This window comes from Olleya sp. UBA1516 (assembly GCF_002323495.1).
Classification (GTDB): domain Bacteria; phylum Bacteroidota; class Bacteroidia; order Flavobacteriales; family Flavobacteriaceae; genus Olleya.
Genome location: NZ_DCQO01000022.1, coordinates 1 through 115,343 on the forward strand (window position 1 = coordinate 1; position 115,343 = coordinate 115,343).

A 115,343-nucleotide genomic window follows, 5' to 3' on the forward strand; every position below is an offset into this window, starting at 1 on the left:
AGCTGAGCTACATCGGCTTTTTTCTGCTAATTTTACTTCTAAAAAAAGCCCGCTATTTCTAACGGACTGCAAATGTAAATATTTATTTAATTATTCAAAACATTTTTATGAAATATTTTTAAAATTTTCTCTTAATTTTTGTTTTCGCTTTTTTAATTGCCTTTCCAAAGAGGCTACAGCTATGTCTGCCCCCTCTTCAAATGTCTTACATTGCTTTTTAACAACCAAGCAATCACCTGGCACATTTATTTTTGCTTCAAATATTTTATTAAGCTTATTACTACTCTTTTCTACTTTAAGATAGACTTCTGATTGAATTACTTTGTCATAGTACATTTCAAGTTTATCCATTCGTTTTTGGATGAACTCCAATAATTGGGGATTGGCATTAAAGTTTACTGCCTGCGTGTTTACCTTCATACTTTAAAATTTTGTGGTTAAACATTTATTTTTTACTTCTAGGGTGTGCTTTTGCGTATACTTTTTTTAACTCAGCTATACTATTGTGAGTATAAACTTGAGTAGCTGCTAAACTAGAATGCCCTAATAGCTCTTTGACTGCGTTTAGCTCTGCACCTTGATTTAATAAGTGCGTAGCGAAAGAATGTCTTAGAATATGTGGACTTTTCTTCACCTTAGTTGAAGCTTTACTAAAGTAATCATTTATAATTCTGTAGACAAGAGTTTCATATACTTTAACTCCTTTTTTTGTTAAAAACAAATACTCATTATCTGTAATAGTTTCTAATTTATTTCTTTCTAACTTATAAATCTCTACACTATCCATTACCATGTTTAACAAAGGAATAATACGTTCTTTATTTCTTTTACCTAAAATTTTAATTGTCTTATTTTCTAAATCAACATCTTTTAATTTAATGTTTATCAACTCTATACGTCTAATTCCTGTAGAGTAAAATAATTCTATTATTAATTTATTTCTAACACCTTCAAAATCTTGATTGTGGTTAATTTGATCAAGAACTGTATTAATTTCATTTTCTGAAAAGGGGATTTGAACTTTTTTACTTGTTTTTAATGCCTTATGTTTTGAAAGTGGATTTAGCTTTACTTCTTCAATTTTAAGTAGGAATTTAAAGAAGCCATTTAATGCAGAAATCTTTCTATTTATACTTCTGTTGGTTATTCCATTTTGAACTAAATTAACAATCCAAGATCTAATTTGCGAATAATTAGTTTCTTGAATAGTATTTGTTTCTTCTTCACTAGAAATAAAAGCAATAAAGGATTCTATATCTTTTTTATAAGCATTAACAGTTAGCTGGGAATATTTTTTTTCAAGCAACAGGTAATCTAAAAAGGCTTTTAGTAGCATTAAGCGTATAGTATTTAAGTTTTATAAATATACCTTTTTTGTTTTGGGTATGTGTAAAAATAAAAAAACCACTAACTAAATTAGTGGCTTTTTTTATTAATTGAAACTATTTATAAAGCTTCTTGATCTCTTAAATGTTGTACATATTGAGCTTTTTGAATTTTAGCTCTATTTTCTATTGACGGTTTAACAAATTGCTTACGACCTTGCAAAACTCTTCTAGTTCCCGTTTTATCAAACTTACGTTTGTAGCGTTTTAATGCACGTTCTATATTTTCTCCGTCCTTTATTGGAATTATTAACATAGTGTCTTAACCTCCTCTCTTTTAAAATTTTGAGGCGCAAATATAATTAGTTATTTATATTTTACAATAAAAAAAATTGCTTTTTATTGTTTAAAAAGTGTGGAACGTTTAGTTAAATCCTTAATTAACTTTTCGTCTTCTTCACTTTCTAGCAATGTATTATAGTTTTCCCAAAATGTTTTATCGTAAGGTTTTATAGAAAAAATATCTGAATCCCAGTCTTGATTTAAAGCTGCTTGTACTTGTTCTTGATCTTGAATTATTTCTGTAAACAAAATTTCTTGTACTGTATAATAAAACCGTTCTTCTTTATTAAAAAGTGCTTCCTCTTCTTTATCAATTTTACCTACGGGTTTATAACCAACATTGACAAGTTTTGGAGTTTCGTAATAGATATAATTTGGATACATTCTATCTTGATATTCCATATAGGATATAACTAGTTTATGGTTTATTTGCGTATCAAATAAGGTTTTACTTCTACTTTTTTGGGCATTAGATCCTGCTTTTAATTGATATTCAATTTTTTTAATTGCAAAATTATCCCAATAAATGTATATCCAACCTTCTGCAATATAACCTTCGTTATAAATGCCTTCTGTGTCTAAACCAACAAAATCTTCACTTTTATCTATCTTAATTTTATAAATTTTTCTTTCGTTATCAACTAAAATCGTATCCAATTTAAATTGATGTTTTGCTAACACATCTTTACCTAACAATGCTTTTGGACTTTTAGAATTACGTACTAAATTAAGTTTTCCTTTAAACAAATTATCTAAACCATTTACTCTAGTATCATTCCATTTAATAGACTTTATTAGTGATGATTTAGCGATAGTATCTCTTCGTAAATTTTTAGGTTTTAAATTAACATTGGCATTATATTTTAAATATGTAGCATATGAAAATAAACTATCTACATCACGTAAATCGTAACTTTTTCTGACCTGATCTACGTTTATTTTAAGATTATCTTTTCCTCCTGTGACATAACTAGAATCGTCATACAAAGTAATTGCACTTTCAACCAACCATTTAAATTCTTTTTTATTTCGCTCTTTATGTCTTATAAAACCTTTTTGTAAGTAAGGTAATTCTGGAAGGTTGTTTTCTAATTTTTCTAGCGCTCTAAGTACAATATCGTTTCCAGTTTTTGGTCTGTTTTCTGCGATAATCAAAATTTCATCTAAGGATGCTACATCTTCCTCTAATAAAATATCAAACTCGTTATCAAACTGATCTATTGTTGTTTTGTAGCTTTTAAAACCAATTGAAGAAATGATAATGGTATCCTTTTCATACGTTTTAGGCACTAATAACACAAACTTACCATCTGCATTTGTAATAGTACCAATTGTTGTGTTTTGAATATAAACACTTGCGTTTTCAATTGGCATCATACTCATAAAGTCTACAACTTTATTTTTTAATTCGGTTTGTGCCACAGCAAAGCTTCCTACGAGTAAAAATATTATAATTACTGTGGATTTGATCGGAGTCAATTTCATTTTAAATACTTTTAAATATTATTTGTTAGCAGAAACATAATCTTTTTAAAGATTACTATTTTAGCGAAAATAAACATTTATTTTCGCTAAAAAGCTAATCAAATTATTTTGTAGCAGGCTTATAATCTTTACCATCTATTACCATTTTAGCGATAATCTGGAATAATTTTCGCTAAAAAGCTAATCAAATTATTTTGTAGCAGGCTTATAATCTTTACCATCTATTACCATTTTAGCGATAATCTCTCTTAAGATTTCTGAAGTACCACCACCAATTGGTCCAAGCCTACTGTCTCTTAATAGTCTTGCTAATGGATATTCTTCCATGTAACCATAACCACCTAAAAACTGAAGACAATCGTAAATAACCTCGTCTGCTACTTTTGTAGATTTTAATTTAGACATCGTAGCTTCTTTTACTACGTACTCACCTTTTCCTAATCTATCTGCAATTGTATAGTTAAATGTTTTACAGATTTCTACTTCTGTAATATGGTCTGCTAAACGGTGTCTTAATGCCTGAAAACGGTCAATTGTTTTACCAAAAGCTGTACGCTCTGACATGTATTGCATCGTGTAATCCAAAGCAAACTCTGCTCTAGCATGTGCATTTACACCCATAATTAAACGCTCTGTCGCAAAATGTTGCATGATGTATGCAAACCCTTTATTTTCTTCTCCCATTAAGTTAGATGCTGGAATTGTTACATTATCAAATGCAATCTCTCCAGTGTCTGATGCTCTCCAACCTAATTTATCTAATTTAGTTGCAGACACACCAGGCGTATCTCTATCAATTAAGAAAATACTAATACCCTTATTACCTATTTCTGGATTTGTTTTTGCTGCAACTACTAAATAATCGCTATATACTCCGTTTGTAATAAATGTTTTTGATCCATTAATTACATATGTATCTCCTTTTTTAACAGCTGTAGATCGCATTCCTGCAACATCACTACCTCCAAAAGGTTCTGTGATACAAAGACATCCAATCATGTCTCCAGTAATACTAGCTGTTAGATATTTTTCTTTTATGGCATCACTACCTTCTGCTTTTAAATGCGTCATTGCTAAATAAGCGTGTGCCCACATTGCTGCAGCAAAACCAGCTGAGTTGATTTTTTGTAATTCTTCTAGCAAAATAACCATATAGAAAATATCTAAATCCATGCCGCCATATTGCTCTGGGTAACTAATACCAAAAAAGCCCATATCGCCAAATTTTTTCCAAATAAAGCGTTCTATACTTCCTGTTTTTTCCCATTTATCAATATGAGGTACGACTTCTTTTTTTAAAAATTCGCGTAAGCTTTCTCTAAATAAATTATGCTCTTCACTGAAGTACATATTTTCCATAATACGTTGTGTTATTGTTAAGTTCTAATCTAGACGTAAAGATAACTTAATTATCTCTAATTTATTAACAGGAAAACCGTTAACTTTTGTTAATTCGTCAATGGATTTAAACCCATCACGCAAGGTGCGTTCTTCAATTATACTATGTGCTACCTCATAATCAATATACTTAATAGTCACCAACTGCTCTTTAGTTGCTGTATTTAAAGCAATTTTAGTAATTGCTCTTGGTGTTTTAATACTAAAATCCGATTTAATATTATCTATAACCTCTGGCGTTAATCCGTATACTTGTTGCATCTCAATAAACGAGTGAAACCCATTAATTTTATTCCTAAACTTAATGATACGTTCAGAGTATGAAGGTCCTATGCCATATACTTTTTGTAATTGTATCGCTGTAGCGGAATTTAAATCAAGCTTCTGCGCTTCAGTTTTTGCTGTTTTTGAATAACCTGTTTTAAAATTAGTCTGCTTTGGCTTTGGATTTGTTACCCAATCAGGAAATTTGAAAAAAGGCGAAATTTTGTTCAATACCGAATCGGATACCTTAGTAACGTCTTGAAATTGTTTTACAGAATTAATCCATTTGTCTTGCTTTCTAAAAGCTAACAATCTATCAATCTCTTGATTGCTTAATCCTAAAGTATAGCCTTTATAATCGGTAATAAAATTTGGATTAAAGGGATAAATCTTTGGCTTACGTTTTTCTAACTGAATTGCTTTAAGCGAGTCTATTTGTTTAACAAATGCAATAACTTCTGAATCATTTGAAGCAAAGTCAGGATTTGTATCCATCAATTTTGGTAATACAAAGTGATAAAAACTTTGCACCACAATCAAAATTAATAGCAATAAAAAAATCCCACTTCGTTGTTTTTTAGAAAACTGAAAGTGGGATTTAAAAGTCATTATAATGTTTTTTATATTTTACATTTCATCAACTAAATCTGTTGCACCATCTTCAATAGCATCTTCTTTTTTGTTGATAGCATTCATATACTTAGTAAGCTCCTTTTTAATAACTGGAGATAACATAACTACACCAATAATATTTGGCACTACCATTGCAAAAATCATAGCATCAGAGAAGTCAATAACAGCTCCTAAACTAATCGAAGCTCCTACAACAACAAATAATAAGAATAAAATTTTATAAATTAAATCTGTAATTTTTCCTTTTCCGAATAAGAAAACCCATCCTTGCATACCATAATATGACCAAGAAATCATTGTACTAAAAGCAAATAAAATAACTGCTATTGTTAACACGATTGAGAAGTGAGGAATAACCGTATCAAAAGCTGTAGCTGTAATCTCTACACCTTCTTTAATTTCTACTCCGTATTCCATAAAACCACCATCAAAATTAGTAATAACAATTACTAAAGCTGTCATAGTACAAATTACAACTGTATCTACAAAAGGTTCTAACAACGCAACAATACCTTCACTTGCTGGATATTTAGTACGTACTGCAGAGTGTGCAATTGCTGCAGACCCTACACCAGCTTCATTAGAGAATGCTCCACGACGTACACCCTGAATCATTACTCCAATAACACCACCTAATCCTGCTAATGGAGTAAATGCACCATTAAATATCGCCATAAACGCATCATCAATTAACGTAAAGTTAGCAAACAAAATAATTAATGCTGCTAATACATAAATACCAGCCATAAATGGCACTACTTTTTCTGTTACTGATGCAATACGCTTAATACCTCCAATAATTACAATAGCTACTAATACAGCCATTACAATCCCAAAGTACATTCCTGCATTTTCTCCTGTAAGATTAAATAATTTTGTAAATTGAGCTGCTGCTTGATTGGCTTGGAACATGTTACCACCTCCAAAAGATCCACCAACTACAAATATTGCAAAAAGTACAGCTAAAACTTTACCTATTCCGCCAGCTCCTTTTTCTTTTAACCCTTTAGTTAGGTAGTACATTGGTCCACCATATACTGTTCCGTCTTCACCTACATCTCTATATTTTACACCTAAAGTACACTCGGCAAACTTAGATGCCATACCTAAAAGACCTGCAATAATCATCCAAAATGTTGCACCTGGACCACCAATTGATAGCGCTACTGCAACACCTGCAATATTACCTAAACCTACTGTAGCAGATAATGCTGCTGTTAACGCTTGGAAGTGAGACACTTCTCCATCTGCACCTTCAGCTTTCATTGTTTCAATGATATCTCCACCTGGTGTTTGATCTCCATATAATGAGTCTACACCATGTTTTTCAATATCCTCATATTTACCTTGTACTACTTTAATTGCAGTTCTAAATCCAGTAATATTGATAAACTTGAAATAAATTGTAAAAAATAAAGCACCTCCAATAAGAACAATTAATACCCACGGAATTTTTATAGTATCGGTAAAAGGAATTTCAGAGAAAATACCTTCAACAAACCAACCTGTATATTTTTTAAAGATAGCGTCTATACTATCTGCTGTACTATCTTGAGCAAAGGTTAGCAATGGTAATATTAATGTAAACATCGAGAGAAGATATTTCTTCATAATTTATTTATTTGTTAGTTAATTTTAAGTTAAGATTAGCAAGATGCAAAAAAATGCTGAATTTTTAAAAGAATTCTTGTTAAATACATTAATTAGTCTAAACTAAAAACAGTGTTTAGTTTTTGGATTTGTTCTGGTCGTCCAAGGACAATAACTTTAGAGTTAGGCACTAATTTTAATTCGGCTTCAGGATTTACAATATACTCACCATTACCATCCTTAAAACCAATGACAGTACATCCTGTTTTATGACGTAAGTCTAAGTCTTTAATAGTCTTGATTCCTGTTTTAGGATCGTAAAGTTTTTCTACTTGTACCTCTTCAATATTAATATTACTTTCTCCTACTATAGCTAGATTATCAATAAACTCTATTAAATCTGGTACAACCACTAAGGAAGCCATATGGTCACCACCAATACGATCTGGTAAAATCACGTTATTGGCACCAGCTAGCTTTAATTTTTCGTAAGAAGTTTCTTGAGAAGCACGACTTATGATGCGTAAATCATTTTTCATTTGTCTTGCAGATAATACCACAAATAAATTATCTGCATCATTTGGTAAGGCCGAAATTAAGGTACTTGCTCTAGTGATTCCAGCTTGCAATAAAATTTCATCTTCATTAGCATTACCTAAAACAAAAGGTGTGTTTTCATCTTCAAATTTTTCAATAATCTCTTTGTTTCGCTCTATAATTACAAAAGGTTGCTTATGCGCCAATAATTTGGTTGCAGCTTGTTTACCGTTTCGACCAAAACCACATATAATAATATGGTTATTTAGTGCATCAATTTTTTTCTGCATTTTCTTTTGTTTTAGTTCTTCAATATTATTTTTACTTAAAATAAATTCGGTAATAATAGTTAAAGCATAACCTACAATAACAACACTGTTTAAAATTAAAAAGATGGTGAAAATTTTAGACTTATCGTCTAAAGGTTGTACTTCTCCAAAGCCAACAGTAGTTATGGTTATTACTGTCATATAAAAAGCGTCTACCCAAGTGTAGTGAGACATAAATCTAAAGCCAATAACACCAATAACTAATAGTATAATTAATAATGCAATTGCAGTATATATTTTAGATCTGTAAAGTGTAATTAGTGGGTTAGTCATAATTTAAAGGTCAAACACCGATGAGCGTTTAGTGTATACAATATCTTTTATGCGCATCCAAAATGCTAAAAATAAGTACAACGCAAAACCAAAACCTAGTGTTGCAAAGGTTAAATACATAAACGAGGTGCGCACTACTTTGGCTCTAATACCCAAACGATCTGCAATACGCTGACAGACGTGATAGCCTCGTTTTTGAAAATAGTGTAGCTGTTTATATAAAAATTGCATACTGCAAGATAATTAATTTTGTGCAAGTATAGTATTACCAATTGCACATTTTAAGCAACGGTTTGTATCGCAATATAAATTTTTAAGCTGAATGACTGCTTGACTATCCAACGCTGATTCCGAAACCACTTTTAAGCTAGCAAACTTATCTACTATTCCGTTTTTTTCTGGTTTTAGTTGTTGCATCAAACTAACAATCTCTTCCTCAATAGATTTACCTTGTTGTTTTGCATAACAAAATTTAAGCGGAATGATTGTGTTTATTAATAACAGATCCACAAAAGACTTTGTAATTTGCTTTTTTCTGGCTGAAGATACTTTGTCAAACGTATAATGCGACTCCCAAAATGGTGAGGTTGACACCGAAAATAATTTATAAATATCCGCAACACTATCTGAAGCAATAACTTTTGAGAACACGTTTTGGTGCAAATGGTATACATTGGCTAATTGTGACAACCTAATCGTAGGAAAATTTGGTGGACGCAGTCTAAAAAACTGAAACGGACTAACACTAGCATTATCAATTTTAAATTTTTGTTTTAAAAACGTATAATCTTTTTGTAGTGCAATATAATACGCCTCCTGAATATCCTGATCCAATAAACCTGCTTGACCAAAAAACAAAGCTTCTAAACTTTGTAAATTACTTTGCTGTTTTCTAACTACCGAAAAATCAAAGCTGTTAGCCAAACTAAAAAAAGCGTCTCCATTAACTTTAAGACCAAAATTTTTAGCAAGTAATTTAAACAAAACAGCTTCCCAGTTATTATTAGAAGCTTTTAAAATAGCTTCAATAGCTTTTGCTTTACTTTCTAAACGCTCAAAAAACAAACGCTCTAACCAATTTGTGACAACAAAAGGATTAACAATAGCAATCGTGTTTTCGCAATTAATCCAAGTTTGTTTACTATTAAATAGCTTAGCATAATTATTTAAAGCTACTTGAGACACATAATTTTTAAGCTGGATGGTTGGTATTTCTGAGTTATCCTTTCTAAAAACAGGTGTGTCATGCTCCCAAACAACATGTAAAATTACATTATCGTAATTTGGATCAACTTCATGATTATGCACGTACCAATCGCTAGATTTAATATGGATCTCGACATTGCCAGCCCATAATTGACCAGCAATTATAAGTTGCGCATTAAAAAAATCCGGACCAGTATGATAATTATGTGTGCCTACATTTTGGATAACAACTTGCTCTCCTTTTGTGGTCTGGAGATTTAAGGTTTCAAATTTTTTAAGTTTCCAGAGATAGTGTAAAAAATCTTCTTGCATGGCTTAAAGTTACACTTTTTTATGTAAGAAAAATACGTAGTTATACGTATTGATTTCTAAACTTAAAACTATTAACTTGACTGAACCTTCGATAAAGCAAATTAAAAACTTGTCTTATCTATATGTTTCGCATCATTAACACAAACCGCTAACCAATGATAAAATTCTTTAGAAAAATCAGACAAAATTTACTTTCAGAAGGAAAACTGGGAAAGTACATCAAATACGCAATCGGAGAAATAATACTTGTAGTTATTGGAATTTTAATTGCATTACAGATTAACAATTGGAATGAGAACCGAAAGCAACAATCTGAAATTATAGATATTTACAATCAGATTGCACTTGATTTAGATAATGACATTAGCGAGTTTTCAAGCGTTATCAAATATTACGATTCTATTAAACCCATTTATGATGCTGTCATTTTAGATACTAGAACAGTAGACTTATTAGACGATGGATTATCTAGAATAATGGCTGGAGGTCCAATAATTAATATGAATAAAGGTGGTATTGAACGCTTAAAATCAATCACTTCAAAAGATAGTTTATCGTTGTACTTAATTGAATTATATGATACTTCAACAACCCTTAACACTATAGAGAAAAAAATTTCTGACGAAAGCTACCAAGTTGTAAATATATTTAGAGATAATTACAGGTGGTATCCCGAATGGATAAGCAAAAGAATAACAAAAGATAATAGCAGTGAAGAGCTGCAAGATTATTTTGTAAATAGTCAAGAATATAGACGTTATGTTATAAGTAGTTACCAGAAATTATACAATGCTTATCTTCCAAATTTGCAATTCGGAATAGTTGAATTGAAAAATATCAGAGCAGCTATTTTAGAACGAATAGACAAGTAACGACAACACAAAATAGGTATTATAAAAAGCTAATTTTATTTTACTTACAAATATTCCCAATGAACATTCCATTTGTAATATATTGCCAACTTGATTACTAAATCACACTACTAAACCTACACAAACACACTTAGTAAATCAATTAAAAACCTTTAACTTCGCTTAACAGACCATAATATAGCCATCTACTAGCATTGAAACCCAATAAATTAATACTACCCATAATTGTCATCGCTCAGTTTTGCTGTACCTCACTTTGGTTTGCAGGTAATGGTGTGATTAATGACATGGTCCTAAATTTTAATTTAAAGCTTAGTGCTTTAGGGCATTTAACCTCTGCTGTACAATTTGGATTTATTATTGGTACACTAGTATTTGCTATTTTGACTATTGCAGATCGCTTTTCGCCATCCAAAGTGTTTTTTATAAGTGCCTTGTTTGGTGCGACTTTCAACTTAGGTATTATCTGGAATGGACATACTTTAACAAGCTTATTACTGCTTAGGTTTTTAACAGGTTTTTGTTTAGCTGGTATCTATCCTATTGGTATGAAAATAGCAACGGACTACTTTAATACAGGTTTGGGTAAATCACTTGGTTTTTTGGTTGGCGCTTTAGTCCTTGGTACTGCTTTTCCGCATTTATTAAAAGATTTTACAAGTAGCTACCCATGGAAGTCTGTATTAATTACAACATCCACACTTGCTGTAATTGGAGGTTTATTAATTTTATTTTTAGTACCAAATGGACCTTATCGTAAACCTAGTTTACACACTAATTTTAAAGCGTGTTTTACAATCTTTAAAAAACACAACTTTAGACATGCTGCTTTTGGTTATTTTGGTCACATGTGGGAATTATATGCGTTTTGGGTTTTTACACCTATAATACTTAAACAATATAGTATTAACCATAGTATTGCAGATTTGAATATTCCGATATTATCTTTTATAATTATTGGATTAGGTGGCATTGCCTGTATTATAAGTGGCTATGTTGCACAACGTATTGGGACTAAAAAGACTGCTTTTATAGCATTGCTATTATCTTGTATTTGCTGTTTACTTTCGTCTTTACTATTTACAGTAACCTCAACAAATATATTTGTTGGTTTTTTAATGTTTTGGGGAATGGTGGTCGTTGCCGATTCACCTTTATTATCGACTTTAATTGCTGAAAGTGCAACACCACAGCTTAAAGGCACCTCACTTACTATTGTAAATTGTATTGGTTTTGCAATCTCTATAATTAGCATACAATTATTAACTGCTTTAATTGAAACGACTACTTCCAACGGAATTTATGTGATTTTAGCTTTAGGTCCAATTTTGGGTTTACTTGCTTTAAGTGGTAAAAAGAAACCTACTATTAGCCAATAAACAAAAAAAATCCCAATACTAATTGCTGTATTACTACACACAATTAGTGTTGGGATACTTATAAAATAAGAGTCTTATTTTATTTGATAACTTGTATTATTTGATGTCTACCACTTCTAAATCAAAAACAAGATCTTTACCAGCTAATGGATGGTTTGCATCCAAAACGATAGTTTCTTCTTTAACTTCTACTACCATTAAGTTAGTCTCGCGACCATCTTGCGTTTTAGACACTAATCCCATACCTACTTCTGGCGTCATATCCTGAGGTAAATCTGCTTTACTTACTTCTTGGATTAAAGCCGGATTAACATCACCATAAGCTTCTTCTTTAGCAATTGTGATGGTCTTTTTTTCGTTTAATTTCATATCAATAACTCCTTTTTCAAAACCAGGAATTAATTGTCCTTGACCTAAAGTAAACTCTAAAGGCTCTCTTCCTTCAGACGTATCAAAAATTTGTCCATCAGATAATTTACCTGTGTAATTTACTTTAACTGTGTTGTTTTCTTTTACTTGATTCATACTACATTATAAATTTTAAAACGTACGTTTTGCATAATTTTTATGCTGTAATTATTATAGTTTAAACGTACTGACAGGTTAAACGCTAAAACCAAGCCAAACCCTAGATTTAGGGTCAACAAACTTATTTTAACTTAAATTGCGGTTTACTAAACGTCTCCCATTCCTTTGATGATAGTACTGTAGCTGTTTTAAGTATTTAGAAAATACTTATTTACCCAAATCAGCAACTCTGTCATGTTTATGTAAATAACAAAAAATTAAGGTGTCAAAACTGCAAAATACCCATGTAACATTTTACTAAATTGTAGGTCATAAAAAAAGCCCACAAATTGCTTTGTGAGCTTTTTAAATTATTAGATTAATTAGGATTAGTCTATGTAACCCATTTTACGCATCCAGTCGTCGTTAAACATTTTACCAACATAGCGACTTCCGTGATCATGGAATAATACCACAACAACATCGTCTTTAGTAAAGTGCTCTTTTAATTGTAACACACCTTTAATTGCTGCTCCTGCACTATTACCTAAAAACATACCTTCTTCTTTTGATAGTCTTTGTGTATATACTGCAGCATCTTTATCTGTTACTTTAGTAAACCCATCGATAATACTAAAGTCTACGTTTTTTGGAAGGATATCTTCTCCAATACCTTCTGTTACGTATGGATAGATTTCGTTTTCGTCAAAAATCCCTGTTTCGTGGTACTTTTTAAATACCGAACCGTAAGTATCTATTCCCCAAATTTTGATATTTGGATTTTGTTCTTTTAAGTATTTACCAACTCCAGAGATTGTTCCTCCTGTACCTACACCAACAACAAAGTGCGTGATTTTACCATCTGTTTGTTCCCAGATTTCTGGTCCAGTACTTTGGTAATGTGCTTTGGCATTACTTGGATTATCGTATTGGTTTACGTACCAACTGTTTTCTATTTCTGTGCTTAATCTTTTTGATACCGAATAGTATGATCTTGGATCCTCAGGCTCAACTGCTGTTGGGCAAACCACTACCTCTGCGCCTACTGCTTTTAAGATATCTACCTTTTCTTTACTTTGTTTATCTGCCATTACAAAAATACATTTGTATCCTTTTATAATTGCTGCTAATGCTAATCCCATTCCTGTATTACCTGAAGTCCCTTCTATAATTGTTCCTCCTGGTTTAAGACGTCCATCTGCTTCTGCATCTTCTATCATTTGTAGTGCCATACGGTCTTTAACGGAGTTTCCTGGGTTAAAGGTTTCGTATTTAGACAATACTAAACATGGTAACTCTGCTGTTAGTTTGTTTAGTTTTACTAATGGTGTATTACCGATGGTTTCTAAAATGTTATTTGCGTATTTCATTAAGGTATTTTATTTTTTTTATTGAAGAAAAAAGCGTCTAATTTATGATTAATCCTTTAAGCTAACGCTTTAAATTAAGACGTGCTTGTTTCTAATTTTAATTTTGCAAAAGTACGTTAATTGTCTAAAATTGAAAGTTAAAACTACATTAATTTATTTTAAAACTGTCCTTAGGGTTGATTGCGTTAGCGGTAGAAACGACATCCTTTTTTGTGCGCGCTTATGCGCAAAAAAGATATAGTGGATGACGCGACCCTTGTGGTAACGCCCAAATTATTTAATCAAAACGTATGGCCTTTACTGGCGAAATTTTTGAAATAATATATGATGGGACTAACAGCATTAACAAGCACAAAATAAAGGTGCCAATGTTTAATGCTATTATGTAACCTATATTAATGTAAACTGGCACTGCAGAGACGTGATAGGTTTTTGGGTCTAATGGGAATAAACCGAAATATTTTTGTAATAATAGTAAACTTAATCCTATTACATTACCCCAAAATAGTCCTTTTAATATTAAATAGGCTGCGTTGTATAAAAATATTTTACGAATGCTATTGTTAGCACTTCCTAAGGCTTTTAGGATACCTATCATTTGGGTACGTTCTAAAATTAAGACTAGCAAAGCTGTGATCATGTTAATACCTGCTACTAATATCATAATCCCAATGATGGCGTAAATGTTATTGTCAAAGATTTTAATCCACTCGAATATAAAAGGATATTCTTTATCAACCGTTTTAGCATTTAATGTAGAAGGTACCTCTTTAAAAATGGCGTCTCCTGTGGCTTCTAAGGTATTATAATCGTCAATAAAAACCTCGAAACGTCCTACTTGGTCGTCCTCCCATTTGTTTAATCGTTGGATTTGTTTGATGTCACCAATCATATATAGTTGGTCCATCTCTTGCAAACCTGAATTGTAAACACCCACAATAGTATAGGTAATTACACGTGGAGGTTTGGTGGTGTCCTCTCTTAAAAAATAGGTGTTTATACGATCGTTTAATTTTAATTGTAATCTATTAACTAGGTATTGCGATATTAAAACATCTGTACTGATATCCTTTGTGTAGTCAGGTAAGCGACCGTCTGTTAAAAATGTTTTAAAATATTGCCAGTCGTAGTCTGCACCTACACCTTTTATAACAACATATTCAAAATCGTTTTCTAATCTAATAATTCCGGATTTAGTTGCAGTACCTTGTATATGCGTTACTTCTGGTACATTTTTAAATGTTGGATAAAAGTCTTGATTGGTAGAGATTGGTCTTATGCTTTCTTGCGAGTTGTTATTATCGTAATTTTGAATAATACTATGACCATTAAAAGCGATTACTTTTTCTCTGATTTTTTGTTGTAAACCAATACCTGTTGCAATAGCGATCATCATTACAATAATACCTAATGCAATTGCTACGATACCAATTTTTATTATTGGTGCCGATATGCTACTTTTATACGCTTTACTATCAATTATGCGTTTAGCTATAAAAAACTCGAAATTCAAACTAGATTATGCGATTTAATGTTTTCAAAAATACAGCTTTATTATTTGTTTTAATACTAATTTCTTGCGCTTCTAAAACGAAAAATAATATAAATGAAATTAATACTGTTTTGGCTAAAACCGAAACTACTTTAAATAACAGCACAACTAAGCCTATTATTGTTGGTGCCAACCAAACCGAAGCGTATTTACCTTTATTAAAAGGGAAACGTGTTGGTATAGTTGCTAATCAAACTAGCGTGATCTTTAAAAATACTTCCTTTAGTAAAACACCAACCTATGATAGTAATACCCATATTGTTGATACTTTACTAGACCTACGTGTTACTGTTAAAAAAGTATTTGCTCCAGAACATGGTTTTAGAGGTACTGCAGATGCTGGCGAAGTGGTTAAAGATGGTATTGATACAAAAACGGGTTTACCTATAATATCATTATACGGAAATAATAAAAAACCTACCGTTGCACAATTACAAGATGTTGATGTTGTTATTTTTGATATTCAAGATGTTGGTGCACGTTTTTACACCTATATATCGTCTTTACATTATGTCATGGAAGCTTGCGCTGAACAAAATAAAACCTTGATTGTTTTAGATAGACCAAATCCAAATGGACATTATATTGATGGTCCAATTTTAGAAAAAGAACATACTAGCTTTGTAGGTATGCATCCTGTACCTGTGGTGCATGGTTTGACTATTGGCGAATATGCACAAATGATTAATGGCGAAAATTGGCTAAACAATGGTGTAAAGTGTAATTTAAAAGTAATTACTATAAAAAATTACAATAGACAAATGGCTTATGACTTACCTATTAAACCTTCTCCAAACTTACCTAATGCTCAGGCTATAAACTTATACCCTAGTTTATGCTTTTTTGAAGGTACTAATGTAAGTGCTGGTCGTGGTACGGATTTGCAGTTCCAGATATATGGTTCGCCTTTTTTACCAAATACAGATTATGCTTTTACGCCTAAATCTAACGAAGGTGCTAAATACCCAAAGCATGAAAACAAAGTATGTCATGGTTATGATTTAAGTAATATTAAACAACAAAGTGGTTTAAACTTAAGCTACTTAATTAATGCTTATAATACCACATCTATAAAATCTGATTTTTTTATTACTAATGGTTTTTTTACAAAACTTGCTGGTACTAAAAAACTGCAACAACAAATTGAAGCAGGTTGGAGTGAGGACAAAATAAAAGCCACTTGGACAAGTGGCTTAAATGATTTTATGGTTAAACGTAAACCTTATTTATTATATCAATAAAGATTAATCTTCGTAAGGTAGACCGTTAGGTCTTAAGTTTTCTTTTCTGTATTCTTCTCTGGTTTGCTTTTCTACAGATCCATCTTGTATAACAGAGATGTTATATTTGACTTCTTTTTTCTCAAGCTTATTGTCTTCTGTCGTCACAGTTTGAACATTTGCAATACGTGCATCTGCTTCTTTTCTTTCTGCTTCAGCAATAGCTCTTAACTCTTCTCTTCTTTTTTCTGCTAATGCTCTTTCTTTTATGGCTTGTTTATTAGCTTCAATTTGTGCTAATTGTCTGTCTGCTTTCTCTCTTTCAGCTTTTGCTCTATTAGCTTCCGCTAAAGCGTGTTCTTGTTTAGATCTAGCTTCAGCTTCCTTTTTGATTAATTCTCTTTGCTCTTGCTCTTTTTGTTTCGCTTCAGCTAAAGCCTGATTTTTTCTAGCTGTATCTTCTGCTGCTCTTTTTATCAACGCTCTTTGTTCTCTTTCTTTAGCTTCAGCAGCTTCTTTGCTTTTATTTGCAACACTAGCTAGACGTGTGTCACTACTTGCATTGTGTCTAGGCTTAATGTTTCTTTTACGTTGCTCGTCATTAGACAAACTGGCTCTTAAAACATCTTCTTCTAAATCTGCAATAGCATCTATTGGCTTAGTAATAGCACCAACTCTGTTTAAAGAAATTGGATACACAGCATCTTCACGATAGGCAACAACGGTATATTGTCCTACTTCAAAATGGTGTAATGGAATTTTTGCTTCCTTACTATCTAGATCCATTAAAACAGACTCTTTTTGAGAATGATATAAGAAACTAAATCTATAGATAGATGAGCTACTTTTAAGTATAATAGTATCTCCTGTTCTGTTTAGTACATGAACAAGTCCTGCTTTGGTTGCATTTACATTTTCAACTATAGTTGTTTTAACTTGCGAAAATACCGAAGTACTTAGCATTAACATTAAGAATAGTAGGAATGTTATTTTTTGCCTAATCATAATATAAATTTTATATAGTTACGCTAAAAATCAGTTATAAGGGAGACCAAATGTATTATGAAATTGGGATATTACATACAAATCTGAACATAATTTATCTATAATTAGCCGAACTACATAAAATAGTCGACGAATAGTTAATTTATCTGATTATCAATGATTTAAAGCTTTAACCGCTAATTAATTATGAGATATTCAATAAATATACCAAGATTGTAAGTTTTTACTATTTTTTTAAAACAAAGTCAATAAACTTCTCAAAAAACACAAATCGATTATGACTTGATTAAATAAAAAAAAACTCGTATTAATATTTAATTCGTTTTTTCATCTCTTCCACTATATTAAAAGCAGCAGGACAAATAGCTACGTTTTTTAAAGTCAAATTAGATATTTGCTGAAACTTTTTACGGTCAGTATGCGGAAACTCTGAACAGGCTTTTGGACGCACATCGTATATTGAACAGTAGTTATCTGCTCCTAAAAAGGTACAAGGTACTGATTGTAATACATAGTCATTCTCTTCATCCAGACGCAAATAGTTATCTATAAATTGCTGTGGTTTTTGCTTAAAATGTTTAGCAATACGTTGGATGTCTTTATCTGTAAATAATGGTCCAGTAGTTTTACAACAATTAGCACACGTTAAACAATCAGTTTTTTTAAACTCGTTATCATGCAACTCTTGCATTAAGTAATCTAATTGCTTTGGTGCTTTCTTTTTTAGCTTAGTAAAAAAGGTTTTATTTTCCTTATGCTTATCTTTGGCAAGCTTTGGAAGACCATTTAAAAATTGTTCCATAGTGCAAAAATAGTATTTTAAATGAAAGACCTTTTCGGAAAAGCATTATTAGATTACCAAAATGGTAATTATACAGAAGACTTAATAACGTCTACTAACATATCTGACGAAGATGAGTTACCACTACCTTATCTTTTCAGGGATTATCAAGACATGCCAAAATTAGAACAAAAAGCATTGCAACTATCTAAAGGACTGACATTAGATGTAGGATGTGGTTCTGGAAGTCATAGTTTATACTTACAAGACCAAGGACTAAACGTCAAAGCAATTGACATCTCTAAAGGTGCTGTTGAAGTAAGTCACGCTAGAGGTGTAAAACAGGTTGCACACCTTGCGCTTTTAGATGAAACTGAAACTTTTGATACAATTCTATTATTAATGAATGGTACTGGTATTTTTGAAACCTTAAATCAGGTAGCAATGTATTTATCGCATTTAAAAACATTATTAAATACAGGTGGTCAAATTTTAATAGACTCTAGCGACATAAAGTATATGTACTTAGATGAAGATGGTGGATTTTGGCAAGATATGAATGCTAATTATTATGGCGAATTAGATTATTTTTTAAGTTATAAAGGAGAAGCTGAATTACCAATGAAGTGGTTATATTTAGATTTTAAGTTGCTGCAAAAAGCATGCGAAACTTCTGGTTTAAAATGCGAAATGCTCGCTGAAGGCGAGCATTATGACTATTTAGCAAAGCTATTTATTTAGATATCGTATCCTTTTTCTGATAATTTGGCTATCATATTTTTATATAAATCACCACTCCACATTACAGAAATATCACTCATTGAGGCGTTCATGGAGTCTTGAGAGCTTACAATTTTTTGACCTGTATCGCTTTGATAAAATTCTTTTAAAATTATTTTATCACCTTCTGTTAAGGCTTCAGGCTTAAACATATTTTTACCTGCTTTTGTTTTATATAGCGCATTCATATTTTTTACATCATTATGTGTAAAATGAGCTTTGTAAGCAGATACTATCATTACAGCTAAATCATCCATTGCATCAGGTTTAACTTTTTTTAGATCTTTCCATACAGCTGCTGGTACGTCTTGAGACTTAAATTGTTCTTCTAACATTGTAAACATTTGGTCAATAACGCCTTCATAATAAGTCATTGTTCCGTTGCTTTGTATGCACGTTTTAACATCTTTACTATACTGATCATTTTGAGCAATACTTACTGTACCTATTGCTAAAAAGCACACTAATGCGATAATTTTTTTCATTTTAAAATTGTTTAAGTTATTATAAAATAGCAACTACTGTGCCACTCCATTAATGTACGTTTGATTTACTTTGATATTAGGGATTTCTTTCTCTTCGATAGTCATTATATTATTATCTAAGATAATAAAATCCGCAAATTTACCAGCTTCAATACTTCCTTTTTCTTCTTCTTCAAAATTAGCATAAGCAGCCCAAATAGTCATCCCTTTTAAGGTCTCTTCTCTTGTTAATCCATTGTCTTTATTAAAACCGCCTGCTGGAAATTGGTTTACATCTTGACGAGATACTGCTGCGTAAAAGGTTAAAAACGGACTTACTTGCTCTACCGGAAAGTCTGTCCCTAAGGCTAATCTTCCGCTTTTTTCTAGTAAGGTTTTATAGGCATAAGCACCTTTAATACGGTCTTTTCCTAAACGGTCTTCTGCCCAATACATATCACTTGTTGCATGCGTTGGTTGTATGGAAGGTATGATGTTTTCGTTTTTAAAATAGTCAAAATCATTATCTGTGATAATTTGAGCATGCTCTACTCTCCAACGTCTGTTAGTTAGATCTTTTAAGGTTTTTTGATAAGTCTGTAAAACAAATCTGTTAGCTGAATCTCCAATAGCATGAGTATTCATTTGGTATCCTGCTTTTGCTATTTGCTCAGCTAAATTAATAAAAGCATCAGTACCAATAACTAATGCACCAAAATGATCATGTTGGTCTGAATATTCTTGTTTTAAAGCTGCTCCTCTAGAACCTAAAGCTCCATCTGCATACACTTTTACAGATTGCACATTTAATCTGTCTGTTTTAATTTTTCCTTTTGATAGGTAATACTCTAAGTTTTCTTTTTTATTGCTAATCATAGCATACATGCGCATATCTAATGTTCCTGCTTGTTGTAGACTATCAATTAATTGAATGACTTGTTTGTCCAAACCAGCATCAGACACTGTTGTCAAACCTAACTCTGTACATATTTTATGTGCTTCAAGCAAAGCGTCAATTTGTTGTTGTTTTGTAGGTTCCGGAAAAATAGCCTCAACCAATTCCATTGGATTATCAATTAATACTCCTGTAAGTTGGCCATCTTTCTTTAAAATTTCGCCTCCTTCAATTGTTGTATTAACATCTATTTTAGCTAAATCTAAAGCTGCTTGATTACATAACATAGCATGACCATCTATTCTAGTTAGAGCCACAGGTGTATCTGGATATAATTTATCCAATAATGCTTTATTTGGGTAAGTTTTGTCGTCCCAATCGTTTTGATCCCAACCTCTACCAATAATAAAATTAGATGGTCGGTTATTATGAAAATCGATAACACGTTTCATTACCTCATCAAAACTTTTAGTATCTCTAAGATTTACTTGTAATTGGTTTAAACCTAAACCGTAAAAGTGGCAATGCGCATCGATAAAACCAGGCAAAATGGTTTGTCCTTTAGCATCAATTGTATTGATAGCTTTATATTTTTTATTAATATCATTAGTTGTACCAACTGCTACAAATTTACCATCTTTAATGGCAAAAGCTTCAGCATTGTTAAAATCTGCATCAACAGTATAAACTGTTCCGTTGGTAATGATAGTATCGACTTCAATTTTATCTGAAGCACAGGATACTATAATTAAGAATAATAATAAAACTTTGGTGATTCTCATTTTTAATATTTTTTGTAAATATAAACATAAAAAAAAAGCCTCAAAGAGAGGCTTTTAATTTAAAATATTAGGTAGTTTAAACCTATAAATGAATTATTTAATTTTACTGAAAATCAAATTTATAAGTTGCTCCTGCAAGAAACTGTATACCTTGAACAGGTGTGTTTTGCCATTTAGTATACTCCTCTCCTACAATATTATTAGCTTTAGCAAATACTGAAAAACGGTCATTTATATGATAACCAACATGAGCATTAGCATCAAAATAACTATCTAAGGTTACAATACCTGAGTTTGGACTAATCAAGTTAGGAATATTAAATTGATCCTTACGCTCACCTACAAAAAACAAATTAGCTCCTGCAAACCATTGATCGGTTATTTGATAATCTAAAAAGACAGATGCTGTTAAATCTGGTAAATTCCAAGCTTCCATTTGGTTAGTAACATCATACGAAAAATACTCACCTTTAATACCTAAAGTAAAGTTACGGTTTATGTCTACATTTAATTCTCCAGCAAAACTAAAAGTAGTCACATCGTCATAAACTAAACTAAACGAGTTGCCAAATGTATATGGCTCTGAGGTTGTTGTAATATCATTGTTTGTGTAAAGTGCTTTATTTTTTTCTGAATAATAATTTCCGCTAACCGAGTAACTCATTGTATTAGATAGCTTACCTTTTATTCCTGCAAATGCCTTATACTGTTGGTCTGTTGGCGCTATAAAAAGATTTGGTGAGACAAATGGATTTTCTTGAGCAAAATCATAATACGAATTTTGATTTAATCCTCCTGTTACTCCTCCAAAAGCAATTAAAACCTCATCCACCAACCTGTAACTTGCTGCTATATTTGGATAGATAAAAAACTTACTTTTACTTGCTTCAGTATCATTTAAATACACAGCTTTAACACCTAAGTCTACAGTTAAGTCGTCTTGTTTTAATTGAAAAGTTGGTGCTAAACCAATCTGAAAGTTACCATAGTTAATCTGATTAGGATCTGCATAAGCCTTATCAAAACTACCACCAATGTAATCTGTAAACACTTCAATATCTATATCATTATCCTGAATATTAATTGTACCAATTGCATTAGCTTTAAATCTATTTTCTCCTGACCCAAAATTATCTCCGAAGCGTCTATATAAAACACTTCCTGAAGACACAATAGCATCTTCAAAAGTAATATCTCCTCCAACATAGCCATTAATAAAACTATGACCAACATCTAAGCTATCTGCTGTTGCTTGATTAAATAATGGTTGTTGTAAGCCATACCAATTATACGTTTGGTATTGAAAACCACCTAAAGCAGTCCAGCTATAATCACGATCTTTTTTAGTATATGTTAAATTAAGCTTTGAATCTGAAAATCCACTATCTGTCAATACGTTTTCTATATCGCCTTGTGACGAGTGATGTCCTACATATGCACTAAAAATCTGATCTCGACCTATGGCATGATTAAGATACGCTTCTCCAACTATTGTGGTATACGTACCAACGCCTAAAGTTGCATAGTTATCGTACAACTTAACTTTTTTTGCTTTATCTACAACTGCTGCTTTTCCTTTTGCAGGCGTAAAAGTAGAAGCTACAGGAAATGAAAAAATGTTATACTTTACTTCTTTTTTAGTTGCAGTCTCAGTATCGTCTAATGTTGGTGTTTCTTTAACTTTAAAAGCGTCAGAAATACTAGGCGTATACGGTTTAACAACATCTATTACTCCTGTTTGAATGGTATCACCTTCTCTTTCTTGTGCAAAAGCGAAGACAGTGATTAATAGTGATGCTATCGTTAAAATGATTTGCTTTTTTGTACTAAACATAATTTATATTTATGAATTACGATTGTGTCGATTGCTGTTATTAGTCTTCAGATATTACTGAAGAGTTTGTTTTAGCTTCTTCTGTTTTAATTTTATTCAATTCGGTTTGTGCTTCTGTTTTAACATCTTCAAAATTGCTAAAATTTTTGATAACACTTTCTAAAATGTATGTCGCTTGAAACGCGTCACCTAAGGCATAAAAATTCTTAGCCATTACGACTAAACCTTTAGCTCCATAATATTTATAACCGGAATAATCTTTAGCTAAACGTTGTGTCACTTGGTTAGACTCTGCGTATAAACCATCTTTATTTTTAAAATATGCATTATAGTATAGTGCTTCTGCTGCAGTTTCACCAGTTGCAAACGTTTCGACTTGTGCATAAGCTGCTCTTGCTTTAGCAGCATCGTTAGTTTTAATTGCCGAACGTGCAATAATAACATGCGCATCACTTCTAATTTTGTTATCTAAATTACCATTACCTAGCACTTTTTCCGCGTAAGCGACCGCTTGATTATAGTTATTTAATTGATAATTAGATTGCATTAAATTAGACTGAGCAAATAAACTGTTTTGCGGAAAGTTTGCTTCTGCCTCTAAACGTTTTAAGGTTGGTATTGCTGCATTCCAATCTTTTTTATCTAACTGAATTTGAGATAAGCGCAATAAGGCTTCTTCTGAAAATTCGCTTTGAGATTTACCGACTACATAAGCATAATGAGGCTCTGCATTAGATTTTAAATCTTTTTTAAAGTACAATTGCGCTAAGTAAAAATGAGCTTGAGTGGCATGTAATCCATTAGAAAACTGATTTAAATACCCATTAAATTGCTTTATGGCATCATTTACGTTTTCGTCTAAATATTGTTTTTCTGCTGCTTGATACGTTGCGTTGTCTAAATCTGCGTCTGTAACCTCTACAAAATCTAAAGTTCTAACCCAAGATGCATACTCATCCACTTTACCTAAATCTATATAAATTAGTCTTGCTGTTGCTACTGCTTGATTAGCTTCTGGTGTACATGGATAGTCCTTGGCAACAGCCTTAAAGGTTGTTAATGCTTGTTGGTTTTGACTCGCGTTATAATAGACTAAACCTTGACGTAATTGAGCCTTGCTTGTAAATGGACTTGTACTATATTCTTTTTTTATCTGACTGTAAATAGCAATTGCTTTAGCATCTTTACCTGCTTTTACGTAGCTATTACCTAAAGCATACATAGCATCATCACGTAATTTTGATGTTGGGTATTTTGCAATAAATTGTTCTAATTGATTTGTTTGATCACCTTCTTTACCAATGTAACCGTAGCTCATCGCTTTTTGAAAATACGCATAGTCATTTTCTATTTTACCTACTTGCATCGCTTTGTCATAAGCAGCTATAGCTTCATTATATCTACTAGACACAAAATATCCATCTGCCAAACGTAAATAGGCATCGTTTAACCTAACTTTATCGGTTTGATTTTTTTGAATAAATTGATTAAAAAACACTGTTGATTGATCGTAGTTTTTTTGCTTAAAATACGTGTAAGCTATATTGTAATCTAAGTTTTCAAATTCCTTTGTTGACGAAGCTTCACCTTGTTGTTTAAATTGTTTAAATCCAATTAAGGCATCTTCGTAGTTGGTTAGATTATAATCTGTTTCGGCTTTCCAAAATGTTGCTCTTGCAGTAAATTTTTGATTTTGTTGTTCTTTCAAAGATTTATCAAAAAGGGTTTCTGCCTCTTGGTATTTACTTTCGTTATACAATTCTAACCCTCTGTAAAACGCTACTTTTTGTAACGCAACTTTACTCTCAAAACTATTTTTATTTTTCAATAACTCTAAAGCTTCCTTGTAGTTTTTAGAGGTAATGTACGAGTCTATTAGTAATACCTCTACCTCATCTTTGTATTGTGTGTCTGGATATTTATCTAAATAACCTGTTAGTATTTGAGGTACCGATTGATAAGCGTTACCAATTTCGTAACTAATTTTAGCGTAGTTTAACCAAGCGTCTTCTTGGATTTTTAAATCGTAATCCATTTGAGAGGCGTTTCTAAAAGCATTTAACGCTTCTTGTTTTTTGCCTACATTAACATAGCTTTCTCCTAAATGATAGTAAGCATTTTGAGCTACACTATTATCTGCACTTACAATTTTGTTAAATTCTGAAATGGCTTTATCATAATCTTTTTGCTTGTAGTAAGCGTAACCTAATTGGTAATAATCTGTATTACTCCATTTTCCTTTTTTACCTTTATATTGGGTTAGGTATGGAATAGCTTCGTCATATTTTTTTAAGTTGAAATAACTTTCACCTATAATTTTATTTAATTCTGAAACTTCGTCTCTATCACTAGTCTCTAGTTTAGATTTAGCTAGCTCTATTGCTTTATCAAATTTCCCTAATTTGAAGTTTAAATCAGCCTGATAATAACTTAGTTTTTCTTTATATTTTTCTTCTTGACCAACTTGTTCAAAATACTTATTAGCTCCATCATAATCATCACCTTCATAGGACATAAAACCTAAATAATATTTAGCCTGAGAACCGTACTTTTGAGAGGTCTCTACACGTGTTAAATACTTTTTAGCATCTTTATAGTTTTTAGTTGTAAATGAAGCATAACCATTATTAAAGTTATAAGATTCCTTATCTGCTTTGGACAGTCCATTCTCGTCTACTTTTGCATACCACTTTTGAGCATAGGCGTATTTACCATTAGCAAAGTAATATTCTGCAACATCTAAAAATGCTGTATTTTTTTTTGTACTGGTTGGATAATCTTCTACAAAACGCTCCATTAAAACATCAGCATTTTGCTGATTTAATCTTATGGCTGCATTTGCAATATAAAACGCGCAATTACTTTTTACGTTTTGGTCATTGGTCTCTTTTTTAATCTGACTAAACAAATTTTGAGAGGCTAAATATTGCTGACTGTTATAAAGCTGTAACGCTTTTTGATAATCGCCTAGACTATTGGTATAAACTGCAGTTTCTTGTCCAAGTAACTGGAAACAAAAGACTATGGTAATGAAAAATGTAAGCTGTTTTTTTACTAACATTGATACTATTTTTAAATTCAAAATCAAAGATAAATTAATCTATATCTCTAACGATAGATTTAACTAATAATTATAAACCGACTTATATATTATCAAAAAAAGGTAGATTTAATTATTCTATATTTACAGTCTTATTTAAAACAATCCCATAAATGTCTATCAAGAATAAATTACAACATTTAATAACTAATCATGCAGGACTTTTAGTTAATAGTTATTCTTTATCGAAGACCAATTCAATACCAATATAAAGTCTGTTTTTTAATCATTAATTGCCTACGGAAACAATAGTAGATTTTGTTTTCCATTTTTCCCATTAATTGTTTACTTTGTCATCAATAATATTTGGTCTTACAAAGACGTTATTACTTCAAAAAAATAAACCTTTTTATGTCAAACGCTGTCTTAGAATTAAAAAACGCCTCTATTTTTCAGGGTGAAAGTCTAATCCTTTCTGAAGTTAATTTAGAAGTTAAAAAAGGAGAGTTTGTTTATCTAATTGGTAAAACAGGTTCTGGTAAAAGTAGTTTTATGAAAACCTTATATGGTGATTTAAAATTATCACAAGGTGAAGGACATATTGTTGAGTTTGACTTACCGTCTTTAAAGGAAAAAGACATTCCGTTTTTACGAAGAAAACTAGGTATTGTTTTCCAAGATTTTAAATTATTGACTGACCGTACCATTAATGACAATTTACTATTTGTACTAAAAGCAACAGGTTGGAAGGATAAAACTAAAATGAATGAGCGTGTCGCTTCTGTTTTAGACAAAGTTGACATGAAAACTAAAGGTTTTAAATTTCCGCATGAATTGTCTGGAGGAGAGCAACAACGTATTGCAATTGCACGTGCGTTGCTAAATGATCCTGAATTAATTTTAGCAGATGAGCCTACTGGTAATCTTGACCCACAAACTAGTATTGAGGTCATGGAAGTATTACAAGACATTAATAAAAATGGTAACACAATCTTAATGGCTACTCATGATTATGCTTTACTTTTAAAATACCCAAGTAAAACATTAAAATGTGACGATAACAGAATTTTTGAAGTGGTACAGCGTAAGACTACTGTATAATTTGGTTTAAAATTACTGTACATTTTTTAGCACCTTTAACATTAAGGTGATTAGCATCAAAAAAATCTGAATCATCAAATCGGTTATCTTCAAACAAGTTGATATACGTTGTATTACTATTACCTAATGCTAAAGCATCTGCTGTATCGTAAATTTTAGCTACTTTTTTAGAATTTACTAAATTTACATATCTATAATTAACTGGTAAACTTACTAAATACACGTTAATATCTCTAGACTGACATTGCTTGATAATTTCTTGGATCCTTTTGGTGTTTTGAGTAAAATCTAACAATCCATCTTCATGGTTTATAGTAACCCGTTTGGCAAAACCATCTAAATCTTTAGTACTATTTTCAACTAAATTAGTTGTAATAAATCCATGAGTATCACTAGTTACTAAAGTACCGTTTTTAAAATAATCTCTGACATATTTAATAGTTTTGGATAGTTTGTGTACTAATGCAAGACTATGTTGTTTTAAATCATATTTAGAGATCAAAGGAATGGTTAATCCCATGTGGTTTTTATAAAAATACTTTCGCCATTTTAAGTCTAACTTATCATCTACCTCACTTAGCGTTGTATAAGCAACAGTTAAAATAATGTTTTTTAGTTTAGGAAAACTATCCACATGTTTTTCAAACAATAACTTATCAAAATATATAGATTGGCTAACATTAGAAATATTAAAGGTTGGTCTGTCAAAACCTTTAGGATCTATTCCATAAAAAGCATGAGAATCCCCAAAAACTAGTGTTTCTATATTACCATATTGCGTTTGTATTTGCTTGTTTTTGTATGAATAATTATTTGGAACATACCTATAAAAACATTCTATAGCAATAAAAACTAAGAGTAATGGAATGGTAAAAAGTAATGCGTTTTTAAAAAAAGAATTCATTAATTAAATAATAATATCATTTGTAAATATATCACTTTGAAAATTATCAACTTGTCTATTTATAAATCTATATTAATGCTTAGATTTGAAAAACTGCTACAGCATATTAAAACTGTAGGTCCATAACAAACCAAATAACCAAAATTTAATAATTATAATGTCTTTTTTTTCTGTAATTATACCGCTTTATAACAAGGAAAAATATGTTTTAAAAACTATTACATCTGTTTTACAACAAAGTTTTCAAAATTTTGATATTGTAATAGTCGATGATGGCAGTACCGATCAAAGCTTAGCAATAGTTAAGAGTCTAAATAATGACAAAATAACAGTCATCCAACAAGAAAATCAAGGCGCATCCATAGCAAGAAACACTGCTATTGCAGCCTCAAACGGAAGCTATATAGCCACATTAGACGCTGACGATATTTGGGATAAAAACCATCTATTACAACTAAAAAAATGCATAGACACTTGTCCTGAAGCTGTACTATTTTGTACCAATTATAATATTAAGCGTCATGATGGATTTATAACTAAATCTAAATTTAATTTTGAATATGACAATAGTTGCTTGATAATTAACGACTTTTTTAAAGCTAACATTATTAATTTTATTCCTACTTCATCTTCCGTTGCTTTTAAGAAACAGGACTTTTTAAAAGTTAATGGATATAATACTAAATTAAGAACAGGTCAGGATATTGATTTGTGGATTAAATTTGGTTTAATTGGCAAAATCGCTTTTAACCCAAAAATAACGATGCTATATAACTTCTTTGATCAATCTAGTTTATCAAATAGTGATTATAATGAGGACAGATATTTACTAATTAATAATTATAAGAATGAAGCACAAAACAACGCTTCATTAAAAAAGTATTTAGACATAAATAGATATGCATTAGTCATTCGTTATAAATTATTAGACCAACCAATTGACGCTAAAAAAGTAAAGCAAGACATCGATTTTAAAAATTTAAACTATAAACAAAAAGTCCTTGTAAATTGTCCTTCCTCTATTTTAATTGGATTAAAAAAGCTTCATAGTTTTTTAATAAAAAATAACATTTACTTATCAGCTTTTAAGTAATTCAAATTCGCTATAATCTCTAACATAATCCTCTTCATTGTAAACCTCTGATGCTAAGACTAAACATACTGCTCCTGAAGAAAAATTTTCAAGTTCTCTCCAAATACCTGGTACAATCATCAACCCTTTATTAGGCTTATTTAAACTGACTGTTTTAGTGTTTTTACCATCTTTTAAAATCACATCAAAACTACCACTTAAGGGTATCAAAAACTGAAATAAAGCTTTATGAGCATGACCTCCTCTATAAGCATCACTAGGTACATCGTATAAATAATACACGCGTTTGATATCAAATGGAACGCAATCTTTTTCTATAACTGACAAATTACCACGTCCTTCTTCATCAGTGATTTTAGGTATTTCTATAATAGATACTGCGTTTACAGTCGTTGATTTTAATTTCATTTTAAGACTTTTCAATTCCTAATTTAACTAGATTTTTATAAGTTGAAATTCCTTTTAAACCTACTTTAAATTTTTTAATAATTTGATTTGTTTTTATTGCACCTTGCTTATGTACAATGTATAAATATTTACATAGTTTTAAGTATCCCAATACACCAGAATATTTGTAATATAAGGCACTTCTGGCATATACTAATTTGTCATTTCCAGAGTCTTTGCCTGAACTAAAAAACGGATGCGACAATATTACCTTGGGCTCAAATATAGTCTGCATTTTTAATTTTAAAGCCTCTCGCATAAAAATATATTCGTCTGCGGTTTCAAAAGTGGACCCTAATCCAAAATTGACATTAAAAAGTAGGCTGTTTTGCTTTATTAATTTAGTGTTAAACGTAATCACTACAGAATTAACTTCTTTAATGGACTCTAAATCATGACACTTAACTTGAGGATAATTTTTAAATAAATTACCTTCAAAATCTTCCATTTTAAAAGTTATAATAGCTGCATTAGGATTACTATTATATGCTTCTAAAATAATTTTATCAAAATCTGGTTTAAATTTAACATCATCGTCTACAATTAAACATAACTGACCAATCGTATTTTTTATTGCCATGTTTCGGCTTTTAGCCAAACCTTTTTCAAAACTATTTATCACTCTAATATTATCCACAGTCGACTCCAAAATGTGAGATTGATCTGTTTGATTAATTATCAGGATGTTATAGTTTTTAAAAGAACTATTTGGAAACATATTTGATAGAAAATCCATAGATGTCTGAAACATAGTTGCTACTAACAACTCTAATTTTACATCTTTCTTTTTGGCATTGCCCATTAACTTCTATCTTTGAAAACAAATGTATAAAATATAAATGAAGATATTATTAATTGGCGAATATAGCAGACTACACAATTCTTTAAAAGAAGGTTTGATTGCTTTAGGACATCAGGTGACTTTAGTTAGTTCTGGTGATGGCTTAAAACAATTTGAATCTGATTATCTGTTAACTTCAAAAATTAAAAATAATCGCTTTTTAAGATTATTAAACTCTGGATTAATTAGACTTTTTGGTGTTAATTTAATTCAGAATGAATACTACCAGCAGTTTAAAAAATTATTACCACAATTTAAAAATTTTGATGTTGTCCAATTAATAAATGAAGATGCACTTGGCGTAACACCAAAACAGTCTATAAAATTATACTCACAGCTTTTTAAGCAAAATAAGTCTATCTATTTATTGGCTTGTGGAGAAGATTATGTAACCATAAATTATTTTTTAAATCCAGCAAATGGCTATTCTGTTTTAACACCTTATTTAAACAATACTGCCTTAAAAAACACATTTAATTTTTCGTTAAAATACACAACAAAAGCTTATAAAAACTTACATGAGTTTATAAACAAAAACATTAATGGTGTAATCTGTTCTGATATGGATTACCACAGAGCTTATATAAACCATTCTAAATATTTAGGATTAATCCCAAATCCAATTAACACAGATTTATTAGAATTTAAACCATTAAAAACAGATGGTAAAATTCATATTTTCCATGGTATTAACTCGACATCAAGTTTAAAAAAAGGTGCCAATTATTTTTCTGAAGCGTTGCAAATTATTGCTAATAAATATTCGGAAAAAGTTAGCATATCTAGCACCATTGACCTACCCTATACTAAGTACATACAAAGTTACGATCAAGCACATATAATATTAGATCAAGTCTATTCATATGACCAAGGATACAATGCATTAGAAGCCATGTATAAAGGTAAAGTGCTATTTACAGGAGCTGAAAAAGAATGGTTACAATATTATAACTTAAAAGAAAATAGTGTCGCTATTAACGCCTTACCTAATGCTGATTATTTAGTTGAAAAACTTGAATGGTTAATTAATAATCCAAATCAAATACAAAGTATAGGAAGTCATGCCAGCACATTTGTAAAGCAACATCATGATTACATTACAATAGCACAACGTTATTTAGATACTTGGAATAAAAACTAGTTAATCCTCTTCTAATTTATCCGGAATTACACCAAATAATGACGAATAGAAAATTAGTAAGATAATAGCGTAGTACATAACATAAGTTGCAAAGTGTGCCATATTTGCTCCAACTAAACCAAACTCGTCTATAAAATACTTGCTAGTAAAGTACAATGTTGTAACTGAAAAAGCTTCGGTAATTATATAATGCCAAAACATACGTTTCGCTAAAAATTGGTAAGCTATAACAATTGAAAGTACTTTGATAAAATCGCCTAATAATTGCCATAAAAACAAGTCTTCAACTGGTCTAAACTCTTCAGTAAAAACTAAACTAACAATAAAACCTCTTAAAAAATAGACTACGATTAAACCTAAAGCAAATATTGGTATTATTGTTTTATAAAAACTAAACACCTCTTTTCTAAAATCCTTTATATTGTCAATTTCAGAGAATCTAGGTAAAATATACATGGTTAATAATGTACTTACAAATAGTAAGTAATATTTAGAAATCCTATTCATTGCTTCCCAAAAACCAGCTTGTTCTAAACCTATATTATCAATAATATAACTTCTAATTAATATTGCAACTAAGGGTAAAATAATTGCAGAAAACAACGCCATTCCTGAGTATGACCCAAGCTTTTTAGCAAAGTTTAAACTAAAATTACTGGCTTTAATTAATGGAATAAAGTTTTTTCGGTTTGCAATACCTACAAGTGTTATTAAAAAAATAATGGACTCTGCTATCACAACTGCGATTAATGCACCATCAATTTTTTCTTGCCAAATCAGTAAAATGGTAATAACAGCACCTAAAATTTGACCAAAAATATTAAATACAATCAAGTATTTGTATTTTGCAAAGCCATTCATTATGGAAAAAGCAAACATATTTAACGCGTAAAACGGAAGTGCCATAGAAAATATCCTAATAACGTACGCGTAATTGTTGTAGTCTTTAAAAATTAAATCATTAATAAATTCTGCTTTAAAATAAACTAGAATAGACATTAATAATGTAGAACAAAATCCCATGTAAAATACAGTAGAAATTGTTTTACTTAATTGAAAAGCATTATCTTTAAACTGAGCGATATACTTTACAACACCTTTGTAAAGTCCTAAAATGGATAAGGATTGCACAGATCCTACAAAGTTACGTAGGTTACCAACCAATGCCATACCCTCTGAACCCACAAATAATGCTATAAATTTGGATGTTAAAAATCCAGCTATAATTTTTACAATTACAGATACAGAATTAAGGGAAGCTACCTTAACTAGGACATTATTATTTATGTAGTCTAGAACTTTTTTCAATTAGTAATTATTCAATTTTTCAATCACTGTATCTACCTCTAAACTAGTCATTATTGGACTAATAGGTAAGCTTACACAAGTTTCGTGAATTTTTTCTGTTATTGGAAATTTTAAATGGTTAAATCGTTGAAGCGCAACTTGTTTATGTGGCGGAATAGGATAATGTACTGCTGCTTCTATATTATTTACTTTTAAATAGTCTAAAAACTGCTGTCTATTATCCACTAAAATCACAAATAAATGAAATACATGATTTTTAGTACCATCATAAAAAGGCAGTTTTATTTTAGTATTGTTGATTTTGGATATATATTGTTTAGCTATTGATTGCCTATGGCTGTTATCATTTTCTAACGCTTTAAGCTTTATATCCAAAAACAAAGCTTGTATTTCGTCCATTCTGTTATTAACACCAAGTACTTCATTTTCATATTTAGTACTAGTACCATAATTTCTTAATTTAAAAATCATGTTAGCTAATTGGCTATTATTGGTGGTAATTGCACCTGCATCACCTAAAGCCCCTAAGTTTTTACTTGGATAAAAACTAAACGCTGCAGCATCTCCTAAATTTCCTGATTTTGTATTTAAACTTTTATGTAAAGCTCCATGTGCTTGTGCTGCATCCTCAATAACTAATAATTGTTTTTGATTTGCTAAACTATTTATAGCTTCCATATCACTAAGCTGACCATATAAATGCACTACTAAAATAGCTTTAGTTTTATGGGATAAACTTTTTTGTATGTCTTTAGCTTCAATATTAAAGGTCATTGGATTAGGCTCCACCAATATTGGTTCCAACCCAACTTCTAACAAAGCCAAAATGGAAGCAATAAATGTATTAGCAGGCACAATAACTTGGTCTCCTTTATTTAATATACCAAGTTCCATATATCCTTTAAAAATTAATACTAAGGCGTCAAAACCGTTACTAACACCAATACAATGTCTAGTTCCGCAAAAGGCTGCATAGTTAGTTTCAAAGGTATTAACACCATCGCCTAATATGTATTGACCTGTACTTAAAAACGAATCAAATTGGTTTTTAAATTGGGTCTCAAATCTTGCATTTATTTTTGGTAGGTCTAAAAATTTGATCATATAAACACTGAATTTAATAATTCGTGATTTTTTGTACTAACGCTGTAAAAGTCTTGCACAATCATTCTTGCTCCAAAACTTTCTTTCCAATACAATAGTCCTTTGTTAATATTTAGTCCATTATTTACATTTGATGTACCAAAATCAAAAAATAATTTATCCTTAAAAACGGTATGTATTAAATATTGAAACAATACATCTAAACTACCAAGTTCTTGCTTATCACTATTAGCCGAAATGTACTGGGCATGTGCGACATTTTTAGTTTCAAAAATAGTTGTTCCAGCTACAATGGTATCGCCTTTATATACATTAAACTGTCGTATATTATTTGGAAAATGGGATTGCAGCAATGTCATTTCTTCTAAGGTATGCACTGGTTTGACATTATGTTGTGCTTTTAGATTAGGAATTAAAATAGCAGTCCAAAAATTTTCTAAACTGCTTTCCTCCTTTACTACTAAATTATGGGATTGTCCTTTTTTAAAGCCTCTTTTTCTGTTACTAGAAATAGATTCTGGCATAAAGTTATAATCAATTACAGATAATGCATCACGCCTTACTACACTAGCATTTAGTAAAAACATTAAATAGGCTAACTGACTGTCTGGTCCTGAAGCATAAATTGAAGGTAAACTCTTGATATTTAAATACAATATATTATGATCTTCTAAAAACTGTAAAAGCAATTTAAAGACCTCTAAGACTTCATTAAATTTTAGAGCCTTATGTGTTACCATTCCACCATACGTTAATCCTTGATGAGAATGTAGTGTGTCACCAACCTTATTTGCTGGTAAAACCGCAATTAGTTTTTCACCTTTAAAAATAAGCACGGAAAAATCATCAAATCGATCTTTATGGTATTCCATAAAATTTCGATTTAATAAAAATGTTCCATTATTGGATTCAGTAATAAAACTGTTCCAAAGCTTTTTATGTTTAGCGGAATATATGGTTAAAGAAAAAATAGCGCACTTTTATTTAAGCAATGAAAGTACTAATTTTTATTGAAGAATTTACTATAAAAATAAGTTATAGCCAATTGCTGAATAAATATAAGGGTAGACACAGTATGTACTGCAGTAAACCTAAATTTAAAAGTATGAAACTGAAAGTGCTTTGATTAACCAATTTTAGATCTATCTTAAAGCATAAAGACAGGTTTAGTAGTAAACAAAAAAAAGAGGTTTCTAAACTAGAAACCTCTTTTAATATTATATAATTTAGACCGTTGTATTTACAACTAATCTAATATTAAGCAATCTTATTTCTCTTACGATCATTTTCTGTTAAATAGATCTTACGTAAACGAATATGGTTTGGTGTAACCTCTACATACTCATCTTTTTGGATATATTCTAAAGCTTCTTCTAACGAGAATTTGATAGCTGGTACAATCTTAGCTTTATCATCTGCTCCAGAACTACGTACGTTACTTTGCTTTTTAGCCTTAGTAATGTTTACAGCCATATCATCTTGACGAGAGTTCTCACCAATTACTTGACCTTCGTAAATATCTTCTCCTGGCTCAACAAAAAACTTACCTCTATCTTGTAATTTATCTATAGAATAAGGTATTGCTTTACCATTTTCCATAGAGATTAAAGATCCTGAAATACGTCCAGGAATAGCACCTCTTAATGGTTGGTATTCTTTAAAACGGTGTGCCATAATAGCTTCACCTGCAGTTGCAGTTAATAATTGGTTACGTAAACCAATAATACCACGAGAAGGAATTAAGAATTCGCAAATCATACGATCTCCTTTTGTTTCCATACTTAACAATTCACCTTTACGTAAAGTTACAAACTCTACAGCTTTACCTGATACACTTTCAGGAAGGTCAATAGTTAACTCTTCAACTGGCTCACATTTAACACCATCAATTTCTTTAATGATAACTTGTGGTTGTCCAATTTGTAATTCATAACCTTCACGACGCATAGTTTCAATTAAAACCGATAAGTGTAATACACCACGTCCAAAAACCATAAATTTATCTGCACTACCAGTTTCACCTAATCTAAGTGCTAAGTTTTTTTCTAATTCTTTTTCTAAACGATCTTTAATGTGTCTAGATGTTACGTATTTACCGTCTTTACCAAAAAATGGCGAATCGTTAATTGTAAATAACATACTCATTGTAGGCTCATCAATAGCAATTGATTTTAAACCTTCTGGATTTTCGATATCTGCAATAGTATCTCCAATTTCAAAACCTTCAATACCAACAACAGCACAAATATCTCCTGTTTGTACGCTATCAACACGTTTACGTCCTAAACCTTCAAATATAAAAAGTTCTTTTACTCTACTTTTAGTTGTAGAACCATCTCTTTTAACTAAAGATATTTGTTGACCTTCTTTTAATTCTCCTCTTTGTAATCTACCAATCGCGATACGACCTGTAAATGAAGAAAAATCTAAAGATGTAATTAACATTTGTGTCGTTCCTTCTGGAAAAACTGGTGTAGGCACATGCTCCACAACCATGTCTAATAAAGGCTCAACGTTAGTTGTTTCTTTTCTCCAATCATCACTCATCCAGTTATTTTTAGCCGAACCGTAAACTGTTGGAAAATCCAATTGCCACTCTTCTGCTCCTAACTCGAACATTAAATCAAAAACTTTTTCATGTACTTCATCTGGAGTACAGTTTTCTTTATCAACTTTGTTTACAACCACACAAGGCTTTAACCCTAAGTCAATCGCTTTTTGTAATACAAAACGCGTTTGAGGCATAGGACCTTCAAAAGCATCAACTAATAACACAACACCATCTGCCATGTTTAATACACGCTCTACTTCTCCTCCAAAATCGGCGTGACCAGGTGTATCAATAATGTTAATTTTAGTATCCTTATAAATAACTGATACGTTTTTAGATGTAATCGTAATTCCACGTTCACGTTCTAAATCGTTATTATCTAAAATTAAGTCTCCTGTGTTTTCGTTTTCACGAAACAGTTGACAATGGTACATGATTTTATCAACCAACGTCGTTTTTCCGTGGTCAACGTGTGCAATAATTGCAATGTTTTTAATATTAGCCATAATTGTGCCTTATTTTAAGCGTGCAAAGGTACTCATTTTTTATATAAAAAAGCGTTTTAATTTATATTTGACAAATTCATTTTAAAAAATTGTAACTTTTTGAACTTAACAGACACAGATAGTTAGGCCTATTTAAAGAAAACATTTGTAATTTAAACCAATAAATTTCTTCAAAAACAATATATCATTAGTTTTGTATTCTTATTAATCAACGACTTAAAAACCATTATCACCACATCATGAAAAAAATCATCTCTGTATTACTTATCGTATTATTATTTGCTAGTTGTAGTAAAAAAATTGAAGAATCATACTTTGTACCAAAAGACGCTATTGGTGTTATGTATGTTAATATAAAATCGCTGTCAGAAAAAAGTAAAGATTTAGACTTTAATCAATTAAACATTAATACGCTTATTGAAGATAAAGCACCCAAAGAGATTAAGCGTTTTGTGCAAGAGTTACTATCAAAAGATAATTTAGATAAAACCTTTAGAAAAGAATATATTTTAGGCTTTGGTACGTTTAAAAGACTATCTGGTGTTGGTGGATTAATATTACCTATTAAGGATGCAGCGTCTTTTGAAGCCTTTATACAACCAATGATTGATGAAGTTCCTAATTTAGAAAAAGAAACTAATGTTGGTAAAGATCAAGAATTTACTATTTACGCAAATAAAGAAATTGCAATTGGATGGAATGGTAAAACCGCTTTAATTATTGGTGCAAATAATTATGCTGCTGCAGAATTAAAAGACCTTACCACATTAAAAAGAGAAGATTGCATATTAGCAACCAACTATTTTGATGCCTTTTTTGACACTAAACAAGACATGGGACTACATATTACCTCAACACCATTAGGTGATGCTTTTGATGGAATATTAAATACTTTTGCTGGTTTAGATGTTAATCTAGAAAACAACAACCTATCTTATTATGGTAGCTTTGAGCAAGACCACATATACACTAAAACCAATTTAAAATTAAATGATGATTTTAAATCATTAATTGGTTATAAAAAATGGATGTCTACGTCCTACGATAAGTCTATGCTTAATGCATTACCTGATAACCCATTGTTATTTGCAAAATTATCTATTGATCCTGAAAACTTATACGAGCATATTTTAAGTCTACAAGACAACAAAACTTTACCTATCCAAGCTAGAGAAGAGTTAAGAAAAAACATAAAAAAATCCAACAGTGAAACAGAAAAAGAACTAGGTATGGACGTTACATCTTTTTCTAAAATATTTGATGGCTCGCTAATGTTTGCTATGACTGAGGGTAAAACAGTAAAAGACACGCTATACGATTACAATTATTTTACTGACGAAGAAACCTATACAATTATAGATAAAAAAACACCAAATATGTATGGTACAATTGCCATAAAAGACAAAGATAAATTTAACCAATTTTTTAATATTGTAAAAAATAAAGGTGCACAAATAGAAACCTTAAACTCCAATTATTTTAAAATAGACGGTAGTACTTTTATGGTTATTACAGAAGATTATATCTTTTTTACAAACGACCAAAGTAAAGCTGATGAAATAAGTAGTAACGGAAAACTTGCCAACAATTTAAGCGACTTTAAACATAAAGATAAATTATCACACAGCGTTTACCTTTACACAAAAGGAAACATTGCACAACTTAGCAATGACTTTACAAAAAGTTTAGGCAATATTTACAATCCTTATAGTAGTTATAATAGATATGGAAACGATACAGCTATGGATGAAATTTCAGAAAAAAGCAGTGAGATTTATACAAAATATTATGGCGAAAACCATTATTTTATTGACACAGATGGAGGCGAATCTTTTACTTATACTAAAGGAAACAAAAACTCATTAATACAGACCATTTTATATGGTGACGAAGTAGCAAAAACTATGAGTACTATATATGAAAACAGTAATAAAGATGAGGATGAGGATGAAATAGAAATTGAAGAAACCGTTATCGAATCTACAGAATCAAACTAGACTAAGTGCAAGTCAATATACAATCCATAGTACCAGATTATTTTACTCCAGCTTCGTCAGAAGTCTGGAGTAAAAATTTTGAGTTTCAACCTAATTCTAAATACTTAGTTAAAGCTGTGTCAGGAAGCGGAAAAAGCTCGTTATTTAATTTTATGTACGGTTTAAATAATAGATACTCTGGCTCTATTTTATTTAACGACACCTCAATTTCGTCATTCACAGATACTGATTGGACAACTATTAGAAAGCAACAAATCGCTATAGTATTTCAGGGATTAAAATTGTTTCCAGAACTGACTGCTTTAGAAAATATTCAGTTAAAAAACACCCTTACAAATCATAAAACTGAGACTGAAATCTTGGAGATGATGTCACAATTAGAGGTCGACCAATTAGCACATAAAAAAGCTGAAACCCTGTCTTACGGTCAACAACAACGTATTGCTATTATCAGAGCATTATGTCAACCTTTTAAATTATTACTACTTGACGAACCCTTTAGCCATATTGATAAGACTCAAATTACAAATGCCATCACGCTTGTAAATAAAGAAGTTGCTGCTAACCAAGCAACCCTAATAATTGCTAGTTTAGGAGACACATATAATATTGACTACACTAAAACAATATTATTATGATTAATCAACTTTTAAAAAAACAGGTCCATAAATCACAGCTATTATTTTTTGCGCTAAGCTCTAGTTTAGGATTAGGTATTTTATTAATTGTAGTTCAATTATTAGTTGACACACAATCCATCTTTAATTCTAAAAACGACTTATTAGGTAACCAAAATTTAATAATATATAAGGACTTAGGACGTGATAATGCTTTTACATCTGATGAAATTACTGAGTTAAACTCACAACCTTTTATTAATAAAACAGGTGGTTTTACACATGGTACTTATCGTGTTTTGGCAAGTGTTACGTTTCCTAATCATGCAGGAATATCAACCGAAATGTTTTTAGAGGCTGTATCAGATGAGTTTATTGACATTACCAATGAAGATTGGAAATGGCAACCAGGAGATAAAGAAGTGCCAATTATTATTCCTAAAAACTATATTAATTTATATAATTTTGGATATGCAACTAGCTCTGGATTACCACAAGTTAACGAGAAAATAATTAGACAAGTCCCTATAGACTTGACGTTATCCGGAACACATAAAACAGAAAATTATCGTGCGTATATTTTAGATGCTTCAGAAAAAATAAATTCTATTTTAGTTCCAGAATCCTTTTTAAACTATACCAATAAAAAATTAAGTCCTTTAAAGGCAAATAAAATATCCCGTATTATACTTGATGTTATTAATCCATCTGACCCTAAATTATTGGAATTTTTAGCTTCAAAAAAATACAATTACTTATCCAACGATGTTCAAAATTCAAAACTTAGCTATGTCTTAAAATTAATATTAAGCATTGTTTTAGGTATTGGCTTACTAATAACCGTTTTATCCATATACCTTGTTATTACCAACATTAATTTACTTATTCTAAAAAATAAGCAAACCATAACACAACTTCATTTTTTAGGATATTCTAAAGTACAAATAGCAAAAGTATATCATGCTATTGCCTTTAAGATTTTAGCAGTTTCAATTATTATAGCACTTACCCTTAGTATTATTTGTAAGTATATATTTTCGCCATATTTAAGTGTTTTACAAATAGAACCTAACCTAACATCTATTATTTATACGGTTATTTTAAGTGTATTGATTTTTATTAGCCTAGCCATGTATTACCGCAATCATACAAATAGTAAAATCAAACAAATGTTAAGACCTAATACAAGTCTATTATCTTCTGAAAATTAACTTATCTTTGCAGGATAAATTATTACAAATATGACACTTCAAGATATCCCTAAAATTAAACATACAGCTAGCAATAACTTTTTTTTACTTTGTGGTCCTTGTGCTATTGAAGGCGAAGAAATGGCTTACAGAATAGCCGAAAAAGTTGTTACTATTACTAATAAGTTAGAAATACCTTACGTATTTAAAGGTAGTTTTAAAAAAGCTAATAGAAGTAGGATTGACAGTTTTACAGGTATTGGTGACGAAAAAGCTTTAGAGATTTTAGCTAAAGTGTCTGAAAAATTTGACATTCCAACGGTTACAGATATTCACGAAGTTAGTGATGCTGCAAAGGCTGCACAATATGTAGATGTTTTACAGATTCCTGCATTTTTGGTACGTCAAACAGATCTTGTCGTTGCTGCTGCTAAAACAGGTAAGGTTGTTAACCTTAAAAAGGGACAATTTATGAGTCCTGAAGCAATGAAGCATGCTGTACAAAAAGTAAAAGATGCTGGAAGCGACAAAGCTTGGATTACAGATCGTGGAACTATGTTTGGTTACCAAGATATGATTGTAGATTTTAGAGGTATACCAACAATGCGCCAATATGCACCAACTGTTTTAGATGTCACACACTCTTTACAGCAACCAAATCAAAGTGCTGGTGTAACAGGTGGAAGACCTGATATGATTGAAACTATTGCTCGTGCTGGAATTGTAAATAATGTAGATGGTTTATTTATTGAAACTCATTTTGATCCTGCAAATGCTAAAAGTGATGGTGCTAACATGCTTCACTTAGATAATCTAGAAGCTTTATTAACTAACTTAACTGCTATTAGAAAGACTATAAATAGCCTATAACATCCCTTAAACATAATAACAAATGAAACAAATATTACTAAGGTCAATAGCCTTAGTAAGTCTTACCCTATTGTCAACACTGACATTTGCTCAGGATAATACTGACTTACAAAAATACACTGCCAACAATAAAGGAAAATTTTATATCAGTTGGGGAGGAAACAGAGAAACATTTTCTGAATCTGACATTAGGTTTAAAGGTGATGGTTACGACTTCACTATTGACAACGCTACTGCCGAAGATAAACCTAAAGGTTGGCATATAGATTATATTAATCCAACGAGAATGACCATACCACAAACTAATTTTAAAGCTGGTTATTTTATTTCTGACAAATACAATATTTCACTTGGTGTAGATCATATGAAATATGTAATGAACAGAAATCGTAGCCAGAATGTTACAGGTTATGTTAACCTTCCTGCAGATGAAGAAGGTAGCGTATTTAACCAAGAATTTGATGGAAGTGAGTATGTTGTTTCAGAAGACTTTTTAAAATTTGAACATACCAATGGGTTAAACTACGTGTATTTAGAGTTAAATAGATTTGATGATATTTCTTCTATCTTTAAAATTAATAACACTGATAAATTTCAATTAAATATTACTGAAGGTCTTGGTGCTGGAGTGTTATACCCTAAATCTAATACGACATTATTAGGTAAAGATACTTATGACGAGTTTCATTTATCTGGATATGGATTTTCTGCAACTGTAGGTTTAAACCTTACCTTTTTTAAATACTTTTTTATTCAAACAGATTTAAGAGGTGGCTTTATTAATATGCCAGATATTAGAACAACAAGTAATGCTAATGAGAGTGCGTCGCAACATTTTTGGTTTTTACAACGTGTTTTTTCAATTGGCGGACGCTTTAGACTATAGTCTATTGCAACGTTAAAGCTTCTTGCAATACAGCATTAATTACGGTATCATCTATTTTGTCCAAAGACTTATATCTTAATGATATCATTTTTTTCCTGTTTTCAATAACATGATGTGTCTTAAAAACAGTTAATTGATTGCCTTTAACAAAAACCAAATCAACAAATTGTTTTTTATGACTGGCATTTAAATAACAAAATGGCATTCCGTTTACGTAATAAAACGGAATGCTCCATTTGTACTTTAATTCAAAGTTATGTATTGTATGCTCAATAATAACCTGCAAATGCAATAATATAGAACGATAGGGTTCTGGTTGTTTTAAAATATAATGCGCTGCAGGATTCACTTTTTTCTATAATATATGTAGTAAGCTAAGCACACCAATAGCTAATAATGCTACACCTATAATAGCTTTAAAAGGCATTAACTTGTCTGATATTTTTCTTAATGTCTCTTCTAAAGCAGGTACTTTTCCAAATACGTGAGTTAACAATAATATACCTCCAATAATACTTACAACACTAAAAATACCAAACCCTCCTCCTAGTATAATTAAAATAGGCAACACAATAAGTGCGCCACCAATAACGGTTTGAAAAGGTGCTAAAACACCTGCAATTTTATTAAAAAAATTAGCTTCACCATCCCATTTATCTAAAGTAGCTAATCCTAATAATAAGCCTCCAGAAATGTTAGCAATGTCTAATAGTAATCCTGTTAATGCCATGATTTATTTGATTTAAATTGGTTAGATTATAAATTTATGAAAAATAAACCATGCATTGGGCAAATGTTAAAATGAAAATTAATAAACCTTTAACTTTTATATTCTAATTAATTAAACTTACTTTGTAATTCAAAGTACTTTAATTATGAACGACAAAGATTATTTAAAAGATATCAGCGAGATTAAAAACCTTATGAATAAGTCTTCTAGATTTATTTCGCTAAGTGGTTTATCTGGAATTTTAGCTGGTATCTATGCACTTGTAGGAGCTGCAATGACCTATTATTACGTAACCACTTATAGTTATGGTACATTATTATTGGATGGATGGGTTTTTAAAACCATATTATTTATACTACTTATGGTTGCTTTTTTAAGTATTGTTACTGGTATTTATTTAACTACAAAAAAAGCAAAAGCAAATGGCGAAAAAATTTGGGACACCTCATCAAGACGATTAATATTTAATTTTCTAATTCCGTTAGTCGTTGGTGGTTTATATATTTTAATAATACTTAGCCAAGGTCGCTATGGTCAAACAGGTGGTTTAATGCTAATATTTTATGGTTTGGCATTAATAAATGCCTCTAAATATAGTATTGGAAACATAAAATATTTGGGCTATACCGAAATTATTTTGGGACTTATAGCAACACTTTATCCTGGTTATGGCTTTTGGATTTGGGTTATTGGTTTTGGCTTTATGCACATTATCTATGGTACTTATATGCATTTTAAATACGATAAAAAATGAGTATTGAAGTTCCGATTATATTAACAATCATAGCAATAATAATATTTTATACGACTTTATGGGTTGTAAAAAAGTACAATAAAAAACCAAAATCACAGCTATAGTTATAAGTATCATTATTACTCCTTTAGCGTATTATGGTTTAATATTATTATTGATAAGTTATATAGAGTATATACCAGAGTCTACATTTAATGAACAAAAATGGCGTACAGAAACAACATCAAGATATAAAATGAGAGATGACATAATTAATAATCAAATTTTAAAACTAAAAAACAAGTCCGAAGTTGTTACGCTTCTAGGAAATCCTTCTAATAGTACTAGTGATAATCAGTGGGTTTATGATTTAGGAATATCTAGTGCAGGCTTAGGTGTTCAATTTCATAGTTTACAAATCACTTTTAAAAACAATGTGGTAGCAAAAGTTAAAAAGTTTATGATAACAGATTAATTAGCAAAGATTCCTATTTTCGCATAATATAAAATGAGTATAATAACCAACATAAATAAAGTATTTGACCATAGGATTAGGCTAGGAATTATGTCTGTTTTAATGGTAAATGAGTACGCAGATTTTAAAACCCTAAAAGCGTTATTAGATGCGACAGATGGTAATTTAGCAAGTCACACTAAAGCATTAGAAAAAGCAGATTATATCACTGTAGAAAAACAATTTATAGATCGTAAACCAAACACTCGCTATAGTGTTACTAAGTTAGGTCAAGCCGAATTTAAAAAACACATCAATGCACTTGAAAAATTAATCAAAAAACAGTAATCTATTTTTTTATCTATTTTTTTATCTATTTACTTTGAAAAACAAAGCACTTTGAAAATATGAAAACACAACGTAAACAATTAATCGCATGGTTATTTAAAATAACACAACATATTTACACCAAATACTTCAAAAAAAACAAACCTTGGCATATAAAAAAACAACAATTACTACAATTTCCAAAAGACACCTTTGGTTATCATTTAGGCCTGTTTTTACAACACAATGGGTTTGAGTTAATTCCAAAAGTAGAACGTCACGACGCCTACCACGTAATGACTGGCTATAATACCACTGAGAAAGACGAAATAGCCTTACAGTACCTTTGCTTTGGTAATGGTAAACGCAGCATATACTTGTTTGGCGTGATTACTATAGGCTCCATAATATTACCAGAATATTGGAAGTATTATATAAAATCGTATCGCATAGGCAAAAATGCAAATGTCTTTTACAATCTAAATTATAAAGGATTACTAAACACCTCAGTTAGCACTTTAAGAAGCTCTATATTTATTAATCTAAATAATTAAAATGAAAACCTATATCAAACTTATAATTATTGCCATAACTATAATGGTACTCGCCATTTTTATGGCGCACTTTTACATTAATTATAAAGCTAAAGACAAACTTTATAATGACGTAAACGCAATTCCTAAAAACCAGGTAGGTTTATTACTTGGCACCAGCAAATACACAAGTAATAACACTATAAACTTATATTACAAATACCGCTTGGAAGCTGCTTATTTACTTTACAAAAATAAAAAAGTTGAACGTATTTTAATTAGTGGAGATAACAGTACTAGTTATTATGACGAACCTTCAACATTTAAACAAGACCTTATCAATCTTGGTATTCCTGAAGATAAGATAATATTAGACTATGCTGGATTTAGAACATTAGATTCTATTATTAGAGCCAACAAAATATTTGGTTTGGATAGTTTTACAATAATCTCACAAAAATTTCATAACCAACGTGCCACATATTTAGCACAACACTATAATTTAAACGTTATTGCCTTTAACGCTAAAGATGTAAAAAGGCGATATGATTTACGCACCAAAGCAAGAGAGTACTTAGCACGTACCAAAGCAATTATAGATGTTATTATTAATACACAACCTAAGTTTTTGGGTCCAAAAATAAGCTTGTAATGACAGTAAAAATTGACACTAAATTTTTAGCGCTAACACTAGTTATACTATTAACAGAAATTGCAATTGCATACTACTTAAAAAATGGTTTTATACGATTTACAGTTGGCGATTTTCTAGCTTCTATATTAGTCTATTGTGGCCTAAAAAGCATTTTTAAAATACATTGTATTCAGGCTTCAATTTGGGCATTAGCCATCTCTTTTTGTATTGAGTTTGCCCAACTTACAAATCTACTTGAAACATTACATTTAAAACATAACAAAATAGCCTCAATCGTGCTTGGCAGTCACTTTAGTATAGCAGACTTAGTTGCATATACATTAGGCATTATCACTATCTATTTTATAGATATAAATTACATCACTAATGAAAACAATTAAACGAATCATTCAGGCAGAATATCAAACCATATTATCTATAATATTACTAACTTTTTTTAGTTTAACTCTATTACTAATAAGAATTAAATTAACTAATAATTACTACTATTTATTTTTAATTTGGAATTTATTTTTAGCAGGACTACCCTATTTAATAAGTAGTTATTTGGCAACTCTTAAACACATAAAATCATCAACTCTAATTACTAACAGTATACTATGGTTACTATTTTTACCAAACGCACCTTATATAGTTACGGACTTATTTCATCTAAAATATAGTAGTCACCATTTACTCTGGATAGACACGTTAATTATCATCATGTTTGCTATTACCGGATTACTTTTGTTTTTTAAATCTGTTTGGACCATGGAAATTATTTTTAAGACTTACGTCGAAAAACATATTGTTGCATTCAGTATTCCGTTGTTATTTATATTAGTTGGTTTTGGAGTTTACTTAGGTCGCTTTTTAAGATTTAATTCTTGGGAAGTATTAAATAAACCATGGACTATATTAGAAACAATAGTATTTATAGTGCTAAACCCTAATTTAAATTACACAGCGTGGCTATTTACAATTGTATTTGGATTGTTTTTATGTGTCTGTTATTACGCCATAAAAACAAATTATGTTACAAACAAAAAAGCTTCCCTTTAGGAAGCTTTTTTTTTATACTAATTAAATATAAAATTAATTTTAATCATTATCTATAATTGAAATCGTCGCTTCTCCTATCGCACTTGCAGATCCACTTAATAATGTTCCTATGACAGTAAAATCTTCAGTCCCTTCAACTTCTGTATCATCTGTAATTACAATTGCAAATACACCACTTGAGCTACCTGCTTCAATGGTAAAATTAATATTGTTATTACCATAAATACCTTCAATTTCATAATCATCAAAATCTACAATATCAGAAACAATTTCAAAATTAATAATAATATCATCGATTGCTGGACTAGATAAAGTAAAAGCATATTCCACAATATCTCCTTCTGTTACCGTTTGATCATTTACAATTATACTTGGGCTAGTTGGGACACTAGTGACATCATTTGGATCAGTACCATTACCAGCTTCAATACAATCATCAAAACCATCTCCATCACTATCTGCTGCATTAGGATCTGTTATATTACCGTTTGGATTACAGATAGAAAGGTCACTATCAATACCTGATAACTCTTCGCAATCTGTTAATCCATCACCATCTGTGTCCAAATATTCCTGATACAAGTATACTTCTGCAATATCAAATTGATTTGTTATTGTATTAACCGCTTTTACATAAATAATTTGAGTGGTACCATCATCAATAAAAGGACTAGCCAATGGATTAACATCAGATAATGCATCAGCCTCAGTTAAGTAAAAAGTATACGTATTATTAATTAATTCAAAATAAACCTCTGAAACAATACTATCAAAATCGTAAATTAATGATGGGATACAACCTGTTCCTGAAACCTCTGTTGCGTAAATTAAGACATCTAAATTATCTAAATAATCTGGTATAGAGTCACCATCACTATCGTTATTCATTGGATCTCCATCACTATCATAATCTTCATCAATAGTATCAACACCATCACCATCATCATCAGTATCCAAATAATCAGGTATACCATCCTGATCTGTATCATCATCAGTATAATCGCCATTAGCATTTAAGTCTTCATTAAAATCTAACACACCATCTGCATCTGCATCCAAAAGTGTTGTACAAGACATTAGCGTACCTAAATCTGTTATAGGAACTGTAAAATTACCTATTACAAAAGTTGTAGATTGATTGTTTGTTATATCAAAAAACTGCATGGTATACTCGGTATCTGTCAAACAATAATCAATAGATAAATCTAAGGTTCCGTCGGTTATTGGAATAATAGAAACAGAATTATTATAATTTAAAAAGACATAACCATTTGTAGCTGGAGTGCCAGAACAATCGTTAAAAACACCAGTTACATTAGTCGTTTGTGCATTGCTATCTGATACTGTTATGGTCAGATTAGTGTCCATATCAAACGGTCCAACACTCTCAGTATAATCATTATCAATACAACCAAAATCTGGAATGGTTACTGTTAATGTTTCGTTAGCAGGAATAATACCACAAACTTCACCATTTACATTAGTGTATCCTGTAGTTGCAGATGTCCAAGATACCGATTCGCGTTGCAATTGTACAATGGTATTAGGCAAAGGATTGTTATTATCATCCACTACAGTAATACATAGTTGAACGGTATCAAAAGCAATGTCACAGTTCCAAAAACTAAAATGGGATACCTCTCCAACGTATTTATTACCTTGTAAAACAGCTGTACCTTCTTCCTTCCAATATCCATATGTTTCGTCAAAATACCATAATGGTATTGTTTCCGGAGGATTAGTAGCATTAGTTGGCACAGGAACAGATAATTCTGCAGTGGTACCTTCTGCTATATTTAAAACCTCACCATTTTCTCCAATTAACTTAACAGCTATCATACCATAAGTTTCTAAAGCTTGTAAATTACCACTCGTATTTTCTGCTATTAAAGCTCCTGGCATTTGCAAAGCCATAGCCTCATTGTCCGGATTTAAATGTCTTAAAACAACCTGAACATTTCCTAAATACTCAAAACCATTTTCAGTTTCAAAATCACCTGAAAAATTAACAGAAGTTCCGTTTGGCAAGCCAATATTAAAAGGTTGACCTGCTCCAATTGTAGCATTTGGATCGGCATCCAATAACATAATGTCTACTTGGTTGACACCACTTGTAGGTACTAAGGATCTAGAACCATTAATAAAACCAACTTTAGACGCTTTTATATAGGCGAATTTTTCATAAACCGTTGCAGACTCCACAGAAAATACTCCGTTTGCATCTGTTACAGTCATCATATTGCCGACGTTAATACTAGCTCCAATAATTGGGTCTCCTTCTTCATTTATAACCCTTCCTATAAATCTTGCATCCATAGATGCTCCAAAATTTTCTAAAAAAGGATTGCCAGCTTGACCATCTACTTGTTGTTGATTTAACGGAATATTATTGTCTTTTTCGCAAGAAAAAATTAATAAAACAACAAATAATGATACTATAAACTTTAGTTTTTTCATCTTTTAAGTTTTGTAATGGTTATATTAATGTAACAGATTAAGGCCAAAAAGTCCTAACTTGATATTACTCTTTACCGTCTACGTAGTTTTGTAAATAACTAAATCTTTTAGTCAATTTACCATTTTCGGTAATTTTAGCTCTTTTTAAAACACCATCTGCATCATTATTAAAAAACGCAGGAATAACATGTTTTAAAAACATCTCTCCAAAACCTTCACTTGCATCTTTTGGTAATTCGCAAGGTAAATTATCTACTGCCATTACAGTTATTGCATCTTTATCATTATAAGCTACTTCTTTTTCAGTTTTAACATTATAACCATAAAAAGGATCTGCAATAGTGGATGGACGGATTGTTGATGCTACAGGTCCATCAATATCGCAAGAAATATCGGCTATTAAGTTAATTTTAAAATCTGGATGTCTTGCCTCTTCTCTTGTAAATAAATAAGGAGCTCCATCACCATAAAAGTGACCTGCTATAAAAAAGTCTGTTTGTTTAGCATAAGGCATAAAATTACTTTCGTAACCTGAAGGATCTTTATAAAACTGTCCTTTATTACCAACTTTACCATCCTTACGCTTACTATATTCCATAACATCAATTAAGCAATAAACAGGCTCAGTAAAATTAGAGGTTAAATATAACGCATCACTGACTTGCTTAATTTTAAGATGATCTAAAATTTCTTGTGCGCCTTTAGCTACTTTACCAGTACCAGAAAGCACAATTTTTATGTTGGGTAATTTAATTTTATCCAGTTCGCTTTTTACTTCATCTAAATCTTTCAAGTGCTCTACTTTAGGTAGTGTAAATAAATTATCACGAAGTCCTAAGGCTCTAAAACCGTTGTAAGCACCTACCAAACCAGCATAACGTCCAAAACCAATTAGTCTTGCGCCATTTTGTCTAACAATAGTTTCGTGATCATACATTTCAATATTCCTATCAAGAATAGCTTTTAAAAGCGCTCTATTATAGGGCTGCTTTTTTATTGTATGACTGAAGAAAAAATATTTTTTATTAGGAATAAGCGCTTCTATTGGCACTTCTTTTACACCAAACATAACATCTGCATCTGAAACGTCATCAAAAATCTGAAAGCCATTTTTTTCATATTCGGCATCATTAAACACACGAATGTCCGATGCCTCAATAATTACTTCAGCTTGTGGAAAGGAAGTTTTTAAATCTTTTAAGTCATTAGGAGAAAACACGACACGTCTATCTGGTGGATTTTTACGTTCTTTTATAATTGCAAATTTCATATATCTAAATTTATTCTTGCTAAATTACCTTTAATATTAGGGTTTAGCAAATCAAATTTACTATACACGCTTTACTTCGTTTTCGCTTTTTAAAACGAAGTCACCATCCGATTGCTTTATAAAAAGCGCTTTGTTACCAGAAGTCCCTTCTCTGGTCACTTTGGTGCCTTTAATAGTTTTTGTTATTTTTTTAGTGTAGGTTTCTTCTACTTTTCCTTTAGCAGTTCCGTGTCCCCAATCCCATTGTACTTCTGTTCCTGTTTTTATCATCTCTACTTTTTATTTCAATTTAAAAAATATGACTTAATATTATCTTAAGTTTATTATAAATCTTAAATGGTACAACCTTTGCATTATAATTTTTAGTAATTTTGCAATCCAATAAATAACACAATTTATTAAAATGGGGTCGACTGGTTTTGACAGCGAGATTAATTAAATTGTAAGCACGTCGAGTAATGATTTTGTACTCGTTAAACACTTGATCAACTTTTTAATCGGCGAGAATAACTACGCTTTAGCTGCCTAATCCGAATTATAGTAGGATTAAGCCTCGGTACACAAGGTGTACGAGCTTTATGTCTCTGGAAAGCTTTGATTGACAGCGTTCCATTTGAGGCATCGAAAATGTCAATATAGACTTAGTAGCGCTTTGATGCTTTGTTGAAACTAAAAAAGATAAGTTAAAAGTGGGTTGTCTTTAACCAGCTTTTAATCGAAAACCTAAGAAAAGAATAAACGTGTAGAAAGCCTTTTGGTTACTTGTTTGGACGAGAGTTCGATTCTCTCCGACTCCACTTTAAACGCTCTGAAGCATTGATTTCAGGGCGTTTTGTTTTTTAGGTGACAAAATAGGTGACAATATCCATGTTAATAACTATTTTTTTTAAAAAAATTAAATTCAATAAATAATAGATAAATCAATAGATGCTATTAATTTTAGATTATAAATTTTAGCTGATTAATTAGTTTCATTAACACAAACGATGACATTATTTATAATTTGATAAACCAGACAATAGTTTAAAAACTAACACAAAAAAACTGCTAATTAAAAAAGATAAAACATTATAAACACAAAAAAAGGCGCTATAAGCGCCTTTTTCTTTAAATTTTAATAATTAATTTATATGGGTTATTAACCGAGGTTATACCAAAATGTTCCAATAGTTTGACTTTATTGTCACGATCTGATGGATGAGCTTCCAGATAGTCTTGTACTTTAGGTTGTTTTACTGAAGGTATACGACTTTCGAAAAAAGGCCATAATACATTCGATTTATAAGACTTTTCTTTTGTTGGAAATTCAAATAACGGTTGAAGATCATTTTGATTTTTAAACCAATCAGAATAATCAAAAACCCAAACAGAATCACAATAATTTAAGTAACCAACAATATCATCTTGATATTTTAATTGAAACTTAGGATTGTGATTTACTTGCTCATAAGTACATGGTAAATCTTTTACCTTGGACTGAGACTTGATGAATTTTTTAAATTGCTTTAACATAGTTATTGAATAATGCCTTTAAGCGTTTGAAACCTTAATTTAAGTATTTTATTTATTATTAGACGTCTATTTGGTGTGAAATGTTTCACAAAATCTTTATTAAGTGTATTCAAAGACTGTTCCAAACATGCTTTATCTGACCATCGTTTGATGTGTTTTTTATTGATATAGTTGTTGTTTTTGAGATATTCTATAAGTTGAAAATGGTTACACTTTACATTACCTGGTATGCTTATCTTAGGTACTGATTTATTAACGTATTTTTCAATCCTTTTATTTTGTTGTATGGGTGATTCATTATGCAAAGATAGTATAAAATTTTCATCTAAATTCCAATAAAGTCCTCTAGCAGTATCATAAATAGGTGAATAGTATGGTTCATGCTTGTTTTTTATATGTGTAATTACACCCCAATTATAGTAATGTCTATCATTATTACCTGTAAGACAATCGAACAAAAGCATGTCTATAAAGCCGTCTAATATATTATTATCTGGAAATACATCTTTTAAAGCAGTAATTACATCTTCAATATTTATCTCACCTTTTAAAATCCTTTGATTATCTAAATCGTCAATCCATTTATTGTCTTTTTCAGAAAGGTATCTGGAAAGAATATTAGCACCATGCACTAAAGATTGATGTTCGTTATGGAAATGTTCACTTAAAAACCTAACATACCCTTCTGCATAAATCAATTGAGAATTTGCAATGTCAATACCAAATGATTTACCTACACTTGTAAGAAAATGTTCTGTTATGCTTTCATTTGGATACCACTTATGCCCGATTTTGGCAATATATTTTGGCCAGCTTTTTGGACTTATCACTTGTCCTTTACCATATTGATAAAATCTAATTACATCTTTAGGCGCATCACCACCAACAGATTCAGTAAGTACTCTATAGTACTTTTTCCGCATAGGCTTAATAACACCCTGTGTTGGATTAAAACCTGATTTATGAATTAAATTTTCTTGAGTTAAAGGAATTGACATAATTAATAGTTTTTGTTAACTAGAAAGGATAAATATTTTAAATTTAAATAAAGATTGTTATTAAACTAACATTACAATTATATTGCTTGTTTAATTAAGTATAAAATATACTCTAAATTATCATTATTAGTTATTACTAATTCATAATCTCCATTCCCCCAATGTCCTGTATTTGATACATCACGCATTAGATTTTTAGGATCTTCAAGCTTACCTTTTTGTAGATTGATAAATAGTTTAATTCCTTTTTTAAGAGTAACAATATCAGCTATATTTTTATCCTTTTTAAATGCTATGTACAGTTTTTTAGGCTCTAACTCAATATCATCTGCTAAAGCTAAAATAGCATCTTTATAGGTTTCGTAAAGCTCTTTTACTTTATCTGGATAATTATCTAAATGAAATTCTTCAGTATATACTTTTATCTCTTTTGTAACTGCTTCTAATTGTGTATTACTTGATGTAATAGGTTTTATACTTTCAGCTGATTTACTTTTCTTAATTTGATTTACACTTATTAAATTGTTTTCATAGCGTTTTACTTCCCACAACTCAATAGCTATATCTTTAAAATTTGTTGCTGTTCTTTGGTTTTCTGTAAAACTTGTAGATACAAATACTACTCTTGTTTGACTCCAATCTACATCTGTACGCTTTAAATTTTGTTTTAGTGTTTCGTTATACTCAACTATAAAATCTGCTTTATTCTCAAGCATTAAACTTAAATATGTAAAACCTTGATCTACTACACTTATATTTTTACTGCGCTTATATTCAATTATAATAAATGCATTTGATTGAACGTCATAGGCTAATGTATCTATACGTTTATTTTTTATAAAAAACTCAGACTTTACTAATTGCAAATCCATTAACTCATTTAAATTATTTTCGAAGAGTGTTTGTATTTCTCTTTCTAATTTAAAAGGTTTCTCTTTTAAAATACTAATCGATTCTTTTGACTTTAAGTTATATAAATGCATACAATTTAATTATTACCCTTCTTTTATAGCTCTTTACTAATTCCTTTAAACTTTTCTATAAACGCAACAATCTTTTGAAAAACACTCTGCTTTTTTGTTAAATATTGCGGATTTAAAGGACTCATTTTAGGTAGAATAGAATTTAACTCTGTACCATTTTCACTTGCATACTCACGTTTTAAAGATGCCAAAATATAACGTTTTGCTGCTGATTCGTTTAAGGTCTCTTCTGTAATTAATTCTGCTGCTTCTTTTTTCTGTCTTACTTTTGCATACGCATAAAAATCATCTATAATAGTAGCTTTTTCTTTTATATTATCTAGATCTGTTTCATTGATAAAATCAACAACTAAACTCTCTTTTGCTCTATTCCCAATACTTGCACGAATTACACGTCTTATTTCTTCTACTAATTCTTCTTTATTCTTCGTTTGCTTATTGTGATCAAAAATTAATTCCAGAATATAATCTAAGTTAATCTCTTGAGATTTTAATAAATCTATTTCAAAAACCACATCATCCCAATCGATACCAGATTCTTCTGCTTCGTTTCCTTGTTTTTCTCGTCGTAACCAATCTCGAATATCATTATAAGTAGAACGATAATCTTGAATGGTTCTTTCAGCAGGTAATTCTATACCTTTCATTACTGAAATGTCTTCATCTGAAACAAAGTGCGTGTCTTTAAACGTTTCTACAGCTATGGGATCGTTTATGTCTACAGATTGAAAAGCTTTCAGGTTTGTAAATTCGTCGTAATTTTGAAGTATATTTTCTACTCGCAAATATTCTCCAAACAGTTTAGAAAATTCTTTTTTATCCTTTTCTGTTACAATTTCATCTGGATTAGGGAATTTTTCATTTAATTCTTCTATCACTTCAACATAACCACGACGTGCTTTTCCTGTGGCAATATCTGTAAAGCCTTCTAAGTATTCTTTATAGCTTTTTTCTAGTACCACATCTCTTGTGTTGCTATCACCAAAAAGCGTGATAGCATCAATTGTGGCTTGTTCTAAATCTCTAAAAGTTACAATATTTCCAAACGTTTTAGTAGCATCATAAATACGGTTGGTACGTGAAAACGCTTGCATTAAACCGTGATAACGTAGATTTTTATCTACAAATAAGGTATTTAAAGTAGGTGCATCAAAACCTGTTAAGAACATCCCTACTACAATTAATAAATCGACTTCTTTATTTTTAACTTTTTTTGCAAGATCACGGTAATAGTCTTGAAAGCCTTTGCTATCAATACCATAATTCATTTTAAACATCGCATTATAATCGTTAATAGCTGCTGTTAAAAACTCTTTAGCACTGGTATCCATTGCTGTAGGCTCAAAGGTTTCATCTTGTATTTCTCCTATTGCCCCCTGTGCTTCATTTGCTGCAAAGGAAAAGATGGTTGCTATCTTTAAAGGCTTATCACTATCTTTTTGAAGGGTGTTTAATTCTTCATAATAACATTTTGCGGCATCTACACTACTTACGGCAAACATGGCGTTAAAACCGTTGTTAGTTCCTTTTGTACGATGTGTTTTTTGTCTGAAATGTTTTAAAACGTATTGCGAAATCTCCGTAATACGCACTGGGTGTAATAAGGCTTTTTTATTTTCTGCTCCTGATAGTTTTTTTAAGTCTTGTTCTGTTTCAACCCCTTTAAACTTAGGGCGTACATTATTATAATCTACTTTAAACTTTAGTACTTTTTCGTCTCTAATAGCATCTGTAATAACGTAAGAATGTAGTTCTGTACCAAATACACTTTGGGTTGTTTCTGAACCTAAAGCATTTTCAGGAAAAATAGGCGTTCCTGTAAAACCAAATTGATAGTATTTTTTAAACTTCTTTTTTAAGTTTTTTTGAGCTTCACCAAATTGCGAGCGGTGTGCTTCATCAAAAATAAAGACGACTTGTTTTTTATAAATAGCTAAATCATTTTCACCTTTCATCAAATTATTCAACTTTTGAATGGTGGTTACAATAATCTTATTATCTTCTTTATCTATATTTCTTTTAAGACCCGCTGTACTATCGGAACCATTCACACTATCTGGCGAAAAGCGTTGGTATTCTTTCATGGTTTGAAAATCTAAATCTTTTCTATCTACCACAAAAAACACCTTATCTACAAAATCTAGTTTTGTTGCTAATCTTGCTACTTTAAAACTTGTTAATGTTTTACCAGAGCCTGTAGTATGCCAAATAAACCCACCACTTTCTGTTGTTGCCCAACTTTTTGAATTAAAAGAGCTTTCTATTTTCCATAGGATTCTTTCTGTTGCAGCAATTTGATACGGTCGCATTACCAACAAGACATCACTAACATCAAACACCGAATAGATAAGTAATACGTTTAAAAGTGTACGTTTATCAAAAAAAGTGGTTGTAAAATCTTTTAAATCTTTAATTAATGAATTATCTGCCTTTGCCCAATTCATTGTAAAATCGAAACTATTTTTATTACGTTCTACGGTATTGGCAAAATAACGGCTGTCTGTACCGTTAGATATTACAAATATTTGCAAGAATTTAAACAATGAGTTTGACGTATTAAAACTCTCTTTGGTGTAGCGGTGTACTTGATTAAAAGCCTCACGAATAGCAACCCCTCGTTTTTTCACTTCTACTTGAACTAAAGGCAAGCCATTTACTAAAATGGTAACATCATACCGATTGGCTTGTGTACCTGTTTGCTCGAACTGAGAAATAACCTGTAATTTATTACGAACCACATTTTTTTTATCTACTAAATAGATGTTTTGAATATGTCCATCATCAAAAACAAAATCGTGAATATAATTATCGTGTAACTTTCTTGTTTTATCTACTAGGTTATCACTTGGTTTATCTAAATACTCTATTACAAAACGCTCCCATTCTTTATCTGTAAACTGCATATTGTTTAGATTTTGCAATTGTACACGCACATTTGCCAACATTGCTGTTGGTGTGGTTAAGTGTTTTACATACTCATAACCTTGATTTGTTAAATCTTTTACGAGTTCTTTCTCTAAATCTGCCTCTGTTTGGTAACCTGCAGGTGCTTCATTTAGTTCTGAAAACTTAGTGTACTTGTCTAAAACTATAAAATTGTTAGATTCTGCTATGGTTTTGTAGGTGCTCATTATTATTCTGGTTTTGGAAACGTTAACAACTTTTCACGGTAATACTCGTATTGTTTTTTACGTAAGTCTATTTCTTTTGGTAAACCTTCGCTTATGGAAGTTGTAAACGTGTCGAATTTATCTAGGATAGTTACGATGCGTTGCTTTTCTTCATTAGAAGGGTTTGGGATTTTTATACTGTTTAGATTTCTCTTGTTTAGTTTAGGTTGTGCTGCTCCAGAAATATATGGGGTCAAATCAATACTATTCAAATAATATTCTACAAATCTACGTTCGGCATATGTGTCAAATTTTAATACATGAGCGTGATTGTTTACCCAATTTTTACCGCTAATACTAAATGCAATGGGAGTTTTTCTTGCTGTTAAATTTGCACCATCTTCCGATATAAGTAAAAAATCTCCGTCAAAAATATAATCCTTAACATAATCTACAATGCCAGATGCTCCATAATAAGGAATATCACCTGACTCTCTTAATCCACTTGCAATTGGTTTTCTCTTTGAATCAAGGTTTTCAGCTAAGTTTCCTAAAATTTCAAACTCACTATCCTCAAAAGTTAGTAATTGCTCACGGTAATAGCTGTACTGTTTTTTACGTGCAGTAAGTTCGGTAGTAAGTTCGGTAGTAAGTTCGGTAAAGGTATCTAAAATACGAACTATTTCTTTTTGGATTTTAAGTGGTGGGATTGGGATTTGAAGTTTTTTAAAACTTTTTTTAGAAACATTAAAACGTGTAACTCCATTTGCTGTTTTAGCTATTTCCTTGCGCATAAAATGACTTCTAAATAGATATTTTGAAAATTCAGGTAAAACATGAATATCAGAATTGAATCTTAGTCCAAAAGAAAAACTATTTAAAAATACCTTAACATCCGACTTATTAGTAACAGCGGAAGACATACCAGCTTCTATTGCTATTTCTGATGAACCAGTAAATAGCACATCTCCATATTTCACTTCATATTGATTTTCATCAGAAGTAACTTTTACTGCATCAAGTATATCAAAATCAACTTCAATATTATAAAATATGTTCTTATATGACACATATTTAGCATTTCCATCTGTAAAATCAGCTTTGCTTTTACCTTTTAACCCTCCATATATTTCAGAAATACCCCCTAAAGTTTTCCACTCAACACCAACACCTTCCAATAATTTTTCTAACTTGCTCATGCTTCAATTTCGTTTACTATGCTATCAATATCGGCACGTAGTTGGTCTATTTTTTTTACTGTGATAGCTACTTCTTTGTTTAACTCAGTAATATCTATTATTTCACGCGTATCTTTAGCTTCCACATAAGAACTTACCGATAGGTTGTAATCGTTTTCGGCTATTTTAGAATTATCAATAGTAGTGGCTACGTGTGCAACTTCTTCTTTAGTATCGAACATTTTCATAATGTTTTCGATATGGGTATCTACTAATACATTGTTGTTGGTTTCTTTTTTAAAGAAATCTTTACTCGTAGCATCTATAAACTGTGTTTTGGTATCGATTTTACTTTTAGACAGCACTAAGATGTTTACAGCTATAGAAGTGCCAAAAAACAGATTAGGCGCAAGAGAAATTACCGTTTCTACAAAATTGTTATCTACTAAATACTTTCTAATTTTCTGCTCTGCACCACCACGGTAAAAAATACCAGGAAAACATACCAAAGCCGCTCTACCTTTACTAGACAAATAGCTTAAAGCGTGTAATACAAAGGCAAAATCTGCTTTCGATTTAGGTGCTAATACACCTGCAGGAGCAAAACGGTCGTCGTTAATAAGCGTTGGGTCGTCACTACCTTTCCATTTTATAGAATATGGTGGATTAGATACAATGGCATCAAAAGGCTTGTCGTCGCCTAATTGTGGGTTTTCTAGGGTGTTCCCTAAAACTATATGAAACTTATCGTAGTTTATGTTATGTAAAAACATATTCATACGTGCTAAGTTGTAGGTGGTATGGTTTATTTCTTGCCCATAAAAACCTTCTTCTATAATATGATTATCAAAGTGTTTTTTAGCTTGCAACAACAACGAACCAGAACCCGCTGCAGGATCATAAATTTTATTTACTTTTTCTTGCTTGTGCATTGCCAATTGAGCAATTAACTTAGATACCGTTTGCGGTGTAAAAAACTCACCACCAGACTTCCCTGCATTGGCTGCATAATTAGAGATTAGAAACTCATAGGCATCACCAAATAAGTCTATTTCACTATCTTCAAATTCACCTTCTAGTTTTAAACCTTCTACACCTTTTAGAACAGCTGCCAAACGGCTGTTTTTATTTTCTACGGTGTTTCCTAATCGGTTGCTTGTGGTATCAAAGTCTGCAAATAAACCTTTTATATCTTGTTCTGATGGATAGCCATTTGCAGAACTTTCTATAGCTGAAAATATAGCGGCTAAATCTGTGTTTAGATTTTCGTTATCGTTAGCACCTTTAGCAATATTTATAAATAACTGACTAGGATAAATGAAGTATCCTTTTGTTTTAATAGCATCTTCTTTTATTTCAGGAGTTATAACCGAATCTGGTAGTTCTGCATAATTTATGCTTTCATCACCAGCTTCAATGTAATTACTGAAATTCTCACTAATGAAACGGTAGAAAAGGGTTCCTAATACGAAGTGTTTGAAATCCCATCCATCTACAGAACCACGCACATCGTTGGCTATTTTCCATATTTGATTTTGTAATTCGGCTCTTTGGTTGTTGCTTGTCATTTATTGATTTTATGTTGTTTTATTCTCGTTAAAAGAACATTGTTTAAGTTTAATGGTTAAAAATATGATATTAATCTGATTTAATAATGAGGATTCCCTCATTTACTTATTTTACTTGTTTTAGGGCATGATGTAAGCAGATAAATGGGTGGTAAAAACTAGTGAGTCGCAATAGCTTTTACACTAATCTAAACAATTAACAACCTCCCAAACAAACAAACAAACAAACAAACAAACAAACAAACAAACAAACAACAAGATGAAACATTGCTAATAACTTAAAGGTTGAAAAAAACACGATGGGATATGCTCAACCAAACAAACATCCCAATTAATTACCAAACAAACTTTCGTAAACCATATTCACAACTACATAGTGTCAACCTACTATTGATTGCTACAAAATAAAATAAGCAAATAAAAAGTGTTGTTTTGTTGAACAACAACCAAACAACACTATATTATTGAGATAGTATTTGCAACACTAAATCAACAACCATTCAACCAATTTAATAAAACAAGTGTTGAACCATTGTTGATTTTATGTTGCACTATTTAAGCACTATTAATATTGACTTTTTATAAATTTTGCAACAATCAACTATTTTTAAGGATCGCATCTTTTTCAACTGTAAAAAATCTACCTCTTATAACAGTCTCCTCAACAAACTGTTTGTAATCTCCTGTTGCAGGACAAACAGATAAGTTAAATCTAGTATAGCTTGAATTTTTTTGCAACAAACCCAAATTATCTTTCAATACTTTTGAGACTTTAGTTGGAGTCGTTCTTACATTTACTGCCTTTAATTTATCTACTAAATCAGACGCACTATAATAGAGAGTCTCTTTTTCAAACTTTAAGAAGTCATCTTTCAATAGCTCAATTATCTCATTTTCTAAATTGGTTTTATTACCCTTTACCAATTTAGTTAAAGCTTCAGTTTTAATTTCATCCTTAGAAAACCACATTCTAGTTTTTTTGGTTGATATAGGTTTTCTTTCATTTATAAAATTTAAGAAATAAGGTATTTCTGCTTCTAATTGCTCTAGTAAATCTGAAACTTCAGCACCACTAGCAATTGAAGTAACTTTAATAACCCAATATCTAATTTCTTTGTCATCTATAAGAATAAAATTATCCTCATTGTTTGAACATAAAATAAACTTGCCAAAAAATTGTGTTTCAGACTTATCTTTTCCTTTATGCTCTACTTTGTATGTCCTTGCAGTAGACAGGTTTTTAATTCTTTCGCTATCCTCTCTTCTATCTAACAAAACTTCATCAATGGCTATAATCAACTTAGTTGCCCAATCTGCATTAAATTGACTTCTAAAATCTTCATTTTTATTTATGGTCATGTTTTTTTGAAAAATCAATTTTAACCAGTTTAAAAAGGTAGTTTTTCCTGTATTACGTTCACCACTTACCAAACAAAGGATTGGTAAAATTTGCGTTGGAAAATGCCATAGTATAGTAATATAATCCAATGCTAAACCATATTGATTACCAAAAATATGTTTTAAAAACATTTTGGTTTTATCAAAATCTCCTGTTTTTAAATCGTGCTTCAGCTTTTGGTATTCATTATAAAAACCTTTAATTTCTTCCTGATAATCGATATGACTAGGTATAGTCACAAAACCATCATATTTAGGGATCTCTTGCAAAAATGCTTTTCCAAAATCTGTGCAAATTTCGCTCTTACTCCATTTAACCAAAGTTGTTATTGTGTCTCCACTATGTAATGGTTTTTCCGTGATTTTGAAATAATCTACTCCTATTCTTAGATACTCCATAACATTTATTTTTTATTAAGATTAAACTCTAAAAAACCTCTGTTTGGTTTTTTATGATTTTTAAAATTAATTATCATGTGAATACCAGTTAAGCTTGTATCTTTTTTGTAGAGTTTATCTATCTCTGATTGAATAAACAGATAATCAAATCTTACATCTCTTTTTGCTATTTTTGCAATAGTATTTAGCTTTCCTAAAATCCAATTTAATAACTCTGCTGATTTAGTGTCGTAATTAAAGTTATCTTGTAAATAATCAATTTGTTTTATAATTTCATTTACAGATTTTTGAATTTCACATACAGGGAATTCCTCAATTTTATACAACTGTCTCATTATCTTCTGTATTTTAAAGATTTAACTTCTGATAATGAGTCCTCTAATGCTTCTGCATTAATAATCACTCTTCTACCAATTTTCTCCGCCTTAATAAAGCCCTTTGCAATATAATTACGAACGGTTAATTCCGATACGTTTAATTGTGTTGCAACTTCTTTAACAGTTAAGTTTATTTTAATTGGCTTGTTTAACTTTTTAATAGAGGATCTTAACTCTATTAATTGCTGTCCTACTGATTGGTTTATTATTTCAGACAACTCTTCTTTTGTTGTTATTATAATTTTTGTCATAATTATTATTATTTAATATTAATAAATTACAACTAGCGCTAATTGTATACTACAAAGATTATCAGATTAAAAAAGAGAAAAAAGGGAGGAGTAAAGTATATCAATAATAACGCAAAACATTGATAAACAGATACATAAAAGCATTTATTAAGTTGCCAAAACTAACAAAATAGGAGAATTAAGAGGAAAATTAGACGTAATGAATTTCTAAAAAAATCTAGTTTTTATATCTAAGTATAATTTCTCTATCATTTTTTGATTTTTCAATTCTGAACATTCTTGTTCAATTTTTCCTATTTCAGAAATATCAATTCCATAATTCCTTACAAATTTAGAAATATCATTCTTTTTAAACTTATGACCATTTATTCTGAATTTCAAATTTAAAAAACGATCATACGATGAACGATCTTTTTTAATATCAAAAACAAAAAACTCTTTTAACAAATAAAACATAAACCCATAGTCCTTCTTTGAGAAATCATTTAAAGTTAAGTCTATGGGGTTATTATCATCTATACACATTTGAGAAGCAAACAAACTCCAATTTAAACAAGTAATACCTCTATTGTTTAAAAAATTGAAAAACACTTTTAAAGCAGGATAATTGTCTCCCCAATAAGTATTATCAAATTGAATCACATTTGAAGACTCTAAAACAGGAATGTGATTCTTAATTATTTCAAATTGATTTTTTGCAATTTTCAGCTCCATTTCAACATCTGACTTAGCACGATTTACAATTGACAAGTCCTTATCAAGGCGTTGTATTAATTGTAAACGCTCCTTATTATCTGATTTTGATTTTTCTAATGAAATTTGACTTTCTTCAAGATGTTTCCTATAGGAATCATTTGATTTATATGCGATTTCAATTTTATCTTTAAGAGTTTGCAAAATAGAAATTTCAAAAGTGTCAAAATCTGGAAGACGGTTTTTAGGACTTAATACATTTTCATTCATTTCCTCTATAAGATGTTTTAGCAGAAGATATTTTGATTTCGCTATCTTAAATTCAAAAAAACTTTTTTTAAACAAATTTATTCTGTCGTCAACTTTAGTATAATGAAATATAGAATGAAAAATTGTCAGGATTCTATTTAAATTAGTTTCATTAAATAAAATTGGGAACTTATTATCATTCCCTTTTATTAATGTTTCATAGGAAGCTATTGGCTTAATTAATTGTTCATTATATTTTTTTTTAATATTAAAAAACAAATACACAAATTCATTTTCTGCATCCTTTGATTCATTTAGATTATTAAAAGTAGTTTTTATCCAACTCTCTAGTTCTTTGTTGACCTTTTCAATTATTAACAAATCCGCTTCTCTAATAGGAACTATGTCTATATGATTTTCAAATTCTTTCCATTTCATAATTAATCAAGCTTTAATGATGAAAACGCCTTATTAATTGCATCGTGTTTTGCTAGATTATCAACTTTGTAATAGCTATTAAAGGTCTTAAAATCTTTGTGTCCTGTCATTTCCATTATAGTTTTATCAGCAATTCCTTTATTTTTAAGTATGGTAATAAATGTTCTTCTTGCTGTATGTGTACTTACTCTATTATAAAATGGCGCTTTCAATATTTTATGTTCTCTATTTTTAGTTCTACTATATTCTACTTCAAAAGTAAACTCTGCATCCTTAAATATTTCCTTGATAAAATAGTTTTGCTTTTGATTACTAATTAATGGTAATTGAAAATCATATTTTTCTAAAATATTTTTAGACACTTCAAATAAAGGAATTTCTCTTACTTCCTTAGTCACATCTTTTTCCTCCTTAATTAAAATTGAATTTTCAGTTACAGTACGTTTATTTATTCTTTTTAACTCTCCATACCTTAGTCCTGTTAAACATTGAAATACAAAAACATCTTTAACTCTTTCTAAAGCCTGTGACTTAGTTTGATAATTATAAATTTCATTCACTTGATCTAAGTTTAAAGCTATTTCTTTAGTAATAACCCGCTCTGGCTTTTTAAAATCGACAAAAGCACTATTGTAAGTAAATTTATTTTTTAAAGCCCAAAACATAAATGTTTTAAATAGTCCAAGGTTTCTAGCAAACGTATTAGTACTATGATCTAATGATGTGTAACAAAAATCTTTGAATTCAGTATCAAAATTATTATCAATTGTACTAAAAGTAAGTTTGTAATTTTTATTTTTCTCAAAATTTATTAGATGATTTTTAATATTAAAATATCTTTTAATAGTAGATTGTTTCCATTCTTTTCTTTTTTGTTTCTCCTCCATGAATTTATCGTAAGCATTAAAAAAAGTATGAATAGTTTTAGAAATTTTCTTAAACTCTAAATCAAAAGCCTCACGCAATATTTTAGAGGTAAATTCTTCATTAATTTTTAAATATAACGCCTTAGTTTCTTCAAATTTCTGCGTATATCTTGATAATTGAGTATTTACTAACATATTGTTAAGCGCCTTGTATTTGCCTTTCAAGTATGGTTGTCTATAATCAAAATCCCAATTTATAGGAGCGATTGATTCTCCAGTAGAATAAACAAACTTCTTTTTCTCTTTATTAAAATGGCAAGTGAAATAAATTAACGTTGGTTTTTCTCCAATTTGCTTTTGAGGATTTTTTAAGTAAAAAGAATGTTTCATTATAATTCAAAAATGAGTTAAAAAACTGGGTGACAAAATAGGTGACAAAATAGGTGACAAAACAGTTATATTTAAATATATAATTAAAACACAAAACAACTATAAACCTCTGTTATCATTAGCAAATATAACATTTTTTATACTTTATTCAATATAGCAAAACATATACTACCAATACTCTCCGACTCCACTTTAAACGCTCTGAAGCATTGATTTCAGGGCGTTTTTTTTAGGACCTAAAGGAAGAATCCCTAATTACTATATTACTTTTAATTTCAACTAACTTACTAGTAATATTATCTTCAGGCACATTAATTTCATTTATAAGATATTGTACTGCTGTACGTCCTATTTTTTCTCCAGGTTGATCTACTGTGGTTAATTTGGGTTCTATTATAATAGAGTTAACAGAATTACTAAATCCAACAACTGCAATTTCTTCAGGTATTTTTACATTAAACTTATTTAGTGTTTGTATTACGCCTATTGCTGCACCATCTGTAATCGCGAAAATAGCATCAGGTCGTACCTTTGAACTCAATAATATATTGGTCATTCTTTTTCCCTCTTTCATTGATATATCCTCAACACTAATAACCATTTTGGGATCTAGCTCAAGGTTATTATCCTTCAAAGCTTTTAAATAACCCGAATACCGTTTTTCCGAATTATAAGAATATTCACCTTCCTTAATTATAGCTATTCGCTTTTTTCCAATATTAATTAAATGTTCAACTATATTATAAGCTGCTTCCTCATCGTTTATTGTAATTTGGGTGCATGGAATTTTATTTGAAACCTTATCAAATAAAACAATTGGAATTGTATTTAACGTTGCTAATATGTGATCAACTTCTCTAGTACGTTTGGTTAGTGAGGCTAATATACCATCCACACCAAATTGCATCATGGTATTAAACATCTCTTTTTGCTTTTCTACATCATTATTAGATTCTGATATAATCACCCTAAATCCTTTACTTTCGGCCTCTTCCATAATACCTCTAACAATAGTCGTAGTAAAGTAATGTGTTATATTGGGTACGATAACACCAATAATATTAGACCTATGATTTCTAAAACCTTTGGCAAAAATGTTTGGGACATAATTTAATTTTAACGCTAATGCCTTTACCTTCTCTTTAGTTTGCAAGCTAATGTCTGGATGATCATTTAATGCTCTAGAAACTGTTGATATCGATAATTCTAAAGTCTGAGCTAATTTTTTTAAAGTGGTAACTTCTTTCTTCATAAAAATAAAATTTCAAACGTTTTCGCAAACGTTTGCATACAAATATCGTACTTTTTAACACACAACAATGCTTAATTCGTAATTATATTAGCCTAACATTAACTAATTCTTAATAAAATGAAAAAACTAACCACCACACTATTATTATTATTTTGTTGTTTTTCAATGTTTGCACAAACAGAAATATCCGGAACTGTAAAAGACAAAGCTGGATTACCAATTCCAAACGCTAACATTTTAATTATTAACTCAAACGTTGGAGCTTCTACAGATTTTGACGGAAATTTTAGTTTTACGGTACCTGAACTTACAGGGTCTAAGGAGTTACAAGTATCTTACATTGGCTACACTACTTTGATTAAAAAAGTAGATTTAAACGGTACTCCATTGACACTTGATATTATCTTACAAGAAGGTAATAATTTAGATGAAATTGTTCTTACAGCTTCTTCTACTTTTAGATCACAAAAACAAGCGCCTTTATCCATTAGTAGTAAAGGCATTAAAGAAATTACTAGACTATCGGCTAACAGTCAAGCAGATATTTTAAGAGATGTACCTGGTATTACTGCTGAAGGTGGTGGTGGAGAAACTGCAACCAACCTTTTTGTCAGAGGTTTACCTTCTGGTGGACAATATGTCTTTAACCCTTTACAATACGATGGTATGCCACTTATGAGCACGTTTGGATTAAACTCATCTGCACATGATGTTTACGCTAGACCTGATGTTGGTTTTAAAGGTGTCGAATTTGTTAGAGGTGGATCTGCTGTACTTTATGGTGCTGGATCGGTTGCTGGTATAATTAACTATACAAGTAAAACTGGAGATTCTAATGACGAAAATTTAATTAATGTAGAATGGGGAAATGACGGTAGATTAAAAACAGACTTTTATACTGGTGGACAATTAGGCAGCGAAGATTCTAACACTTATTACGCTTTTACAGGTTTTGTTAGAAAAGATGATGGTCCAATTGAAACTGGTTTAACCACAAAAGGAGTGCAGCTTAGAGGTAATATCAAACAAAAATTTGAAAACGGATCCTTTACAGTGCATGGGCAATATATTAATGATAGAGCTCAATTTTACTTACCATTACCATTAGATGGAGCGTCTAGAGAACGGTTAAATGGTAACGATGGTGAAGAAGTAAGCCAACTATTGTCTGGTGAACTGGCAAACACTACATTTTTAACTCCAGGAGGTGTATATGAAAGTCCAATTGAAGATGGTGTCTACACAAAAGGTGGTTACCTTTTAGCAGATTTTAACTACAACTTAAATGACAACCTAAAATTTAAATCAAAAGTAAAATATGCCAACTACCAACACAATTTTGCATTATATGTAGGTGGTAGTGGTGATTATGGTAATCCAATTACTATTAATGATTATGTAGCTGCTATTGCACCAGATAATACCGCATTTAGTGCAACATACCAAGGTGGAGCTGGTAACCAAATTAACGGTAACGATTTAGTGGTAGAAAATCTACACGTAGATAGGTTAAGACCAATGACAGATTATTCTGGAGAGGCTAGCTTTATATTAAATTCTGATGATGGAATACACACCTATACTGCTGGAACATTCTTAGCCAGAACAGAAGCTGAAGATGTTAACTATCAATATAGAGTCCTTTCAGAATTTAATAATAATCCGCAATTAGTTAACTTAAGCTACACTGACGCTGGAGGAAATAATGTAATATATTCTGAAGGTGGTTTATACAACAGGATTGGTATGACAGCCAATAATTACCTAACGCAAAGCAGAACTGCTTTTTATCTTACAGATGAAATGGTTTTTGACAGATGGCGTTTTGATGTTGGATTCCGTATAGAGTCTACAACTGGTACCTTTAGAAAAGGAGGATTAGAAACCACTCAAGTTTATGAAAACGCTGACTTAACAACTAACTTACAAAACGTTCAATTTGCTGATGGTACTTTTACAACTGGCGAAATTAAAGATACAGATTGGGCATTATCATTAGCAGGTTTATACAAACTAACTGATGCCACAAACTTATATGCTAACTTCTCAAAAGGATACTTTTTTCCGCAACAACGTGGTTTTGGTCCAACTCCAGGAATAAGAGATACCAATTATGAGGCTGAAACGATTTTACAAGGTGAAATGGGAGCCAAATTTGGAACAGATAAATTTTCTGGTTCTGTGGCTGCATACTATGTTGGGTTAAGCGACCGTATACGTATAGATCAAGCTATTTCTGGAGGTCAATTAGTCGATCAAGCTAGAAGTGAGCAATCAACACAAACATTAGGTCTGGAAGCAACTGGTAGATATAAATTTACTGAGCATTTAAATGTTTCTGGGACGCTAACATACCAAGATCATGAAATTACAACTAATCAAACTGAAGATTTAGTCAATGGTACATCAAGTACTATTAATGAAGGTAATGAAATTGCAAGACAACCTAACCTTTTAGGAAACTTAGGTCTTAACTACGATAACAAAGTTTTTGATGCAAGCTTTGCTGTTAACCACACAGGAAAAAAGTTTACTGACGACACTAATAATGTAGAGTTAGATGCTATTACAATTGCAAGATTAGGCGCTGGTTACACAATACAAACTAATGAAGATACGTCTTTACGTTTTGGATTATCTGTATTTAACTTATTTGATAGTTCTGGTATTACAGAAGGAAACCCAAGAGCTGGTATTGCTGGTCAATCTGGAGATGGCGAGTTTTTTGTTGGACGACCAATCTTACCTAGACGTATGTTCTTAACAGCAACATTCAACTTTTAATTTATAATAATTTAATTAGTCATATAACTCATCATTTTTTTTGCTAAGTAAAGTGATGGGTTATTTTTTTAAAATCAAAAAAACTTACAATCTTTAATATATATGAAGGATTTACAAAACAACGCTATTACAGTATTAAACAATAACTGGAAAGATAAATTTAGCATTCCATGCGCAAAGCTTTACCCTTTTCAATGGTTCTGGGATTCTGGATTAATCGCAATTGGTTTCGCTCATTTTGACATGCCTAAAGCCGAAAAAGAAATAGAAACATTGCTTGATGCACAATGGAGTAATGGTTTTATTCCTCATATTATTTTTCATACCGAAACTGACACTTATTTTCCTGGACCTGATTTTCATCGTTCAGATTTACATCCAGAATCTTCCAAAAAATATAAATCTACAGGTATGACTCAACCTCCTGTTACTGGTTTTGTTTTAGAGGATTTATACCGTATTAGCAAGGATAGAGACGCTACTTTAAAATTTATAGAGTCCGTAATAGATAAAGTGTATAAAAATCACGAATATTTTTACAACCAACGTGATCCTCAAGATGAAGGTTTAGTTTACATATACCATAACTGGGAATCAGGTACAGACAACTCTCCTATTTGGGATGATATTTGGGACACTATGAATCCTCCAGAATATACTTTTGAAAGACGTGACACAACACATGTTGATGCTGCACAAAGACCTTCTAAAAGAGAATACGATCATTATTTACACATTATTGAAATTGCCAAACAAAACAATTATAATGATCAAAAAATAGCAGAGCTTTCTCCCTTTTTAGTTCAAGATCCATTATTTAACGCAGTACTTTTAAAGTCTAATCAAAGCCTAATAGATTTATATCGTATTATAGGAAATAAAAATAATAACGATAAGATACACCAACTTCAAAAATGGCAAGACAAAGGGACTAAATCGTTTAATAATAAACTCTATGATGAAGAACTGGGTGTTTATGTACATTACGATTTAAGAAACGAAAAATTATTAAAACACATATCATCCTCTTCTTTTGCACCACTTTTTGCTAATCTACCAAGTGAGGCTAGAGCAGAAAAAATGGTTGATATAATGATGGAAAAATTTGGTAATCCAGATCAATATCTGTGTGCATCATTTGATCCAACTAGCGATAGGTTTAATCCTAAAAAATATTGGAGAGGTCCAGTTTGGGTTAATTTAAATTGGATGTTATATTATGGGTTAAAACAATATGGTTTTTATGACATCGCCAAAAGAATGAAACAAGATACCATTGAGATTATTGAAAACAATGGGTTTTACGAGTATTTTGATTCTAGAAAAGAAGAACATAAAAATGGTAACGCAGGTTATGGAGGTCATAATTTTTCATGGAGTGCTGCATTATTTATAGATTTATTAAATGAATAAATAACCCACTAGCTTTAACCACATGAATTATATAGACTACATCATTATCATATTATATTTAATAGGATTTTTAGGAATAGGGTATTTCTTTAAAGAAAATAAAAACTCTAAAGATTACTTCCTTGGAGGTCAATCAATGGGATGGTTTCCGTTAAGTTTATCAACTATGGCTACCCAATTATCTGCTATTAGCTTTATATCTGCACCAGCATTTGTTGGTTTAAAAGAAGGTGGTGGATTGCAATGGTTAACCTATGAGTTTGGTGTACCTTTAGCTATGGCGTTTTTACTAATTGCCATAATACCTACCTTATATAATTCTGGTATTGTTAGTGTTTATGAATATCTAGAACGTCGTTTTGATGCCTCTTCAAGGTTACTTATTAGTTTTGTTTTTCAAATTAGTCGCTCTGTAGCAACAGGTGTTATGGTATATACTATGGCACTTATTTTACAAGCTACCATTGGTATAGACTTTTGGATTTCGATATTAATTATTGGTGTTATAACCATGGTATACTCCTTTCAAGGTGGAATGAAGGCTGTAATTTGGGGAGACGTCATACAAATGTGTATTCTCTTTTTTGGTATAATTATTTGCTTATTTTATGGTTTAAGCGAGCTAGGTGGTTATGATAACTTTATAAATCTTGTTGATAAGGACAGATTAACTGCAGTAGATTTTTCTAAATGGGGATTTAATAATGCCGATAAAAATGACGAATTTGGTTTTTGGCCAATGGTAATTGGAGGTTTCTTTTTGTATGCTTCCTATTATGGTACAGATCAAACACAATCACAAAGACTACTATCTGCAAAAGGATTACCTACCATTAAAAAATTATTACTAGCTAATGGATTGTTTAGATTCCCAATTACATTAACCTATTGTATAATGGGATTAATTTTAGGAACACTATTACTTCAAGACGCTAGTTTTCAAGAGTTATTAAATACAGTTTACCAATCTAACATTACAAGTTTAGAAGGTAAAAAAGCCGACTTAATGGTACCTGTTTTTATAATTAAATACTTACCAAATGGTGTCATCGGTATTTTAATAGTTGCAATAATGTCTGCCGCAATGTCCTCTTTAAGCAGCACAGTAAATTCATTATCTGCAGTAACCTTAGAAGACTTTATAAAACGATTTAAACCTGATATGCCAGACAAAAAATACGTACAATACTCGCGTTTATTATCTGTATTTTGGGGATTAGTATGTTTGTTTTTTGCGTTTTTCGCTGGAAGTATAGAAGGAACTGTTATTGAGGTTATTAACAAAATAAGCTCAATTTTTTATGGTCCCATTTTAGCTGCTTTCATATTAGCTATTCTAACTAAAAAAACGCACGCTTTAGGTGCTAATATTGGTATCGTTATAGGTGTGTTATTCAATATGTATTTATGGCTATATGTACCAAGTATATTTTGGTTTTGGTGGAATGCAATAGGTTGTTTAGTAACTGTTATAATAGCTTTAATTGTAAGCTATGTTATTAAAAAAGAAACCAAACCAGGTTTAGATATTGAAGTCTATAAAGCAGGTAAAAAAGAAGTCATTATACTATTATCATACTTTGTTTTAATTGTGCTGTTTGCAATTTTTATTGGTGAAATTTTAAATTAAAAGTTAACATGAAAATAGTAATTGCTCCTGATAAGTTTAAAAATTCGCTAACCAGTTTAGAGTTTTGTAATATCGTTGAAAAACAGCTTAAAATAGAGTTGCCTTATGCCAATATCGTAAAACTACCATTAGCAGATGGTGGTGATGGTACCATTGACATTGTCAAACATTATTTAGATGGAGAAACTATCAAGACTACAGTGTGCAACCCTTTATTTACAGCAATTGAGGCTAGCTATATTTATGCGCCTAAATATGAAACTGCATTTATAGAAATGGCAGAAGCCTCAGGCTTAAAGCTTTTAAAACCAGAGCAATTAGATTGTAAAATAACTTCCACATTTGGAACTGGCCAGCTTATTTTGGACGCTTTAAACAAAGGTGCAAAAAAAATAATACTTGGTATTGGTGGAAGTGCTACAAACGATTGTGGTATTGGCATGGCAACTGCTTTAGGATACCGTTTTTTGGATAAAAAAGGTGAAACAGTAAACCCTATTGGCAAAAACCTGTCATCTATAAAATCCATTGACGTTAGTCAAGCAAATCCACAAATTTTTTCAACAGATTTTAAAATAGCCTGTGATGTTACTAATCCATTATATGGCAAAAAAGGCGCTGCTTACGTTTACGCTGCTCAAAAAGGAGCTAATCATCAAGATATTTTATTACTTAATAAAGGACTTAAAGATTTTTCAAAATTAATCAGTCAAATCTTTAAAATAGATCCACAGTCCATACCTGGATCTGGAGCTGCAGGAGGTATGGGAATTGCTTCTAAAATATTTTTAAACGGAACTCTTGAAAGCGGAAATAAATTAATTAAACAGTTATCAAATTTTGATAATCAAATTTCAAATGCAGACTGGATTATAACTGGAGAAGGCAAATTGGATAATCAAACGTTATCCGGAAAAACCATTCAAGGTGTTTTAGATACCTCAACTAAAAATAATATTAATGTAGCAGTCTTTTGTGGTGCGATTGACATTAACGAAAAAGCACTAAAAAACATGGGAATTAATTATGCTTCACAAATAATAAACGAAGCAAAAAACTTAGATGACGCCATGCAAAACACTAACATACATCTTAAAACAATGACTAAAAAATTTATTGGTCACATCAAACAACTTAAATAAAATGAAATTATATCCCTTAACTTTCAATCCAGTTTTTAGTTATCGTATTTGGGGAGGCAACAAATTAAAGTCGGTATTAAATAAGAGTTACTCCCAAGACAGCATAGGCGAATCTTGGGAAATTTCTGATGTTGAGGATAACCAAACCATTGTAAATAATGGCAATTTAAAAGGGAATACGCTAAAAGATTTAATTAAGACATTTAAAGGTGATTTTCTAGGACACAAAGTGTATCAAACCTTTGGCAACAACTTTCCGTTGCTAATAAAATTTATTGATGCCAAAACACCTTTATCCATACAAGTTCATCCTAATAATCAGTTAGCTAAAAAAAGACATAATTCATTTGGTAAAAATGAAATGTGGTACGTTATGCAAGCTGAAAATGAAGCCGAATTAATTGTAGGTTTTAATCAAAAAATTAGTAAAGAAGACTACGTACATCACCTTAAAAACAACACCTTAAAAGATATTTTAAATACTGAAACAGTAACATCTGGAGACACCTTTTATATTCCTACTGGACGCGTTCATGCAATTGGAGCAGGTGTTTTACTTGCCGAAATCCAACAAACCTCAAATATTACTTATCGTATATATGATTATGATAGGGTTGACAAAAAAACAGGACAAAAAAGAGAGCTACACACCAATCTAGCTTTAGACGCTATAGACTACAATTTTTATAAAAAATATAAAACAGATTACAATCAGGTATTAAACACACCAAGTCAATTGGTAAATTCCGAGTATTTTAAAACTAATATAATCGAATTAAACACCAAGTTAACAAGGGATGTTACAGCAATAGACTCGTTTATAATTTATATATGTGTTCTGGGAGAGGTTATAATTAACACGCCTGACGACGCTACTAATTATAGCTTAAAAATGGGACAAACTATTATTATTCCTGCCTGTATTAATCTAATAACAATTCATGCAAATTCTGCTAAACTAATTGAAGTCTATTTGTAACATCTAGCAAAAAAAATCCCAATCTGAAAAGATTGGGATTTTTAGTTAATTCTTTTTATAAGGTAATCCATCATGTTTCCATTTAGAGAAACCACCTTGCATATCATATATTTTTTTAAATCCTAAGTCTATCATTTTTTCGGCACACTTAGCACTTCTACCGCCTTTTTGACAATACAATAGTACAGGTTTTTCCCTATCTAAGGTTTTAATATCATCCTCAAATGTAGGCGACATAAAATCTATATTCTGTGCTGATGCAATATATCCAGAATTATATTCCGCTGGTGTCCTAACATCTATAAACTGAACATTATCAAGAGTCAATAGTGTTTGCATTTCCTCTGGAGAGACAACCTTTATTTCACCTTCAACATTTTTTTTACAACTCAGTGCAACAAAAACTAAACACAAACTTAATACTAATGCTATTTTTTTCATACCTTTTTTATTATTCAACTGGTCCTGACCACTCACTAAATCCTCCTAGAAGATTGTAAGTAGTATCAAATCCTAATTGATTCATTATTGCGCATGCTTGGGCACTTCTTCCACCTGATCTACAATACACATAAAAATTCTTAGATTTATCTAACTCCTCGACAGCATAAATAAAACCCTGTCCTTTATAAATGTCAATATGTATTGCATTAGGTATTTTTCCTTCTGCAACCTCTTCATCTGTTCTTACATCAAGGATGACTGCGTTATCGTCTTTTTCTAATTGGTTTACCCAATCCGATTGAATTAAATCTGCCATAATATTTATACAATTTATTTTAGCACAAAATTAACACTTATATAGTATATAGACGTAAAAAAATCCGAAATGTTACATCTCGGATTTTTATTTATTATAATTGATTATTTTTTTTAAACTTTAATAGAACAACCTATAGCTTTAGTTTCGTTAATTTTCACTTCTTTATTATTTAATAGGGCATCAACCGCATCTTCTACATACTTAGTTTTTACAGCATTTGCATCTTGATAATTATCATCAATTGCACCAATATATTTAACTACATTTCCTTTTTGCTCTTTTTGCAAAACATACACATGTGGTGTTTTTGTTGCTCCATATTGCGGATAAATATCCTGACCAGCATCCATCAAATAAGGAAAAGTAAATCCTTTTTCCTTAGCTCTAGTTTTCATTGCTTCCATATTATCTCCTGGTTTAACGGTTGTATTATTAGGCATAATGGCAATTACTGGATAACCTAGATCTGCATACTTTTTATTTAAACCTTGTACTCTATCCTCATAAGCTACTGCGTAGGGACAAGTATTGCAGGTAAATACAACTATAAACCCTTTAGCATCTTCAAAATCTGACAAAGACACCACATTACCATCAATATTTTCAAGTTCAAAATCTGTTGCCACATCACCTATTTTATATCCTGAATCAGTACTATTAGTCTTTGTTGTAAAAGCACTAACCGTTATTATAACGACCAACACTAAGGTTAATTTAAATATTTTTTTCATAATTTATTGTTTTAAAAATTGTTTTAATTCTGTTTCTAACGCTATATAATCAAATGATTGTTCATAAAAAACTGTCTTTTGGGTATTGTAAATTAATGTTGCAGGAATTGCTCCTGACCAATTTTTATCTACTTTAGGTATCCATGTATTAGCATCAACATCGTTTAAAACTACAACCTCACTTTTTAATTTATTTTTCAATAAAAAAGGTTTTAATTTACTTTCAATCTGCTTTGGAAAATCTAAACTCACCAAAATAACTTCTACCTTTTTGTCTGCATACGTTGTATTTAACTGTTCAAAATAAGGTAATTCTTTAACGCATGGTGCACACCAAGTCGCCCAAAAATTTATAACATAAGTTTTACTTTTATCCTTAGCAGCAAGGTATTGCTCCAAACCGTCAAAATCGACTATTTTTAAATCTTGCTTTAAATAAGGTGCGTCTACTATTTTTATTTGATTACTATTTAATAAACTAATGTACTGGTTTCCAAAACCAAAAAAAGTAAAGGTCAATATTAAAAATAAGTGTTTCATAAAGTAAATTTAATATTTATTGTTTTCATCTTTTCAGTTTTAACAAATAATTAAAGGGGAAAATAATTTGAAAACTAACTTTTGATTTATATCTTTGAACTTTATAATAAACATGAACACAATTTTAAATCATACTTGGTGGTGGAATAATCGAAATCAAACTTCGTGAACTAACGCTATACGTATTATTTAAGTAACTATACAAAAAAGGCTTGTCATTCACGACAAGCCTTTTTTTTATTTCTGAACTTGTTTCAGAAAACACAAACAAAATTAATAATATCTCTAATAATGGAGATACTGAAATAAATTCAGCATAATAAAAATGAAAACATTCAGTTTATACACACATTACAAAAAAATACTAGCAGACACCATTACTCCTGTTAGTATCTATTTAAAAATTAGAGATAAATATCCTAATAGTATTTTGTTAGAAAGTAGCGATTATCACGCTAATGATAATAGTTTTTCTTACATATGCTTTAACCCAATTGCCTCAATTAAAGTTGACGACAAAGCAATTACACAAACATTTCCGGATGGTAGTGAGATGAAAAACAAGGTGCGTAATGTAACCGAGATGATACATAAGTTTACCAAACGCTTTAAAGTAAAATCGGACGAGGATTTTAAGTTTATCAACAACGGAATATTTGGCTACACAGCTTATGATGCTGTTAAACACTTTGAAGATGTAGAGATTTCTAAAAAACCAGATTCTCTAGAGATTCCTGACGTTTACTATGCAGTTTACCAAAATATAATTGCTATAAACCACTTTAAAAACGAAGCCTATATTTTTGCACATTGTTTTGAAACAGAAAACAATATAGACGAAGTTTTACAACTAATAAGCTCTAAAAACTTTGCGACTTATAAGTTTACAACAAACTCTGAAATACAATCAAATTTAACGGATGACGAGTATAAAGATCAGGTCCTATTAGCCAAACAACATTGTGCTAGAGGTGATGTGTTCCAGTTAGTATTATCTAAAAAATTCTCGCAAGGTTTTAAAGGTGACGAGTTTAATGTCTATCGTGCCTTACGCAGCATAAACCCATCACCATACCTATTTTACTTTGACTATGGTGACTTCAAGATTTTTGGAAGCTCACCAGAAGCACAATTAGTCGTTAATAACGGTCAAGCCGAAATACATCCAATTGCCGGAACATTTAAAAGGACTGGAAATGATGAGGAAGACCAAAAGCTAGCTAAACAACTAGCCGAAGATGATAAGGAAAATGCAGAACACGTCATGTTAGTGGACCTTGCTAGAAATGATTTAAGCAGACATGGTAGCGAAGTCAAAGTTGTAACCTATAGGGAAGCACAATTTTTTTCTCATGTTATTCACTTAGTTAGTAAGGTAACCGGAAAAGTACACGACAATACACCAACAATGCAGGTAGTTGCAGACACCTTTCCTGCAGGAACTTTAAGTGGTGCTCCAAAACATAAAGCCATGCAACTTATTGAAAAATACGAAAAAACTAGCAGAGCCTTCTATGGAGGAGCAATTGGTTTTATGGATTTTGATGGCAATTATAATCACGCAATTATGATTAGGACATTTATGAGTAAAAACCATCATTTACATTGGCAAGCTGGAGCAGGTCTAGTCTCTAGATCAAACCCAGAAAGCGAGTTACAAGAAGTATATAACAAATTAGGAGCATTAACAAATGCTATAGAATTAGCCAAAGAGATATGAGAGTTTTAGTAATAGATAATTACGATAGTTTTACTTATAACTTAGTTCACTATTTAGAAGACTTAGATTGTGAAGTTACTGTAAAAAGAAATGACAAATTAACCTTGGACGAAGTCGAAGCTTTTGATAAAATTGTACTTTCTCCAGGTCCAGGAATACCTGATGAAGCTGGTTTACTTAAAGCAATAATTAAAACTTATGCTCCTACTAAAAGTATTTTAGGCGTATGTTTAGGTCAACAAGCTATTGGAGAAGTTTTTGGTGGTAGTTTAATTAATTTAGACAATGTATATCATGGTGTATCTACAAATGTAGATATTGTGGTTGACGATGAAGTACTGTTTAAAAACATGAACAAAACTATTGAAGTCGGACGTTACCATTCATGGGTTGTAGATCCTAATTTACCTGAGGTTCTAGAAGCAACATCCTTTGACCAAAATGGACAAGTCATGTCGTTAAGACACAAATTTTACGACGTAAGAGGTGTGCAATACCATCCAGAAAGCGTGCTGACACCAAACGGAAAACAAATTTTAGAAAACTGGATTAAGAGTTAATATGAAACAAATACTAAACAGACTAATTAATCAAGAAAGCATCACTGCAGAAGAAGCTAAATACCTTTTAGTCAACATATCTGAAGGCGCATATAATCAAAGTCAGGTAGCCTCTTTCTTAACGGTTTATATGATGCGAAGTATAACTCTAGAAGAGCTTCAAGGGTTTCGTGATGCATTGTTAGAATTATGTATTCCTGTAAACTTATCAGAATTTGATCCAATCGATTTATGCGGAACTGGAGGTGACGGAAAAGACACTTTTAATATTTCAACCTTGGCATCATTTGTAACTGCTGGTGCTGGAGTTAATGTGGCAAAACACGGTAACTATGGTGTGTCATCAGCTTCTGGATCTTCCAATGTTATGGAAGCTTTAGGCATTCATTTTTCTAATAAAACAGATTTTTTAAAATACGCCTTAGAAAAAGCAGGAATCTGTGTTTTACATGCACCTCTGTTTCATCCTGCTATGAAAAACGTTGCTCCTATTAGAAAAGAATTGGGTGTAAAAACATTTTTTAATATGCTTGGACCAATGGTAAATCCAGCATTTCCAAACAATCAAATGGTAGGTGTATTTAGCTTAGAGCTACAACGCATATATGGTTACTTATACCAAAATACAGATAAAAATTATAGCATCGTACACGCATTAGATGGATATGATGAAATTTCATTAACTGGAAATACTAAGATAATTTCCAATACAGCTGAAACGATATTTAACCCTTGCGACTTGGGTCTAAAACAACTTGAACAATCCGAACTATTTGGTGGAAACACAGTTAAAGAAGCTGCCAAAATTTTCAAAAACATTATAAATGGTAAAGGTACAGACGCGCAAAACAATGTGGTTTGTGCTAATGCAGGTTTAGCAATTGCAACAGCCAAACAAATATCACATTTAGAAGGTTTTGAACTTGCTAAAGAAAGTTTGGAAAGCGGACGTGCAAAAACGAGTTTAGAAAAATTAATCGAATTAAGTAAGTAATGGATATTTTAACTAAAATAGTTAACGACAAACGTATTGAAGTTAACTTACGCAAGCAATTAATCCCAATCAAACAATTAGAACAATCCATTTTGTTTATACGTGAGACCGTTTCACTAGCCGAAAAATTAAAAAATAGTACGACAGGTATCATTGCAGAGCACAAAAGACGTTCGCCTTCAAAACAAGTCATCAATCACGATTTAAATGTCTTTGATGTTGCTAAAGGTTATCAAGATGCTGGTGTTTGTGGAATGTCTGTTTTAACCGACGGAAAATATTTTGGAGGGAGTTTAGACGATTTACTAACTGCAAGAGCAAGTTGCAATTTACCTTTATTAAGAAAAGAGTTTATAATAGACACGTACCAAATAATTGAAGCCAAAGCTTATGGTGCAGATGTTATTTTATTGATTGCAGCTATTTTAACTAAAGAAGAAATAAAAACCTTTTCAGAACTAGCTAAAAGCCTAAATCTTGATGTACTTTTAGAAGTACATAATGAAGCCGAATTACACAAATCAATAATGCCAAGTTTAGACATGCTTGGGGTAAACAACCGTAATTTAAAAACATTTGAGGTTAGTTTAGATACTAGCAAACAATTAAGTAATTTAATCCCTGACGATTTTGTAAAAGTATCGGAAAGTGGAATAAGCAGTATAGAAGCCATAAAAACACTACAACCATTTGGTTATAAAGGGTTTTTAATTGGCGAAAACTTTATGAAAACGGACAATGCTGGTTTAAGTGCCAAACAATTTATCAAAACATTAAACAACTAAGACTATGAAACTAAAAGTATGCGGAATGAAAAACGAAAACAACATCCTAGATGTTGCAGATCTTAATCCAAATTATATGGGTTTCATTTTTTACGAAAAATCATCTCGTTATTTCAACGGAGTCATTCCAGAATTACCAGAAAGCATCAAAAAAATTGGAGTATTTGTAAATGCAACTTTCGAATATATAAAAGGAAAAGTAGATAAACACAACTTACAAGGAGTGCAATTACACGGTCAAGAAACACCAGAACTATGTCAACGTTTAAAAGATTTGGACATTACTGTAATTAAAGTGTTTTCAATAAAAAACCAATTCGACTTCTCTGTTTTAGAACAGTATGAGGACGTTTGCGATAATTATTTATTTGACACAAAAGGAAAAGAACCAGGAGGTAATGGTTACACATTTAATTGGAATGTTTTAAAAAGCTATCCGTCTTCAAAACCTTACTTTTTAAGTGGTGGTATTGGATTAAACGAAATAGATGCTATTCTTTTATTTTTAAAGAGACCAGAATCTTACTTATGCTTTGGGTTTGATTTAAACAGCAAATTCGAAACTGCTGCAGGATTAAAAGACACTACAAAATTAAATGATTTTAAACAAAAATTGATAGCACACAATTATGAGTTTTAATATTAACGACAAAGGATATTACGGAGACTTTGGAGGCGCATACATACCAGAAATGCTATATCCAAACGTAGAAGAGTTACGCCAAAATTATTTAAAAATAATGGCAGAGCCATCTTTTAAAAAAGAGTTTGACCACTTATTAAAAGATTATGTTGGACGTCCTTCTCCACTCTATTTCGCAAAACGATTAAGCGAAAAATATAATACTAAAATCTATCTTAAACGCGAAGATTTAAACCATACAGGTGCGCACAAAGTAAACAATACCATTGGTCAAATTTTAATGGCACAACGCTTAGGCAAAACACGTATTATTGCCGAAACTGGCGCTGGACAACACGGTGTAGCAACAGCAACTGTATGTGCTTTAATGGGCATGGAATGTATAGTCTATATGGGCGAAATTGACATCGCACGTCAAGCACCAAACGTGGCAAGAATGAAAATGTTAGGCGCAGAAGTACGCCCAGCATTATCAGGAAGTCGCACCTTAAAAGATGCCACTAACGAGGCTATTAGAGATTGGATTAACAATCCTGTGGATACACATTATATTATTGGTAGTGTCGTCGGACCACACCCTTATCCAGATATGGTGGCCCGTTTTCAGGCAGTCGTTTCTGAAGAAATTAAATGGCAATTAAAAGACAAAGAAGGTCGAGAAAAACCTGACTATGTCATTGCTTGTGTTGGTGGTGGTAGTAATGCAGCAGGTGCTTTTTACCATTATTTAGACGACACAGATGTTAAATTAGTAGCAGTAGAAGCTGCCGGAAAAGGGATTCATTCTGGAGAAAGCGCAGCAACATCTGTACTAGGAAAAGAAGGAATTATTCACGGAAGTAAAACCCTATTAATGCAAACGCAAGATGGGCAGATTACAGAACCGTATTCGATTTCCGCAGGATTAGATTACCCAGGTGTTGGGCCAATGCACGCTAATTTGTATACCACTGGTCGTGCCGAGTTTATCTCAATTACAGATTATCAAGCCATGACAGCTGGATTAGAACTAAGTCAATTGGAAGGGATTATTCCGGCTATAGAAAGCTCGCATGCATTTGCTGTTTTCGAAGACAAAAAGTTTAACCCAGAAGACATCGTCGTAATTAATTTATCTGGTCGTGGTGATAAAGATTTACAAAATTATATCGACTATTTTAAACTGTAATATTTGGGCGTTACCACAAGGGTCAGGCTTTCAAGGCTCGCGCTCTGCGAGGCGCTCAAACAGACCTATCAATCCTTAACGCGGGATAACACCAAAGTTAGCAGTTAGCAGTTAGCAGTTAGCAGTTAGCAGTTAGCAAAACTAATGAGAATCTAAAATAAGTATTAAAAACAAAGCTAACAATAGAAAAAGTCTCCAATCAATTCGCAGAATTGAAAGCCAAGGCGAAGAATAAATAAAGAAAAGCTCCGAAAAACAGGAGAACACAGTTCGACGCGGAGTTTTCGTATTGATTTTAGTTTGTAAAACTGAAAATTCCTTGGCTTGGATGTCTTTTTTTGGTTCGTTTTTGGGACAAGCAAAAAATGAATACCGATAAATTTAAAAAACTGCATTAGTGCAAAAAAAATAAATTCATTTAAAAATGAACAGAATAAATCAAAAACTAAAAGAAGATAAAAAGCTATTAAGCATATACTTCTCTGCAGGTTACCCAACCCTAACCGACACCGTTTCAATAATACAAAACCTAGAAAAAAACGGAGTTGACATGATTGAAATAGGGCTTCCGTTTAGTGACCCTCTGGCAGATGGACCAACAATACAAGCCAGCTCTACACAAGCATTAAAAAACGGAATGACAACAGAGACGTTATTCACCCAACTAAAAGACATTAGAAAAACGGTATCAATACCATTAATAATAATGGGCTATTTTAATCCAATGTTACAATTTGGTGTTGAGGCGTTTTGCAAAAAATGTCAAGACATCGGAATAGATGGTTTAATTATTCCTGATTTACCAGTAGACGTTTACAATGACCAATACAAAGCTACATTTGAAAAATATGGTTTAATCAATGTCTTTTTAATCACACCACAAACTAGCGTAGAGCGTATTAACTTTATTGACTCTATATCTAATGGCTTCATTTACATGGTAAGTAGCGCAAGTGTAACAGGAGGTAATTCTGGTTTTGGAACAGAGCAGACAGAGTACTTTAAACGTATTGCAGACATGAAGTTAAACAATCCTCAAATTGTAGGTTTTGGTATTTCGGACAATACAACATTTACGCAAGCTACAACATATGCCAAAGGAGCAATTATTGGAAGTGCTTTTATAAAACATTTAACCAAACACGGTAATACTAAAATTGACACTTTTACAAATTCAATTTTAAAATAAAAATCAAGTATGGCTGCAATTACGTTTAGAGAAGCAACTTTGGAAGACAAACCAAAACTATTACAATTTGAACAACAATTGATTGCCTATGAGCGTCCATTTGATTCCATTTTAAAAGAAGATTGCACATATTATGACTTAGATTATTTAATTCAATCTAATGAAGCTAAATTAATTGTTGCTACAGTAAACAACCATTTAATAGCTTGTGGATACGCAAAAATTATAAAAGCAAAACCGTATCATACCATCGACAGATATACTTATATGGGTTTTATGTATGTAGCTCCAGAATTTAGAGGTCAAGGTGTCATTCAAAATATAATCGAGCAATTAAAACAATGGTCAATTAGTTTAAATATTTTTGAAACTAGATTAGAAGTTTATAGTGATAACGAATCTGCAATCAAAGCATATCAGAAAAAAGGGTTTAAAAACAGAATGATTGAAATGAAAATGGATCTTAAATAAACCTTTTAAGAGAGTTTAACACTTAGAGACAAGACTTTAACTAAGCCTTGTGAGACAACAACTTAAGTTAATAGTATCTTTATTACGAACCAAAAAAACAATAAAATTATGGGAATGATAAAAGATAGAAAGAAATTTGAAACTAAGGTTAGACAAACAAATCCTACAAATCCAACTGCAAATACAAAGTTGGAAACTAATGATTTTGATATCGATAAATCGACAATTAAAAAACAACAAAATAAAACAAATAGCTAATCCCAATTAGCCTATTTATTAAATGCCTATTCAGTATATTTGAATAGGCATTTTTTTATTCAATTTCATGAAACTACTCAACGACTTTAGACTAATTGTACTACTCTGTTTAACCCTAGGTTTAGCGCCTTTTTTTCCAGAACCTCATATCTGGGGAAAATTACAATGGATTGCAGGTGGTTCAAAAGGTATGCAACTTAAAGATTGGTTTGATGTACTTTTACATGGATTCCCTTGGATACTTTTAGTTAGAGTAATAATTGTTAAATTAACTACCAAATCCAATGCTTAACATTGTTTTAATAGAGCCAGAAATACCAAATAACACAGGGAATATTGGCAGATTAGCACTAGCTTCCGGAAGCACATTACACTTAGTAAAACCTTTTGGTTTTGAGCTAAGTGATAAACGTTTAAAACGTGCTGGATTAGATTACTGGAAACATTTAAACGTCGTGATGTACGACTCGGTTGATGACTTTTTTAAGACTAATAAAGACGCAGATTTTGCGTTTTTTTCCAGTCATGGAACAAAATCACATTGGGACATTCCTTTTAAAGACAATCAATTTTTAGTTTTCGGGAAAGAGTCCGTTGGACTAGGAAGCACTATAATAGAAAAGCACAAAACATCATTATATAAAATCCCGCTGTATAGTGAGCATATAAGAAGTTTAAACTTAGCAAATTCTGTTGGGATTGTTGTGTATGAAGGCTTAAGAAAACTACAAAAATAACTTATGGATTCAAAAAGAAGTAAAATAATTAAATCACTGTCAGAATATGCTCAAATTGCACTTGGTATTATATTGGCTAGTATTGGATTAAAAGCTTTCTTACTTCCAAACCGTTTCTTGGATGGTGGTGTAACTGGAATAGCATTATTAATAAGTAGACTAGTTGATATAAACATATCTTTATTATTAGTTGTGCTAAGTATTCCGTTTTTAATTATTGGTTATTTTACGGTTTCAAGACGCATTATTTTAAAGTCTGTTATTAGTATAATTGGATTAGCACTATTTATTCATTTTGAAAATTTCGAAATAATTACAGAAGATAAGTTTTTAATATCCATTTTTGGTGGTCTGTTTTTAGGAGCAGGAATTGGAATAGCCATTAGAAATGGATCTGTTTTAGATGGATCAGAAATTTTAGGTGTTTTTATTAACGACCGATTTGGAATAAGTATTGGAAAAGTCATCCTACTTTTTAATGTCATATTGTTTACAATTACAGCTTTTGTTATTTCAAAAGAAATAGCCATGTATTCTATACTTACTTACATTGTAACTGCTAAAGTAACTGATATGGTTATTGAAGGTTTTGAAGACTTTATAGGTGTATCCATTGTATCTAAAGATTACCAAAAGATTAAAGTCGCAATTATTAAAGAGCTTGGTGCTGGAATGACCATTTACAAAGGAAAAAAAGGGTTTGTAAATAAAAATGAAAACGAAGAATTAGATATTATTCATACGATTATTAACCGTATTGATATCAAAAAAATGTACCGCATTATATCTGATATAGATGATGATGCTTTTATTGTCGAGTTTGATGTAAACAACGTAAAAGGTGGCGTTTTAAGACGCTATTTAGACCGAAAAAAGGGAGAAAAATTAGCAAACTTTTTGTCTCAAAATCCTTTTTAATAACTATTTGTTTTTTTTCAAATAGCTTAAATACATATTTTCTACCTTAGTCCTAGCCCAAGGTGTACGACGCAAAAATTTAAGACTAGATTTAATAGAAGGATTATCTGTAAAGCATTTAATTTTCACAACATGACCCATATATTCCCATCCATAATGTGATTGTAAATCCGTTATGATTTGTTCTAACTTAATTCCGTGTAAAGGATTATTCTTTTGTGTTTCCACTAACTATTTTCTATTAAGCTTTTAATTTTGACTGCTTTTTCAAAATGATCTAATTGGTGTGTTTGTATCCACCAAGTTGCTGCTTCCATTAATAACTTTGGATTATCATTTTTATTTTTAAAAAAAGCATAAAAAGAGACACCAACAGTGTCTCCTTTTTGAGCTATTTTTTTATTACAAACTTCAATTATTTTATCTTTTAAAGCAATAGTCATAACTTGTAATTAATTAACGTCTACTGTCGTTGTTTCTACTTTTAGTTCTTGACCTATTACGACCACCTGAATTAGATGACGTATTACTTTTAGATTTGCCTTTTTCGCCTTTAGGCTTATTATTTCTAGGTTGTTGTCTTCTATTTTGACCTGGTTTAATTGGTGCAGTTGATGCGTTTGGATCAGGCTCAAAACCTTCCAGAATCTCTACTGGTAGTTTCATACCAATTAACTTTTCTATATCGCGTAAAAAAGTAGTTTCATCTGCACTTACTAAACTAATGGCCTCTCCATTTGCTCCTGCACGACCTGTACGACCAATACGATGTACATAATCTTCAGAGATATTAGGAATTTCAAAGTTAATAACGTGTGGTAATAATGGTATGTCTAGTCCACGTGCAGCAATATCTGTTGCTACTAATACACTAACGCTTCCGCTTTTAAAACCAGCTAAAGCTTTTGTTCGTGCACCTTGACTTTTATTACCATGTATTGCAGCTGCTTTAATACCAGCTTTAATCATTTTTTCTACTAACTTATTTGCACCATGCTTAGTACGCGTAAAAACTAATACTTGCTTCCAATTACCATCTGTAATTAACTTAATAATTAAGTCGGTTTTTTTTCCTTTAGCTACTCTAAAAATCTTTTGTGTAATTGCTTCTACAGTCGTGTTTTCTGGTGTAGCTTCAACTTGGACAGGACGATTTAAAATCCCGTTTGCTAATTTTCTAATATCTTTAGAAAACGTTGCAGAAAACATTAAGTTTTGTCTCTTATCAGGCATAAGTTTCATGACACGTTCTATATCGCGCAAAAAACCCATATCTAACATGCGGTCTGCTTCATCTAAAACAAAAATCTCAACACGTTTTAAAGACAATAATCCTTGGCTTTCTAAATCAATTAAACGACCTGGAGTTGCTACTAATACATCAACACCTTGACGGATGGTTGCCGCTTGAGGCTTTTGATTAACTCCTCCAAAAATTACTGCACTACGCAAGTTTAAAAACTCACTATACTCTTTTACATTAGCATAAACTTGTGCTGCTAACTCACGCGTTGGCGTTAAAATTAAAGCACGAATAGGTCTATATTTTTCTTTCGGGTTTTCCGATAGAATATGTAATAATGGTAGTGTAAAACCAGCTGTTTTTCCTGTTCCAGTTTGGGCAGATGCTAAAACATCATGACCTTGTAATACTGGTGGAATTGCTTTTGCTTGAATTGGACTTGGTGTAGTGTACCCTTTTTTACTAATTGCTTTTAGTAAGGCTTCGGATAGGCCTAAAGATTGAAATGACATAAATACTGTTTATTGAGATAAACACTATTTAGTTAGGCTACCTCTTTTAATTTAATGCAAAGGTACTGCTAAATTATGGTTTTAATATTTTTATTAGGTTTTGTTTGTGTTTTAGTGGATTTACAACACTTAAAACAAAATCAAAATAGACTTACTTTATATACCTAAACAACAAAGTAAGTCTATCTAAACTTTACTTTATCAATCCTTTAACCTCATCAAAATCTAAACCACCATAATTTCCAGAACTCATTAATAACAAGGCTTTGTTATCAAAATTTTGTTTAAAGACAAAGTCTTTAAACGCTTCTGCATTAGTGTAAATAATTAGATCCTCACGTTGAAAAGCGTTGGCTATTTGCTCATGAGATACTGTATCTAATTTTTTAATTTCTACAGCATGTGGACTATAAAACACTACTGCTACATCTGCAGCATCTAATGCGCCTTTATATTCTTTTAAAAATTCGGCATTTAAACTACTATAAGTATGCAACTCTAAACAAGCCACTAACGTACGGTTTTGATATTGCTCTTTAACAGCATTAGTAGTCGCCTCAACTTTACTTGGTGAGTGCGCAAAATCTTTAAAGGCAACGCTAGTTTTACTTTCGGCAATTTTCTCTAAACGTTTACTTGCGCCTTTAAAAGTAGAAATGGCTTCGTAAAAATCGTCTTCATCAATTCCCATATGTTGACAAATCCACTTAGCACCTGCTAAATTATTTAAGTTATGTTTACCAAAAATTTCAATTGGCATTGGACCTTCAGGAGTTTCTAATAACGTTTCGCCATCTTCCACTGTATACTCTGGTGTATGGTAAGCAATCTTACGTATTGGATTTGCAGATGCTTCAACTACGCGCTTAACCTCTACGTCTTCCTCGTTATAATTTATGCTTCCTCCTTTTACAATACTATCTACAAAAATGCTAAACTGCTCTACATAATTTTCATAGGTAGGAAACACGTTAATATGGTCCCAAGCAATTCCGCTTAACAAAGCAATATTTGGTTTGTATAAATGAAATTTTGGTCTCCTATGAATTGGGCTACTCAAATACTCATCACCTTCCAACACAATAAAGTCGTTATCGTCTGTTAATTTTACCATAACATCAAATCCTTCTAATTGTGCACCAACCATGTAATCCACATCACGATCATGGTAATGCATGACGTGTAAAATCATGGATGTTATTGTGGTTTTACCATGACTTCCACCAATAACTACTCTAGTTTTATGCTTAGATTGTTCATACAAAAACTCTGGATAGCTATAAATTTTTAATCCTAAATCTTGTGCTTTTAGCAACTCAGGATTATCCGCTTTAGCATGCATACCTAAAACTATGGCATCCAGATTATCACTAATTTTTTCCGGAAACCAACCAAATTGTTCTGGCAATAATCCCTTTGCTTCTAATCTAGATTTAGAGGGCTCAAAAATGGTATCATCACTTCCTGTAATTTGGCAACCTTTGTTATATAATGCTAACGCTAAATTGTGCATTGCGCTTCCGCCAATAGCTATAAAATGTACTTTCATTATCCTTATTTTGTAGAGTACTCAAAGATAGTGATTGCCAACAAAAATCACGGATTGCAAATGCCCTTTTTAATATCTTTTTTTAATTACTTATGGCAAATTAATTTGTGGTTAAATGATATTAAGGGTATTATTGTTTAATAATTTTAAATATACCCTATGACTTCGGAGACGTTTAGTACCTTGATAAATAATGATAAAGCATTACACTTACTTTTAAATGAGAATGAAATTACGGGTTTTTCGGATTTTTCAAAAATTGATTTTGCTGATGAAGCTTTTAAAACATATATCGAAGACCAATATATTGAAAGCTTTAAAACTATTTACAATACCTATGCAGTACAATCTACTAACGCTGCAAAAACAAATGCTTTTTTAAGGTCTACCCAATTTTTAGCCACAAAAAAAGCAATTGAGGTTATTGCAATCCAGTACCATCCAGAACTAGTTAAAACTTTAGACGTTTTAAAACATGCTAAAGAAACAGTAGATAAAAAGCCAGAAAATTTTAACGTTCCGTTGGTTAAAAATGCTCTAAACGTTACTATTTTAAATATCTGTAATCGTTTGGACAGCTCTGAAATTATAAAAAAAGATAAAAATCAACTTATTGCATATTGCTTATATATCTGTGATGTTTTAGAAGACATTAGTCCTAAACATTATAAAGATATTTATGTTGCTAGAGAGGACATTTTAAAATATCTTCAGAAAATAGATAGCTATTCTCCTTCAGAAAGCCACATTTACTTAGCTTCAAAAAAAGGTAAAGATAACGCAACATTTAGAGGTCAAAAGCCAATATTAGAGAAAAAAGTTAAAAAGCGTGGCGTTGGTTATTACGCCTTAATCGCTTTAGGTATTGCCTATTTTTTATTTAAACTATTTAGACGCATGGGATAAATTTACAATCCTTGCTTAAACGTTTTAAATACATCAATACTTGGTAATTCGGCTATAGCCAAATCAATATATTTTTTAGCATTTGTCACGTCTTGCTTATGCTTATATATTTGCGCTAATCTGTAATTTGCCCAAGCTTTTGGAACACCATCTTTAGCCGAATAATTTTGAATATAAACTATTAAACAACGCTCTCCTTTATCCAATTGCACGTTATAATCTGCACACACCTTACCTATTTGGTAATGCAAACTGTTGCGTTGGTGTTTTATTTGAGCTGCTTCTAAATTAGAGACTGCTTTTTCTGGTTGCTTTTCTTTTTCGTAAAGCGCTGTTAACTTATCGTAGCACGTTAAAGAGCCTCCAACTTTTATTGCTTTCAGGTAATATTCTTCTGCTAATTCTGGCTCATCGTCATATTCATAAATATAACCTTTAGCTAAATAGCCATCTACTTTAGATAAGTTTTCAAGCTCATTTGCATACTTAAAGGACTTACTTTTACTTCCACCAATAATACCTGGTAATTGCATGTATAACTCTACTAAAGCCCAACGTGCTTCAATATGATTTGGATCTAATTCAGCAGCTTTTAAAAAAGACGATTTTACGTCTCCTATAATTCCTAAAGCAGATATTTTGCTTACAGATAAGGCTTTCATCCCTAAAGCGCCTCCTAATTTATAATGGTAGTTTGCTGTATTAGGTTTAGTATTTACTAGCTTTTTATATTCTGCTGCAGCTTCATCCCATTTTTTTTGATGACCATACGCATCACCTAACAACTCAATAGCTTCTAGATTTGCAGAATGATAATTTACATACGCAGATAATTCCTGTTCTGCTTTAGCAAATTGTTTACTATCAATATAAGTCTTCCCTTTCTCTATTGAGGTCTGAGCAAAAATAGTTAACGGTAATAATAAGGTTACTAAAAATGATTTCATATTGAATGTTAAAGGTTTACAAAAATAGTATTCTCTTGGTATTGTTTTTGATTAATTTGGTTAAATATTATTTAACTTTAAATTTATCACGCGTCACTCATTGAAACGTTTACTTTACACATTTATGCTATTAAAATCGTAAAAAGCAAAGTAACTTGTTTAAAAATTAATAAAATGAAACATATATTATCGCTATTAATGGTATTACTTTTTGCAACGTCCCACTCACAAACCAACAACTATTCCAAACTTTGGGAAACTGTAGAAAATCACGAAATTAATGGTCTTCCAAAAAGTGCGCTAGAAGTTGTTAATACCATACACGACAAAGCCTTAGCAGAAAATAACACAGAGCAACGTATAAAAGTTTTACTGTTTAAAAGCAAGTTTGCATTATTGCTAGAGGAAAATGCACAACTTAGCATTATCAACGATTTTAAAGCAGAAATTGCTAAAACAGAAGCGCCTACAAAAAACGTACTTGAAAACATGTTGGCAACGTTGTATTGGCAATACTTTCAGCAAAACAGATATCAATTTTATAGACGCACAAAAACTGCACAAAAAGCAGATACTATTGATTTTAGAACTTGGGATTTAGAAACGCTTTTTACAGAAATCCAAACACTTTTTGATAGCTCATTACAAAATGGATTAATACTTCAACAAACGCCAACACTTCAATTTGAAGCTATAATTACTAAAGGAAAAGACGCTGAAATTTACAGACCAACTTTATTTGACTTTTTAAGTCATTATGCTTTAGAATTTTATAAAACACCAGAAAACAGAATTACACAACCAGCCTATAAATTTAATATTGATGATGATCAATTTTTAACGGACTCCAAACAGTTTTCTGACTTAAAAATCACCTCTAAAGATTCGACATCATTACAATTACAAGCTTTAAAAGTATATCAGGATTTAATTAAATTTCACTTAAAAAATAAAACACCTTATGCCTTAACGGAATTAAATACTGAGCGTTTAGACTACATCTACTACAATGCCACTTTTGAAAATAAAGACGAAATATATTTAAAAGCACTACAAACCGAAGCTGAAAATCATAAAAACCATGAAGTTTCTGGGCTGTACCTTTTTAAAATTGCCACGCTTTATAACACACAAGGTTATAACTATGATAAGGACACAAATGCTGATGTAAGATTTAAAATTAAAGAGGCTTTAGCCATTTGCAAACAAGTTACTGCTAAGTTTCCTGATAGTAAAGGTGCTGGCTTATGCAATGCTTTACAAGCTCAAATTGTAGAGCCCAATTTAACCATTCAAACCGAACAAAATATACCAATTAATACGTATTCGCGTTTTTTAATTAGCTATAAAAACATTCAAAACTTAACCTTTAACGCTTATATAATAAGTAAAAAACAATACGATGCGTATTTAAAACTATATAAAGAGGAAGATAAAAAAGACTTTATCAAAAAGCTAAGTTCAACAAAAACTTGGTCGTCTACCTTAAAGGATGAAAATGATTACCAACAACACACCATTGAAACTTTAGTACCTCAATTAGATAATGGATTATATCTTATTGTAGGACAAACTACAGATTTAAAATCAGATTTTTTTGCAACAGCCTTAACCCAAGTAACTGATATAGCTATTGTAAACTACCAAGATAATAATCAAGATTTTTTCCAAGTCATTAATCGTAATAACGGAGCACCATTAGCAAACACAAAAGTAGACCTTGACTATACCTACCGTAACGAGAAAATACACACTAAAACCACAACCACTGACTCAAAAGGTATTATTGCTTTAAGCAAAACCAATAATTATAATCGCAGTAATATTAATTTAACGGTAAAATCTAATGATGATACTGCCTATTTTGGCAGCTATTACATGTATAATTATAAACGTAGTCGTGAAGATAATGACACCAATTATCAAGCTTTAATTTTTACCGATCGTAGTATTTACAGACCATCCCAAACCGTTTACTTTAAAGCAATTGCTTTAAAAAACAAAAACAACAAAACTGAGGTATATACTAATAAAAAAATACAAGTCATTTTATATAATACTAATGGTGAAAAAGCAAGCACATTAGATTTAATTACTAACGATTTTGGATCTGTTTCAGGCGAGTTTATTTTACCTAACGATGGATTAACAGGTAATTATAGCATACAAATTAACGATGTGGATCTTTATGGTCAGACTTCTATTTCGGTTGAAGAATATAAGCGTCCTAAATTTGAAACCAATTTTAATACCATTACCGAAACGTTTAAAGTTAATGATAGCATTACTGTAAAAGGTGAAGCTATTGCTTTTGCAGGTAGTAAAATCACAGATGCAAAAGTCGTATATCGTGTCGTTAGAAACGTACAATATCCTGCTTGGTACAGATGGTATAGACCAAGTTATACTAGTGAATCGCAAGAAATAACACATGGCGAAACAACAACAAATGCAGATGGTAATTATGAGCTTGTATTTAAAGCTATTCCAGACGAAAAAGTTGATAAATCTGGCTTACCAATTTTTAGTTATAAAGTCACAGCAGACGTTACAGACATTAATGGCGAAACTAGAAGCACCTCAACAATTGTAAAAGTAGGATATCATGCCTTAACAGCGACTATTGACATTGGGTCTACCCTTGACAAAACAAAAAAAGACAATCAAATTACTATTACTACACAAAACTTAAATGGTCAATTTGTAGCAGCCAAAGGAACTTTAAAAATTTACAAATTACAAGCTCCTGATAATGTGTTAAGACCACGACCATGGAGCATTCCGGATTATGAAGGTTTTACCAAAACAGAATTTAAAAACTACTTTCCGCATGATGCTTACACCAATGAGGATAATCCAGAACATTGGGAAAAAGGCGACTTAGTTTTATCCAAAACGTTTGACACAGAAAAATCTAAAACTATCGACTTAAAAAACACCAAAAAATGGCTATCTGGAGCCTACATTTTAGAACTAGAAACTAAAGACAAGTTTGGTCAAGAGGTTAAGGATATTGCTAAAACCATGTTGTTTTCAGACAAGGATAAAACCCTTGCAGACCAGCAATTAATTACAGTTACAACAGATAAAACCAGTTATAATGTTGGTGACAAAGCAATTTTAACCTTTGCAAGCGCTGCCAAAAACATAACTGTTACAGTTAGTATAGAACGTGATTATCAAATCACAAAAAACTATACTGTTACTTTAAACCAAAACAAAAAAACGATAAGTATACCTATTGACAAAAACGATTTAGGCGGTTTTGGTGTTCATTATAGTTTGGCAGCATTTAACAGTTACTCAGATGGTAGTCTAACCATAAATGTGCCTTATCCTCAAACAGACTTAGAGATTGAAACACTTACGTTTAGAGACAAACTTCAACCAGGAACAGACGAAACTTGGAGCTTTAAAGTTAAAGGAACAAAAGGCGAAAAAATTGCATCCGAGTTTTTAGCTAGCATGTATGATGCGTCTCTTGATCAGTTTAAATCACACAACTGGAATTACTCACCATTTAAATCGCTAACCTATTACACATCTTTTAGAAAAAATAATGGGAAAAGTTTTGGCGTAACCCATTTTAGAGTGGATAGGGTTTATGAATACCATAGTTTTAATAATTTAAAAAGCTTTGATCAATTTAATTATTTTGGGTTTTCTATTAATAATAACGGTTGGTTTTATAACAATTACATCAATTCACTTCGAGTAAGCAAAACTAGAACCTCTTACGATGGTAATGTAAAAGATGGTTATGTAAAAGGAACCGTAATTGACGAGAACGGATTACCATTACCCACTGCTGCAATTGCAGTTAAAGGTAGTACAGAAAGTACAACGACTGACTTTGATGGTAACTTTATTATCAAAGCAAAAACTGGCGCTATTTTAACTTTTAGTTATGTTGGCTATGGAACTATCCAAAAAACCATTGGAGTTGATAACGTCATTAACATATCCCTAAAACCTGACAACGCTTTAGATGAAGTGGTTATTACTGCATTAGGTGTTGAGAGAAAGGCTGATGAACTTACAGGGGCAACTGAAAATGAATTTGACTATTATAGAGGAAATGATTACACAAAGAAAGCTTTAAATGAAGATGGCACTGTAAAAAAAATCACTCTTAGAGGAAATAGATCCTTAACTGGTGACAAAGCAGCGTTAATTGTAGTTGATGGTGTGATAATGTCTGCAGACCAAGTTAGTAATCTTGATCTAAATTCTATAGTAAACACACAAGTATTAAAAGGTGCAGGTGGAACTGCCTTATATGGATCTCAAGGTGCCAATGGTGTAATAATTATCACAACAAAAAAAGGTGTAACAGAAGATTTCTCTCAAGTTAAAGCAAGAACAAATTTACAAGAAACCGCTTTTTTCTTTCCGCAATTAGCTACAGATAAAGATGGTAATGTGTCCTTTAACTTTACAACACCAGAAGCATTAACTAGATGGAATCTTAATGTGTTTGCACATGACAAACAAGGTAATTATGCTCAAAACACACTGCAAACAGTAACCCAAAAAGACTTGATGGTATTACCAAATGTGCCACGTTTTTTGCGTCAAGGTGACCAAATACAGATTAGCACAAAAATTGCAAATCTTAGTACAAAGGATTTAACAGGTACAGCAGTGCTTCAGTTGTTTGATGCATTGACTGGAAAAGCTATAGATTCGGAATTAGCCAATACTTTAAACCAGCAATCGTTTTCCGCGAAAGCAAAAGGAAATACACAAGTCACATGGACGCTGTCCATTCCGGATAACGTTAGTGCTATTCAATATAAAATATTAGCAAAATCTGGTGATTTTAGCGATGGTGAACAAAATGCCTTACCTGTTTTAACCAATAGAATGTTGGTGACTGAAACCCTTCCAATGTGGATTAAAAGCAACCAAACCAAAACTTTTACTTTGGATAAGTTAAAGACCAATACGTCGGCTACTTTAAAGCATCACAAATTAACATTAGAGATGACTAGCAATCCTGCTTGGTACGCTATACAAGCATTACCCTATTTAATGGAATATCCATATGAGTGTAATGAGCAAACCTTTAGTAGATTTTATGCTAATGCCTTAGCTAGCCATATTGTTAATAGTAATCCACGTGTCAAAGAGGTGTTTAACCAATGGAAAAATACAGAGGCGTTATTGAGTAATCTAGAAAAAAACGAAGAGTTAAAATCTATTTTAATACAAGAAACACCTTGGTTACGTGATGCACAGTCAGAGACAGAACAGAAAAAACGTATTGCTTTACTGTTTGATTTTAATAAAATGAATAATGAGTTAACACGTGCTAAAACAAAATTAAAAAACAACCAAATGTCAAATGGTGGTTGGTCTTGGTTTGGAGATTATCGTGTTAACCGTTACATCACACAACATATTATTACAGGGTTTGGACATCTTAAAAAATTAAATGTAATTGATGACAAAGATGAAGACATTACAAATATGGTGAAAAATGCATTACAGTATTTGGATGATGAATTTGAAAAAGAAAACAACGACTTAACAAAATATAGTAATACTATAGATTACACCAAGGATCATTTAAGTTATACGCAGTTACATTATTTATACATGCGAAGCTTTTTTCCAGAATTTAAACTGTCTAAAAAACAACAAGAAATACACAACTATTACTTGTCACAAATTAGAAATTATTGGTTACAGCGTCCATTATATGCTAAAGGAATGATGGCTTTAATAATGAAACGTAATGACGATACGACAACAGCTAAAGCCATTTTAAAATCGGTTAGCGAAAACAGTATTACGTCTGACGAATTAGGTATGTATTGGAAAGAAAACACAAACTCTTACTATTGGTATCAAGCATCCATTGAAACACAAGCCTTAATGATTGAAGCTTTTGCTGAAGCTGGTACAATACTACAAACCGAAGCTAAAAACATTGAAACGATTGATAACCTTAAAATATGGTTACTTAAAAACAAACAGACCAACCAATGGAAAACAACAAAAGCAACCACAGATGCTGTCTATGCTTTATTATTACAAGGTAACGATTGGCTAAGTGTAACAGAAATGGTTGATGTGGTTTTAGGTGGCGAAAAAATAACACCCGCTACTTTAGAAGATGTAAAAGTAGAAGCTGGAACTGGCTATTACAAAACCTCTTGGTCAGGAACGGAAATTACTCCTAAAATGGCTGAGGTCAAACTTACCAAAAAAGGAAATGGCATTGCTTGGGGAAGTTTATACTGGCAATATTTTGAGGATTTAGATAAGATTACATCAGCAGAAACGCCTTTAAAACTAAAAAAACAATTATACTTAAAAACTAATACAGATACTGGTGAAGTCATTACTGCTATTACTAAAAACACGAAACTTAAAGTTGGAGATTTAGTAAGAGTCCGTATAGAATTACGTAGTGATCGCGCTATGGAATTTGTACACATGAAAGATATGCGTGCTGCAGGATTAGAACCTATTAATGTACTTAGCCAATATAAAAACCAAGATGGTTTAGGATATTACGAAGCGACTAAAGATGCATCTACCAACTTCTTTTTTGACTATTTACCAAAAGGTGTTTTTGTCTTTGAATATGATTTACGCGTTAATAATGCTGGTAATATGAGTAATGGTATTACAACTATACAAAGTATGTATGCTCCAGAATTTAGTAGCCATAGTGAAGGTGTACGTATTGAGGTCGAATAAATTTAGCTTAACTAAATAAAAAAGCTTTCAATAATTTGAAAGCTTTTTTTATACACATAACTCACTTAACCACAATAAACTACAGTGTACAAAAAATGATTTAGGCATTTAACCAACCTACTTTGGATTATAAAAAATGGATATAATAGTTTGCAAAAGGGTTAAAAATTATATTTTTAGGCCAAACTAAACTAACCATAATGAAAAAATCAGTATTACTTATTGCTTTGCTTTTTGCATTTTCAATAAGCGCACAAACCGTGTCTTTAACTAAAAGTGAAATTTTTAAAGACTCCAAAAAAAACAGTTCTCTAGTCTTTTCTTTAGAAGATGATAATGGAGGACTAATTACTATCAGATCTTTTATAGGTGGCTTTATACCTAAACTAAAAGGGTATTACATTCAGCACTTTGACGCTAAATTAAAGTTAATCAAAGAGGTTGAATATGAGGTAGACAATAATTTTATTCAAAATGCTTTTATTAAAGATGGACAATTGCATATCATAGAATTTGACCACGACAAAAAAGCAGATAAAATCGTATTTAATGTGGTGTCTTCTAATCTTAAAGACCTAAAATTTAGCAAAAAAGAACTGTTATCCTTCTCTGAAGACAACATGCAAAAGTATTTTGGAATAGGCATTTTTCCCATTTTTATAAATAACTTTTCTCAAATGGATGGAAACCATATGGGAGAAGTAATTATGTCTAAAAACAATGCGTTTTTTGCTATCAACTTTGACTTTAATAATAAAGATAAAGAGACCCACAAAATATTTGTTTTCAACACTAATTTTGAAAGTGTATATGATAAATTAATAGAAAAAGATATTAAGGACAAATTGTTTGAATACAATAGTATTGATGTCGATGACAAAGACGGAACCGTTTACTTTTTAGGTAAAGCTTTTGAAAACAACTCTAGAAAATCTAAGAAAAAAGGCGAAGCTAATTACCACTTTGAATTGCTAAAAGTAAATGCAAATGGGCAAAAAACAACAGCGTTTAAAAAGGCAGATAAATTTATCTCGTCAATGGAGTTAATCAAAACAGAGGACAGGTTATCTTGTGTTGGTTTTTACGGAGTTAAAGATCAAGGTAATTATAATGGTGTTTGTTTGTTTAATTTAAATCCAGATACGCTTGCTATGGAGACTGAAAAATTTACACCTTTCTCTGATGAGTTTATGACAGATAAATATGGTAATAAAGAAAACAGAAAAAAAAGAAAACAGAAAAAGGGTATTAAAAACATAGATTTTAAAGGCATTTTTACAATGGATAATGGTGACATTATTGTAAACGCAGAAGAGTTTTTTATTACCACACATACTTCCATGAATGGAAGTGGTGGAATGTCTACTTATACCATTTATCATTTTAATGATATTATGAGCGTTAGATTAGATAAAGATGGAGGCTTAAAATGGGCTAGAAACATCAACAAAGCACAAACAGGGCTTACTAATAGCTCTTACACTTCAATTCCAGTAGGAGAAACAACTTACTTTTTTATAAACTGTTCTGACAATATTAAAAAACTTAGTGCAGACCGTATTGCTTTTAAACAAACTAAAGCTAAAAAGTCTAATCTTTACATGATATCTATTGATCAAAATGGTGCTTTTGATTTTGAAAAATTAATCGACGATAAAGACTCTAAAGTCTATTACAAGGTTAATGATGGTGTTGTAAACCTTAATGATCGCACAGTTATTTTACCAGGTAAAAAGAAAAAAAATACACGAATTTTAAAAATTAAGTTTTAATTTTTTTAAAAGATGCAGATTAAAAGCTTCCACTCTAGGAAGCTTTTTTTTGCTATTTAAAATAATATTTAGATATTTGTCTAAATACCTAATTAGTGAATTTATTATTTAAAGCATTAAACGACGACACAAGACGTCAAATTTTAGAACTTTTAAAAGAAGATAATCTTACAGCAGGTCAAATTGCTGACGCCTTTAATATTAGCAAACCTAGCATATCACATCATTTAGACATTTTAAAACGTGCCGATTTAGTAACCAGTGAAAAAAAAGGTCAGTTTGTAGAATATGCCATAAATACAACCATCCTAGAAGATGTACTCCAATGGATTATAACTTTAAAACAATAGAATTATGAATCTTAAAAAAGAATTTCCGTATATATTATTAATAGCTTTGCCTTTTATATATTTAGCTTACATCTGGAATGCATTACCACAAACAGTACCAATCCACTGGAATGCTAGCGGAGAAATTGATGGTTATAATAGTAAAAACACGTTACTATTAATTCCATTTATGTTACCTGTTTTAGTTTATATTATTATGACTATTGCACCCAAAATTGATCCAAAAAATAAGATTGCTACAATGGGAAAAAAGTATGAGCAATTAAAATTTTTCTTAGTCTTGTTTATGTCTGTACTAGCCTTATTTATAATTTACAGCTCAAAAACACAAAGCTTTTCTAGCCCAAACATTATATATATACTACTAGGATTATTATTTGCTGGTCTTGGTAATTTTATGAAAACGGTAAAACCAAATTACTTTATTGGTATCAAAACACCTTGGACTTTAGAAAACGAAACTGTCTGGAAAAAAACACATCTTTTAGGTGGTAAAATATGGTTTGTTGGTGGTTTACTAATTGTTTGCATGAGTTTAATCTTTAAAGCACAAACAGCTGCTACGTTGTTTGTCATAATTGCAGTATTAATTACCATAATACCATTAGTGCATTCTTATATTGAATTTAAAAAAATAAAATAGTTATTATGAAGTATTTAAATAATCTATCACTTGCGCTATTTTTATTATTTACATGTTTGACAGTTGCACAAACCGAAAAACCACAAACTCCAAAAGCACCTTTTGATTATATAATTGAAGACGTTACTTTTATTAACACAGCAGCAGACAGCATAGTATTAGCTGGTACGTTAACGTTACCAAAAGCTATAGTCAATCCTCCTGTTGCCATTTTAATTAATGGATCTGGAGCACATGATAGAGATTGCAACATCATGGGTCACAAATCCTTTTGGGTAATTGCAGATTATTTAACTAACAGCGGAATTGCTGTTTTACGTTATGACGAACGTGGTACAGCACAATCCCAAGGTGATTTTAGTACAGCTACCACCTTTGATTTAGCTAAAGATGTTGAAGCTGGTATTAATTTTTTAAAATCACGCACAGATATTGATGCATCAAAAATTGGATTAATTGGTCATAGCGAAGGCGGATTAATTGCACCAATAGTAGCATCTACCAATACAAACGTTGCTTTTATTGTCATGCTTGCTGGTACAGGTGTTAATGGACAAGAAGTACTACAGTCACAAAGCAAAAAAATTGCAGAATTACAAGGGACTACTAAAGAAGGTATTGCATTTAATCACCAATTAACATCTATAGCTTATGATGCTTTACATTCTGAAACTGAAATGGATAAACAAAAAGCTGCTATAACCTTAGCTTTAGAAAACTATAAAAAACAATTAGAAGCAGATCAAAGTCCGTTTGCGGTTTATGTAAATAATATAGTAATTAAGCAATTAACTTCACAATTAACTAATCCTTGGCTTTATGCGTTTATTACATTAGACCCTAAAGCATATTTAGAAAAAGTAACTTGTCCTGTTTTGGTCCTTAACGGAACTAAAGATGTACAAGTATTACCAGAGATAAATTTACCTGCCATTAAAAAACACCTTGAGACTGCTAAGAATAATGATGTAACTGTACACGAAATTGAAGGTTTAAATCATTTATTTCAAACTGCAAAAACGGGAAACATTAATGAGTATGCTAAAATTGAGGAAACTTTTTCTCCTGTTGCTTTAAAATTAATATCAGATTGGATTCATGCTAGATTTTAGTGACTATTAATTTTGCATCATAGCACAAAACCCATTTTAGGATTCTAAAATTTATTTGCCATTTTGCTTAATAACAAAAACATTGCAATGGTTATTGTTATTAATAGGATAAACTCGAATTGCGGAAATTGTTTGGAAATTAGTCCTGCAACCAAAAGGCTAATAAAAAAACGAATGGCTAAATTTTTAATTATATTCATTAAATAATTACTATTCGTTTAAAGTATACTTAGCTGTTATGGTAATGGTTGGCTTTGCGTTAAGGATGGAAATGACATCCTTTTTTTGCTGCCATATATGGCAAAAAAAGATATAATGGACAGCCTGACCCACTTTTGCTACTTAAAAGCAAAAGTGGGTAACGCCCAAAATAATTTAGTTAAGCATTTTCCATAGTGTGTCTTTCAACTCGGTTAAACCTTGTTGTGCTACACTTGATATAAATTGGTAAGGAATTGGAAGTGTTTTATCCAATTCGGTTTTCAGTTCTGCTTTAAGCTCGTCGTCCAACATGTCTGCCTTAGAGATGGCAATCATACGATCTTTGTCTAACATTTCTGGATTGTAACGTCTTAACTCGTCCAACAAAATCTCATACTGTGCCTTAATATCTGGCGCATCTGCTGGTATTAAAAATAGTAAAATCGAGTTACGCTCTATGTGACGTAAAAAGTAATACCCTAATCCTTTACCTTCTGCTGCACCTTCAATAATCCCAGGAATATCAGCCATTACAAAGGTTTGAAAGTCTCTGTATTTTACAATTCCTAGGTTAGGTTTAAGAGTTGTAAACTCGTAATCTGCAATTTTTGGTTTTGCTGAGGTTACTACAGATAGTAATGTGGATTTTCCTGCATTTGGAAATCCAACTAAACCTACATCTGCTAAAACTTTAAGTTCTAGGGTTATAAATTTTTCTTCTAATGGTATTCCTGGTTGTGCATATCGTGGTGTTTGGTTAGTAGATGTTTTAAAGTGCCAGTTACCTAGACCACCTTTTCCACCTTCTGCCACAATACGCTCTTCTCCATCCTCAGTGATTTCAAAAAGGATTTCGTTAGTTTCTGTATCTCTAACGACAGTACCTAAAGGTACGTCTGCGTACATGTCTTCTCCATCTTCTCCAGAGCTTCTACTTTTACTACCATGTCCACCATGTCCTGCTCTAATATGTCTTTTAAATTTTAGATGCAATAGTGTCCAAAGGTTAGAGTTACCTCTTAATATAACGTGTCCTCCACGTCCACCATCTCCTCCATCTGGTCCACCTTTTGTAATAAATTTTTCGCGATGTAAATGCACAGATCCTTTTCCTCCGTTCCCAGAAGAGACATGCATTTTTACGTAGTCTACAAAATTTCCCTCAGTCATAATTTAGTTAAAAAGTTAAAACGTTAATAGTTAAAAGTTTTCACTAATACTTATTAACTCAAACACGTTTGTTTGTATTACAATTTGTCAATTACAGTGTTTAAGCGTTTGGTAATATCTTCTATACCACCAATACCATCTACTCCAAAATATTTATTTTGTGCTGCGTAGTAGTCTTTTAAAATTGCAGTTTCGTTATAATAAACTTTAATTCTGTTTCTAATAATAGCCTCGTCAGAGTCGTCTTTTCTTCCACTAGTTTTACCACGTTCTAACAAACGTTGTACTAACACCTCATCCTCTACTTCTAAAGCTACCATTGCGCTAACTTCAGAGTCTTTATCTGACATAATTTTATCTAATGCTATCGCTTGCGTTTCGTTTCTTGGAAAACCATCAAAAATAAATCCTTTAGCTCCAGCATTACGCTCTACCTCTGCCTCTAACATATCTATAGTTACTTGATCTGGTACTAAATGACCTTTGTCCATGTAAGACTTAGCCAACGTACCTAATGCAGTTTCGTTTTTGATATTGTATCTAAATACATCTCCTGTAGATATATGGACTAGATCATATTTTTCTTTTAAAAAATTAGCTTGCGTTCCTTTTCCTGCTCCTGGAGGTCCAAATAGCACTAAATTAGTCATGTGTTGTGTTGTTTTTAGTTGGTATACTGCTGGTAAATCGCGACCTAACCCATCATAATCTAGACCGTAGCCTACTATAAATTTATTAGGAATCTCTATACCAACATAGTGTAATTTAAAGTCTTTTTTATAAGCTTCCGGTTTGTAAAACAGTGTTGCGATTAACAATTGTTTTACGTTTTCGGATTTAAAAATGCGGTGTACTTCTTCTAACGTGTTTCCTGTATCAATAATATCTTCTAGGATAACTACAGTGCGTCCTGTTAAATCTTGTGTTAAACCAATTAAGCGTTGTATATCCTCTGTAGATTTTACACCTTCATAAGAGGCAAGCTTTATAAAAGTTACCTCACATGGTTTTGGATATTTTTTCACAAAATCACTTACAATCATAAACGATCCATTTAAAATCCCAACAAAAACTGGGACTTCGTCTCCTAAATCGTGAGCGACTTGATTAGCCATTCTTGTTACAGCGTCATCCAATTCTTGTTCAGAAATAAATGGTTTAAACTGTTTGTCGTGAAGCGTAATAGTTTGCATTTTATAAATTTAAAGCGCAAATATACGCATTTGTGACTGCTTAACAGATATTTGAATTCGATTTTTAGGTCCTGTTTTGGTTTTAAAATGTATTTTTGTGGCTAACACGATTTATGACCAATGAATTATTTTTCTTCAGACTTTAAATTAGGTATTTTAGGTGGTGGCCAATTAGGCAAAATGCTACTTTATAATACTAGAAAATTTGATATTTACACTTGTATTTTAGATAATAGTAATGAGGCACCAAGTCGTATGGCTTGTAATGAGTTTACTAAAGGTGACTTGATGGATTTTGATACTGTTTATAATTTTGGTAAACAGGTCAACGTCTTAACCATCGAGATTGAAAATGTAAATGTCGCTGCACTTGAAAAATTAGAGAATGAAGGTATAACCGTTTACCCATCGTCAAAAACATTAAGACGCATACAAAATAAAGCGACTCAAAAATTATTTTATCAAGACCATAATTTACCAACTGCACCTTTTAGCAGGTTTGCTTATGTGTCTGAGATTGAAGATGCTATTGATAATGGTGGTTTAAACTTACCATTTGTATGGAAAGCTGCACAATTTGGTTATGATGGTAATGGTGTGAAAATAGTAAGATCCATTGCGGATTTAAAAGATTTGCCTAAAGGCGAATGCATAGCAGAACAATTAATTCCGTTTAAAAATGAATTAGCTGTAATTGTTGCTAGAAGTGCTAATGGCGAAATGAAAACCTATCCTGTGGTAGAAATGGAGTTTCATCCAGAAGCTAACCAAGTAGAATATGTTATTTGTCCTGCAAGAATAAGTGCAGAAGTTGCTAAAAAAGCGCAAGATATTGCATTAAAAACATCTGAAGCTTTTAATCACGTTGGTTTATTAGCTGTTGAGTTATTTCAAACCGAAGATGATAAAATACTAATTAACGAAGTTGCACCAAGACCACATAATTCTGGTCACCAAACGATTGAAGGGAGTTATACGTCTCAATTTGAGCAACATATTCGTGCTATTTTAGGATTACCTTTAGGTAAAACTGAGAATAAAGTGGCAAGTGTTATGGTTAATCTTGTTGGTGCTGAAGGCTATACAGGTCAAGTACACTACAAAAACATAGAATCTATAATGGCTATGAATGGTGTGACACCTCATATTTATGGTAAAAAAGAAACGCGACCATTTAGAAAAATGGGTCATGTTACCATTGTAGATGAGGACTTAAATACAGCACGTCAAATTGCTGAAAAGGTTAAAAATAGTATTGAAGTGATAAGTTTATAACTAAAATTTAAACCCACGAGAAAGCGGAATATCTTGACCATTTGTCATAATAACCTCCATGCTATTATACTGCTTGATATAATTTTTATTAATTATATAAGAGCGATGACATTTAACAAAGTTAGGTGGTAATTGTTTTTCAATTTCCGAAATTTTACCTCTTACAAATTCCTTTTTGGAAGTCGTGTAAAGGTTAAGATAATGCCCATCAGATTTGACGTAAATTAATGCTTCAAGATAAACTTTGGATTTGTTTTTAAGTAAAATAAAGTCATTAGTAACGATAGACTTTACGGTTTCTAACTCGTGTTTTGTCTTTTTATTTTCTATACTTAGAGATTGATTTTCTTTATTTAGCAGCTTTTTTGTTTTGTCTGATTTTTTCCATCGTACAAAAGAATAAAGCGCTAACAAAAACACTAAAAACAATAAAACACTATAGACTATTTTGTTAGTATTAAATGTCTTTTTAAAAGATGACAACTCCTCTATTTTTTTATCTTTTTCTTTAGTTTGGTAGGCAACGTCAATCTCGTAAAAATTACTATTTTTACTAAAATCACTTATTATATTATCTAACTTATAATACAAATCATCTTGGTGTTTTAAATTTACAGAATCTTTTAACCCATAGTAGGCATTACCTTTATTACTTGCTATAATTCTGGCTATTTTGATATTGTATTTGCTATTAGGTATACTTTCTATTTGATCAAAGTAACTTAATGCTTTTGTATAATTTTTCTGTTTATTTTCATTTACTCCAAGATTAATAAGACAATACACTTGTCTCAGATAATCTTTATTTTGTTTAGCCAAGTCTAAGGCATGAAATAAATTACTTTCTGCAATCTTAAAATTATTTATTTTGGTGTTTAGGTTACCTTCATTTAATAAAATCACAGACCTAAACGTGCTGTTTGATTGGTAATAATTTGTTTTTTTTATACCATTAATTATTTCTTTTGCTTTGCCTAATTTTAAGCTATCAATAAAATAGTCTTTAAATCGTTCGTTTTCTATTTTAGCTAACCATTGATCGTTAGTTCCCTTAATGGTTCGTTGTTTTAAAAGTTCTAGAAAGTAGCGTCTATCTTTGTTATAATTATGCTTACTAGACTCGGTTGTGTGTAACGAGAATAGTAACTCATTAAAAGCATCGTCGGATAACGTTAGCTTTTTAAATTCTTTATCAAAAACCTTATAATAAGCTGCATAAGCAGAATCCTCGCAGTTAATTCTTTTATAAATTTCGGCAATTTCAAGCTGCTTTTTAGGATTAAAAGAACGTCCTATTTGTTGTTGTTTTAAAGACACTATTTGTTGTAATTCTTTCTCATAAAAATACTCGTATGAAATAGAATCTTGTGGATTTTGTTGCGCTAAAACAAATTGTGCGAATAGTATGAAAATTAGTTTTTTCAATTAATTAGAACAACTTATCACTCCAACTACTCCTCCATTACCAGACTCTCTAGGCTCCTCAAAATTCACACTATTGTTTTTAGGATTGAAAAGTGCATTATCGTTATAAAGCGCTATATCAACGTCCATTCCTTCCTTTAAATCTTTATTGACAAATGTGCTATTAATTGTTTTTTTGATATTACCACCAACACCTATTCTACTTCCATCAACTGTTTCAATAAAAAGCACTAGGTGTCTTTGATTTTTACTGTCTAAAAAAGTAATATACTCTTTACAGTTTATATCAACTTCGACTGGGATATTCAGTTCAATTGTAAAATTAACATCACTATCTTTTAAACATACTTCTACTTTTGCTTTAAATTGAGTCATTTTTTTAGTTTTGATGGTTAGATTTTAAATATAATAAATATTTGCTTTTTTATCACGCTTGTGACTTATTTACAATATTTTAACTACACTTTTGAGGTAACAACAGTACTTTTTAATTATAACCCAATTAGTACTATGCTTTATTAATAACAAGGCAGATTAAAGTCAAAATCTAAATGACTTATTTTTATAATTTTCTTTTCTCTGTTGTTATGATTTGTGTTATTAAACACTGCCATAGCATTTGTTATACCACGTTTAGCATCACTATAATTTTCTGAAGCTGTATCATTTTTTTTATTAAAAAAATAACACATGTGTGTAAAACCGCTTAAACCACCATAATTGACAAACTTATTAGCGCCTTTAATTGTACCTGCATAATTAGCTTCTATGTAAGCTTCAAAATCTTCATTAAACTTAAAAGAATCAGATTTTTCAACACTATTACATAATTTGATAGCATCTGTAATAAATAAGTATTCTGTATTATCCTTAACATATATTTTCATTCCGTAAAACGCTGTAATTTCTTTTTGACTGTCAGTCCACGGAAACATGGCACTACCTGTCTCTTGCTTAGATTGTGCGATGCTAGCAAAACTTAAAGTAAGTATAAATAATGTTGCAAATAGTTTAATAGTTTTCATAGTTAATTATTTTGATTTTGTGTATATTTCAAAAGGTATTCCAACGCGTAATCTGGCGGTAAAATCGTTGTTTATTTTAGTATTGTAAATAGCATTGTCAAAACCGATATCAATACCTAGTACAACACCTTTACCTTCTTTTCCTGTCGCTTTAAAAATTGGTCCTACTAAAGCTGTAAAATTGTTTTTATAAAAAACATTTTCGGGTTTATTTATTAAGTAATTATGGCTAAGATTTAAATTTATTCCAAACTTTTGGTTTGATCCAAAAAACATAGCTCCATAAGCACTAAAACTTCCATAAGTAAGTGTTTTATCTATTGCATTAAAATCACCTTTTAACGTGTTCTCTTCACTATTACTTTCATCAATTACATTTTGGTTTTCATCTATTTTAGGTGTTCCGTTTAATAAATTAGAACTTAAAAATGATCCACTATGCAATGCTGTTCCCGCTTTAAAAAACATTAAATTTCTCCTACTTTTTTTAGTAAAATTATAATTAATCTGTGTAGAGAGTTTTAATTTATTTTGAGATTTATCAAACTTTAAACTATCATTTAAGGCTACATATAATGTATTATCGATATTAGCTTCTTCAAACTTATAGGTTGCATTAGTTAAAGTAAAATCTCCATCAAACCAATGCAATGAATAACCATAAGTAATGTCATGTTTTTTATCAAAAGCTGTTAACTCTTCAATAATATAATCTATAGCTTTATTAAACGCAGTACTTCCTGATTTTTCTAACTCGTTTAAAGCTCTTTGGTTTTCCAAAATAAATACAGTATCAGGTAAAACGTCTGGATTATAAAGTAACTTATTGTAGTAATCCGTTAAAGTAAAATTTGGATTCACATTTTTAAACACAGAATTAAATGTCTCTATTTCATTTTTAATAGCATTTAAACTATCTTTTTTGTGATAATAAGTTGCTTTACTTTTATCTAATTCACTAATTAAAGATTCAATTGATTCTAATTTTTTAGCATAGGATATCTTAATCTTTATTAAAGAATCAACAAATTTTAATCGCTTTAAGCTAACTTTTTCTGCTTCATTATCAATATAAGAAGTCGAAGAGTTTTGACGCTTATAAATGTAACCCAAGGTTGCACCAACACCACTACTCCAAGTATTATCATCATACAAGTTAAATGGAGATGATGATCCCTTTGCATGAATACCTACTTTTAAGAAATGACTATATGATGCACTTATTTTAGAAATACTATTAACAGACACTGTTTCTTTAGAGTCATTTTTTTGGTAACCTATAGCAGATCCATTTGAAGCTACATCCGAATTAGCAAGTACAACTGTATTAAATATTTTATTAATATTTTCATTTAACAATTGAGGTTGTATAGCAATACCGTTAGAGTTTTTACCAAAATCATATTCTGAAACTTTAAAAAGTAACAGTTTTTCATATGTAGAAACAACAGTATTGGTAAGTGGTATTTTATATAATTTTACATTTTCGATAGGTGTATTATTATTGTCTTGCGCAAAAGCAAAAGCACCATAAAAGAAAATAAATGATATTAGATTTAGTATTTTTAGCTCTTTCATCTTCCTAAAATTTAATATCATCAAAGGTTGTATCTCTATTAGCATATCCTAATTTTAATAAATGCTTTACTGCTCTTACAGTTTTAGGAATAGCGCTACTAAATAAAAAGTAATTTCTATAAAAAGTTTCATCATCAGAACCTACACAAGTGATAGATTCTGTTTTAAATTTCACTTTAACATAATTTTTTTCTTTATGGTCAGTTATCGTATACTCTTTATTCATATTGACAGAATATTTTAAGACACCATTTTCAACATCAAAAAATATTTCAATAGCATTTTTAGACTCATTATAAGCTATGTTTTTATACTTCCAATCACTCATACAAGGCAAGTCGGTTATATTAGCATTTAAATAACTAAGTGTTTGCTCCATTGTAGGTTCTTGTCCAATTGCAGCTGTAATAGTAAAAAGCGTTAATCCTATTAAAATTATTTTTTTCATTTTTCTTGTTTTAAGGTTGATAGTTATTTATTGTAGTGTGTTAGATTTAATTATGGTGTGACATTTGGTTTTGGCGATTTCTAAAAGAAATTTTAGAATCAGATTTTTAACTATTTTAAATAAAACCCAATACCAGAAATCAAGTAAAGGGTTTTATTATTATTGATTAATAGCAATCCAAAACTGCAATAAAATCAAGGTGTATAAAAATAAATGTCGTGAAATGCATGTTATATGTCATGAATAGTAGACACTCTTTTTGTAAATGATTAAGAAGCGGAAATAATCATAAATTTGACATTAATTTAAAGTACTAAAAAACGTACTTTTGCAAAACAACTAAATTTTGAAACAACACAATTTATGAGCAAAGTAGCAGTAATAATGGGAAGCAATAGTGATATGCCAGTCATGCAAGACGCTATTGATATATTAAAAGAATTTAAAATAGATATAGAAGTTGATATTGTATCAGCACATCGTACACCAGAAAAACTATTTGATTTTAGTAAAAACGCTCATAAAAGAGGCATTAGCGTCATTATTGCTGGTGCAGGTGGTGCAGCACATTTACCAGGTATGGTAGCCTCTTTAAGTCCATTACCAATTATTGGAGTGCCAGTAAAAAGTAGTAATTCTATAGATGGATGGGACTCGGTATTATCCATACTACAAATGCCAGGAGGTGTTCCTGTTGCTACTGTTGCATTAAATGGAGCAAAAAACGCAGGAATATTAGCTGCACAAATTATTGGTGCATCTGATGCATCAGTATTGGATAAAATTATAGCTTACAAAGAAGCTTTAAAAGTAAAAGTAGAGCAAGCTTCAAAAGATATTAAATAGTCAAAAACAGAAAACCCCAACTAGGTTGGGGTTTTCAATCGCTATTAATCTTTCTATATGTGGACATATATTCTCACATCAAAAAAACTTATGTCAAAGTTGCAACTTAAGCCTCTATATGTACAATTAACAGCCAAGAAAATTAGAGGTTTCGACAAACAACAGTTTTATCGGTTTAACAATAGTTTATAATAAAAAAAAGCCCCAAACATAAGTCTGAGGCTTCCATCGCTATTATTTTCTATTTATGAGAATGTATACTCATATCCAAAAAACAGTTGCAAAAAAGTATGTTTTCTTACAAAACCAACCAACATTTTGTATTATTTTAGAATATTAGTTAAAGAGTCTTAATAAATCGTTAAATAACAAGATATAAAAAAAAAGCCTCAGACATGTCTGAGGCTTTTTATCGCTATTAATCAATAATTTTTATGTGAGTAACCAACTCACGGGAAAAAATCATTTGCAAAAATAATCATTTAAATAATTAATATGCAATAAAAATATTAATTTTAACATCAAAAATTTTACTATAACGTTATAATGAATACACTTTTAAACAATTTTAGCACAAAATTTAACACTCCACCTTTTCAATCTATAAAAAATGAGGACTTTAAACCTGCCATTTTAAAACTAATTGAGGATACTAAATTAGAGATAGAGACAATTATAAACACTACTGACGCTCCTACTTTTAAAAACACAATCGAAGCTTTAGAGTTTTCTGGACAACAACTAGACCGTGTAACCAGTATATTTTTTAATCTTAACTCGGCAGAGACTAATGATGACCTTCAAAAAATAGCACAAGACATCTCTCCTATTTTAACCGAGTTTGGTAATGATATAACATTAAACGAAGCGTTATTTAAAAAAGTAAAACACGTTTACGACAATAAAGATAGTCTTGATTTAAATATAGAACAGACTACATTATTAGATAAAAAATATAAAAGCTTTTCTAGAAATGGAGCAAATCTTCCTGAAGATAAAAAGCAAAAACTAAGAGCTATTGACAAACAATTAGCTAGTTTAAAATTAAAATTTGGAGAAAATATTTTAGCAGAAACTAATGCTTTTGAAATGTTAATCACCAATGAAGCTGATTTATCAGGATTACCAGAAGGTGCAATTGAAGCTGCAAAACAATTAGCTGAGTCTAAAAACAAAGCGGGTTATTTAATAACTTTAGATTACCCAAGTTATATACCATTTATGACGTATGCAGATAATAGAGCATTACGTAAAAAATTAGCGCTAGCTTTTGGAGCCAAAGGATTTAATAATGACAAATTAGATAACCAACAAAACGTTTTAGACATTGCTAGACTGCGTTTTGAACGTGCTAATTTATTAGGTTATGACACACATGCACATTTTGTTTTAGAAGAACGCATGGCTCAAACACCGGAAAAAGTAAATACCTTTTTAGAAGACTTATTAGTTAAAGCAAAACCTGCTGCTTTACGTGAGTTTGCAGAATTAGAAGATTTTGCAAAAGAACTTGATAACTTAGATCGATTAGAAAAATGGGATTCCGCTTACTATTCTGAAAAATTAAAACAAAAACTATTTAATTTAGATGACGAGCAACTTAAACCTTACTTTAAATTAGAAAATGTTATTGATGGTGCCTTTCAAGTTGCAAATAAATTATTTGGACTTCAGTTTAAAAAAATTGATACAATAGATAAGTACCATGAAGATGTTATGACCTATGAAGTTTTAGATGAAAACAATCAATTAGTCTCCATATTTTATGCTGATTTTTTCCCTAGAGCAGGAAAAAGAAATGGCGCATGGATGACATCCTTTAAACCACAATTTATTAAAGATGGCATAAACCAAAGACCACAAATATCTAACGTATGCAACTTTACAAAACCAACTAAAAGCAAACCGTCATTACTAACATTTAATGAAATTACTACATTATTTCACGAGTTTGGTCATGGATTACATGGTATGTTAGCTAACACAACTTACCCAAGTTTATCTGGTACAAGTGTGTTTTGGGATTTTGTAGAGTTACCTAGCCAAGTTTTAGAAAACTGGTGTTATGAGAAAGAAGCTTTAGAATTATTTGCTAAACATTACCAAACTGGAGAAATCATTCCAATGGATTTAGTCCAAAAAATTAAAGAAAGCGCCACATTTCAAGAAGGAATGCAAACCCTTAGACAACTAAGTTTTGGTTTATTAGACATGAGTTGGCATGGTATAAACCCAACAGATATTACTAATGTTAAACAACATGAAAACAAAACTTTTAAAGACACAAACCTGTATCCTGATGTTAAACAGAATTGTATGAGTACTGCTTTTGCACATATTTTTCAAGGTGGTTACTCCTCTGGATATTATAGCTACAAATGGGCAGAAGTCTTAGATGCAGATGCGTTTGACTACTTTAAAGAAAAAGGTATATTTAATAAAGAAGTAGCAACAAAATTTAAAGACAATGTGTTATCTCAAGGTGGTACAGATAACCCAATGGTGTTATACAAACGCTTTAGAGGTCAAGAACCTAAACCTGAGGCACTATTAAAACGCGCAGGACTAATAAAGTAATTTAGTTATCACAATTTAAAATCTGCCATTCTTGACTACGTTTAAGAATGGCTTTTTTTTGGTTTAAAAAATAAACTTTCAATAATTATTGAAAGTTTGAAAATTATTAATATATTTGTGTCATGGAATATCAAGAAGCAAAAGATAAATTTATTAGCACATGGGGAAGTTTAGGCTCTCTTTGGGGAATTAATAAAGCAATGGCGCAAATACAAGCACTTCTTTTTATTTCTACCAAACCATTATCTATGGAAGAGATTATGGAAGATCTTAAAATCTCTAGAGGAAATACTAGTATGAATTTAAGACAATTAATGGATTGGGGAATTGTAACCAAAACATTAGTAGCTGGAGAACGTAAAGAGTTTTTTACTACTGAAAAAGATGTACAAGAATTAGCTAGGATTGTTGCTGTGGAACGTAGCAGAAGAGAAATTAAACCTGTTGTCAAAGTTTTAGATGAAGTTTCAAGCATTAAAGATGATGGCACTGCAAAAACTAAAGAGCTAATCAAACAGACAAAAGCACTTCACGAATTAACAGAAACTATGGACGTAATGATAAATAAATTAGTAAATCAAAAACAAAACTGGATTACTAAATCTTTACTTAAACTATTTAAATAAAAAAATTTGAAATTAACTTTCAATAATTATTGAAAGTTTTAAACACTTAATAATTATGAAAACAGTATTTAACATCAACAAATTTCTAGTCATTGCTACTACCATTTTATACTTAACTCTTTATCTAGGATTATACGCTCAAATATTACTTGGTGCTGTTCAATTAATAAGTGCGTTAGGCATCCTTTTTCTGTGGAAACAGTATAATAATAAACAACAAAAGCATATTATACTGTATTGGATTTTAACACTGTGTTATGGTTTAGGTTGGTTAATCGTAAAAGATTTAAATGGATTATTCCTATTTATTTTACTTATAATCATAATGCCAATGAGTCTTGCATATTATTTTACATGGATATTAAATAATCTTAAAAAAACTGAACTATGAAATATCAAATTCCTAATTGGTTAATAATACTTGGTGGATGTGGTCAAATATTTACAGCATTAATTTATCCATATATAAGACACCAAGTATTTGATTGGTATAATGATGTTAAACAACTTAAACCATTAAATCAAGAAATAGCAAAAACTTATGGTCGTTATATACAGGGATTAAATTTTTGTTTTGGATTGATTGCAATACTAATACCTACAGATTTAAAAAACGGAAGTCACTTAGCATTAGCACTAACCACTTTAATAGGCATGTATTGGGTAGGTAAAGTGGCCACTCAAATTGCATATTACCCTATGTATCAAATTCCTCAGAAAATAATTTTTAAAATAGGAAGTTATTTTATGAATACACTATTTGTAAGCTTTGCAATAATTTACACATGGCTATTTATCTTAAACCTACAGACAATTATAAACTAATTACAATGAAAAATCTATATACTATTAATAGTTGGGCGTTTATAATTTGTGTTTTGATTAGCTTTACTATTTATGGAGCATTAATAGCATTACCCATATTAGGCATTATTCAAATTAATATAAGTATAAAAATTGGAATTAATTTTAAACAACTACCTAAGTCAATTAAAATATCAAGTTTTATCTATTTGCTTAGCGTCGTAATTGCATTAATTGTCATCAAAATAATAGTATTAAATCAATTACTAATCTTTTTTATTTGGTCATTAATGGCTATCATATTGGCTGGATTTCATTTAGCAATAACACATTTTATTTCAAAATATAATACCACAGAATAGTCAATACATTTTAAAATTAAAAAGGCAATTATAATAAAACTATCACTTTT

At 30.9% G+C, this 115,343-nt stretch carries 108 protein-coding genes and 1 other RNA gene; 50 read left to right on the forward strand and 59 right to left on the reverse strand.

The genetic code is table 11. The annotated features are described in order from the left end of the window. Positions 1-105: 105 nt before the first annotated feature. From hpf to B2989_RS14265, 10 genes are all read right to left on the reverse strand, one after another. Positions 106-420, reverse strand: a complete 315-nt coding sequence (gene hpf, locus B2989_RS14220; protein WP_292949763.1) for a ribosome hibernation-promoting factor, HPF/YfiA family — start codon at positions 418-420, stop codon at positions 106-108. Positions 421-445: 25 nt separating this feature from the next. Then, a complete protein-coding gene (locus tag B2989_RS14225; RefSeq protein WP_292949765.1) occupies positions 446-1,336 on the reverse strand; it encodes a tyrosine-type recombinase/integrase in 891 nt (296 codons plus the stop codon). A gap of 110 nt (positions 1,337-1,446) precedes the next feature. Further along, positions 1,447-1,641 (reverse strand): 30S ribosomal protein S21, encoded by a 195-nt coding sequence (gene rpsU, locus B2989_RS14230; RefSeq protein WP_145002548.1) that lies wholly within the window; start codon positions 1,639-1,641, stop codon positions 1,447-1,449. Positions 1,642-1,724: 83 nt separating this feature from the next. Further along, on the reverse strand, positions 1,725-3,152 hold the full coding sequence (locus B2989_RS14235; RefSeq protein ID WP_292949767.1) for a carboxypeptidase-like regulatory domain-containing protein: 1,428 nt from the start codon (positions 3,150-3,152) through the stop codon (positions 1,725-1,727). A gap of 189 nt (positions 3,153-3,341) precedes the next feature. Further along, positions 3,342-4,511, reverse strand: coding sequence for an acyl-CoA dehydrogenase family protein (locus B2989_RS14240; protein ID WP_292949769.1), 1,170 nt, complete (start codon positions 4,509-4,511; stop codon positions 3,342-3,344). Between the two features lie 24 nt (positions 4,512-4,535). Continuing rightward, a complete protein-coding gene (locus B2989_RS14245) occupies positions 4,536-5,309 on the reverse strand; it encodes a ComEA family DNA-binding protein (protein ID WP_292949771.1) in 774 nt (257 codons plus the stop codon). A 132-nt stretch (positions 5,310-5,441) separates the two neighbouring features. After that, positions 5,442-7,058: an alanine/glycine:cation symporter family protein gene (locus B2989_RS14250; RefSeq protein ID WP_292949773.1), complete on the reverse strand. Its 1,617-nt coding sequence runs from the start codon at positions 7,056-7,058 to the stop codon at positions 5,442-5,444. Positions 7,059-7,150: 92 nt separating this feature from the next. Next, the gene (locus B2989_RS14255) at positions 7,151-8,176 is read right to left on the reverse strand and encodes a potassium channel family protein (protein ID WP_145002563.1); all 1,026 of its coding nucleotides are present in this window, start codon (positions 8,174-8,176) and stop codon (positions 7,151-7,153) included. 3 nt (positions 8,177-8,179) lie between these two features. Then, the gene (locus B2989_RS14260; RefSeq protein ID WP_292949775.1) at positions 8,180-8,407 is read right to left on the reverse strand and encodes a PspC domain-containing protein; all 228 of its coding nucleotides are present in this window, start codon (positions 8,405-8,407) and stop codon (positions 8,180-8,182) included. A gap of 12 nt (positions 8,408-8,419) precedes the next feature. Beyond that, a complete protein-coding gene (locus B2989_RS14265) occupies positions 8,420-9,694 on the reverse strand; it encodes a DUF2851 family protein (protein ID WP_292949777.1) in 1,275 nt (424 codons plus the stop codon). A 155-nt stretch (positions 9,695-9,849) separates the two neighbouring features. Between B2989_RS14265 and B2989_RS14270 the strand changes: the two genes are divergently transcribed. Both B2989_RS14270 and B2989_RS14275 read left to right on the forward strand, forming a co-directional pair. Then, positions 9,850-10,566: a DUF6090 family protein gene (locus B2989_RS14270; protein WP_292949779.1), complete on the forward strand. Its 717-nt coding sequence runs from the start codon at positions 9,850-9,852 to the stop codon at positions 10,564-10,566. Positions 10,567-10,760: 194 nt separating this feature from the next. Next, positions 10,761-11,945 carry an MFS transporter gene (locus tag B2989_RS14275; RefSeq protein WP_292949781.1) on the forward strand — a complete coding sequence of 395 codons (1,185 nt, stop codon included), beginning with the start codon at positions 10,761-10,763 and terminating at the stop codon, positions 11,943-11,945. Positions 11,946-12,041: 96 nt separating this feature from the next. Here the strand turns inward: B2989_RS14275 and B2989_RS14280 are convergent, their stop codons facing one another. The 3 genes from B2989_RS14280 to B2989_RS14290 form a co-directional block, all read right to left on the reverse strand. Further along, complete coding sequence (locus tag B2989_RS14280) at positions 12,042-12,470, reverse strand: FKBP-type peptidyl-prolyl cis-trans isomerase (RefSeq protein ID WP_028283634.1); 429 nt, start codon at positions 12,468-12,470, stop codon at positions 12,042-12,044. A 371-nt stretch (positions 12,471-12,841) separates the two neighbouring features. Further along, positions 12,842-13,822: a PLP-dependent cysteine synthase family protein gene (locus tag B2989_RS14285; protein WP_145002575.1), complete on the reverse strand. Its 981-nt coding sequence runs from the start codon at positions 13,820-13,822 to the stop codon at positions 12,842-12,844. 277 nt (positions 13,823-14,099) lie between these two features. Further along, positions 14,100-15,335 carry an ABC transporter permease gene (locus B2989_RS14290; protein ID WP_292949784.1) on the reverse strand — a complete coding sequence of 412 codons (1,236 nt, stop codon included), beginning with the start codon at positions 15,333-15,335 and terminating at the stop codon, positions 14,100-14,102. An 8-nt stretch (positions 15,336-15,343) separates the two neighbouring features. Here B2989_RS14290 and B2989_RS14295 point away from each other — a divergent pair, with 8 nt between their 5' ends. Further along, entirely contained in the window at positions 15,344-16,615 is a 1,272-nt protein-coding gene (locus tag B2989_RS14295) for an exo-beta-N-acetylmuramidase NamZ family protein (RefSeq protein ID WP_292949786.1), read from the forward strand. Positions 16,616-16,618: 3 nt separating this feature from the next. On the opposite strand, the gene B2989_RS14300 is transcribed toward B2989_RS14295, so the two are convergent. Together B2989_RS14300 and B2989_RS14305 are read right to left on the reverse strand one after the other, a co-directional pair. Beyond that, positions 16,619-17,599: a hypothetical protein gene (locus B2989_RS14300; RefSeq protein WP_292949788.1), complete on the reverse strand. Its 981-nt coding sequence runs from the start codon at positions 17,597-17,599 to the stop codon at positions 16,619-16,621. Positions 17,600-17,906: 307 nt separating this feature from the next. Beyond that, on the reverse strand, positions 17,907-18,401 hold the full coding sequence (locus B2989_RS14305; RefSeq protein WP_191100435.1) for a YkgJ family cysteine cluster protein: 495 nt from the start codon (positions 18,399-18,401) through the stop codon (positions 17,907-17,909). A gap of 21 nt (positions 18,402-18,422) precedes the next feature. Between B2989_RS14305 and B2989_RS14310 the strand changes: the two genes are divergently transcribed. Further along, positions 18,423-19,121, forward strand: coding sequence for a class I SAM-dependent methyltransferase (locus B2989_RS14310; RefSeq protein WP_292949792.1), 699 nt, complete (start codon positions 18,423-18,425; stop codon positions 19,119-19,121). Here B2989_RS14310 and B2989_RS14315 read toward each other — a convergent pair. The 4 genes from B2989_RS14315 to B2989_RS14330 form a co-directional block, all read right to left on the reverse strand. After that, positions 19,118-19,645 (reverse strand): DUF2059 domain-containing protein, encoded by a 528-nt coding sequence (locus B2989_RS14315; RefSeq protein ID WP_292949794.1) that lies wholly within the window; start codon positions 19,643-19,645, stop codon positions 19,118-19,120. The two genes, B2989_RS14310 and B2989_RS14315, sit on opposite strands and share 4 nt — an antisense overlap. Before the next feature lie 33 nt (positions 19,646-19,678). Then, positions 19,679-21,301 (reverse strand): amidohydrolase, encoded by a 1,623-nt coding sequence (locus tag B2989_RS14320; RefSeq protein WP_292949796.1) that lies wholly within the window; start codon positions 21,299-21,301, stop codon positions 19,679-19,681. Positions 21,302-21,404: 103 nt separating this feature from the next. Continuing rightward, positions 21,405-23,135, reverse strand: a complete 1,731-nt coding sequence (locus tag B2989_RS14325; protein WP_292949798.1) for a TonB-dependent receptor — start codon at positions 23,133-23,135, stop codon at positions 21,405-21,407. Positions 23,136-23,175: 40 nt separating this feature from the next. Continuing rightward, positions 23,176-26,196: a tetratricopeptide repeat protein gene (locus B2989_RS14330; protein WP_292949800.1), complete on the reverse strand. Its 3,021-nt coding sequence runs from the start codon at positions 26,194-26,196 to the stop codon at positions 23,176-23,178. Positions 26,197-26,586: 390 nt separating this feature from the next. On the opposite strand from B2989_RS14330, the gene B2989_RS14335 reads away from it, so the two are divergent. Continuing rightward, positions 26,587-27,276 (forward strand): cell division ATP-binding protein FtsE, encoded by a 690-nt coding sequence (locus B2989_RS14335; RefSeq protein WP_145002607.1) that lies wholly within the window; start codon positions 26,587-26,589, stop codon positions 27,274-27,276. On the opposite strand, the gene B2989_RS14340 is transcribed toward B2989_RS14335, so the two are convergent. After that, positions 27,266-28,180 (reverse strand): hypothetical protein, encoded by a 915-nt coding sequence (locus B2989_RS14340; protein WP_145002610.1) that lies wholly within the window; start codon positions 28,178-28,180, stop codon positions 27,266-27,268. The genes B2989_RS14335 and B2989_RS14340 overlap by 11 nt on opposite strands. A gap of 157 nt (positions 28,181-28,337) precedes the next feature. Between B2989_RS14340 and B2989_RS14345 the strand changes: the two genes are divergently transcribed. Then, a complete protein-coding gene (locus B2989_RS14345) occupies positions 28,338-29,273 on the forward strand; it encodes a glycosyltransferase family 2 protein (RefSeq protein WP_145002613.1) in 936 nt (311 codons plus the stop codon). On the opposite strand, the gene B2989_RS14350 is transcribed toward B2989_RS14345, so the two are convergent. After that, on the reverse strand, positions 29,259-29,681 hold the full coding sequence (locus tag B2989_RS14350) for a sugar 3,4-ketoisomerase (RefSeq protein WP_145002616.1): 423 nt from the start codon (positions 29,679-29,681) through the stop codon (positions 29,259-29,261). The two genes, B2989_RS14345 and B2989_RS14350, sit on opposite strands and share 15 nt — an antisense overlap. Before the next feature lies 1 nt (position 29,682). After that, the gene (locus B2989_RS14355) at positions 29,683-30,522 is read right to left on the reverse strand and encodes a glycosyltransferase family A protein (RefSeq protein ID WP_145002619.1); all 840 of its coding nucleotides are present in this window, start codon (positions 30,520-30,522) and stop codon (positions 29,683-29,685) included. Positions 30,523-30,559: 37 nt separating this feature from the next. On the opposite strand from B2989_RS14355, the gene B2989_RS14360 reads away from it, so the two are divergent. Next, positions 30,560-31,702 carry a glycosyltransferase gene (locus B2989_RS14360; protein ID WP_292949808.1) on the forward strand — a complete coding sequence of 381 codons (1,143 nt, stop codon included), beginning with the start codon at positions 30,560-30,562 and terminating at the stop codon, positions 31,700-31,702. Here B2989_RS14360 and B2989_RS14365 read toward each other — a convergent pair whose 3' ends face one another. The 4 genes from B2989_RS14365 to typA all read right to left on the reverse strand — a co-directional run bounded on the left by B2989_RS14365 (position 31,703) and on the right by typA (position 37,171). Next, positions 31,703-33,010, reverse strand: a complete 1,308-nt coding sequence (locus B2989_RS14365; protein WP_292949810.1) for an O-antigen translocase — start codon at positions 33,008-33,010, stop codon at positions 31,703-31,705. Continuing rightward, positions 33,011-34,114 carry a DegT/DnrJ/EryC1/StrS family aminotransferase gene (locus B2989_RS14370; RefSeq protein ID WP_292949811.1) on the reverse strand — a complete coding sequence of 368 codons (1,104 nt, stop codon included), beginning with the start codon at positions 34,112-34,114 and terminating at the stop codon, positions 33,011-33,013. Then, positions 34,111-34,986, reverse strand: a complete 876-nt coding sequence (locus tag B2989_RS14375) for a GNAT family N-acetyltransferase (protein WP_292949813.1) — start codon at positions 34,984-34,986, stop codon at positions 34,111-34,113. The genes B2989_RS14370 and B2989_RS14375 overlap by 4 nt, the downstream gene beginning before the upstream one ends. A gap of 385 nt (positions 34,987-35,371) precedes the next feature. Beyond that, positions 35,372-37,171, reverse strand: coding sequence for a translational GTPase TypA (gene typA, locus B2989_RS14380; protein WP_292949814.1), 1,800 nt, complete (start codon positions 37,169-37,171; stop codon positions 35,372-35,374). A gap of 239 nt (positions 37,172-37,410) precedes the next feature. On the opposite strand from typA, the gene B2989_RS14385 reads away from it, so the two are divergent. From B2989_RS14385 to B2989_RS14405, 5 genes are read left to right on the forward strand one after another with little or no spacing between them, the layout of a single operon-like run. After that, positions 37,411-39,168 (forward strand): hypothetical protein, encoded by a 1,758-nt coding sequence (locus B2989_RS14385; RefSeq protein WP_292949815.1) that lies wholly within the window; start codon positions 37,411-37,413, stop codon positions 39,166-39,168. A gap of 5 nt (positions 39,169-39,173) precedes the next feature. Further along, positions 39,174-39,806 carry an ATP-binding cassette domain-containing protein gene (locus B2989_RS14390; RefSeq protein ID WP_292949816.1) on the forward strand — a complete coding sequence of 211 codons (633 nt, stop codon included), beginning with the start codon at positions 39,174-39,176 and terminating at the stop codon, positions 39,804-39,806. After that, positions 39,803-40,996, forward strand: a complete 1,194-nt coding sequence (locus tag B2989_RS14395; protein ID WP_292949817.1) for an FtsX-like permease family protein — start codon at positions 39,803-39,805, stop codon at positions 40,994-40,996. Before B2989_RS14390 ends, B2989_RS14395 begins: the two co-directional genes overlap by 4 nt. Positions 40,997-41,026: 30 nt before the next feature. Next, positions 41,027-41,845 (forward strand): 3-deoxy-8-phosphooctulonate synthase, encoded by an 819-nt coding sequence (gene kdsA, locus B2989_RS14400; RefSeq protein WP_099569863.1) that lies wholly within the window; start codon positions 41,027-41,029, stop codon positions 41,843-41,845. A gap of 22 nt (positions 41,846-41,867) precedes the next feature. Beyond that, positions 41,868-42,731 carry a hypothetical protein gene (locus B2989_RS14405; protein ID WP_292949822.1) on the forward strand — a complete coding sequence of 288 codons (864 nt, stop codon included), beginning with the start codon at positions 41,868-41,870 and terminating at the stop codon, positions 42,729-42,731. Between the two features lies 1 nt (position 42,732). Here the strand turns inward: B2989_RS14405 and B2989_RS14410 are convergent, their stop codons facing one another. Both B2989_RS14410 and B2989_RS14415 read right to left on the reverse strand, forming a co-directional pair. Then, a complete protein-coding gene (locus tag B2989_RS14410) occupies positions 42,733-43,080 on the reverse strand; it encodes a DUF1801 domain-containing protein (protein ID WP_292949824.1) in 348 nt (115 codons plus the stop codon). Positions 43,081-43,086: 6 nt separating this feature from the next. Continuing rightward, positions 43,087-43,461 (reverse strand): hypothetical protein, encoded by a 375-nt coding sequence (locus tag B2989_RS14415; protein WP_292949826.1) that lies wholly within the window; start codon positions 43,459-43,461, stop codon positions 43,087-43,089. A 145-nt stretch (positions 43,462-43,606) separates the two neighbouring features. Between B2989_RS14415 and B2989_RS14420 the strand changes: the two genes are divergently transcribed. The 7 genes from B2989_RS14420 (at position 43,607) to B2989_RS14450 (ending at position 47,204) form a co-directional block, all read left to right on the forward strand. Next, a complete protein-coding gene (locus tag B2989_RS14420; RefSeq protein WP_292949828.1) occupies positions 43,607-44,215 on the forward strand; it encodes a hypothetical protein in 609 nt (202 codons plus the stop codon). 154 nt (positions 44,216-44,369) lie between these two features. Continuing rightward, complete coding sequence (locus B2989_RS14425; RefSeq protein ID WP_292949830.1) at positions 44,370-44,669, forward strand: hypothetical protein; 300 nt, start codon at positions 44,370-44,372, stop codon at positions 44,667-44,669. 33 nt (positions 44,670-44,702) lie between these two features. Beyond that, complete coding sequence (locus B2989_RS14430; protein ID WP_145002667.1) at positions 44,703-44,996, forward strand: winged helix-turn-helix domain-containing protein; 294 nt, start codon at positions 44,703-44,705, stop codon at positions 44,994-44,996. Positions 44,997-45,055: 59 nt separating this feature from the next. After that, positions 45,056-45,529 carry a Coq4 family protein gene (locus B2989_RS14435; RefSeq protein ID WP_292949833.1) on the forward strand — a complete coding sequence of 158 codons (474 nt, stop codon included), beginning with the start codon at positions 45,056-45,058 and terminating at the stop codon, positions 45,527-45,529. 1 nt (position 45,530) lies between these two features. Next, a complete protein-coding gene (locus tag B2989_RS14440; RefSeq protein ID WP_292949835.1) occupies positions 45,531-46,160 on the forward strand; it encodes a SanA/YdcF family protein in 630 nt (209 codons plus the stop codon). Beyond that, entirely contained in the window at positions 46,160-46,543 is a 384-nt protein-coding gene (locus tag B2989_RS14445; protein WP_292949837.1) for a DUF2809 domain-containing protein, read from the forward strand. Before B2989_RS14440 ends, B2989_RS14445 begins: the two co-directional genes overlap by 1 nt. Continuing rightward, positions 46,530-47,204, forward strand: coding sequence for a DUF1361 domain-containing protein (locus B2989_RS14450; RefSeq protein ID WP_292949839.1), 675 nt, complete (start codon positions 46,530-46,532; stop codon positions 47,202-47,204). Before B2989_RS14445 ends, B2989_RS14450 begins: the two co-directional genes overlap by 14 nt. Before the next feature lie 39 nt (positions 47,205-47,243). On the opposite strand, the gene B2989_RS14455 is transcribed toward B2989_RS14450, so the two are convergent. From B2989_RS14455 to B2989_RS14465, 3 genes are all read right to left on the reverse strand, one after another. Beyond that, on the reverse strand, positions 47,244-49,661 hold the full coding sequence (locus B2989_RS14455; protein ID WP_292949841.1) for a hypothetical protein: 2,418 nt from the start codon (positions 49,659-49,661) through the stop codon (positions 47,244-47,246). Positions 49,662-49,725: 64 nt separating this feature from the next. After that, positions 49,726-50,931 carry an NAD(P)-dependent oxidoreductase gene (locus B2989_RS14460; RefSeq protein WP_292949858.1) on the reverse strand — a complete coding sequence of 402 codons (1,206 nt, stop codon included), beginning with the start codon at positions 50,929-50,931 and terminating at the stop codon, positions 49,726-49,728. 60 nt (positions 50,932-50,991) lie between these two features. Beyond that, on the reverse strand, positions 50,992-51,201 hold the full coding sequence (locus tag B2989_RS14465; protein WP_292949860.1) for a DUF2945 domain-containing protein: 210 nt from the start codon (positions 51,199-51,201) through the stop codon (positions 50,992-50,994). A 135-nt stretch (positions 51,202-51,336) separates the two neighbouring features. On the opposite strand from B2989_RS14465, the gene ssrA reads away from it, so the two are divergent. Beyond that, positions 51,337-51,731: a transfer-messenger RNA gene (gene ssrA, locus B2989_RS14470) on the forward strand. A gap of 307 nt (positions 51,732-52,038) precedes the next feature. On the opposite strand, the gene B2989_RS14475 is transcribed toward ssrA, so the two are convergent. The 12 genes from B2989_RS14475 to B2989_RS14530 form a co-directional block, all read right to left on the reverse strand. Further along, entirely contained in the window at positions 52,039-52,443 is a 405-nt protein-coding gene (locus tag B2989_RS14475) for a HipA N-terminal domain-containing protein (RefSeq protein ID WP_292949862.1), read from the reverse strand. A gap of 2 nt (positions 52,444-52,445) precedes the next feature. Continuing rightward, a complete protein-coding gene (locus B2989_RS14480) occupies positions 52,446-53,441 on the reverse strand; it encodes a HipA domain-containing protein (RefSeq protein WP_292949864.1) in 996 nt (331 codons plus the stop codon). Between the two features lie 77 nt (positions 53,442-53,518). After that, complete coding sequence (locus tag B2989_RS14485) at positions 53,519-54,424, reverse strand: DUF5655 domain-containing protein (RefSeq protein WP_292949866.1); 906 nt, start codon at positions 54,422-54,424, stop codon at positions 53,519-53,521. A gap of 23 nt (positions 54,425-54,447) precedes the next feature. Then, on the reverse strand, positions 54,448-57,555 hold the full coding sequence (locus B2989_RS14490) for a type I restriction endonuclease subunit R (RefSeq protein ID WP_292949868.1): 3,108 nt from the start codon (positions 57,553-57,555) through the stop codon (positions 54,448-54,450). Between the two features lie 2 nt (positions 57,556-57,557). After that, the gene (locus B2989_RS14495) at positions 57,558-58,733 is read right to left on the reverse strand and encodes a restriction endonuclease subunit S (protein ID WP_292949870.1); all 1,176 of its coding nucleotides are present in this window, start codon (positions 58,731-58,733) and stop codon (positions 57,558-57,560) included. Continuing rightward, positions 58,730-60,280, reverse strand: coding sequence for a type I restriction-modification system subunit M (locus B2989_RS14500; RefSeq protein WP_292949872.1), 1,551 nt, complete (start codon positions 60,278-60,280; stop codon positions 58,730-58,732). The genes B2989_RS14495 and B2989_RS14500 overlap by 4 nt, the downstream gene beginning before the upstream one ends. A gap of 597 nt (positions 60,281-60,877) precedes the next feature. Then, complete coding sequence (locus tag B2989_RS14505; protein WP_292949874.1) at positions 60,878-62,077, reverse strand: primase-helicase family protein; 1,200 nt, start codon at positions 62,075-62,077, stop codon at positions 60,878-60,880. Between the two features lie 5 nt (positions 62,078-62,082). Further along, on the reverse strand, positions 62,083-62,412 hold the full coding sequence (locus tag B2989_RS14510) for a hypothetical protein (RefSeq protein ID WP_292949876.1): 330 nt from the start codon (positions 62,410-62,412) through the stop codon (positions 62,083-62,085). Continuing rightward, positions 62,412-62,705, reverse strand: coding sequence for a helix-turn-helix domain-containing protein (locus tag B2989_RS14515; RefSeq protein ID WP_292949878.1), 294 nt, complete (start codon positions 62,703-62,705; stop codon positions 62,412-62,414). Before B2989_RS14515 ends, B2989_RS14510 begins: the two co-directional genes overlap by 1 nt. 207 nt (positions 62,706-62,912) lie before the next feature. Further along, complete coding sequence (locus tag B2989_RS14520; protein WP_292949880.1) at positions 62,913-64,085, reverse strand: hypothetical protein; 1,173 nt, start codon at positions 64,083-64,085, stop codon at positions 62,913-62,915. A 2-nt stretch (positions 64,086-64,087) separates the two neighbouring features. Beyond that, on the reverse strand, positions 64,088-65,341 hold the full coding sequence (locus B2989_RS14525) for a tyrosine-type recombinase/integrase (protein ID WP_292949882.1): 1,254 nt from the start codon (positions 65,339-65,341) through the stop codon (positions 64,088-64,090). 229 nt (positions 65,342-65,570) lie between these two features. Continuing rightward, a complete protein-coding gene (locus B2989_RS14530; protein ID WP_292949884.1) occupies positions 65,571-66,593 on the reverse strand; it encodes a LacI family DNA-binding transcriptional regulator in 1,023 nt (340 codons plus the stop codon). Positions 66,594-66,710: 117 nt separating this feature from the next. On the opposite strand from B2989_RS14530, the gene B2989_RS14535 reads away from it, so the two are divergent. The 5 genes from B2989_RS14535 to B2989_RS14555 all read left to right on the forward strand — a co-directional run bounded on the left by B2989_RS14535 (position 66,711) and on the right by B2989_RS14555 (position 74,541). Then, positions 66,711-69,377 (forward strand): TonB-dependent receptor domain-containing protein, encoded by a 2,667-nt coding sequence (locus B2989_RS14535; RefSeq protein ID WP_292949886.1) that lies wholly within the window; start codon positions 66,711-66,713, stop codon positions 69,375-69,377. Positions 69,378-69,479: 102 nt separating this feature from the next. Then, positions 69,480-70,790: an MGH1-like glycoside hydrolase domain-containing protein gene (locus B2989_RS14540; protein WP_292949888.1), complete on the forward strand. Its 1,311-nt coding sequence runs from the start codon at positions 69,480-69,482 to the stop codon at positions 70,788-70,790. 22 nt (positions 70,791-70,812) lie between these two features. After that, positions 70,813-72,420, forward strand: a complete 1,608-nt coding sequence (locus B2989_RS14545) for a sodium:solute symporter (RefSeq protein WP_292949890.1) — start codon at positions 70,813-70,815, stop codon at positions 72,418-72,420. A gap of 8 nt (positions 72,421-72,428) precedes the next feature. Further along, the gene (locus B2989_RS14550; protein WP_292949891.1) at positions 72,429-73,562 is read left to right on the forward strand and encodes a glycerate kinase; all 1,134 of its coding nucleotides are present in this window, start codon (positions 72,429-72,431) and stop codon (positions 73,560-73,562) included. Between the two features lies 1 nt (position 73,563). Further along, positions 73,564-74,541, forward strand: coding sequence for a type I phosphomannose isomerase catalytic subunit (locus B2989_RS14555; RefSeq protein WP_292949893.1), 978 nt, complete (start codon positions 73,564-73,566; stop codon positions 74,539-74,541). 45 nt (positions 74,542-74,586) lie between these two features. Here the strand turns inward: B2989_RS14555 and B2989_RS14560 are convergent, their stop codons facing one another. The 4 genes from B2989_RS14560 to B2989_RS14575 form a co-directional block, all read right to left on the reverse strand. Next, entirely contained in the window at positions 74,587-74,982 is a 396-nt protein-coding gene (locus tag B2989_RS14560) for a rhodanese-like domain-containing protein (protein WP_292949895.1), read from the reverse strand. A 10-nt stretch (positions 74,983-74,992) separates the two neighbouring features. Beyond that, entirely contained in the window at positions 74,993-75,301 is a 309-nt protein-coding gene (locus B2989_RS14565; protein ID WP_145002711.1) for a rhodanese-like domain-containing protein, read from the reverse strand. Positions 75,302-75,414: 113 nt separating this feature from the next. Then, a complete protein-coding gene (locus B2989_RS14570; RefSeq protein WP_292949898.1) occupies positions 75,415-76,035 on the reverse strand; it encodes a thioredoxin family protein in 621 nt (206 codons plus the stop codon). A 3-nt stretch (positions 76,036-76,038) separates the two neighbouring features. Beyond that, positions 76,039-76,575: a TlpA disulfide reductase family protein gene (locus B2989_RS14575; RefSeq protein WP_292949900.1), complete on the reverse strand. Its 537-nt coding sequence runs from the start codon at positions 76,573-76,575 to the stop codon at positions 76,039-76,041. A gap of 325 nt (positions 76,576-76,900) precedes the next feature. Here B2989_RS14575 and B2989_RS14580 point away from each other — a divergent pair, with 325 nt between their 5' ends. The 12 genes from B2989_RS14580 (at position 76,901) to B2989_RS14635 (ending at position 86,018) form a co-directional block, all read left to right on the forward strand. Next, entirely contained in the window at positions 76,901-78,295 is a 1,395-nt protein-coding gene (locus B2989_RS14580) for an anthranilate synthase component I family protein (RefSeq protein ID WP_292949902.1), read from the forward strand. Continuing rightward, positions 78,292-78,855: an anthranilate synthase component II gene (locus B2989_RS14585; protein WP_145002723.1), complete on the forward strand. Its 564-nt coding sequence runs from the start codon at positions 78,292-78,294 to the stop codon at positions 78,853-78,855. The genes B2989_RS14580 and B2989_RS14585 overlap by 4 nt, the downstream gene beginning before the upstream one ends. Before the next feature lies 1 nt (position 78,856). Further along, positions 78,857-79,849 carry an anthranilate phosphoribosyltransferase gene (gene trpD, locus B2989_RS14590; RefSeq protein ID WP_292949905.1) on the forward strand — a complete coding sequence of 331 codons (993 nt, stop codon included), beginning with the start codon at positions 78,857-78,859 and terminating at the stop codon, positions 79,847-79,849. Then, the gene (gene trpC, locus B2989_RS14595; protein WP_292949907.1) at positions 79,849-80,634 is read left to right on the forward strand and encodes an indole-3-glycerol phosphate synthase TrpC; all 786 of its coding nucleotides are present in this window, start codon (positions 79,849-79,851) and stop codon (positions 80,632-80,634) included. Before trpD ends, trpC begins: the two co-directional genes overlap by 1 nt. A gap of 4 nt (positions 80,635-80,638) precedes the next feature. Then, positions 80,639-81,274, forward strand: coding sequence for a phosphoribosylanthranilate isomerase (locus tag B2989_RS14600; RefSeq protein ID WP_292949909.1), 636 nt, complete (start codon positions 80,639-80,641; stop codon positions 81,272-81,274). After that, a complete protein-coding gene (gene trpB / locus B2989_RS14605; protein ID WP_292949911.1) occupies positions 81,264-82,445 on the forward strand; it encodes a tryptophan synthase subunit beta in 1,182 nt (393 codons plus the stop codon). Before B2989_RS14600 ends, trpB begins: the two co-directional genes overlap by 11 nt. 424 nt (positions 82,446-82,869) lie before the next feature. Continuing rightward, a complete protein-coding gene (gene trpA / locus B2989_RS14610) occupies positions 82,870-83,634 on the forward strand; it encodes a tryptophan synthase subunit alpha (RefSeq protein WP_292949913.1) in 765 nt (254 codons plus the stop codon). Positions 83,635-83,643: 9 nt separating this feature from the next. Further along, entirely contained in the window at positions 83,644-84,105 is a 462-nt protein-coding gene (locus B2989_RS14615; RefSeq protein ID WP_292949915.1) for a GNAT family N-acetyltransferase, read from the forward strand. A 108-nt stretch (positions 84,106-84,213) separates the two neighbouring features. After that, positions 84,214-84,363, forward strand: a complete 150-nt coding sequence (locus tag B2989_RS14620) for a hypothetical protein (protein WP_186439202.1) — start codon at positions 84,214-84,216, stop codon at positions 84,361-84,363. Positions 84,364-84,430: 67 nt separating this feature from the next. After that, on the forward strand, positions 84,431-84,655 hold the full coding sequence (locus B2989_RS14625; RefSeq protein WP_292949918.1) for a hypothetical protein: 225 nt from the start codon (positions 84,431-84,433) through the stop codon (positions 84,653-84,655). Next, entirely contained in the window at positions 84,648-85,100 is a 453-nt protein-coding gene (locus tag B2989_RS14630; RefSeq protein WP_292949920.1) for a tRNA (cytidine(34)-2'-O)-methyltransferase, read from the forward strand. The genes B2989_RS14625 and B2989_RS14630 overlap by 8 nt, the downstream gene beginning before the upstream one ends. 3 nt (positions 85,101-85,103) lie before the next feature. Continuing rightward, on the forward strand, positions 85,104-86,018 hold the full coding sequence (locus tag B2989_RS14635) for a YitT family protein (RefSeq protein WP_292949922.1): 915 nt from the start codon (positions 85,104-85,106) through the stop codon (positions 86,016-86,018). A gap of 3 nt (positions 86,019-86,021) precedes the next feature. Here B2989_RS14635 and B2989_RS14640 read toward each other — a convergent pair whose 3' ends face one another. The 4 genes from B2989_RS14640 to B2989_RS14655 all read right to left on the reverse strand — a co-directional run bounded on the left by B2989_RS14640 (position 86,022) and on the right by B2989_RS14655 (position 89,322). Next, positions 86,022-86,246 carry a VF530 family DNA-binding protein gene (locus B2989_RS14640; protein WP_028283691.1) on the reverse strand — a complete coding sequence of 75 codons (225 nt, stop codon included), beginning with the start codon at positions 86,244-86,246 and terminating at the stop codon, positions 86,022-86,024. After that, positions 86,246-86,461, reverse strand: a complete 216-nt coding sequence (locus B2989_RS14645; protein WP_292949925.1) for a DUF6500 family protein — start codon at positions 86,459-86,461, stop codon at positions 86,246-86,248. Before B2989_RS14645 ends, B2989_RS14640 begins: the two co-directional genes overlap by 1 nt. 13 nt (positions 86,462-86,474) lie before the next feature. Further along, entirely contained in the window at positions 86,475-87,773 is a 1,299-nt protein-coding gene (locus B2989_RS14650; protein ID WP_292949927.1) for a DEAD/DEAH box helicase, read from the reverse strand. A 193-nt stretch (positions 87,774-87,966) separates the two neighbouring features. Continuing rightward, positions 87,967-89,322: a UDP-N-acetylmuramate--L-alanine ligase gene (locus B2989_RS14655; protein WP_292949929.1), complete on the reverse strand. Its 1,356-nt coding sequence runs from the start codon at positions 89,320-89,322 to the stop codon at positions 87,967-87,969. A gap of 159 nt (positions 89,323-89,481) precedes the next feature. Here B2989_RS14655 and B2989_RS14660 point away from each other — a divergent pair, with 159 nt between their 5' ends. Then, positions 89,482-90,228 carry a hypothetical protein gene (locus B2989_RS14660; RefSeq protein WP_292949931.1) on the forward strand — a complete coding sequence of 249 codons (747 nt, stop codon included), beginning with the start codon at positions 89,482-89,484 and terminating at the stop codon, positions 90,226-90,228. A gap of 2 nt (positions 90,229-90,230) precedes the next feature. On the opposite strand, the gene B2989_RS14665 is transcribed toward B2989_RS14660, so the two are convergent. Next, a complete protein-coding gene (locus B2989_RS14665; protein WP_292949933.1) occupies positions 90,231-91,175 on the reverse strand; it encodes a tetratricopeptide repeat protein in 945 nt (314 codons plus the stop codon). Positions 91,176-91,349: 174 nt separating this feature from the next. Between B2989_RS14665 and B2989_RS14670 the strand changes: the two genes are divergently transcribed. The 5 genes from B2989_RS14670 to B2989_RS14690 all read left to right on the forward strand — a co-directional run bounded on the left by B2989_RS14670 (position 91,350) and on the right by B2989_RS14690 (position 101,763). Beyond that, positions 91,350-97,886 (forward strand): alpha-2-macroglobulin family protein, encoded by a 6,537-nt coding sequence (locus B2989_RS14670; protein WP_292949935.1) that lies wholly within the window; start codon positions 91,350-91,352, stop codon positions 97,884-97,886. A gap of 200 nt (positions 97,887-98,086) precedes the next feature. Beyond that, a complete protein-coding gene (locus tag B2989_RS14675) occupies positions 98,087-99,658 on the forward strand; it encodes a hypothetical protein (RefSeq protein WP_292949937.1) in 1,572 nt (523 codons plus the stop codon). Positions 99,659-99,753: 95 nt separating this feature from the next. Next, complete coding sequence (locus B2989_RS14680; RefSeq protein WP_145002772.1) at positions 99,754-100,008, forward strand: autorepressor SdpR family transcription factor; 255 nt, start codon at positions 99,754-99,756, stop codon at positions 100,006-100,008. 4 nt (positions 100,009-100,012) lie between these two features. Next, positions 100,013-100,651: an SdpI family protein gene (locus tag B2989_RS14685; RefSeq protein ID WP_292949940.1), complete on the forward strand. Its 639-nt coding sequence runs from the start codon at positions 100,013-100,015 to the stop codon at positions 100,649-100,651. Positions 100,652-100,656: 5 nt separating this feature from the next. Next, the gene (locus B2989_RS14690; protein ID WP_292949942.1) at positions 100,657-101,763 is read left to right on the forward strand and encodes an alpha/beta hydrolase family protein; all 1,107 of its coding nucleotides are present in this window, start codon (positions 100,657-100,659) and stop codon (positions 101,761-101,763) included. Between the two features lie 375 nt (positions 101,764-102,138). Here B2989_RS14690 and obgE read toward each other — a convergent pair whose 3' ends face one another. Next, positions 102,139-103,134, reverse strand: a complete 996-nt coding sequence (gene obgE, locus B2989_RS14695) for a GTPase ObgE (protein WP_292949944.1) — start codon at positions 103,132-103,134, stop codon at positions 102,139-102,141. Positions 103,135-103,211: 77 nt separating this feature from the next. After that, complete coding sequence (locus B2989_RS14700; RefSeq protein WP_145002784.1) at positions 103,212-104,327, reverse strand: adenylate kinase; 1,116 nt, start codon at positions 104,325-104,327, stop codon at positions 103,212-103,214. A gap of 120 nt (positions 104,328-104,447) precedes the next feature. On the opposite strand from B2989_RS14700, the gene B2989_RS14705 reads away from it, so the two are divergent. Next, complete coding sequence (locus B2989_RS14705) at positions 104,448-105,602, forward strand: 5-(carboxyamino)imidazole ribonucleotide synthase (RefSeq protein WP_292949947.1); 1,155 nt, start codon at positions 104,448-104,450, stop codon at positions 105,600-105,602. On the opposite strand, the gene B2989_RS14710 is transcribed toward B2989_RS14705, so the two are convergent. The 5 genes from B2989_RS14710 to B2989_RS14730 form a co-directional block, all read right to left on the reverse strand. Continuing rightward, on the reverse strand, positions 105,603-107,027 hold the full coding sequence (locus B2989_RS14710) for a LytR/AlgR family response regulator transcription factor (protein WP_292949949.1): 1,425 nt from the start codon (positions 107,025-107,027) through the stop codon (positions 105,603-105,605). Further along, a complete protein-coding gene (locus tag B2989_RS14715; protein ID WP_292949951.1) occupies positions 107,028-107,402 on the reverse strand; it encodes a hypothetical protein in 375 nt (124 codons plus the stop codon). A gap of 143 nt (positions 107,403-107,545) precedes the next feature. Further along, a complete protein-coding gene (locus tag B2989_RS14720) occupies positions 107,546-108,052 on the reverse strand; it encodes a hypothetical protein (RefSeq protein WP_292949953.1) in 507 nt (168 codons plus the stop codon). 6 nt (positions 108,053-108,058) lie between these two features. After that, entirely contained in the window at positions 108,059-109,630 is a 1,572-nt protein-coding gene (locus B2989_RS14725) for a hypothetical protein (RefSeq protein WP_292949955.1), read from the reverse strand. A gap of 4 nt (positions 109,631-109,634) precedes the next feature. Next, positions 109,635-110,078, reverse strand: coding sequence for a hypothetical protein (locus B2989_RS14730; RefSeq protein WP_292949957.1), 444 nt, complete (start codon positions 110,076-110,078; stop codon positions 109,635-109,637). Between the two features lie 363 nt (positions 110,079-110,441). On the opposite strand from B2989_RS14730, the gene purE reads away from it, so the two are divergent. The 6 genes from purE to B2989_RS14760 all read left to right on the forward strand — a co-directional run bounded on the left by purE (position 110,442) and on the right by B2989_RS14760 (position 115,293). After that, positions 110,442-110,924: a 5-(carboxyamino)imidazole ribonucleotide mutase gene (purE, locus tag B2989_RS14735; protein ID WP_145002798.1), complete on the forward strand. Its 483-nt coding sequence runs from the start codon at positions 110,442-110,444 to the stop codon at positions 110,922-110,924. A gap of 546 nt (positions 110,925-111,470) precedes the next feature. Beyond that, the gene (locus B2989_RS14740) at positions 111,471-113,501 is read left to right on the forward strand and encodes a M3 family metallopeptidase (protein WP_292949960.1); all 2,031 of its coding nucleotides are present in this window, start codon (positions 111,471-111,473) and stop codon (positions 113,499-113,501) included. A 122-nt stretch (positions 113,502-113,623) separates the two neighbouring features. Beyond that, positions 113,624-114,127 (forward strand): GbsR/MarR family transcriptional regulator, encoded by a 504-nt coding sequence (locus tag B2989_RS14745; RefSeq protein ID WP_028283705.1) that lies wholly within the window; start codon positions 113,624-113,626, stop codon positions 114,125-114,127. A gap of 55 nt (positions 114,128-114,182) precedes the next feature. Further along, on the forward strand, positions 114,183-114,518 hold the full coding sequence (locus B2989_RS14750; protein WP_292949963.1) for a hypothetical protein: 336 nt from the start codon (positions 114,183-114,185) through the stop codon (positions 114,516-114,518). After that, positions 114,515-114,952 (forward strand): hypothetical protein, encoded by a 438-nt coding sequence (locus tag B2989_RS14755; protein WP_292949965.1) that lies wholly within the window; start codon positions 114,515-114,517, stop codon positions 114,950-114,952. The genes B2989_RS14750 and B2989_RS14755 overlap by 4 nt, the downstream gene beginning before the upstream one ends. 5 nt (positions 114,953-114,957) lie before the next feature. Next, positions 114,958-115,293 carry a hypothetical protein gene (locus tag B2989_RS14760; RefSeq protein ID WP_292949967.1) on the forward strand — a complete coding sequence of 112 codons (336 nt, stop codon included), beginning with the start codon at positions 114,958-114,960 and terminating at the stop codon, positions 115,291-115,293. Positions 115,294-115,343: the final 50 nt, after the last annotated feature.

Coding starts and splice junctions, on each gene's coding strand:
- B2989_RS14705 (WP_292949947.1), top strand. CDS start 104,448: ATGAATTATTTTTCTTCAGACTTTAAATTAGGTATTTTAGGTGGTGGC.
- rpsU (WP_145002548.1), bottom strand. CDS start 1,641: ATGTTAATAATTCCAATAAAGGACGGAGAAAATATAGAACGTGCATTA.
- B2989_RS14655 (WP_292949929.1), bottom strand. CDS start 89,322: ATGAAAGTACATTTTATAGCTATTGGCGGAAGCGCAATGCACAATTTA.
- typA (WP_292949814.1), bottom strand. CDS start 37,171: ATGGCTAATATTAAAAACATTGCAATTATTGCACACGTTGACCACGGA.
- B2989_RS14720 (WP_292949953.1), bottom strand. CDS start 108,052: ATGAAAACTATTAAACTATTTGCAACATTATTTATACTTACTTTAAGT.
- B2989_RS14250 (WP_292949773.1), bottom strand. CDS start 7,058: ATGAAGAAATATCTTCTCTCGATGTTTACATTAATATTACCATTGCTA.
- B2989_RS14520 (WP_292949880.1), bottom strand. CDS start 64,085: ATGAAATGGAAAGAATTTGAAAATCATATAGACATAGTTCCTATTAGA.
- trpB (WP_292949911.1), top strand. CDS start 81,264: ATGAGTTTTAATATTAACGACAAAGGATATTACGGAGACTTTGGAGGC.
- B2989_RS14340 (WP_145002610.1), bottom strand. CDS start 28,180: ATGAATTCTTTTTTTAAAAACGCATTACTTTTTACCATTCCATTACTC.
- B2989_RS14440 (WP_292949835.1), top strand. CDS start 45,531: ATGAAAACCTATATCAAACTTATAATTATTGCCATAACTATAATGGTA.
- B2989_RS14225 (WP_292949765.1), bottom strand. CDS start 1,336: ATGCTACTAAAAGCCTTTTTAGATTACCTGTTGCTTGAAAAAAAATAT.
- B2989_RS14505 (WP_292949874.1), bottom strand. CDS start 62,077: ATGGAGTATCTAAGAATAGGAGTAGATTATTTCAAAATCACGGAAAAA.
- trpC (WP_292949907.1), top strand. CDS start 79,849: ATGGATATTTTAACTAAAATAGTTAACGACAAACGTATTGAAGTTAAC.
- B2989_RS14375 (WP_292949813.1), bottom strand. CDS start 34,986: ATGGAATACCATAAAGATCGATTTGATGATTTTTCCGTGCTTATTTTT.
- B2989_RS14265 (WP_292949777.1), bottom strand. CDS start 9,694: ATGCAAGAAGATTTTTTACACTATCTCTGGAAACTTAAAAAATTTGAA.
- B2989_RS14560 (WP_292949895.1), bottom strand. CDS start 74,982: ATGAAAAAAATAGCATTAGTATTAAGTTTGTGTTTAGTTTTTGTTGCA.
- B2989_RS14650 (WP_292949927.1), bottom strand. CDS start 87,773: ATGTCATTTCAATCTTTAGGCCTATCCGAAGCCTTACTAAAAGCAATT.
- B2989_RS14570 (WP_292949898.1), bottom strand. CDS start 76,035: ATGAAAAAAATATTTAAATTAACCTTAGTGTTGGTCGTTATAATAACG.
- B2989_RS14500 (WP_292949872.1), bottom strand. CDS start 60,280: ATGACAAGCAACAACCAAAGAGCCGAATTACAAAATCAAATATGGAAA.
- B2989_RS14445 (WP_292949837.1), top strand. CDS start 46,160: ATGACAGTAAAAATTGACACTAAATTTTTAGCGCTAACACTAGTTATA.
- B2989_RS14525 (WP_292949882.1), bottom strand. CDS start 65,341: ATGAAACATTCTTTTTACTTAAAAAATCCTCAAAAGCAAATTGGAGAA.
- B2989_RS14435 (WP_292949833.1), top strand. CDS start 45,056: ATGAAAACACAACGTAAACAATTAATCGCATGGTTATTTAAAATAACA.
- B2989_RS14700 (WP_145002784.1), bottom strand. CDS start 104,327: ATGCAAACTATTACGCTTCACGACAAACAGTTTAAACCATTTATTTCT.
- B2989_RS14480 (WP_292949864.1), bottom strand. CDS start 53,441: ATGTCAATTCCTTTAACTCAAGAAAATTTAATTCATAAATCAGGTTTT.
- hpf (WP_292949763.1), bottom strand. CDS start 420: ATGAAGGTAAACACGCAGGCAGTAAACTTTAATGCCAATCCCCAATTA.
- B2989_RS14475 (WP_292949862.1), bottom strand. CDS start 52,443: ATGTTAAAGCAATTTAAAAAATTCATCAAGTCTCAGTCCAAGGTAAAA.
- B2989_RS14240 (WP_292949769.1), bottom strand. CDS start 4,511: ATGGAAAATATGTACTTCAGTGAAGAGCATAATTTATTTAGAGAAAGC.
- B2989_RS14305 (WP_191100435.1), bottom strand. CDS start 18,401: ATGGAACAATTTTTAAATGGTCTTCCAAAGCTTGCCAAAGATAAGCAT.
- B2989_RS14600 (WP_292949909.1), top strand. CDS start 80,639: ATGAAACTAAAAGTATGCGGAATGAAAAACGAAAACAACATCCTAGAT.
- B2989_RS14430 (WP_145002667.1), top strand. CDS start 44,703: ATGAGTATAATAACCAACATAAATAAAGTATTTGACCATAGGATTAGG.
- B2989_RS14615 (WP_292949915.1), top strand. CDS start 83,644: ATGGCTGCAATTACGTTTAGAGAAGCAACTTTGGAAGACAAACCAAAA.
- B2989_RS14565 (WP_145002711.1), bottom strand. CDS start 75,301: ATGGCAGATTTAATTCAATCGGATTGGGTAAACCAATTAGAAAAAGAC.
- B2989_RS14685 (WP_292949940.1), top strand. CDS start 100,013: ATGAATCTTAAAAAAGAATTTCCGTATATATTATTAATAGCTTTGCCT.
- B2989_RS14645 (WP_292949925.1), bottom strand. CDS start 86,461: ATGACTATTGCTTTAAAAGATAAAATAATTGAAGTTTGTAATAAAAAA.
- B2989_RS14420 (WP_292949828.1), top strand. CDS start 43,607: ATGAACGACAAAGATTATTTAAAAGATATCAGCGAGATTAAAAACCTT.
- B2989_RS14625 (WP_292949918.1), top strand. CDS start 84,431: ATGAAACTACTCAACGACTTTAGACTAATTGTACTACTCTGTTTAACC.
- B2989_RS14755 (WP_292949965.1), top strand. CDS start 114,515: ATGAAATATCAAATTCCTAATTGGTTAATAATACTTGGTGGATGTGGT.
- B2989_RS14325 (WP_292949798.1), bottom strand. CDS start 23,135: ATGTTTAGTACAAAAAAGCAAATCATTTTAACGATAGCATCACTATTA.
- B2989_RS14270 (WP_292949779.1), top strand. CDS start 9,850: ATGATAAAATTCTTTAGAAAAATCAGACAAAATTTACTTTCAGAAGGA.
- B2989_RS14550 (WP_292949891.1), top strand. CDS start 72,429: ATGAAAATAGTAATTGCTCCTGATAAGTTTAAAAATTCGCTAACCAGT.
- B2989_RS14245 (WP_292949771.1), bottom strand. CDS start 5,309: ATGGATACAAATCCTGACTTTGCTTCAAATGATTCAGAAGTTATTGCA.
- purE (WP_145002798.1), top strand. CDS start 110,442: ATGAGCAAAGTAGCAGTAATAATGGGAAGCAATAGTGATATGCCAGTC.
- B2989_RS14530 (WP_292949884.1), bottom strand. CDS start 66,593: ATGAAGAAAGAAGTTACCACTTTAAAAAAATTAGCTCAGACTTTAGAA.
- B2989_RS14295 (WP_292949786.1), top strand. CDS start 15,344: ATGCGATTTAATGTTTTCAAAAATACAGCTTTATTATTTGTTTTAATA.
- B2989_RS14715 (WP_292949951.1), bottom strand. CDS start 107,402: ATGACTCAATTTAAAGCAAAAGTAGAAGTATGTTTAAAAGATAGTGAT.
- B2989_RS14515 (WP_292949878.1), bottom strand. CDS start 62,705: ATGACAAAAATTATAATAACAACAAAAGAAGAGTTGTCTGAAATAATA.
- trpA (WP_292949913.1), top strand. CDS start 82,870: ATGAACAGAATAAATCAAAAACTAAAAGAAGATAAAAAGCTATTAAGC.
- B2989_RS14280 (WP_028283634.1), bottom strand. CDS start 12,470: ATGAATCAAGTAAAAGAAAACAACACAGTTAAAGTAAATTACACAGGT.
- B2989_RS14725 (WP_292949955.1), bottom strand. CDS start 109,630: ATGAAAGAGCTAAAAATACTAAATCTAATATCATTTATTTTCTTTTAT.
- B2989_RS14740 (WP_292949960.1), top strand. CDS start 111,471: ATGAATACACTTTTAAACAATTTTAGCACAAAATTTAACACTCCACCT.
- B2989_RS14510 (WP_292949876.1), bottom strand. CDS start 62,412: ATGAGACAGTTGTATAAAATTGAGGAATTCCCTGTATGTGAAATTCAA.
- B2989_RS14355 (WP_145002619.1), bottom strand. CDS start 30,522: ATGGGCAATGCCAAAAAGAAAGATGTAAAATTAGAGTTGTTAGTAGCA.
- B2989_RS14260 (WP_292949775.1), bottom strand. CDS start 8,407: ATGCAATTTTTATATAAACAGCTACACTATTTTCAAAAACGAGGCTAT.
- B2989_RS14235 (WP_292949767.1), bottom strand. CDS start 3,152: ATGAAATTGACTCCGATCAAATCCACAGTAATTATAATATTTTTACTC.
- B2989_RS14345 (WP_145002613.1), top strand. CDS start 28,338: ATGTCTTTTTTTTCTGTAATTATACCGCTTTATAACAAGGAAAAATAT.
- B2989_RS14395 (WP_292949817.1), top strand. CDS start 39,803: ATGATTAATCAACTTTTAAAAAAACAGGTCCATAAATCACAGCTATTA.
- B2989_RS14335 (WP_145002607.1), top strand. CDS start 26,587: ATGTCAAACGCTGTCTTAGAATTAAAAAACGCCTCTATTTTTCAGGGT.
- B2989_RS14555 (WP_292949893.1), top strand. CDS start 73,564: ATGAAATTATATCCCTTAACTTTCAATCCAGTTTTTAGTTATCGTATT.
- B2989_RS14370 (WP_292949811.1), bottom strand. CDS start 34,114: ATGATCAAATTTTTAGACCTACCAAAAATAAATGCAAGATTTGAGACC.
- B2989_RS14495 (WP_292949870.1), bottom strand. CDS start 58,733: ATGAGCAAGTTAGAAAAATTATTGGAAGGTGTTGGTGTTGAGTGGAAA.
- B2989_RS14580 (WP_292949902.1), top strand. CDS start 76,901: ATGAAAACATTCAGTTTATACACACATTACAAAAAAATACTAGCAGAC.
- B2989_RS14415 (WP_292949826.1), bottom strand. CDS start 43,461: ATGGCATTAACAGGATTACTATTAGACATTGCTAACATTTCTGGAGGC.
- trpD (WP_292949905.1), top strand. CDS start 78,857: ATGAAACAAATACTAAACAGACTAATTAATCAAGAAAGCATCACTGCA.
- B2989_RS14310 (WP_292949792.1), top strand. CDS start 18,423: ATGAAAGACCTTTTCGGAAAAGCATTATTAGATTACCAAAATGGTAAT.
- B2989_RS14585 (WP_145002723.1), top strand. CDS start 78,292: ATGAGAGTTTTAGTAATAGATAATTACGATAGTTTTACTTATAACTTA.
- B2989_RS14630 (WP_292949920.1), top strand. CDS start 84,648: ATGCTTAACATTGTTTTAATAGAGCCAGAAATACCAAATAACACAGGG.
- B2989_RS14750 (WP_292949963.1), top strand. CDS start 114,183: ATGAAAACAGTATTTAACATCAACAAATTTCTAGTCATTGCTACTACC.
- B2989_RS14675 (WP_292949937.1), top strand. CDS start 98,087: ATGAAAAAATCAGTATTACTTATTGCTTTGCTTTTTGCATTTTCAATA.
- B2989_RS14660 (WP_292949931.1), top strand. CDS start 89,482: ATGACTTCGGAGACGTTTAGTACCTTGATAAATAATGATAAAGCATTA.
- B2989_RS14315 (WP_292949794.1), bottom strand. CDS start 19,645: ATGAAAAAAATTATCGCATTAGTGTGCTTTTTAGCAATAGGTACAGTA.
- B2989_RS14330 (WP_292949800.1), bottom strand. CDS start 26,196: ATGTTAGTAAAAAAACAGCTTACATTTTTCATTACCATAGTCTTTTGT.
- B2989_RS14540 (WP_292949888.1), top strand. CDS start 69,480: ATGAAGGATTTACAAAACAACGCTATTACAGTATTAAACAATAACTGG.
- B2989_RS14490 (WP_292949868.1), bottom strand. CDS start 57,555: ATGAGCACCTACAAAACCATAGCAGAATCTAACAATTTTATAGTTTTA.
- B2989_RS14745 (WP_028283705.1), top strand. CDS start 113,624: ATGGAATATCAAGAAGCAAAAGATAAATTTATTAGCACATGGGGAAGT.
- B2989_RS14760 (WP_292949967.1), top strand. CDS start 114,958: ATGAAAAATCTATATACTATTAATAGTTGGGCGTTTATAATTTGTGTT.
- B2989_RS14635 (WP_292949922.1), top strand. CDS start 85,104: ATGGATTCAAAAAGAAGTAAAATAATTAAATCACTGTCAGAATATGCT.
- obgE (WP_292949944.1), bottom strand. CDS start 103,134: ATGACTGAGGGAAATTTTGTAGACTACGTAAAAATGCATGTCTCTTCT.
- B2989_RS14545 (WP_292949890.1), top strand. CDS start 70,813: ATGAATTATATAGACTACATCATTATCATATTATATTTAATAGGATTT.
- B2989_RS14670 (WP_292949935.1), top strand. CDS start 91,350: ATGAAACATATATTATCGCTATTAATGGTATTACTTTTTGCAACGTCC.
- kdsA (WP_099569863.1), top strand. CDS start 41,027: ATGACACTTCAAGATATCCCTAAAATTAAACATACAGCTAGCAATAAC.
- B2989_RS14575 (WP_292949900.1), bottom strand. CDS start 76,575: ATGAAACACTTATTTTTAATATTGACCTTTACTTTTTTTGGTTTTGGA.
- B2989_RS14455 (WP_292949841.1), bottom strand. CDS start 49,661: ATGAAAAAACTAAAGTTTATAGTATCATTATTTGTTGTTTTATTAATT.
- B2989_RS14320 (WP_292949796.1), bottom strand. CDS start 21,301: ATGAGAATCACCAAAGTTTTATTATTATTCTTAATTATAGTATCCTGT.
- B2989_RS14465 (WP_292949860.1), bottom strand. CDS start 51,201: ATGATAAAAACAGGAACAGAAGTACAATGGGATTGGGGACACGGAACT.
- B2989_RS14535 (WP_292949886.1), top strand. CDS start 66,711: ATGAAAAAACTAACCACCACACTATTATTATTATTTTGTTGTTTTTCA.
- B2989_RS14360 (WP_292949808.1), top strand. CDS start 30,560: ATGAAGATATTATTAATTGGCGAATATAGCAGACTACACAATTCTTTA.
- B2989_RS14385 (WP_292949815.1), top strand. CDS start 37,411: ATGAAAAAAATCATCTCTGTATTACTTATCGTATTATTATTTGCTAGT.
- B2989_RS14300 (WP_292949788.1), bottom strand. CDS start 17,599: ATGATTAGGCAAAAAATAACATTCCTACTATTCTTAATGTTAATGCTA.
- B2989_RS14350 (WP_145002616.1), bottom strand. CDS start 29,681: ATGAAATTAAAATCAACGACTGTAAACGCAGTATCTATTATAGAAATA.
- B2989_RS14665 (WP_292949933.1), bottom strand. CDS start 91,175: ATGAAATCATTTTTAGTAACCTTATTATTACCGTTAACTATTTTTGCT.
- B2989_RS14485 (WP_292949866.1), bottom strand. CDS start 54,424: ATGCATTTATATAACTTAAAGTCAAAAGAATCGATTAGTATTTTAAAA.
- B2989_RS14285 (WP_145002575.1), bottom strand. CDS start 13,822: ATGAAATACGCAAATAACATTTTAGAAACCATCGGTAATACACCATTA.
- B2989_RS14450 (WP_292949839.1), top strand. CDS start 46,530: ATGAAAACAATTAAACGAATCATTCAGGCAGAATATCAAACCATATTA.
- B2989_RS14460 (WP_292949858.1), bottom strand. CDS start 50,931: ATGAAATTTGCAATTATAAAAGAACGTAAAAATCCACCAGATAGACGT.
- B2989_RS14255 (WP_145002563.1), bottom strand. CDS start 8,176: ATGACTAACCCACTAATTACACTTTACAGATCTAAAATATATACTGCA.
- B2989_RS14620 (WP_186439202.1), top strand. CDS start 84,214: ATGGGAATGATAAAAGATAGAAAGAAATTTGAAACTAAGGTTAGACAA.
- B2989_RS14405 (WP_292949822.1), top strand. CDS start 41,868: ATGAAACAAATATTACTAAGGTCAATAGCCTTAGTAAGTCTTACCCTA.
- B2989_RS14690 (WP_292949942.1), top strand. CDS start 100,657: ATGAAGTATTTAAATAATCTATCACTTGCGCTATTTTTATTATTTACA.
- B2989_RS14730 (WP_292949957.1), bottom strand. CDS start 110,078: ATGAAAAAAATAATTTTAATAGGATTAACGCTTTTTACTATTACAGCT.